The sequence below is a fragment of the Bradyrhizobium sp. IC3195 genome, from assembly GCF_020193585.1.
In the GTDB taxonomy this organism is placed as follows: domain Bacteria; phylum Pseudomonadota; class Alphaproteobacteria; order Rhizobiales; family Xanthobacteraceae; genus Bradyrhizobium; species Bradyrhizobium yuanmingense.
The window spans coordinates 335947-451289 of the sequence record NZ_JADYVG010000004.1 but is presented as its reverse complement, the minus strand read 5'-3'; the positions used below and the strand labels follow the sequence as shown (position 1 = coordinate 451289).

Below are 115343 nucleotides of genomic sequence, written 5' to 3'. Positions count from 1 at the left end.
GGCTTCCATGGTCTTGGGCGGCGAGAAGGCATCGTCGAGCGAGATCAGATTGAGCTTGCGGCCGCCAACGCCGCCCTTCTCGTTGATCTCGTCGAAATAGGCGGAGATCACCCGTCCCGTGATGCTGAGCGGCGATGCCGGGCCGCTATAGGGCATGGTGTTGCCGATCTTGATCTCGGTGTCGCTGACTCCAGGACCGTAGGATTTTTGCGCGGAGACAGGGGCGGACAAGCAGGCGGCAGCCAGCGCTGCGGCCAGGGCCAAAGCGGCTTTCATGGTTTTCTCCCCAATGATTGTCGCCGCGGCGAAACGACCGCGCGGCGCGCTGCTTCTTGTCAGCGCGTCAGATCAGCGGAGTTCATCAAGATGGTCTTGCGTCGAGTTGCTGATGGCATCGCCTGAAGCGCGACGAGATTTTGATGAATCGTCATCGTGCGTCAGGTTGTTCTTGACGCATGAGCTTTCCGGAAAACCGCTTCGGCACTTTTCCGGATCATGCTTTAGCCGCGCCGCTTCAAGGCGAAGCCCAAGCTGACCCATCCGGCACCGGCCATGATCAGGTCGATGCCGAGGAACAGGCCGAGGATGTAGACGCTGTTCACCGGCCAGCGCACCAGGATCAGCAGCCCGAGCAGCAGCGTGACGACGGCCGACACCGCCACCCAGCCCCACGGGCTTTCGCGCTTCATGCTGAAGGCGAGAAACAGCCTGACCGCGCCGGAGGCCAGCAGCGAGGCGCCGAGGAACAGCGTGAGCAGAACCGCGGCGAAGAGCGGGTTCGCGAAGGTGAGGAAGCCGGCAACGATGTAGAGCACACCGAGCAAGGCCCAGATCAGGAACTTTCCCCAGCTCTTCATCTGGAATGCGCCGATCACCTCGGTGACGCCGGCGACGATCATCATTGCACCGACCACGATCACGCTCGCCACCGTTGCCATCACCATGCTGCCGAGCGCGACGAAGCCGGCAATCAGGTAGACGACGCCGAGCGCGACGATCCAGCCCCATTTGGCGTGTAGCGCAGCCATTCCCGAGCCGAGACCGGACGGATGAGACGTATCTGACGCAGTTGTCATGGGCCACTCCTGCATGCGAAGCCCCCGGGCACACGCCATGATAGCACGCACCCGACCGAGACAACACCCAGCAGAGCAGACCTCGCCTGCCGCAACCTTGACGCAAATCAAGATCGAATGCGGCGGGTCAGCGCCGAGCGCAGGTCAATCGTCCGAACTGGCGAGCCCCAGCAGTTCCTGGCGCGTCAGCGCATTGTCGCGGAACACACCCAGCATACGGCTGGTGACGAGATCGGTCCCGGGCTTGTGCGCGCCGCGCGTGGTCATGCAGTGATGTGTCGCCTTGATGATGACCCCGACGCCTTCAGGCTTGAGCACATCGTTGATGGTATTGGCGATCTGCGCGGTCATCTTCTCCTGGATCTGGAGCCGTTTTGCGTAGACGTCCACCACGCGTGCGAGCTTGGAGATGCCGACCACGCGCCCCTGCGGAATATAGGCGACCCAGGCGCGGCCGACGATCGGCGCCATGTGGTGCTCGCAATGGCTCTCGAAGCGAACGCCGCGCAGGACGATCATCTCGTCATAGCCCTCGATCTCCTCGAAGGTCTTTTGCAGGATCTCGGTCGGATCCTGCGCGTATCCGGAAAAATACTCTGCGAACGCGCGTGCAACGCGAGCAGGTGTCTCGCGCAAACCGTCGCGCGCGGGATCATCGCCGGCCCAGCGGATCATGGTCCGGATCGCCTGTTCGACCTCCGCCCTGTCAGGCCGATCGGTCGGCGTCTGCGCCACGGCGACACGTTCCAGCTTGCGCACTTGTGACTTCATCAAGCTTCTCCCCTGCAACGAGCCCGCATATGGAAGCGGGCCCACAGCTTGGACGGCCGCAATCGGAAAAGGTTCCCGAAAGTCGGGGAAATTTGGGGAACGGATGGATGGCCTAGTGCCGACCCGCCAATCCCCTCATGATGAGGTGCGCCGAGGGCGCCTCGGGGCCGCCTATGACGCAGCCGCTTTCCGCACGTCGATCACGGCCTGTGCCCATTCGGCCGGCCGCTCCTGCGGCAAATTGTGACCGGCATCGGTGAAGACGCGCCGCTCGAAAAATCCCTCGAACTTGCGCGCGTGGTGGGCGGTGCCGGAATTGACGCCGTCGCTGTCGCCGTCGATCGCGATCGTCGGGACGCGGATCGTCGGCTGCGCGGCGAGCTTTGCCTCGATGCCCGCATAGGCGGGATCGCCGGCCACCAGTGCGTAACGATGGCGGTAGGAATGGATCACGACGTCGACGAAATCGGGATTGTCGAACGACACGGCGCTTGTCTCGAACGTCGCGTCGTCGAAGGCCCATTTCGGCGACCACATCGTCCAGAGCTGACGGGCAAAGCCGCGGCGGTTGCGTTCCAGCGCGCGGCGGCCGCGCTCGTTGTGGAAGAGATACTGATACCAGAACGCCGCCTCCTCCGGCGGCGAGGCCGGCTCCATGGCGAGGGCGATGTTCTGGATGTTGTAGGAATTGCCGGAGACGAGACCGATCACGCGCTCCGGATAGAGCGCCGAGACCACGCAGGCGGCGCGCCCGCCCCAATCATAGCCGCCGACGATGGCCCGCCTGATCCCGAGCGCATCCATGAAGGCCAGGAGATCGGCACCTAACGCCGCCTGCTCGCCGGAGCGCAGCGTCTCGGCGAAGCGAAACCGCGTCGGCCCGTAGCCGCGCAGCCAGGGCACCAGCACGCGGGCGCCGGCCTCGGCGATAACAGGCGCGGTCTCGGCATAGGCGTTCGCGTCATAGGGAAAGCCATGCCCCATGATGCAGGGCCAGCCGTCCGGCGCACCGTATTCGCGATAAGCGACGTCGAGAATATCAGTGGTGATGGTTTTTTGTTGCATGATTTGCTCACGGATGATCTCGTTGCGCAGAGCTCTTGTAGCCCGCATGGAGCGAAGCGCAATGCGGGGACGCCTGTATCCGCGAATCCCGGATTTCGCTTACGCTCCATCCGGGCTACGAGGCTACAAGGGGCCTATTTCTGCGGACCGGACAGCGAGATGTCGCGTTCGGCGCGGAACACGTTGCTGTAGAGGTTGGCGATCCATTGCCGGCCGATCTCGGTCTTGTTGAGATAGCCGATCTCGGTCTGGATGTGCGGAGCAACGCTGTTCCAATAGAATTGCGGATAGCGGTTCACGATGTCGGCGGGCGAGTCGTAGCCGAGCTGGCGGTTGATGCCGACCTCCTCGAACTCGTAATAAAGCGCGTTGGCCTTGCGCAGATAGTTGGGATCGCCGAGCTGGCCGATGAAATCGGCCGCACGCAGGATCGAGGCTTCGTCGTCGTATTCCTGGCCTTCACGGGCGGGAAAGCGCGTCCCCTCGATGGCGCGGGCAACGCGCTCCGGATCGACTCCCGGGATATGCCGCAGCCGCCGCGTCACATACAGCTTCGAGCGGTCGACGTGATACATCATCAGGCTCGCGTCCGATGCACCGCGCGGCAGCGAGATCTTGTTGTCGGCGGCGTCGATGACGAAGCCGTCGGCGTCATCCTCCTCGAAGAGGCCGCGGACATAGCCGATGTCGTGGGCAAGGCAGGCGATCAGGACATGAACGTAATCTTCGGCCGAGAGATGGGTATGAAGGCTTCGGCCGCGGAGGATCGCCTGGGCGGCCAGGGTCACCAACATCGTATGCTCGATATTGTGGTAGAGCGCATCGCTGTTGCCGATGCATTCCATCGCGGTACGGGTTGCGCTTGCAACGATGCTTGCGGAAGTCTCATCGTACCGGCGGCGCATGAAGTTGCCGAGGAACTGCTCCAGCGATTCAGCTGCCAGTCTGGGTAAGGTTATCATGGACGCAGCCCCGTCCGCCGCTGGTATCCCATGCCATCTCCCGACGTCTCATTCTTGTCGTCGACGCAGCGGGGAGCATAGCCCATCTTGGGCCGGGTAACCAAACTTCGGGGACGGAAAATACGCAAATACCTTACCGTCCCGCTGCGCAACATCACGGTTGCCGTCACAGTTCAGCACAACCCAAAGCGGCGGGAAGGCGGCCGCCGCTCAGGGCGCGGCCAGGATATCGGCGCCGTCGGCCGGGCGCGAAAGGCTTCGGGCCAGGTAGAACAGCTCGACCAGCTTGCCGCGCTTGCCCGCCAGCGAGAAGATGTATTCGGGCGACTCCGCCTCGATTTCCGCGATCGCCACCTTCGCGATCCGGTCGATGCGGCTCGAGCCGTGCTCCCAGACGAAGCCGACGCCAAGCCGGTTGGCGACCGCCTCCAGCATCCCCTCGCGCGTATTGACGATGATCGCCGGACTGGCGCGCAGGTTGAGGGCGCGAAACGCCCGGTCGACGGCGCGCTGGGTCGCGGAATCCCGGGTCCGGAACACCAGCGGATATTGCATGAGGCCGGCGATGGACACGCGCGACTGGCGGCTGAGGTCGTGAACGGGATGGCAGATCGCAACGACGCGCTGCTGCACGCAGGGCTCGCGCCGGAAGCGGTTGTCATGCGGCACCTCCGGCAATACGGCGACGTCGACGCGCTGGTCGACCACCGCGGCCATGATCGCCGACCAGCTGCCGATCTCGATGTTGATCTGGATCTTCGGATAGAGGTTGCGGAACGCCGCGATCAACGCCATGCCGGGCATGGCGTTGCCGAGCCCGATGCGAAGCTCACCTCCCGTGAGCTCGTCGCGCTGCTGCAGGATGGCGAGCGCATCGGCTTCGACCGCCTGCATGCGGCTCGTCGCGGCATAGAGCCGCCGGCACAGCGATGTCGCGATCAGGGTCTGGCCGTGCCGGTCGAACAGCGCCACCCCGAACTCGGCCTCCAGATCCCGCACCAACTGCGCAACGGCCGGCTGCGACACCCCGAGCCGCCTTGCCGCAGCGGCAAAGCTGCCGGTCTCGAACACCGCATTGACCGCCCGAACGCGCGACGACGTCAACGCCACGACGACAACCCCAAGATGATATTCCCCGTCGGACGGGGCGAAAGCAAAACCTGGGATGACCATAAGGAAGGCCATTGACCGTTATGTGAATGTCAGACGCGCTTCCTACTCCTCGTGCGCCGCAAACGGACCAGCAGGGGATCAGCGCGCATGGCGCAAATCGAACTATCCGCAATCCGCAAGTCCTTTGACGGCACCGACGTCCTGAAAGGCATCGATTTCCGCATCGCCGACGGCGAGTTCATCTCGCTGGTCGGCCCGTCCGGCTGCGGCAAGTCGACCCTGCTTCGCATCATTGCCGGGCTCGAGCCGCAGAATTCCGGCGAGGTCCGCATCGACGGCCGCCCCGTGGACGGCATTCGCCCGAGCGCGCGTAACCTCGCGATGGTGTTCCAATCCTATGCGCTTTATCCGCATTTGAGCGCCTTCGACAACATCGCGGTGCCGCTGCGGATGCGGCGCCTCTCCGCGATCGAGCGACTGCCGCTACTGGGTGCGCTGCTGCCGGGCCGGCGCGCCAAGGAACGGCACATTCGCGCCGACATCGAAGGCATCGCCGAGCAGCTCGACATCAGCCCATTGCTGCGGCGCAAGCCCGGACAATTGTCCGGCGGACAGCGGCAACGCGTCGCGGTCGGACGCGCCATGGTGCGCGAGCCGGTGGCCTTCCTGTTCGACGAACCGCTCTCCAATCTCGACGCCAAGCTGCGCGTCCACATGCGCGCAGAGCTCGCCGAGCTGCATCGCCGCCTCAAGGCAACGTTCGTCTACGTCACGCACGACCAGGCCGAGGCGATGACGATGTCGAGCCGGATCGCCGTCATGATGGGCGGTGAGCTGATCCAGGCCGGCACGCCGGCCGAGATCTACAACGAGCCCGGCGACATCCGCGTTGCCGAATTCATCGGCAGCCCCAAGATCAACGTCCTCCCCGGCCGGATCCGCAAGGACGGCGGCGTCGATGTGCTGGGGACCGCCTTGAAACTTACGTGCAGTGCGGCGGCCGGCGATTGCCGCATCGGGGTCCGTCCGGAGCGGGTCGAGCTCGGCACCGGGCCGTTCTCCGGAACCGTCGTCCATCTGGAGAATCTCGGCGCCGAGGCCTTCGTGCATCTGGCGGTCGAAGGCACCGGGTCGCGCCTGATCGCGCGGCTCGCGGACGTCAAGCATTTGCCGGCGATGGCAAGCTCCGTCGCCTTCGGCTTCGCACCAGACGCGGTGCGGATGTTCGATCCGGCCGGGAAACGGATCGAGCTCAGAATGGAGCAGGCCGAGCGCATCCGTGAGCCCGCCCATGTCTGACGGCTCGATGACCATCGGCGCGGCCGGCGCTCCCGCGGGCACGACAAGGCGCACGCTGCCGGCCCATGGCAGCAGGCGGAGCCATGCCGCCTACGCGCTGGTGACGCCGGGCGCCGCGCTCATGCTGGTCATGCTGCTCGGTCCGCTCGCCGGCGTGATCGCCCTCTCCTTCACCGACTATCAGCTCGGCGCGCCGCATTTCTCCTGGATCGGGCTCGCCAACTACCAGGACCTGTTCGCCGACAAGGTGTTCTGGACCGCGCTGCGCAACACGCTGACTTACGTCGTGATCGTGGTGCCCGGCGCCGTGATCGCCGGCCTTGCGATCGCACTGCTGATCCAGAGCGGCACCAGCCTGCGCAGCCTCTACCGGACGATCTATTTCCTGCCAGTCATGGCGACCCTGATCGCGATGGCGGTGGTGTGGGAATTCATGCTGCATCCGCAATTCGGCCTGGTGAACGGGCTTCTCCGCGGCGCGGGCCTGCCGGCCTTCGCATGGCTCCAGGACCGCAGCACCGCCCTCTATGCGCTGTGCGCGATCGGCATCTGGCAGGCCGTCGGCTTCAACATGGTGCTGTTCCTCGCCGGCCTCGTCTCCATTCCCAAGCAGCTCTACGAGGCGGCCGAGATCGACGGCGCCTCGAGCGGCTGGGCACGCTTCCGCCTCGTGACCTGGCCGATGCTGGGGCCGGTCACGACCTTCGTCGTCGTGATCTCCGGCATCCGCTCGTTCCAGGTGTTCGACACCGTGCACGTCTTGACCAAGGGCGGCCCGTCGAAATCCACCGAGGTTCTGATCCACACGATGTACACGGAAGGCTTCGAATTCTTCCGCTCGGGCTATGCCGCGGCCATCACCGTCGTCTTCCTGGTCTTCGTCCTCGCGCTCACCCTGATCAAATCGAGGCTCGCCGATCGCGGCGTGCACTACACATGAGCAACGCGCATCCCATCCCAGTCCGGGCGATCCTCCGCCACGTGCTGCTGATCGCGGGCGCCGCGCTCATGCTGGCCCCCTTCATCTGGATGATCTCGACCGCATCCAAGCCGCAGACCGAGATCTTCTCCAGCGAATTGCACCTGATCCCGCACCAGTTCGCGCTTGTCGAGAATCTGCGCGAGGCCTTCGCCAAGGCCAATCTGCTGCGCTTCCTGCTCAACGGAATCATCGTCACGGTCTCGATCTTCGTGTTGCAGGTGATGGTGGCGCTGCCGGCGGCCTACGCGCTCGCAAAACTCCGCTTCCTCGGCCGCGAGACGCTGTTGGCGCTGGTGCTGTTCGGGATCCTGATCCCGCCGCAGGCGACCGCGATCCCGGTCTTCCTGCTGCTGCACAAGATCGGCCTGCTCGACAGCTATGCCGCGCTGGTGCTGCCCTTCACGATCTCGGTGTTCGGCATCTTCCTGATGCGCCAGTTCTTCAAGACCGTGCCCGACGATCTCGTCGACGCCGCGCGCATGGACGGCATCTCCGAATTCGGCATCGTCTGGCGGGTGATGCTGCCGGCCGCGATTCCCGCAGTGACCGCCTTCGGCATCTTCTCCGTGGTCGCGCATTGGAACGACTATTTCTGGCCGCTGATCGTGCTCAACAGCGAGCATTTGCGCACGCCGCCGCTCGCGGTCGCCCATTTCCGCAACAGCGAGGCCGGCACCAGCTACGGCCCGCTGATGGCGGCGGCGATGGTGATCATCGCGCCGCTCGTCATCGCTTTCCTCTTTGCCCAGCGCCGTTTCATCGAGGGCATCACCCTGACCGGGATCAAGTAGCCACGTCACCTCAAACAAGGAGTCTATCATGCTGAAGACCATCATCGCCGCGGCGGCTCTGTCGCTTGCGGCCGGATCTGCGCTCGCGCAGACAAAGACCGAGATCGTGATGCAATATCCCTATCCGGAGCTGTTCACCGAGACGCACAAGCGCATCGCCGAGGAATTCGCCAAGGTGCGCCCGGAGATCAAGGTCACGATGCGGGCGCCTTACGAATCCTACGAGGACGGCACCCAGAAGGTGCTGCGCGAGGCCGTGACCAATCAGATGCCTGACGTCTCGTTCCAGGGCTTGAACCGCATCCGCGTCCTGGTCGACAAGAACATCCCGGCCGAGCTCGACGGCTACATCGCCGCGGAGAAGGATTTCGACAAGCAGGGCTTCCACCAGGCGATGTTCGACATCGGCACCGCCAGCGGCAAGATCTACGCCCTGCCCTTCGCGATCTCGCTGCCGATCGTCTACGTCAACCTCGACCTGGTCAAGCAGGCCGGCGGCGACGTGAACAATCTGCCGAAGAGCTGGGACGAGCTGATCGCGCTGGCCAAGAAGATCAAGGCGCTCGGCAACGACACCAACGGCGTCACCTATGCCTGGGACATCACCGGCAACTGGCTGTGGCAGGCGCCGGTGTTCGCGCGCGGCGGCACCATGCTCAATGCCGACGAGACCAAGGTCGCGTTCGACGGAGCGGAAGGCAAGTTCGCCATCAATACGATCGCGCGGCTCGTCAACGAGGCCGGCATGCCCAATCTCGACCAGCCGTCGATGCGCGCGGCGTTCGCGGCCGGCAAGACCGGCTTCCACGTCACCTCGACCTCGGACCTCAACAAGGTCACGCAGATGACCGGCGGCAAGTTCACGCTGAAGACGATTCCGTTCCCGGACGTCGCCTCCACCAAGGGCAGGCTGCCGGCCGGCGGCAACGTCGTGCTGATCCTCGCCAAGGACAAGGCCAAGCGCGATGCCGCCTGGGAAGCGGTGAAATTCTGGACCGGCCCCAAGGGCGCCGCGATCATGGCGGAGACCACCGGTTACATGCCGCCGAACAAGGTCGCCAACGAGGTCTATCTGAAGGACTTCTACGTCAAGAACCCCAACAACTACACCGCGGTCAGCCAGCTCGCGCTGCTCACCAAATGGTACGCCTTCCCCGGCGACAACGGCCTGAAGATCACCGACGTGATCAAGGATCATCTCAATTCGATCATCTCGGGCGCCCGCGTCAAGGAGCCGGAGGCCGTCCTCGCCGACATGACCGCCGACGTGCAGAAGCTGCTGCCGAAGACGACAGGCGCGGCGCGCTGACCATCCTCACATCCCCCGGCACGGGACGCCCTCGGCGCCCCGTGCCGCCTCGATGACCGGAGCTGGCGATGAAACTGCTGCATCTGAGCGACATTCACCTGACGGCGCCCGGTGCGACCATCGGCGGCCGCGATCCGCGCGTCAATTTCGAGCGGGCGCTGGCGCATGCGCTGCACGATCATCACGACGCCGAATTGATGGTGATCACCGGCGACCTCTCGGATTGGGGCGATCTCGCCGATTATCAATGGCTCAAGCAGCGCCTCGACGCATATCCGCTGCCGGTGCGGCTGTGCATCGGCAACCACGACCGGCGCGCCGCCTTCCTGAGCGTGTTCCCCGACCTCGCCGACGAGAACGGCTTCGTCCAGGGCATCCACGATACGGCTGCCGGCCGCTGCCTGTTCCTCGACACCGCCCATCCGGAAACGCACGCCGGCCGCTATTGCGACGATCGTCTCGGCTGGCTCGAGGCCCGGCTTACCGAGCATGACGGGCCGTTTCTGCTGTTCATGCACCATAATCCCATGCCGGTGCATCTCGTCCCGTTCGACCAGATCGGCCTGATCGACGAAGCTCCTTTCCGCCATCTCGTCAGCCGTCATCGTGCGAAGATCCGCCACGTCTTCTTCGGGCATTGCCACTTGCCTCTCGCAGGCTCGATTGCAGGCGTCCCCGTCTCGTCGCTGCGGGGCACCAACCATGCAAGCTTTCCGCTGTTCTCCGAGACGAAGCTGCTGAGCGCCTGCGACCTGCCGCAATCCTACGGCGTCGCATTTTTCGGGAAGGACTATGTGACCGTGCACATGGTGGAATACGGCTACGACGGTCCGATCCGCATCCAAGGTTCGCCCGACTACAAGGCCTGGGATCGCGAGACCATGGTGCGGTGACGGCGAGCGCCGACCCTTTCCAGGGGCGCGTATTCATAAGCCCGCGCTGCACTCCTTGGAGAGTCCGCTCCACCTCGATAGCAGCGCGCTGGCGTCCTCGCCCGGGTCGGAGATGGGCCAGAAGCTGACATCCGATGTGAGGCTACAAGGATCGGCGGAAATTTCGCGGCGTCGTGCCGACAATTCTGCGGAAAGTCTGGGCGAAAGCCGACGGCGTTGAATATCCGACTGCGAGCGCAACTTCACTGATCGATAGATTTGGATCATTCAGCAGGCGTTGTGCAAGCAACATGCGTTGCCGAGTTAGCCAGACATGCGGCGTCAATCCTGTCGAGAGACGGAACGCCGAGCAAAAATGATAGCGGCTGCGGCCGACCAGGGACGCTAGTTCGTCAAGGCCGATCGGCTTGTCGAGATGCGCCAGCATGTATTCGGTCACACGCCTGAGCTGCCAGCGCGCGAGCCCGCCGCGAGTATAAGCGAGGCTCTGCGGCAGCAGCACTATGCTGTGCGAACGCAATAGCTGGATGCAGAGTAGGTCAACCGCGCGATCGACCAGCAACTTTGCCGAAGGATCGACAATGACGTCGGGGTCGCTGAGGATTGCAAGAAGCTGTGAGGTCACAGCGTCTGCGCTGCCGACGCGTGGCGCCAGCTCTACCTTGCCTCGCCCACCGATGAGTGTTCGGCAATGCTCCAGTCGTTCGTTGGTGAGATAGACATGGGACACGTGGAGCGGTCCTTCAACTTCCCAATCTCCATCATGCCGGTCGGGAATCACAGTGATAGAATTCGGCCGCAGCGGGGCAGAGAGCCGCCGTCGCTCAACCGTCCACGCACTGTGCTGAGGCTCTCCATAGTAGGTGCCGACAAGGTGTCCGGGCATGCCTGGGGCATAGCCATAACGCGTGCCGCGAACAAAACGATGAGTAAGTTGTGTGCCGCAGTTTAACTGGATGGGTGCCAAAGGCGGCGGGGCTTCCCATAGCAGCCGGACCATCGTCTGAAAAGGATTTCGATCAGGCATCGCTTTGGTTATGTCATATTTGGCCGCACCCGCGACAGGCGCTTCATCGACATACCATGTTTCACGACATGGCGGGAATGGAAGCTGCGGTCGAAATGTCGCAATGTCTGGCTGATTGCACAAATAGTGCGCATGATTGACTTCGCGGTATCGAGACAACTCCGATGGCAAGTGGCACGTGGGTTGGGCTTGATCTCATTGCGCCCGGTCTACCACTCACAGCTGGGCTGCCTTGGCCGCGATGGGCGAGAAGCAGAGTCCACAGGCGCGGGCGCCACTTCGTCGCAAGATTGCGATAGTCGCCGCAATATCGGAACGGTGCGTCCGTCGGGATCATGGCCTACTGGGCCGGATCATCCGAGGGGATCCCGACCACCATGACAAACCAAGAACCGTTCGCCGCCGGCGCTGCTGAGACCGAAAGCACGCGGGGCGGAGTATCGCGCCGTTCGCTCCTGCTGACTGTCGGCGGAGCGGCTTCCATGGCGGTGGTGCCCCCGGTTACCGCGCAACCCGCATCCGAAAGCAAGCCCGCTGCATCGACGGCACGGGTTCGTCTGAACGTGAACGGAACGAGACAGGAGCTCGACTTGGATACGCGGCAATCCCTGCTCGACCTTCTGCGCGAAGATCTCGGTCTCACCGGTACGAAGAAGGGCTGCAATCAGGGCGCCTGCGGCGCTTGCACCATCCTTCTCAACGGCAGGCGGGTCGTGTCGTGTCTGACGCTGGCTGCGATGCATGACGGGGCCATTGTCGAGACGATCGAGGGTCTCGAGAAGAATGGTGAGCTTCATCCGCTCCAGAGCGCATTCGTCGAGCACGACGGCTTGCAGTGCGGCTTCTGTACCCCCGGGCAGATCATGTCGGCCGTCGGCTGCATCGCCGAAGGCCATGCGGGCTCGCCGGAGGACATTCGGTTCTGGATGAGCGGCAATATCTGTCGCTGCGGGGCGTATCCCGGGATCGTCGCCGCCGTTGCCGACGCCGCCAAGAGGGTCTGACCATGCTCCCGTTCACGATCGAGAAGGTGACCTCCATCGAGGCCGCCGTCGCCGCCGCATCCTCCGGAGGCCGCCTCATCGCCGGCGGCACGACATTGGTCGATCTCATGCGCGACGAGGTGGAGCAGCCACAGCAGCTCGTCGACATCAACGCGCTTCCGCTGTCCGGTATTCGCGTCGACCGGTCCGACCTCGTCATCGGCGCGCTCGCGCGGATGGCCGACATCGCCGCCCATTCCGATGTTCAGCGTCTTTACCCGCTGATCTCCGAGAGCCTGATCGAGGGCGCCTCGCCGCAACTGCGCAACATGGCCTCGATCGGCGGCAACCTGCTCCAGCGCGTGCGCTGCCCCTACTTTCGGATGCTCGACGCATCCTGCAACAAGCGCAGCCCTGGCTCGGGTTGCGCCGCACGCGACGGCCTGAATGCCGGTCACGCCATTCTCGGCACCAGCGATCACTGCGTGGCGACGCACCCCTCGGACGTTGCGGTCGCGCTGGTCGCGCTCGATGCCACTATGCGGGTCAGGGGGCCGAAGGGCGAGCGCACTTTCCCGGTCGAGGAGCTGTTTCGCTTGCCCGGCGACACTCCCCATCTCGAACACACGCTGCTGCCGGGCGAGCTCATCGTTGAAGTGCGGGTCCCCGGGGGGCCTGATAGCCGCCGGGCGCGCTATCTCAAGGTGCGCGACCGCGCGTCCTACGAATTTGCGCTGGTCTCCGCGGCAGCGGCGCTCGACGTCGTGGACGGCGTGATCCGCGGCGCGCGGCTCGCGGTTGGCGGGGTCGGCACCCGACCTTGGCGCATGCGCGCGGTGGAAGCGGCGCTGATCGGCAAGGTACCGGGCCGGCAGGTGTTTGAGGCGGCCGCCCGATCGGCGTTGGAAGGGGCCCGCCCGCTGTCCGGCAATCATTACAAACTCGAACTCCTGCCGCGGACGATCGTCCGCGCCTTCGAAATGACGGGAGGAATTGCATGACCATCAGCGTCATCGGACAGCCGCTGCCCCACGTGGATGGCCGTGCCAAGGTCACGGGCTCCGCGCGGTACGCGGCCGATTTTAATCAGCCCGGCCAGGCCTATGCCGTGATCGTCAGCGCCACAATAGGGCTTGGACGAGTGACCGGCGTGGACAGCGCGGCGGTCGAGAAGATGCCGGGCGTTCTCGCCGTCCTCTCGCATCTCAACGCGCCACGCCTGGCGTACCGCCCGCACAAGAGCTACATCGATCCGGCGACGGGCGAGCGGCTGCATGTGCTGCAGGACGACCATGTGCGCTTCCACGGACAGCCGGTGGCGCTCGTCGTTGCCGCAACCATTGCGCAGGCGGAGCGCGCCGCCGCGGCGCTGCGCCTCACCTACAAGGCCGAGCGGCCAATCATCGATTCCGCAGGTTCCGAAGCCCGTCCCATCGTGCCCGAGGCTGGCAAACAGCCGGACGCCCGGCTGCCCGCCGACAAGGCGCGCGGAAGTGCGGATAAGGCCCTGGCCGACGCGCCGGTGAAGGTCGATGAGACCTATGACATCGCGCGCGAGAACCACAATCCGATGGAGCCGCATGCGACGATCGCCAGCTGGAACGGCGACCGCCTGACGCTTTGGAGCAAGAGCCAGTTCGTCGTCAACGAGCAGGCCGAGATCGCGGCGATCTTCGGTCTGTCGCCCGAAAAAGTGACGGTCATCTGCCCGTTCATCGGCGGGGCCTTCGGGACCTCGCTCAGAACCTGGCCCCATGTGACGCTCGCGGCCATGGCCGCCCGGCACGTGGGGCGCCCGGTGAAGCTCGTCCTGACGCGTAAGCAGATGTTCTTCACCACCGGACATCGGCCGCGCACGGTGCAGAGGATCGCTCTCGGCGCCACGGCGGACGGAACGCTCATCAGCGTGGTGCACGAAGGCACGGGCGAGACCAGTCGCTACGAAGAATTCATGGAAGCTCTGACCTCGGTCACGACGTTCCTCTACTCCTCGCCCAACGTGCGGACGCGCTACCGTCTGGTCCCGCTCGATACCGGAACGCCAAACCACATGCGTGGCCCTGGCGAGGCCAGCGGCGTTTTCGCGCTCGAATGCGCCATGGACGAGTTGGCTTATAAGCTCCGCCTGGATCCGATCGATCTGCGGCGCCGGAACGAGCCGGAGATCGACGAGGGAGAAAACAAGCCCTTCTCCAGCCGATCGCTGATGAAATGCTACGATCTCGGGGCCGAACGGTTCGGCTGGTCGCGCCGTACGCCCGAACCGCGCTCGATGCGCGACGGCCGCCTGCTGATCGGGATGGGAGTAGCCTCGGCAAGCTATCCCGCCTTTCACGCACCGGCCACTGCGCGGGCGCGGCTGCTTCGCGACGGGACAGCCGAGGTCGAGATCGCGGCCAGCGACATGGGTCCGGGCACCTATACGTCGATGACGCAGGTCGCCGCCGAGACTCTCGGGCTCCCTGTCGAAAAGGTGCGCTTCAGCCTTGGTCGCTCGGATTATCCGCCTGCCCCATCCCACGGCGGCTCTTGGACCATGGCCTCGGTGGGCTCCGCGATCCGCGCTGCCTGCATCGCCGTGCGAGAACAGGCCGCGAAGAGCCGGAACGATCGGCCGATCGAAGCCACGGCGTCGTCTCAACGGGATCCCGAGGCTGCCGCCAGGTTCTCGATGCACTCGTTCGGCGCCGTCTTCGTCGAGGTCGCCGTCGATCCCGACGTCGGCACGATCCGCGTTCGCCGCGCGGTCGGCGCCTATGGCATCGGCCGCGTCGTCAACCCGCGTCTCGCCCACAGCCAATGCACCGGCGGCATGGTCGGCGGCATCGGTATGGCGCTGATGGAGCGCACCGTTCTCGACGCGCGCGACGGCCGGCCGGTCAACGCTCACATGGCCGACTACCTGATGCCCGTCAACCTGGACATTCCCCAGATCGAAGCGCACTTCGTCGAGGAGGCTGATCCGCACGTCAATGAACTCGGGGTCAAGGGTCTCGGCGAAATCGCCCTGGTCGGTATCGCCCCCGCGATCGCAAACGCCGTCTTTCATGCGACCGGCAAGCGCGTCCGCACCCTGCCGATCCGGATCGAAGACGTGCTGACCGCTTAGCGCTGTAAAGAGGGTGGCATACGCCACTCCTGGGCATGTGGTTGTGCTGCATCGAAGAGGCTGACGTACCCACCCTACTCCACCAGCAGCACGTCGACGGCGACGCCGAGCTTCTGCTTGGGCGAGCCGACGATGATGCCGTCGACCGGCGAGACGTCGGAAAAATCGCGTCCCATTGCGAGCACGATGTGATCGTTGCCGATGAGGAGATCGTTGGTCGGATCGAGATCGACCCAGCCAAGCTCGGCCCCGCACCAGAGAGACACCCAGGCATGGGTGGCGTCGGCCCCTTGCAGCCGCGGCTGGCCCGGCGGCGGAATGGTGCGCAGATAGCCGCTGACATAGGCCGCCGGCAGGCCGAGCCCGCGCAGCCCGGCAATCATGACATGGGCAAAGTCCTGGCAGACGCCGTGACGCTTGTCGAAGACTTCGTCGAGCGGCGTCGAGATCACGGTCGCCTTCGGATCGTAGCGGAATTCGCCGCGGATGCGTCGCATCAGGTCGACGGCGCCGGTGAGGATGCCCACGCCGGGCGGAAAGCTCACCCCGGCATAGGCGCTGACCGGGCGCAGCACCGGCACCAGGGGGCTGGCAAAGACATAACCGACCGGCGAGGACGGCCCGAGGCTGGTGGCTTCAAACGCGATGTCGCGGACGCTCTCCCAGGGCGGGCTGACCGCATCGCGCGCCGGCGGTCGGCGCGAGATCGAAACCCGGGAGCGCGAGTCGATGCGCAGATTGCGATGCGCGGCTTCGATCGTCACGCTCTCGGTCAGCGTGCCGAAGAAGTCGCGCCGCACATTGCGCTCGGCCGGGCGCGGTTGGATCTCGACCTCGTGCGAGATCAGCTCCTGGCCGACGCCGATTCTGGGCTCCAGCCGCAGCGTGCAGCGGGCGAAGCTGACGGGATTCTCGTACTCGTAGGTGGTGACGTGACGGATGTCGTAGATCACGCCAGCCCCGTCAACTTTTCCGGCCGGCTGGCATTGGGACCGTGCGGGAAGTAGTGCTGCCCGATCGCCTCGCCGAGGCTGAGCAGATCCTGCTCCAGGGCGAACAGCGTCTTGACCTCGAGCTTCTCGGCCTCGGCGGTCGCGAGCATCGCCTGCATCGCCACGGCGAGACGCTGCGGTTTCTCGATCAGGCCATGCTCCTTCAGGCTCGGCAGCGCCGCAATGTGCTCGTTCAGCGTCGTCACCTGAAACGCCACCGAACGCGGATTGTAGCCGTCGAGCACCGCGAGGTCGCGCACCGGGGCCAGAATGGGCGCCAGCAGATAACGCGAGCGGTAGGTGATCTGGCAATCCACCAGCGTCAGCAGGATGTCGAGATCCTCGTCGCCGGCCTCGTCATAGGCGAACTGGCGGGTGAAGCGCGTGGTGTTGATGGCGCGCTCGATGCGGCGGCCGATGTCGAGGAAGCGCCAGCCCGCGGCGCGATTCATATTCTCCTGCGCGAGCCCTGCGAAGCTCGCCAGCTCCTGCAAGGTCAGCTCGGCGGCGCTCAGCACGCTGTCGTCGTCCTCCATCTCGATGGCGAGGCGCTCGGCCATCTCGGTGATCACTTGCCAGGCATCGGGCGACAGCCGCTCGCGCAAGGAGGTCGCCGTGCGCTGCGCCGCCCTCACCAGCGACAGGGCCGAGCCGAAACGCTCCGCGCCCTGCAGCGCTTCGGCGACGATACGCCCCGCGGCCGTGCGCGAGGATTGCGAGACCGCGCCCCAGGCGACAAGGAGGCGCTGGATGCGTTCGGCCGATTGCACCGAGGCCGCCGTGCCCTTGTTCGGCCCGCTCGGCGAGCCCAAAGCGCGCACCAGCCGCAGCGTCGCCTCGGCGCGCTCGAGATAGCGGCCGAGCCAGAACAGATTGTCGGCGGCGCGGCTCGGCAGCACGCCAGCGATGCGGCGGATGCGCACCTTGTCGGTCGCCGGCAGGAGCGTCGCGGTCGCGACCTGCTTGTCGGAGACGACCCAGACGTCGGCGGCGCGCGCGCCGTCGCCCATCGACACCGCGCGCGCGTCCGGCTGCTCGGCGATGCGGCAGAAGCCGCCGGGCATGATGGCCCAGCCGTCCGGCGTCGCGGCGGCGAACACGCGCAGCACGAAGGGGCGCGGCGTGAGCTGCCCGTGCTCCCACACCGGCATGGTCGAGAGCCGCACCACCTCCTGGCCGACATAGTCCATGCCGCGCGCGCTGATCGCATCGATCAGGCGCTGCCGTCCGCTGGCGTCGAGCTCGCTCGCGAGCACCGGACCATTGCTGTCGAAACCGGGAACGCCGCGCCGATAGGCGCCTTCGATCGCGACCTCGTCGAGCCGCGCCAGCACCTCGTCGCGCGCCACGCGCTGGCCGCACCACCAGGTCGCGATGTGCGGCATCTTCAGGTCTTCGCCGAGCAGGCGGCGGCTCAGGGCCGGCAGGAAGCCGAGCAGCGCCCGGGCCTCCAAAACGCCCGAGCCCGGCATGTTGGCGACGACGACGCCGTCCTTGCGCAGCACGTCGATCAGGCCGGGCACACCGAGCCGCGAGGAGGCATCGAGCTCGAGCGGGTCGAGCGAGTTGGAATCGACCCGGCGCAACAGCACATCCAGCCGCTTCAGGCCGGCGACGGTGCGGATGTGGACGCGGTCGTCGCTGACCGCGAGATCGTCGCCCTCGACCAGCAGGAAGCCGAGATAGCGCGCCAGCGTCGCGTGCTCGAAATAGGTCTCGCTGAAGCTGCCGGGGGTGAGCACGCCGATCCTGGGCTCGTCGCGATCGGCGCGCGCGCGCAAGCTGTCGCGGAACGCCTCGAAGAACGGCGCGACGCGCGGCACGTTCATCGACTTGTAGAGATCGGAGAAGGCGCGCGACAGCACCAGGCGGTTCTCCAGCGCGTAGCCCGCACCCGATGGCGCCTGGGTGCGGTCGCCGAGCACCCACCAGCGGCCGTCGGGCCCGCGGCCGACATCGGCGGCATAGATCGAGAGATAACGTCCGCCGGGCGGCGGCACGCCGCAGACCGGACGGAGATATTCGGGACTGCCGGCGATCGCCGCGGCCGGGAGCGCGCCTTCGGCCACGAGGCGCCCCTCGCCATAAATGTCGCGCAGCACGCGCTCGAGCAGCTCGGCGCGCTGGGTGATGCCGGCGCAAAGCTGCTGCCAGTCGGCCTCGTCGATCAAAAGCGGCAGATGGCTGATCGACCAGGGCCGGTCGGCGCTATCGCCGGGCGCGCGGTAGGTGACGCCGGCCTCGCGGAGATGGCGATCGGCCATGCCGAAGCGGCGCTCGATCTCGTCGGGCGCCAGCGCGCCGAAGGCGTCGAAGAAGCGGCTCCAGACCGCGCGCGGCGCACCGTCGGGCCCCAGAAACTCGTCGGGGATGCCGGGCAGGCGGCTATAGTCGCGGACCCACTGCGCAATCCGCTGCTGGGCATTTGCCCTGCCCGCCTGGTCGTTGTCTTCGGCTGCGCCCTCGCCCATGGGCCTTTCCCTCCCCCACCATCATACTCATTGCAGGAGCGGGGTCCGCAAGTCGAGGGTCAGCGGAAATTCATTTGTGCGTTCCTCGGGCGGCGGCTGCATCGGACCCGGGGTGTGGCCGTGGTCCTGGAAGCGCGCCAGCCGCCGGGCCTCGGCCTCGTAGGTATTGACCGGCTTGGTGTCGTAGTTGCGCCCGCCAGGATGGGCGACGTGGTAGACGCAGCCGCCGAGCGAGCGGCCGTTCCAGGTATCGATCAGGTCAAAGGTCAGCGGCGCGTGCACGGGGATGGTCGGGTGCAGGCCGGAGGCCGGCTGCCAGGCCTTGAAGCGGACGGCAGCCACAGCCTCGCCGGAGCGGCCGGTCGGGGTCATCGGCAGGCGGCGGCCGTTGCAGGTGACGACGTGGCGGCCCTCGACGAAGCCTTCGGCCTTGACCTGGAGCCGCTCGACCGAGCTATCGACATAGCGCACGGTGCCGCCGGCCGAGCCCTCCTCACCGAGCACGTGCCAGGGCTCCAGCGCCTGCCGCAGCTCCAGCGTCACGCCGCCATGGTGGATGCGGCCGAAAGCGGGGAAGCGGAATTCGAGCTGGGCCAGATACCATTCCGGCTCGAACGGATAGCCCGATTGCTTGAGCTCGCCGAGCACGTCGAGAAAATCTTCCCAGATGAAATGCGGCAGCATGAAGCGGTCGTGCAGCGCGGTGCCCCAGCGCACGAACTTGCCGCTCAGCGGCTCACGCCAGAACTTTGCGATCAGCGCGCGGATCAGGAGCTGCTGCGCCAGCGACATGCGCGGATCCGGCGGCATTTCGAGCGCGCGGAATTCGACGAGGCCGAGCCGGCCCGTGGGTCCTTCCGGCGAATAGAGCTTGTCAATGCAGATCTCGGCGCGGTGGGTGTTACCGGTGATGTCGACCAATAGATGCCGGAACAGCCGGTCCACCAGCCAGAGCGGCGTCTGGTAGCTGGGCGGCGGCACGTGCGAGAGCGCGATCTCGAGCTCGTAGATGCTGTCGTGGCGCGCCTCGTCGATGCGCGGCGCCTGGCTGGTCGGGCCGATGAAAAGACCGGAGAAGAAATAGGACAGCGCCGGATGGCGCTGCCAATACAGCACCAGGCTCTTCAGAAGATCGGGCCGGCGCAGGAACGGCGAGTCCTGCGGTGAGGAGCCGCCGACCACGACGTGATTGCCGCCCCCGGTGCCGGTGTGACGGCCGTCGACCAGGAAACGGTTGGCGCCGAGGCGGACCTTGGCCGCATCCTCGTAGAGGCCGGTGGTGATCTCGACCGCATCGCGCCAGCTCTTGGCCGGCTGGATGTTGATCTCGATGACACCGGGGTCGGGCGTCACCTTGATCACCTCGATCCGCGGATCGAACGGCGGCGGATAACCCTCGACATGAACCGGAAGCTGCATCTCCTCCGCGGTGTCCTCGAGCGCCGAGATCAGCTCGAGATAATCCTCGATGCGCTCGACCGGCGGCATGAAGGCGCAGATCAGGCCGTCGCGGATCTCCACGGCCATCGCCGTGCGCACGGGTATAGCGGTGTTGAGATGCTCGGGGGCCGTACGCGGCGGCGATGGCGGACGCGCCATGCGGGTGAACACCGGCAGCCTGCCCCGCGGCTCCATCGGGTCCTGCTCGACGATGTAGGGATATTGGTTGGGCGGGACGTGACCGAGCGAGCCGATCGGCAGGCGCAGACCGAGCGGTGAATCGCCCGGCGTCAGGAACAGATGATTGCGCCGCAGCGGCCAGCGTTCGCTGCGCCAGCGCGGCGGCGCATTCCAGCGCTGGATCGGCAGCACGAAGCCGCGCGGCGTATTCAGACCCTGATCGAACACCCGCGCCATGCGTGCGCGGGCTTCGGGATCGGACAGCTTTGAATCGGTGGGATCGACATTGACCGGAAGCTCCGCTTCCTTCTGCAGCCAATAGGCGGGATCCTCATAGGCCGGCATGATGTAGCCGAGGTCGACGCCGAGTCGCGCCGCCGTGCCTTCCATGAAGGCCTCGGCATCCTTGACCTCCGGTCTCCTGGGATTCTCGATCCTGGCGATGAGGTCGGCGTTCTTCCAGATCGGCACGCCGTCCTTGCGCCAATAGAGGCCGAAGGCCCAGCGCGGCAGGCTCTCGCCCGGATACCATTTGCCCTGGCCGTAATGCAGCAGCCCGCCCGGCGCGAAGCGCGTGCGCAGGCGGCGGATCAGATCGTCGCCGAGCGTGCGCTTGGTCGGACCGACGGCCTCCGTGTTCCACTCGCCGGCCTCGAGATCGTCGACCGAGACGAAGGTCGGCTCGCCGCCCATGGTGAGGCGCACGTCCTCGCTGGCGAGATCGCCATCGACCTGCTCGCCGAGATCGTTGAGGCGCGCCCAGGATTCGTCGGAGAACGGCTTTGTGATGCGCGGCGCCTCGCGGATGCGCCTCACGCTCATGTCGAAGGAGAACTCGACCTCGGCAAAGCCGGCCCCGCCGGAGATCGGCGCCGCCGAACGGTAGTGCGGCGTGGCTGCGACCGGGATGTGCCCCTCGCCTGCGAGCATGCCCGAGGTCGCGTCGAATCCGATCCACCCCGCGCCGGGCAGATAGACCTCGGCCCAGGCGTGCAGATCGGTAAAATCGTTCTCGACTTCCGGCGGCCCCTCGATCGGATCGATGTCGGGACGGATCTGGACCAGATAGCCCGAGACGAAGCGGGCGGCGAGCCCGAGATGGCGCAAGGTCTGGATCAAGAGCCAGGCGGAGTCGCGGCATGAGCCTGCGCCGGAGACAAGCGTCTCCTCCGGCGTCTGCACGCCCGGCTCCATGCGGATGATGTAGCGGACCTTCTTCTGGATCTCGCGATTGAGGTCGACCAGGAAATTGACCGTGTTCGGGGCCTCGTGCGGGATCGAATCGAGGAACTTGGCGAACAAGCGGTCGGGCTTGATGGTCTCGAGATAAGGCGCGAGCTCCGTCTTCAGATCCTTGGGATAGTCGAACGGAAAGCTGTCGGCATAGGGCTCGACGAAGAAGTCGAACGGGTTGACCACGGTCATCTGCGCCGTGAAGTCGACCTCGAATTTCAGCTCGGTGGTCTTCTCCGGAAAGACGTAGCGCGCCAGCCAGTTGCCCTGCGGGTCCTGCTGCCAGTTCACGAAATGATTGGAAGGCGTGACCTTGAGCGAATAGCTCAGGATCGGCGTGCGCGTATGCGGCGCCGGCCGCAGCCGTATCGTCTGCGGGCCAAGGTCGATCGGGCGGTCGTATTTGTAGTGCGTGACGTGGTGTAGCGCGACGTAGATCGACACGGGTTGCGGTGCTCCAGCAGCTTTTTTGAGCAGAACACCTGAGGTCAGCGCGATCAAGCACTAACAACGGGCACGGGGTGCCTAGGTAAGATGCGGAGCGGGGGATGGTGGTTGTTATTGGGCCGCGCCGGCGAGGCTCTTCCCTTCTCCCCTTGTGAAAAGGTGGCGCGAAGCGCCGGATGAGGGGTCTCTCTCAACCCGCAAAACCGCTCGTGAGGATAGAGACCCCTCACCCGGCTTCGCTTTCAGCGAAGCCACCCTCTCCCACAAGGGGAGAGGGTTTGAAAGCCCTACGCCGCCGAGGTCAGCCTTTGCAGGAATTGGGTCACTTCGCGGCGGAGCGTCTCGACTTCGCCGTGGACGCGTTCGGAGGCGTGGTTGACGCGTGCAGCGACGCGGCCGGTGTCCGCGGCGGCCTCGCTGATGCCCGTCACGTTGGAGGAGACCTGCGAGGTGCCGGCGGAGGCTTCGTGAACGTTGCGGGCGATCTCGCGCGTCGCCGCGCCCTGCTGCTCGATCGAGGCGGCAATCGAGGCAGTGATGCCGTTGATCTCGGCGATGGTCTGCGAGATCGCCTCGACGGCCGCGACCGAATTGGTGGTCGATTGCTGCATCTCGCCGACCTTGGCGCTGATCTCTTCGGTCGCCTTGGCGGTCTGGTTGGCGAGGCTCTTGACCTCGGAGGCCACCACCGCGAAACCGCGGCCGGCGTCCCCTGCCCGCGCCGCCTCGATGGTGGCGTTGAGCGCGAGCAGGTTGGTCTGCGAGGCGATCTCGCTGATAAGCTTGACGACGTCGCCGATCTGCATCGCGGCGTCCGCAAGGCTCCGGATCTCGCTGCCGGCGCGATTGGCTTCGTTCACCGCCCGGCCCGTGCTCGCGGTCGAGCCGGCCACCTGGCGGTTGATCTCGGCGATCGACGATGCGAGCTGCTCGGCGGCGCTGGCGACGGTTGCGACGTTGCGCGAGGCCTGGTCGGACGCAGAGAGCACGCCGGTGGTCTGCAGGCTAGTCTCCTCCGCCGCCGCGGCCATCTGGCCGGCATCGGATTCGAGATCGGTCGCGGCGCCCATCAGCGTGCCCGCAACCTGGTCGAGATGCGTGCCGAATTGCCTGGCAAGGTCAGCGATCTCGACGACCCTGCGGCCGAGGCTGTCGGTGCCGGCATTGATAACGATCGCCGAGCGGCGGAACGAGCCGGGCAATCCGCGCGCCAGGATCTTGCGGAAGTACTTGCCGCGGCTGGCATGCTCCATCGACGCCGAAGCTTCGCGCTGGAAGGCATCGGTGATATCGAGCATGTCGTTGACGGATTTCTGGATCGCGCCGATCCGCCCGGCCTGCCGTTCACTGAGGATGCGCGCCTCGAGATCGCCGCCCGCCGCCTTGCGGCAGACATCAGCCACCTCGTCGACGGAAACCGCCGTACGGTGCTGGCACCAGACGGCATAGCCGGAGAGCGCGATCGCGGCGAGAGAAGCGGCACTCGTGATACCGGTCATACCGAGCAGCGAGAGAACGAACGCAACGACGGCAAGACCACACGCGAGCGCGGTCGCTCCCTGCGCCTTAGAGAGAGAGCACAAATTCATCGTAACCGACACCCTGTTGCTTGAGCAGCCCGACCATCGCCTCGAAGCTCGCCTGCATGCCCTCCTTGGCATTGGCATGCCGCGCCTCCTCAGTGCACAGCGTCTTGTAGATCGGCTTGATGCGCTCGATCTGCGCGGGATCCGGCTTGCGACGGTTGGAGTGATAGCCGACGATGTTGCCGCGCTCGTCGAATGTCGGCGTGACGTGGGCGAATACCCAATAGTGACTGCCGTCCTTCGCCAAATTGACGACGTAGGCGAAGATCTCCTGCTTGGATTGCAGCGTATCCCAGAGCAGCTTGAAGACGGCGCGCGGCATGTCGGGATGGCGGATCAGACTGTGGGGCGCGCCCATCAGCTCCTTCCGCGAGTACTTCGCCATGCGGATGAAGACGTCGTTGGCGTAGGTGATGCGGCCTTTGAGATCGGTCTTCGATACGATCAGCTCCTCCTCACCGAGGAGATTTTCCACCCCAGTGGGACGTATCGCTTGCATCGGCTCGATCCTCAAGTCACGCCGGCCCCACCACGCTGTGAAGCCGCATCGCCTCCTGTCTACGGCAACAGTGTTAACCAGGTGTAAGCCGGGAACTTCTCACGGGAGGCGCCCACCTCCGTATCATTACTTAGCGAACGGCCGTTGCATTTCGGATCGCCACACGCGTCCCAATTCCGGTTGCGATCATCGGATACCGGCGGCGCTTGATTGGGTTGCGCGGCGATGCTCGCGCGACTACATCGTCGCGCCGAGCACCCAGGGCGCGAACTCGGCGCCGCCGAAATCGAAGCTCTCGCTCTTGGTCGGCTGGCCCGAGGCGGTTTTGAGGATGAGATCGAAGATGCGCTGGCCGCATTGTTCGACGCTCTCCTCGCCTTCGAGGATGGTGCCGCAATTGACGTCCATGTCCTCTTCCATGCGCCTGTACATGGGCGTGTTGGTGGCGAGCTTGATCGACGGCGCCGGCTTGCAGCCGAACACACTGCCGCGGCCCGTGGTGAAGCAGACGAGGTTGGCACCTCCTGCGACCTGCCCGGTCGCGGCCACGGGGTCGTAGCCGGGCGTGTCCATGAACACGAACCCCTTCTTGGTGACGGGCTCGGCGTAGCGCAGCACCTCGACGAGGTTGGTGGTGCCGGCCTTGGCCATCGCGCCGAGCGACTTCTCCAGGATGGTGGTGAGGCCGCCGGCCTTGTTGCCGGGGCTGGGATTGGCGTTCATCTCGGCGCCTTCGCGCGTCGTGTATTCGTCCCACCAACGCATCAGGTCGACCAGCTTCTCGCCGACCTCGCGGCTGACCGCGCGGCGCGTCAGCAGGTGCTCGGCGCCGTAGGTCTCCGGCGTCTCCGACAGGATCACGGTGCCGCCGTGACGCACGATGAGGTCGCTAGCTGCGCCGAGCGCAGGATTGGCCGATACGCCGGAATAGCCGTCCGAGCCGCCGCATTGCAGCGCCACGGTGAGCTCGCTTGCCGGCACCGTCTCGCGCTTGACCTTGTTGGCGTCAGTCAGCGCCTCGCGCACGAAGGCGATGCCGGCTTCGACCGTCTTGCGGGTGCCGCCGACCTCCTGGATGTCCATCGCGCGCAGGCGTCCGGCGAGCTTCTGCTCTTCCATCAGGCCGCCGATCTGGTTCACCTCGCAGCCGAGGCCGAGCACGATGACGTGGGAGAAATTGACGTGCCTTGCATAGCCGCCGAGTGTGCGGCGGAGCAGTGCCAGCGGCTCGTTTTGTGTCATGCCGCAGCCGGTCTTGTGGGTCAGCGCAACCACGCCGTCGACGTTGGGGAAGTCAGCGAGCGGATTGTCGCCGGTGAACGGATTCTTCTTGAAGACGTCGGCGACGAGGCTGGCGACATGCGCGCTGCAATTCACCGAGGTGAGGATGCCGATATAATTGCGCGTCGCGACGCGGCCGTCCGGACGGCGGATGCCTTCGAAGGTCGCCGGCAGGTCGAAGTTCGGCGTCGGCTTGACGTCGACGCAATAGGCATAGTCCTTGGAGAAATCACCCATGCCGCAGTTCTGCACGTGCACGTGCTGGCCCGGCGCGATCGCTTGCGTGGCAAAGCCGATGATCTGACCATAGCGCCTGATCGGCTCGCCTTCGGCGATCGGCTTGATCGCGACCTTGTGGCCGGAGGGAATGCGATCGACCGCGGTCACGCCGTCGGCGACCATCGTACCCGGCGGCAGGCTGGCGCGCGCGATCACCACGCCATCATCAGGATGCAGGCGGATGACGGGACTGATGGTCATGGAAGTCTCCTTTGGAGGCGAATAGCGAATGGCGAGTGGCGAATGGAAAAGGGAGTAGCCCTATTCGCTACTCCCCATTCGCCATTCGCGAGTTTCTCAGGCCTTGCCGCCCGATTCCTTGCGGGTGGCGTTCACCTGCATCTTGGCGTAGGTGGTCATCAGGCCGACTTCATTGGACAGCGTCACCAGCTTGAAGCCCATGTTGATCGCGCGCGCCGCGCCTTCGGCGCCGCTGCAATGGATGCCCGGGTTGAGGCCGCGCTTGCCGCACTCCTTGATGATCTTCTCGTAGATCGCGAGAATCTCGGGCTCGCTGCGGTCGAGCTTGGGCTCGAGGCCATAGGAGAAGCCGAGATCGGACGGGCCGATATAGACGCCGTCGATGCCTTCGACGTCGAGGATCGCTTCCATGTTCTCGACGGCGGTCCGCGTCTCCATCATCGGCAGCAGCACGATCTCGTCGTTGGCCGTCTTCTGATAGGAGCCGGCGGTGCCGTACATGCCGGCCCGGATCGGACCGTTGGAGCGCACGCCCTTCGGCGGATACTTCGAATAGGAGACCAGGTTCCGGGCTTCCTGCGGCGTGTTGACCATCGGGCAGATCACGCCATAGGCGCCGCCATCGAGCACCTTGCCGATGATGCCGGGCTCGTTCCAGGGCACGCGGACCATCGGGGTGACCGGATGCTTGTCCATGGCCTGGAAGCACTGCACCATCGAGAGATAGTCCTGCACGCCGTGCTGCATGTCGACGGTGACGCTGTCGAAGCCGCATTGCGCGATCATCTCGGCCGAGAAGCCGGAGGGGATGGCGAGCCACGCGTTGACGACCGCCTTGCCCGACTTCCAGATCTCTTTGACTTTATTGGCCACGTTGCCCTTCCTTCCCTGTTGCTCTCACTTCGCCGCGGATCGGGTTGGGCCGCACTTTGAGCGAAAAAAAGCGTCAATGTCCATGGCTCTCGCCGCGCACGCACGCATATCAGGGTTCATCCCTCCGCGAGGGTATCATCGGTGCTGCCGAGCCCCGCAAGGCTCCGTTCGAGTTCGCCGAGCATCTCCTGCAATTCGGCGAGCTTGCGGGCGCCGAAACGCCGCGTGATCTCGGCATAGATCGCCTCCGACGTCGGCGCGACCGAGGCCATCAGCTTCAGCCCCTCCTTCGAGATCGAGACCATGCTGCGGCGCTGATCCGCTTTCGCCGTCTTGCGCTCGATCAGGCTGCGCGCCTCGAGGTCGCGCAGGATGCGCGACAGGCTCGGCCCGAGCAGGAACGCGGTGCGCGCGAGTTCCGTTACCTCGACCGCCTCGATCGCCGCCAGCGCCCGCAGGATGCGCCATTGCTGCTCGGTCAGGCCGTGCTCGCGCAGCGAGGGACGAAACTGCCGCATCACCGCTTCCCGGGCCCGCAGCAGCGACATCGGCAGCGAGCGAGAGAAATCGCGCATCGGCACCTGGCGCGCAGCCGGCGGGTGACCGTTGACGGGATCGGCGGATTTCTTGGTCATGACGCCCTTTCAAGCCGCAAAACGTTTGCAGTGCAGCAAGCCGAATTTGTGTTTGACGCATTCACTTAACATGTTAAGTATCTCGCGGCACCACGATTTGTAAGATCACAAATGGCGCTTTCCAACGACGATATCCAAGCTTGCGCGAGGCGTCTGCACCAGGCGGAGAAGACCCGCACGCAGATCCGCCAGCTCTCGCAAGAGTTCCCGGACATCAGCATCGCGGAGGCCTACGCGATTCAGAAGGCCTGGGTCGACGTCAAGATCGCCGAGGGGCGCGTGGTCAAAGGCCACAAGATCGGCCTGACCTCGAAGGCGATGCAGAGCGCGCTTGGCATCGACGAGCCGGATTCCGGCGTGCTGCTCGACGACATGTTCTTCGCCGATGGCGGATTGGTGCCGACCGAGCGCTTCATCGCGACGCGCGTCGAGGCCGAGCTCGCCTTCGTCATGAGCAAGCGCCTTTCTGGGCCCGACTGCACGCTATTCGACGTGCTCAACGCCACCGACTTCGTGGTGCCGGCGCTGGAGATTTTGGATACACGGATCGAGCGCGTCGATCCCAAGACCAAGGCGACGCGAAAGATCTTCGACACCATCGCCGACAATGCGGCGAATGCCGGCATCGTGCTCGGGGGGCGGCCGATCCGCCCGCTGGATGCTGACCTGCGCTGGATCGGAGCGCTGTGCTTCAAGAACGGCCAGCTGGAAGAGACCGGCCTTGCCGCCGGCGTGCTCAACCATCCCGCGACTGCCGTCGCCTGGCTCGCCAACAAGATCGCCCCGCTTGGGCTGGCGCTCGAGCCGGGCCAGGTCGTGCTCGCCGGCTCGTTCATCCGTCCGATCGAGACCCGCAAGGGCGACACAATCCAGGCCGATTATGGCGCCTATGGCTCGGTGAGCTGCTACTTCGCGTAGAACGAACGAAGACAGGGAGTGAAACCGCGATGCCGCATTTCACCATCGAATATTCGGCCAATCTCGACGGCCGCCTCGACATCGCCGCGGTGTGCGAGGTCGTGCGCAAGGCAGCTAGCGAGTCCGGTATCTTCCCGCTCGGCGGCATCCGCGTTCGTGCCATCCGCTGCGAGCACTATGCGATTGCGGATGCAAAGCAGGATTACGGCTTTCTCGACATGGTGCTGCGCATCGGCGAGGGCCGCGACCTGCCTACCCGCCAGAAGGCCGGCGAGCACGTCTTCCAGGCGCTCTCGAGACATCTCGATCCCGTCTTCGCCGCCAGCAAGTTCGCCCTGTCGTTCGACATGCAGATCAACGACAAGGACACCAGCTGGAAGCGCAACAACATTCACGACGCCCTGAAAGCGGAGGCCGCTCATGGATAAGCCCACGCCGAAAGCCGATCTGTTCCAGGCCAACCGTGACCGCCTCGCGCCGCTTTTGAAGACTCTACGCGCGGACGGCATTGGCCACATGATCGACGGCAAGACCGTCGCCTCGATCTCCGGCGAGACGTTCGAGACCAGGTCGCCGGTCGATGGTGCCGTGCTCGCCAGTGTCGCGCGGGGCAAGGCCGAGGATATCGACGCGGCGGCGACTGCGGCTGCGCTCGCCTTCAAGTCCTGGCGTGACATGGGTCCGGCCATGCGGAAGAAGCTGCTGCATCGGGTGGCCGACGCCATCGAGGACAACGCCGACGACATCGCCGTGCTCGAATGCATCGACACCGGCCAGGCCTATCGCTTCATGGCCAAGGCCGCGATCCGCGCCGCCGAGAATTTCCGCTTCTTCGCCGACAAATGCGCTGAGGCGCGCGACGGCCTCAACACGCCGAGCGACGAGCATTGGAACGTCTCGACGCGGGTGCCGATCGGCCCGGTCGGCGTGATCACGCCATGGAATACGCCATTCATGCTCTCGACCTGGAAAATCGCCCCGGCGCTTGCGGCCGGCTGCACGGTCGTGCACAAGCCGGCCGAATGGTCGCCGGTGACGGCCTCCATTCTCGCCAGGCTCGTCAAGGAAGCCGGCGTCCCCGACGGCGTGCTCAACACCGTGCACGGTTTCGGCGAGGAAGCGGGCAAGGCGCTGACCGAGCATCCCGCCATCAAGGCAATCGGCTTCGTCGGCGAGAGCGCGACCGGCTCGGCCATCATGATGCAGGGCGCGCCCACGCTGAAACGCGTGCATTTCGAACTCGGCGGCAAGAATCCGGTGATCGTGTTCGACGATGCCGATCTCGACCGCGCGCTCGATGCCGTCGTGTTCATGATCTACTCGCTCAACGGCGAGCGCTGCACCTCTTCCAGCCGCCTGCTGATCCAGCAGAGCATCGCGAAAGAATTCGTGGAGAAGCTGACGGCGCGGGTGAAGGCGCTCAAGGTCGGCCATCCCCTCGATCCCGCCACCGAGATCGGCCCGCTGATCCACGAGCGGCACTTGGCAAAGGTCTGCTCGTATTTCGACGTGGCGCGCCAGGACGGCGCGACGATCGCGGTCGGCGGCAAGGCCTATGACGGGCCCGGCGGCGGGCATTATGTCGAGCCGACACTGGTGACCGGGGCGCACGGCAAGATGCGGGTGGCGCAGGAGGAAGTGTTCGGGCCGTTCCTCACCGTGCTGCCGTTCCGCGACGAGGCGGACGCGGTCGAGATCGCCAACGACATCCGTTACGGTCTGACCGGCTATGTCTGGACCAATGACATGGGACGCGCGCTGCGCGTTGCCGATGCGCTGGAGGCCGGCATGATCTGGCTGAACTCGGAGAATGTCCGCCACCTGCCGACGCCGTTCGGCGGCATGAAGGCTTCAGGCATCGGGCGCGACGGCGGCGATTATTCGTTCGACTTCTACATGGAAACCAAGCACGTCTCGCTGGCGCGGGGCACGCACAAGATTCAGAAGCTGGGAATTTAGCGGCGGTGTCATTCCGGGGCGGCTCGAAGAGCCGAACCCGGAATCCATCGAGCAGCAGAGTTGGTGGATGAATGGATTCCGGGTTCGTGCTTCGCACGCCCCGGAATGACGAAGCCGAGAGAGGGGAAACGCACATGCCGGTACCGCAACATGTCTTCGAACCGCCGTTCAACATCATCCGCTCCAGCCACGTCGTGCTCGACGTCACCGATTTGAAGCTGAGCCGCGAGTTCTATGAGACCATTGTCGGCCTGCATGTCGAGGACGCCGACGACGAGGCCGTGTACCTGCGCGCCGCCGAGGAGCACCAGCATCACTCGCTGGTGCTGCGCAAGGCCGCGGTGCCGGCTTGCGCCCGGCTCGGCTTCAAGGTCGGTAACGACAAAGACCTCGACAAGGCCGCCGCTTTCCTGTCCGAGAACGGCCTCGCCTACGTCTTCGTCGATCAGCCGTTCCAGGGCCGCACGCTACAATTCACCGATCCTTTCGGCTTTAGAATCGAGCTCTACGCGGCGATGGAGCGGCGGCCGCATCTCTTGCGCCGCTACGACCTCTATCGGGGCTGCCACCCGCAGCGGCTCGACCATTTCAACGTCTTCGCCGCCGAAGTGCAGGACACCATGGAATTCTACGCCCGGCTCGGCTTTCGCCTCACCGAATATGCCGAGGAGGACGGGCCGGACGGGCGCATCGCCGCGGCCTGGATGCATCGCAAGGGCAATGTCCACGATTTCGCCATCACCAACGGCAAGGGTCCGCGGCTGCACCATTTCGCCTATTGGACGCCGACGGCGATGAACATCATCCATCTCTGCGACGTCATGGCTTCGCGGGGCTTCGTGAAGAACATCGAACGCGGTCCGGGACGCCACGGCATCTCGAACGCGTTCTTCCTCTATGTGCGCGATCCCGACGGACACCGCCTCGAGCTCTACACCAGCGATTATTTCACCGGGGACCACGACCACGAGCCGCTGCGCTGGTCGCTGCGCGATCCGCGCCGTCAGACGCTGTGGGGCGCCCCTGCCCCGCGTTCCTGGTTCGAGCAGGGCTCGCCGTTCACGGGGCAGGCCGTGCGCGAGCCGAAATTCGTGGCCGATGTGCTGGTGGCGGATTGATGAAGCTGCCTCGTCTCGCCACCTATTCCGTCAAGGGTGATGTCAGCTATGGCGCCGTCCTGGAGGGCGGCATCGTCGATCTCTCCGCGCGTCACGCCAGAGACTATCCCACGCTGCGCGAGGTGATCGCTGCGGGCAAGCTGATCAGCTTTGCCGAAGAGGCCGCTGGCCGCAAACCGGATCACGCGCTCACTGAGATCACCTGGCTGCCGCCGGTCCCGGCGCCGGAGAAGATCATCTGCATCGGCGTCAACTATCCCGACCGCAATGCCGAGTACAAGGACGGCCAGGAGGCGCCGAAATATCCGAGCATGTTCATGCGCTCGCCCCGCTCCTTCGTCGGCCACGACACGCCGCTGGTGCGCCCGCGCGCCTCCGCGCAGCTCGACTATGAGGGCGAGATCGTGCTGGTGATCGGCAAGCCAGGCCGGCATATCCCCGAAAGCACAGCGCTCGATCACATCGCGGCGCTGACACTGTGCAACGAGGGCTCGGTGCGCGACTGGCTGCGCCACGCCAAGTTCAACGTGACGCAAGGCAAGAACTTCGATTCCAGCGGCAGCCTCGGCCCGTGGCTCGTGCCCTACACGCGGGAATCGCAGGTCGCCGACATCAGGCTCACCACGCATGTCAACGGCGAGCTCAGACAGGATGATCGCACCAACCGGCTGATGTTTTCGTTGCGCTATCTCCTGAACTATATCTCGACCTTCGCAACCCTCGTCCCCGGCGATATCATCGTCACGGGCACGCCGACCGGCGCGGGTGCGCGGTTCGATCCGCCGCGATATCTGAAGCCCGGCGACATCGTCGAGGTCGAGGCCGAGGGGATCGGACGCTTGCGCAACGGCGTGGTCGACGAAGCCTGAACAACAAGCGAAATGGAATAGCCAAATGACCAGCCTCACCGGCGGCGAAGCGATCGTAAGCGGGCTTGTCGCCCACGGCGTCGACACCGTGTTCGGCCTGCCCGGCGCGCAGGTCTACGGCCTGTTCGACGCCTTCCACCAGGCCCAGCTCAAGGTGATCGGCGCGCGGCACGAGCAGGCCTGCGGCTACATGGCATTCGGCTATGCGCGCTCCAGCGGCCGGCCCGGCGTGTTCAGCGTGGTACCCGGCCCGGGCGTGCTCAACGCCAGCGCGGCGCTGCTCACCGCGTTCGGCTGCAACGAGCCGGTGCTGTGCGTCACCGGCCAGGTGCCGACTTCGTTCCTGGGCAAGGGTCGCGGCCATCTGCATGAGATGCCGGACCAGCTCGCGACGTTGCGCACCTACGTGAAATGGGCCGAGCGCATCGAATATCCGGCCAACGCGCCGACGGTCGTCGCGCGCGCGTTCCAGGAGATGATGTCGGGACGGCGCGGCCCCGCCTCGGTCGAGATGCCCTGGGACGTCTTCACGCAGCGCGCCGACGCGGCGCCTGCGAAGGTGCTGGAGCCGCTGCCGGCGCCGCAGCCCGATCCTGATATGATCAAGCAGGCCGCCGCGCTCATCAGGACCAGCAAGGCGCCGATGATCTTCGTCGGCAGCGGCGCGATCAAAGCGGGTGAGGAAATCCTCGAGCTCGCCGAGATGATCGATGCGCCCGTGGTCGCCTTCCGCAGCGGCCGCGGCATCGTCTCCAATGCACACGAGCTCGGGCTCACCATGGCCGCGGCCTACAGGCTGTGGCCGAACACCGATCTCATGATCGGCATCGGCACGCGGCTGGAGCTGCCGACCATGTCGCGCTGGCCGTACCGGCCCGCTGGCCTGAAGTGCATCCGCATCGACATCGATCCGGTCGAGATGCGGCGGTTCTCGTCCGACACTGCGATCGTCGCCGACGCCAGGGCCGCGACCCGCGATCTCGCTGCCGCCGTGGGCAAGGCCGGCTACAGCAAGACCTCCGGACGTCGCGGCACGATCCGCGAGGCCACCGCGGCCGCGCAAGCCGAGATCCAGCGGGTCCAGCCGCAGATGGCCTATCTCAACATCCTGCGCGAGGTACTGCCGGCGAACGCGATCGTCACCGACGAACTATCGCAGGTCGGCTTCGCCTCCTGGTACGGCTTTCCGGTGTACCAGCCGCGCACCTTCATCACCTCGGGCTACCAGGGCACGCTCGGCTCGGGTTTCCCGACCGCGCTCGGCGCCAAGGTCGCCAATCCCGACAAGCCGGTGGTGGCCATCACCGGGGACGGCGGCTTCATGTTCGGCGTGCAGGAGCTTGCCACCGCCGTGCAGTTCAACATCGGCGTGGTGACGCTGGTGTTCAACAACAACGCCTACGGCAATGTCCGCCGCGACCAACGCCAGCATTTCGATGGCCGCGTGGTGGCGTCCGACCTCGTCAATCCGGATTTCGTCAAGCTCGCGGAGTCCTTTGGCGTGACTGCGGCGCGCGTCACCGCGCCGGAGCAGTTCAAGGCGGCGATGGAGAAGGCGCTCGGCCACGGCGGGCCGGTGCTGATTTCAGTCGAGGTGCCCAGGGATTCCGAAGTCAGCCCGTGGGCTTTCATTCACCCGCCGAAGCCTTGAGGCCGGACGCTCCCTGTAGCCGCGCGGCTGCAATCACCAGCAGACCGGCGCCTGCGACCGACCAGCAGGCGACCGGCGCCCAGTGCAGCAGCGGCGCGTATTCCGGCATCTTCTGCAGGCCTCCGGCAACCGCCGCCATCCGCGCGAAGGTGCCGAGGGCGAGCGCGGAGAAGACGAGGCCCGTGACCTTGCCTTCAGCGCCGGTCGAGCCGATCGCGAGCGCAGCCGAGACCGCGCTCATCAGCATGCAACCCCACGCGGCTCCGGCGAGAAATTGCGCGGCGATCAGCATGTTGAGATTGCCGGCGAACTCGGCCGCCGCAATCGCCACCGCACCGAACAGGCCGGCGGCGCCCATCACGACGAGGCCGCCGCGATGCTTGACGACGAGGCTTGCCGGAAACATCGCGATGTTGAAGCCGATCCAGAACACCGGCATCAGCCATTGCAGGTCGCCGGGAGCTGCAAAGCGCAGATAGAACGGTGCGCTGTTCATGGCAAAGTGCAGCTGGTAGCCGAGTGCGAGCGCGACCATCGCGACGATGAAGGCGATCGGGACGAGACCGAGCGGCTCTGCCGCTTCGTCCGGTGTGGGCGGAACGGTGTCGCGCGCCACGTCGTGCTCGATCCTGGACAGCCCGAGCGCGGTCAGGAGCAGCACCACGCTGGAGATCACGAACGGCAACCGCGCATCGTGCTCGCGCAGCACCACGCCGAGATAGGGCGAGAGCGCGCCGGCGACGCCGTAGCCGAGCATGGTCAGCGCGGCGAGGAACGGCACCTGCGGCTTGGCGCGGTACTTGCCGAGCAAGGTCAGCGGCGGCGCCCGCAACGCGGAGGACGTGATCGACCAGACCACGATCAGCGCGATGAACCAGCCCTGCGCCGCCGCGCCGGCTCCGGCGACGAAGGGGAGCGCGACGAAGGCGCCGCAGGAGATCGCGGTCACGAGGGAGACGAACAGGCCGAGCCTGCCGACATGGGGCGCGAGCTTGTCGGCGGCTACTCCCATCGCGGTGTCGGCAATGGTGAAGATCGCCTGATCCAGCATCAGGATGAGGATCACGGCGGACGGCGCGATGCCGACCTCTGCGGCCAGCTTTGGCAGGTAGACGACGTAGATCGTCCAGCCCAGCGTGAACACCAATTGCAGGCCTGCGAGATAAAGCCCCGTGCGGTTCGCCGTGCCCGTGCCGGCCGAGTTCTGTGTGGTGGTCATGTCGCCGCCTCCCCGCCCGAAGCTTAGACGAGCGAAGGCGGCGAGGAAACGCGTCAGCGCGTCCTGCGGAAGGTCAGATTGATCCGCTTCCGGCCGAGCAGCGGATGCTCGCCGTCGGCGAGCGGTGCGACGCCGTGATAGACGAGCCTGCTGGCCCCGCCCCAGACCACGACGTCGCCATGGACGAGGCGGAAGCGGCGCGGCTTGTCATTGCGCGCGAGGCCGCCGAACAGGAAGGTCGCGGGCAGGCCGAGCGAGACCGAGACGATCGGCGCGGAATAGTCCAGCTCGTCCTTGTCCTGGTGCAGCGACAGCCGCGTGCCGGGCTCGTAGCGGTTGACGAGGCAAGCATCGGGCGCAAAGCCTTCAAAGCCGCCCTGCTCCGCGGCGCCGCGGGCGAGATCGGCCAACAGCGGCGGCATCGCCGGCCATGGCGCACCGGTGCGCGGATCGATGGGATCATAGCGATAGCCGGTGTGATCCGTGATCCAGCCGCGCTCGCCGCAATTGGTCATCGCCACCGACATCAGATGGCCGCCCGGCGTCGTCATCCGCCGGAACGGCGATTGCGCCACGATGGCGCGCACGGCGTCGATCAGCCCGCTCTCGATCGGCTTGACGAAGCCGCGCAGCAGCACGGCCCCATCGGCGATGTTTTCGCGCGACGGTTGGGCTTCTGCGACGCTATCGAACAAATCAGCCGTCAACGGCTCCGCTCATTTGGCATCGTGAAAAATCACACCCAGCGTGTGGCGCTGGCCGGACCTGATCCGGCTGACGCCGTGGCGGAGATTAACGCGGTAGGTGCCGCGTGTCCCCTGCACCGGACGATGATGCACAGCGAAGGCGACCGCATCGCCCTGTGCCAGCGGCACCACCTCGGCGCGGGACTGCATGCGCGGGCGCTGCTCGGTCAGCACGAACTCGCCACCGGTGAAGTCGCGTCCGGGCTCGGAGAGCAGGATCGCGACCTGGAGCGGGAACACGTGCTCGCCATAGAGGTCCTGGTGCAGGCAATTGTAATCACCGGCCTCATATTGCAGCAGCAGGGGCGTCGGCCGCGCCTGCCCGGCATCGTGGCAGCGCTTCAGGAACGCCGCGTGTGCGGCGGGATAGCGGATGTCGATCCCCATCGCCTCGTTCCAGCGATTGGCGACGGCTTGAAGATGCGCGTAGAGCGCCGGGCGCAGCTGCGCGATCAGATCGGGCAGCGGATAGGCGAAGTACTTGTACTCGCCGCGGCCGAAGCCGTGGCGGCCCATCACGATGCGGCTGCGGAAGTGCGCATCGTCCGGGTAGAGCGCGGCGATGGCGCGGCATTGGTCAGGCGTCAGCAGGTTCTTCAGGACGGCGCAGCCCTGGGTGTCGAGCTCGGCGGTGATCTGCGGCCAGTCGAGGGCGTCGACATGGTCGGCGAGGTTGGGAACGGAGTCTGGTGCGGAAACGCGTTTCGCGATGGCCATAGCAATCATCCCATTCACATCCGTCATTCCGGGGCGCGACGAAGTCGCGAGCCCGGAATCCATAACCACGATCGGGAGTATGGATTCCGGGCTCGCGCCCAAGTGGGCGCGCCCCGGAATGACGGGGTGTGGCAGACGGCGACCGCCACGGCCACCCGATTTCCGTATCTCTCCCGTCATTGCGAGGAGCCCTTGCGACGAAGCAATCCAGACTGGTTCCGCGGAGAGAGATCAGCCCCTCACCGGCAGTTTCGTAGGGTGGGCAAAGGCGCTCTTGCGCCCTGCCCACGTCTTCGCAATACGTGGGCACGCTTCGCTTTGCCCACCCTACGAGGCCGTCGCTTGTGGCGCGAGTTACCCCCTCACCGGCAACGTCGCCACGTCGTAGCCGTGCCTGATCGTTCGCTTCAGCACGGGGTCTTCCAGCTCGAAGTCGAAGCGGTCGGCCGGGCGGATGCCGCCCTTGGCGGCGAACGTGCCGCCGAACATGGCGCAGCCGTCTGGGAACTTGCCACCGTCAAAGCCGCGCGCGATGAGGTCGGCGACCGGCAGCATCGCATCCAACGTGCCCTCCTGGTAGAGCACGCGCTCGCCCTTGATGGTGGCGTAGGAGCGCAGGATCATCTTGTCCCAATGACCGATGACGTCCTCGAACTCCCACAGCGTCGAGGCGATCGGCTTGTCGCACATCTGCTTGGAGACCGTGACGCTGTAGGCCTCGACCTTGCGGTCGGTGTGATCGGAGCCGCAGCCGACGAAGATGCGGCCCTGCCAGCCGATGAGCACGAATTCGACCTCGCCGGAGGAATCGCCACCGGTGCATTCGATGCTGTCCTCCTGGGTCAGCCGGCGCGCCGAGGCGCGATAGTAGATCGGCGTCGAGGCTGGGCGGGCGATGCCCATCTCCTCCAGCTCGGCGATGTGCTTGTCGCGCGCGACCGTGTCGCGGCCGGTCCAGCCGGCGATGACCAGCTGGTCGATCGCCAGCGTCAGCGGCGTGGTGGTGTCCTGGGCATCGACGGTGAACGTGAGATCAAACACGAATGACGGCCTCCATGCCGGCAGCAAGCTCGAAGATACGGCGGTCCGAGCCGCCTGCGCCCGCCAGCATCAGGCCGACGGGAACCTCGCCCTCGCGATGACAGGGCAGCGAGATGGCGCAACCGTCGATCAGGTTGATCAGGCTGCAATTGCGCAAGGCGCGGATGTTCTCGCGGGTGAACGCCTGATCGTCGGCGAGGTCGGCGATCTTCGGCGGTGTGTTGGGCGTGGTCGGCAGCACCAGCGCGTCATAGGGCGCGATGCGCGCATTGACGCGCGCGATCAGCGAGCGGCGTTCGTTGAGCAGGTCGATGTAGTCGGCCGCGCTCTGCGCCTCGCCGCGCATGATGCGCACAGCGACCCTGGGATCGTAGACGTCGCCCTTGGCCGTGATGAGATAGCGGTGCCAGGCATAGCTCTCGGAGGCCGCGAAGCCGCCCTTGGCATTCATCGGGCCGACGTCGTGGAACTCCGCCATCTCGATACGCTCGACGATGGCACCGTGATCGGACAGCGTCTTCAGCGCGCGCTCGAAGGTCTTGGCTACCTCGGCGTCGAGGTCATCGAGCGCGATCGTGGTGGGCACCGCGAGGCGCATGCCCTGGATCGGCCGCGGCCTCAAGGCGACGATCGGCTCGCCCGCGAGCACGGCATCGAGTATGGCACAGCAGCTGACCGATCGCGCCAGCGGCCCGATGCTGTCGAGCGAGAACGACAGCGGCACCGAGCCGTCGAGCGGCACGCGCCGCTGCGTCGGCTTGTAGCCGACGATGCCGTTGAAGGCGGCCGGAATCCGGCAGGAGCCGCCGGTGTCGGTGCCGAGCGCGCCATGCGCCATGCCGTCGAGCACGGACACCGCCGCGCCGGCGGACGAGCCGCCCGGCACGTGGCCTTCGGACCGGTTCCAGACCCCCTTCGGCGTGCCAAAATGCGGATTGATGCCGATGCCGGAATAGGCGAACTCGGTCATGTTGGTGCGGCCAATCACGACGAAGCCGGCCTTGCGCAGCCGCGCCACCGTCGCGGCATCGTGCTCGGCAGGGGCTGAGTCATCCAGCGCGCGCGAGCCGGCGCGCGTCACCTGGCCCTTGATGTCGAACAGATCCTTGATCGAGACCGGGATGCCCGCATAGCGCGACGGCGCCGCCTTGGCCTTGCGCAAGGCATCCATCGCATCGGCGGCGGCGAGCGCGGCGTCCTTGTCGACATGGATGAAGGCGCGCTGGCCCTCGCCCGCGGGGTCGGCGATCCTGGCGAGGCAGGCCTCGACCAATTTGCGGGAGGTGATGCGGCCGCTTTCGAGGTCTTCGGCAAGCTGCGCCAGTGTCGGAAAATCAGGCATGTCTGTCTCACGGAATATTTCGCGCGCAATCTATAGCGCTGGCTCAGCTCGACACAAGCATTGTGCGCATGATGGCATGCATGCGCATTGCTGGACCGTTGACGCGCCATGGTCGATTGTCGCATCAAGTTCGAAACCGGCGGGCGCGAGGCCTGCTTTTGGGAGGAGCCGCCCACATGGCCGAACCGCAGCGCGCGCGACCGAAACCGACGCCGGAGACCCAGCACTTTTGGGACGGCACCAAGGCCGGCGAATTGCGCCTGCAGCGCTGCGATGCCTGTGCCCATGTCTACTTCCCGCCGCGCCCGTTCTGCCCCTCCTGCGCCTCGCGCAAGGTCAGCATCTTCAAGGCCAGCGGCAAGGGCTTTCTCTACAGCTACGTGATCAACCATCGTCCGGCCGCGCCGGGCTTCACGCCGCCTTACGCCATCGCGGTGGTCGAGCTCGACGAGGGCCCGCGGATGATGAGCAACATCATCGACTGCCCGCAGACACCCGAGGCGCTCGAGCTCGACATGAAGCTCGAGGTCGCGTTCCAGGAGCTCGACGACAAGATCACCCTTCCCGTCTTCCGCCCGGCGAAGGGGTAAGGCCATGCGCAAGAACCAGGTTGCCGTCGTCGGCGCGGCCGAGACCACCGAGCTCGGTGTCATCCCCAACGCCTCGCAGCTCCAGCTGCACGCGGATGCCGCGCTCAACGCCATTGCCGATGCCGGGCTAAAGCTGTCCGACATCGACGGCTTTGCCACCGCGGTCGAAACGCCGCAGCAGGTCTGCCACTATCTCGGCATCAAGCCAACCTGGGTGGACGGCACCTCGGTCGGCGGCTGCTCCTTCATGCTGCATGTCCGCCACGCCGCGGCGGCGATCGAGGCGGGTCTGTGCAAGACGGTGCTGATCACCCACGCCGAGAGCGGCAAGTCGATGATCGGCAAACTGCCGCGCTCGACGCCGGCCGACAGCCTCAACGGCCAGTTCGAGGCTCCTTTCGGCGTCTACGGCCCGCCCAGCATGTTCCCGATTCCCGTGCTGCGCTTCATGAAGACCTACGGCATCACCCACGAGCAGCTGGCTTCGGTCGCGGTGGTGCAGCGGGAATGGGCGACGAAGAATCCGCGCGCGATGATGAAGGAGCCGATCACGGTCGCCGACGTCCTCAACTCGCGCATGATCGCCTATCCGTTCCGGCTTCTGCAGTGTTGCCTCGTCACTGACGGCGGCGGCGCGCTGATCCTGACCTCGGCCGACCGCGCCAGGGATTTTCCGCGCAAGCCGGTCTACATCATGGGCACCGGCGAGAGCGTCGAGACGCCGATGGTCAGCCAGATGGAGACGTTCAACTCCTCGCGTGCGTTCAAGACCGCCGGGCCGCTGGCGTTCAAGGAAGCCGGCATCGCCCACGGCGACGTCGACCATCTCATGATCTACGACGCGTTCGCGCATCTGCCGCTGTTCGGCCTCGGCGATCTCGGCTTCATGCCCTATGAGGAGACCGGCCAGTTCATCGCCGACGGCAACACGCGTCCCGGCGGGAAACTGCCGCTCAACACCAATGGCGGCGGCCTGTCCTACATGCATTCGGGCATGTACGGCATGTACGCGCTGCAGGAGAGCGTGCGCCAGATGCGCGGCATCGCGCCGGCACAGGTGCCGAACGCGAAGATTTCGGTGTGCCATGGTGTCGGCGGCATGTTCGCCGCGAGTGGCACGATCGTGTTTACGAACGAGAGGTAATGCGCCGCTCGCCTCTCCTCTCCCCGTTCTTACGGGAAGAGGGTTGGGGTGAGGGGCCTCTCTCCACGGATGAGATGGCCGCGAGACCTGTACCCCCTCACCCGGATCGCATCTTCGATGCGATCCGACCTCTCCCCGCAAGCGGGGCGAGGTAAGAAACGCCGGAACCCATAGCGGAGAACCCACATGAGCAAATCACTGCAAGACAAGGTCATCATCGTCACCGGCGCAGGCCGTGGCATCGGGCGCGAGATTGCGCTTCTGTGCGCCGCCGAGGGCGCCAAGGTCGTCGTCAACGATCCCGGCGGAGCCGCCGACGGCGCCGGCGCGAACGCCGCGCCCGCCGAGGAGGTGGTCGAGGAGATCAAGAAGCGCGGCGGCACGGCGGTCGCCAATTTCGAGAGCGTCGCGGAAGCCATTCCCGCCAGCAAGATCGTGAAGACCGCGACCGATCATTTCGGCCGGCTCGACGGCGTCGTCAACAATGCCGGCATCCTGCGCGACATGATCTTCCACAAGATGAGCGTGGAAGCGTTCGAAGCCGTCATCAAGGTACATCTGATGGGCTCGTTCTACGTCAGCCACGCCGCGGCGCGCATCTTCCGCGAGCAGGAGTCGGGCTCGTTCGTGCACTTCACCTCGACCTCCGGCCTGATCGGCAATTTCGGCCAAGCCAATTACGCGGCGGCCAAGCTCGGCATCGTCGGGCTGTCGAAGTCGATCGCGCTCGACATGGGCCGCTTCAACGTCCGCTCCAACTGCGTCTCGCCGTTCGCCTGGACCCGCATGATCGGCACCATCCCGACCGAGACCGACGCCGAGAAGGCGCGTGTCGAGAAGATCAAGCAGATGGGCCCGGAGAAGATCGCCCCGCTCTGCGGCTACCTGCTCGGCGATTCCGCCAAGGACGTCACCGGCCAGATCTTTGGCGTGCGCATGAACGAGATCTTCCTGTTCAGCCAGAACCGTCCGATCCGCTCGGTGCAGCGGAACGAAGGCTGGACTCCGCAGTCGATCGCGGAACACGGCATGCCGGCGCTGAAGGGCTCGTTCTACAAGCTCGATCGTTCGGCCGACATCTTCACCTGGGATCCGGTGTGAGATTGCGCGAATCGGGAGTGGCGAATGGCGAATAGGGTTTCTATTCGCTACTCGCAATTCGCAATTCGCCCTACCCCGTATTCCTCAACCCCGCCGAGATGCCGTTGATGGTCAGCTGGATCCCGCGCAGCACCTGCTCGTCGGGGTTCTGCGCGCGGTGCTCTCTCAAGAGCTCGACCTGCACGTGGTTGAGCGGATCGAGATAGGGGAAGCGGTGGCGCACGGAGCGCTCCAGCAGCGGGTTGCCCTGGAGCAGACGGTCCTGACCCATGATGTCGAGCAGCGTCTCGATGCAGGAATGCCATTCGCGGCGGATGCGGCCAAAGATTTTTTCGCGCAAGGCCTCGTCCGGCACCAGCTCGGCATAGCGCGACGCGATCGCGATCGAGCTCTTGGCTAGCACCATGTCCATGTTCGACAGCAGCATGCGGAAGAACGGCCATTCCTGGTAGAGCTCTTTCAGGAACGGCATGCCCTGCTCTGGATGCTCCGCGATCCACTGCTCGACCGCGCTGCCGAAGCCGTACCAGCCCGGCAGCATCAGGCGACATTGCGCCCACGAGAACACCCAGGGAATCGCGCGCAGATCCTCGATCGCGCGGGTCTTTTTGCGCGAAGCCGGACGGCTGCCGATGTTGAGCGTGGCGATCTCGTTGATGACGGTGGACGACCAGAAGTACTCGACGAAGCCTTCGGTCTCGTAGACGAGGCCGCGATAGGCCTTGAAGGCGAGGTTCGAGAGTTCGTCCATCGCGGTCAGATATTCGCGGCGCGGCGCGCTCTGGCGCGGATGCAGCAGACTTGCCTCCAGCGTCGCCGCGGCGAGGATTTCCAGATTGTTGCGGCCGACCTCGGTGTTGGAATATTTCGACGAGATGATCTCGCCCTGCTCGGTGATGCGGATCTGGCCGTTCACCGCGCCGCCGGGCTGCGCGATGATGGCGTCATAGCTCGGCCCGCCGCCGCGCCCCACGGAGCCGCCGCGGCCGTGGAACAGACGTAAGCGCACGTGGTGCCGCTCGAACACTTCGACGAGGCCGATCTCGGCCTTGTAGAGCTCCCAGCCCGAGGTGACGAAGCCGCCGTCCTTGTTGCTGTCGGAGTACCCAAGCATGACCTCCTGCACGCTGCCGCGGCTGTCGACTAGCCGGCGATAATCGTGCAACGACAGCATGCGGTCCATGATGCTGCTCGAAGCCTGCAAATCCTCGATGGTCTCGAACAGCGGCACGATGTTGATGGCGCTGCGGCCGGAGGGATGGACGAGGCCGACCTCCTTCAGGAGCACGGCGACCTCGAGCATGTCCGACATGCCCTTGCACATCGAGATGATGCATTGAGGAATGGCGTCCGAGCCGAATTTCGCATGCGCTTCCGCGGCGGCATGGAACACGTTGAGCTCGCCCATGGTCTCGTCGCTGTATTTGACGAAGGGCGAGACCAGCGCGCGCGTCGAGCGCAGCTCGTTCGTCAGCAGCGAGATACGCGCGTCCTCGCCGAGCGCGAGATAGGACATGCCGGGATTGGCGGCGTCCATCAGCTCGGCGATGGTGCGCTCATGGACGGCCGAGTTCTGGCGGATGTCGAGCCGGGCGAGGTGAAAGCCGAAGCAGTCCACCGCGCGGCGCAAGAGCCGCAGCCGGCCGCGCGCGATGACACGGGCGTTGTTGGAGATCAGCGAGCGGTGCAGCACGTCGAGATCGGCCTGCAGCTCCCTGACGCTGTCGTAAGGCGCCGCTTTGCCGACCGGCCGGCGCGTGATCTCGACCTCGAGCTTTTCGGCCGTCGCGGTCAGGCGCGCGTAGATGCCTGATACCGCCAGGCGATAAGGCTCGCCGCTCCGATGCGGCGAGGTGTCCGGCGAACGCTCCGCCAAGTTGCGCAGCTCTTCGGAGACGTCGGCAAGGTGGGCCGCGATCGACAGCTCCGCGCCGAGCACGTGCAGCTCGTTGAGATAGAACTGCATCACCCGGCTCGACTGCAGCCGCAGCGTGCCGCGCATCACGTCGGCGGTGACGAAGGGATTGCCGTCGCGGTCGCCGCCGATCCAGCTGCCCATGCGCAGGAACGAGGCAAGGTCGCCGGCCGCCTGCTCGCCGCTCTCCTCCAGCCGATCCTCCAGCGCGTTGATGAGCCGCGGCACCTCGCGCAGGAAGGTGTAGTCATAGAACGACAGGCCGTTGGCGACCTCATCCAGCACGGTGAGCTTGGTCCGGCGGAGCAGATTGGTCTGCCACAGCGTCAGCACCTCGCGGCGGAGCTGCTCGTCGCTGGCATCTGCCTCCTCCGCGGTCAGCGCGACGCGCTCGCGGCGGTCGAGCAGGGCTGCAATCTCCATCTCGCGGTCCATGGTGCTCTTGCGGCGGACCTCGGTCGGGTGCGCGGTCAGCACCGGGCTGACCAGCGCGGTCTTGAAGAAGTTGCGGAGCTGGTCGGGGCCGATGCCGGCCGCCTTGGCGTGGGCGAGCGTTTCCGCCAGCACGCCGGAGCCGCCGTTCTTGCCCGCGCCGCGGGCGCGCATCTGGCGGATGTTGTTCTGGTCCTCGGCGATGTTGGCGAGGTGCGAGAAATAGCTGAAGGCACGGATGATCCGCACCGTCTCGGAGATCGACATGCTGTCGAGGATCTGCTCGAGCTCGCGGCGGGCGAGTCGGTCCTCGTCGCGGTGGAACCGGATCGAGGTCTGCCTGATACGCTCGACCAGGTCGAACACATCAGGACCCTCCTGATCGCGCACGGTGTCGCCGAGAATGCGCCCGAGCAGGCGGATGTCGTCCCGCAACCGCGCATCGGCCTCCATCGCCTGGACATCCTCAGGGCGGTTGGGACGATGCTCAGTGGCGTCGGATGATACGGTCTGGAGGGACATGGCTCGCTCCCCTGCTCGCGCCTTTGGCGGCCCGGTCCGGAGGAGTGTGCGATATTTTTCTACCGCAGTGCAAGATGAACTTGATGGCGGCGCGGCAGGGCCGGGGTGATGATCGCGTGTCCCGGACAAGCAGCAACGCCGCAAGCGTTGTTGCGCCGAGCCGGGATCCAAGAGCCGCAGGGCACATTGCTGCAATATGGGCCCCGGCTCTGCAGCGCATCGCTGAAGAAGCGCTGCGCTGCGTCCGGGGCACGAGATGAGCTAGTTCTGGAAATAAAAACGCCTCCGCGGTCTCGCGGCGTGGTCCGCCCGAAGTTTTGCTGTCCGTTTCGCCCTCAGCGAGAAGCAAGGGCGCAGGGAAGGCCGGGCGCCGGCTGGCACCCAGGTCCGCACGCGAAAAACGCACGCGGGGTGACCACAGGTGATGCCGGACATCCCGGCCTTCCCTGCGCAATGGTTTTACGGCTTATGGCGCGCTCTCCCCGGGGAGCGATGCACTATTGCCCCCGTCGCCTTGCGGATAATCGATGCGCGCACCCGGTCGGGCCGCTTCACCACCGCAAGCCTTGACGCACAGACCCCGGGCGTCAGGACCACACGCTTTTGCCGTCCGCGGACGTCCCTCCCCAGACAGTCGGAAGCTCGCGCGTGCTCGCCCCAATGCCGAAAAGAAACGCTGTGACCGCGCCGTGTCGTACCGCGGATCGCGACGGCTCACGGGCCTCAGCCCGCCCTGCCACCCCGTCACGCGCCGGCGCTGCCGCGTCCATCGCATCCCGGCCTACGTATCGTGACGATCGCGAAACGTCCCTTTGACGGGCTGGGATGCGCTACGGTTTAACCGAAACAACGAATTCGGTCAATCAGAATATTTTGCACTCCCGCCCCTTGACCTGCATTTGGCGTGTTTTGCCCGACGGGCAGCGCGAGGGATTGGGGCGCAGACCACGAGCCATGGCGCTGAAAAATAGGCTCCGCTATCTCGAAATGCGTAGGATGGGTAGAGCGCTGCGAAACCCATCACGTTGCGTCATCGGCGGACAGGTTGATGGGTTTCGCTGACGCTCTACCCATTCCACGAGCTTGCTCGGGCTACAAGCGGACGCCGCGCACTTGGCTGAATGGCACCAGAACTGTAGATTGAACTGCCGCGAAACAAGCAAAACGGCAAGGTCGTTCATATTCGGAGCAGTTCGACTAAATGGCGCGCCCCTTCTTGATCGTCTTCGATTGGATTTGGCTCGCCCCCATTTTCGTGACAATGGTGGGCGGACTATCTGCTCTGCGGACGCAAGGCCCACCATGGATCATCCACCTGTGCGTCTTTGGATGTTTGCTCGCAGCGTTGCCAGCGTTCATTGGTCTATGGAGCACAATAGATCCGGACGCCGCGGGTGAGCCGACAAACGCATTCACGGCGCTGCATTACCTCATTGTGATGGTGGGGTGTGGCCTTGCATACTCAATCTTTGCCTTGATGCTTTTCTTGAAGAGAAGGCGAATAGCCTGAGCATGGCAATCGGCGAACAGATGATGGGTTTCGCTGCGCTCTACCCATCCTACGAGCTACCGCAGTGCAAGATGAACTTGATGGCGGCGCGGCAGGGCCGGGGTGATGATCGCGTGTCCCGGACAAGCAGCAACGCCGCAAGCGTTGTTGCGCCGAGCCGGGATCCAAGAGCCGCAGGGCACATTGCTGCAATATGGGCCCCGGCTCTGCAGCGCATCGCTGAAGAAGCGCTGCGCTGCGTCCGGGGCACGAGATGAGCTAGTTCTGGAAATAAAAACGCCTCCGCGGTCTCGCGGCGTGGTCCGCCCGAAGTTTTGCTGTCCGTTTCGCCCTCAGCGAGAAGCAAGGGCGCAGGGAAGGCCGGGCGCCGGCTGGCACCAAGGTCCGCACGCGACAAGACGCACGCGGGGTGACCACAGGTGATGCCGGAACATCCCGGCCTTCCCTGCGCAATGGTTTTACGGCTTATGGCGCGCTCTCCCCGGGGAGCGATGCACTATTGCCCCCGTCGCCTTGCGGATCACTGATGCGCGCACCCGGTCGGGCCGCTTCACCACCGCAAGCCTTGACGCACAGACCCCGGGCGTCAGGACCACACGCTTTTGCCGTCCGCGGACGTCTCTCCCGGACTGTCGGAAGCTCGCGCGTGCTCGCCCCCAATGCCGAAAAGCAACGTTGTGACCACACCGTGTCGTGCCGCGGATCGCGATGGCTCACGGGTTTGCCCGCCCTGCCATCCCGTCACGCGCCGGCGCTGCCGCGTCCATCGCATCCTGGCCTACGTATCGTGACGATCGCGAAACGTCCCTTTGACGAGCCGGGATGTGCTGCGGTTTACCCGAAACAGCGAATTCGGTCAATCAGAATATTTGCACTCCCGCCACTTGACCTGCATTGGCGTGTTTTGCCCGTCGGGCAACGCGAGGCATGGTGTGCGCCGCATCGCCTGGCCGCGTCCCGCCGCAGCCAAAGGCGCCCCCGGCGTCTGGTTTGCCACCGACAGCCAGCGTAACAAACGAATGGAGGTTCGTCGCCGAAGGGTCAAAGAGCTGACGTCTCGACCATGTCCAATTCCAGCGCTTGCTACCGCCAGAAAGCAAGATGACAACTTGCGGCGATGGTGGCAGAATGATGACAGACGTGGTTTGAAGACTTGGCGACCAAGAACAACGAAGAGAATAGTTCGCCGCGGTCACGTTGTCCAAGGGAGGAGATGGCTCATGAAACGCATGTTTCTGGGACTGGTCGCCGTTGCCCTGATCGCTTCGGCGTTTGTCGTATCCACCACAACAGTCATGGCGCAGACGAAGGTGTTGAAGATGCAGGCCACATGGCCGGCGTCGCTCACGCTCTATGACAACTTCACCTATTTCGTCGATCGAGTGAACAAGCTGTCAGCCGGCGCGCTGAAGATCGAGGCGATGCCCGCCGGCCAGGTCGTGCCGGCGTTCGAGGTGCTGGACGCAACCAACAAGAAGGTGCTCGACGGAGCGCATGCGTGGGCCGGCTACTGGACCGGCAAGAACAAGACCGCGATCCTGTTCACCGGCGGTCCCGGCGGCACCTTCGGCATGGACTTCATGGACGTGATGGGTTGGCTCTATCACGGCGGCGGCCTCGAGCTTTACAACGAGTTTTATCAGAAGGAGCTCAAGCTCAACCTCGTCGTGTTTCCAATCCTGCCTGCAGGGCCGCAGGCGTTCGGCTGGTTCAAGAAGCCGATCCAGACGGTCGAGGACATGAAGGGCATGAAATGCCGCCAGACCGGCATGGCCGGCGAAGTGTGGCAGGCGCTCGGCTTCACGGTGGTCAACATGCCGGGCGGAGAAATCATTCCCTCCGCGCAACGCGGCGTGATCGATTGCGCCGAATGGGTCGGCGGCATCGAGGACATGCAGCTCGGCTTCCACAACGTGTGGAAGTATCACTATTCACCCGGCTTGCATGAGAACGTGACGGTCGGCGAGCTCGTCATCAACGGCGATGTGTGGAAGGAGCTCAGCCCGCAACATCAGGAGATCATCAAGTCGGCGGCCAACGAGACATTCCTCGTCTGGTGGACCAAGTGGCAGCGCCAGAACGCCGATGCGCTGATTGAGATGCAGCAGAAGCACGGCGTACAGATCCTCCGCACGCCGACGGAGATCCTGCTGGCCTTCATCAAGAAGTGGGACGAGATCGCGGCCGCCGAGGGCGCCAGGAACCCGTTCTTCAAGAAGGTGCACGACTCGCAGAAGGCGTATGCCAGCGCTGTGGTGCCGTACAAGAGGTCTTACTTCCCGCCATACTCCTTCATGGCGAACTACTATTTCCCAACCGAGAAATAGGACTCCTCCGAGGGCGGCCGATTTGACCGCCCTCAATTCGCACGCAGGCGGCCTGCTTTGCGCCGCACGAATGATCGGCGAAAGGGGCGAGGCATGGCTGAGATAACAGGCGGGCAGCCACCGGCGCTTCTGGCTATCATCAGGATGATCGACGGCTTCACCGACCGGACCGGCACGATCATCTCGTGGCTCTCGGTGCCGCTGGTTCTCGCCGTCGCCTATGAGGTTGGAGCGCGTTACCTGTTCAACGCGCCGACCATATGGGCCTACGACGCAACCTACATGCTGTACGGCTCGCTCTTCATGCTTGGCGCCGCTTACGCGCTGCACAAGGGTGCTCATATCCGTACCGACTTCTTCTGGGAGAAGTTCTCGATCCGTAGGAAGGGCTGGATCGATACGATCTCCTATGTCGTCTTCTTCTTCCCGAGCCTGATCATGCTGTTCCTGATCAGCTGGAACGAATTTCACTACGCCTGGCTGATCAACGAGACTTCGGACCAGACTCCCTGGCGGCCCGTGCTGTGGCCGTTCAAATTCGTCGTGCCGCTCGCCTGCCTCCTGCTGCTGGTCCAGGGCGTGTCCGAGTTGATCAAGAGCATCTACATGGCGCGCACCGGCGTCGAGCTGGAGCATAAGGAGAAAGTCGAGATATGACCGCAGAAGCGCTCATCGGCCTCATCATGCTGCTGGTGCTGCTGGGCGCGATCTTCATCGGTGTGCCGATCTCGTTCACGTTGCTGTTTCTCGCCTTCTCGTTCGGCTACTGGGGCATGGGCGGGACGGTCTTCGAGCTTGGTTACTTCCAGACCATCGGCATGATGAAGGAAGAACTTCTCGCCGCCGTACCGCTGTTCATCTTCATGGGCTTCATCACCGAGCAGGCGGGACTCATGGAGCGCCTTTTTACCGCGTTCCGCATGCTGCTTGCGCCGGTGCGCGGCGCACTCTTCCTCGTCGTCATCCTGACCTCGACCGTGTTCGCGATGGCGACAGGCATCGTCGGCGCAGCCGTCACCGTTCTTGGCATCATGGCATCGCCAATCATGACGAAGGCGGGCTATGATGCCAAGCTTTCAGCGGGCACCATCACGGCGGGCGGCACGCTCGGTATTCTCATTCCCCCGTCGGTCATGCTGATCGTGATGGGGCCGGTGCTCGGGGTTTCGGTCGCCGATCTCTATGCTGCAGCCTTCGGACCGGGCTTTCTGCTGGCCGGCGTCTACATCATCTATCTGATGGGCCGCTCCTTCATCAATCCCAAGCTCGGGCCGCCAGTGCCAAAGGATGAGCGGATCTACTCCGCTGGATACATTGCACGCGAGGTGGCCGTCGGCACGCTGCCGCTGCTCGGGCTCATCACGGCGACGCTCGGCTCGATCATCGGGGGGCTTGCGACGCCGACGGAGGCCGCCGGCATCGGCAGCGTCGGCGCGCTGATCCTGGCCATCGCATATCGCAGGTTCTCGCTCAGCGGACTGCAACGGGCGCTGATCTCGACGATGGCGACGTCGAGCATGGTCCTCCTGCTGGCGGTCACGTCGAACATTTTCGGTGCGGTGTTCGCCCGCCTTGGCTCAGCGAACTGGATCACCGAGACGATGCTCGGCCTGCAGTTGCCGCCGAGCCTCATGCTGATTGTCGTGCTCCTTCTCATTTTCCTGCTGGGGTGGCCGTTTGAGTGGCCGGCCATCATCCTGGTGTTTCTGCCGATCTTCTATCCTGTCGTGAAAGGCATGGGCATCGACCTCATATGGTTCGGAGCGTTGGTTGCGGTGGTGCTGCAGACCGCCTTCCTGTCGCCGCCCGTCGCCATGTCAGCGTACTATCTCAAGCAGGTGGTCAAGGGCTGGAGTCTCGGAACGATCTACGCTGGCATGTTCCAGTTCATGGTGCTGCAGGTGATCTGCGTTGGCCTGATGATTGCCTTCCCCGGCATTGCGACCTGGTTCCCGCACACGCTGCATGAAGCATCTCGCAGCCAGGTGATCCCGGAGGAGTACAGAAAAATCCTGGAACAGCAGAAACAAGCACCGTCCCTGGAAGACGAGGACTGGTTGACACCAAAAAAGAAGTAGCCCGCGCGATTGAGTCCGCGACGGCGCCACACGGCTCCGCTCTGCCGCCGAGCGCCGATGTTGAGGCAACGTCCTAAGCCGGCACGATCACCTTGCCGATCGGCCAGAGCGCGATGCCGGCGAGCTTCAGATGAGCCCAGGCGAACGGGATACCGATGATGGTGACGGCGAGGACGAGCGCGGTCAGGAGGTGACCGAGTGCGAGCCACCAGCCGGCGAGCACGAACCAGATGATATTGCCGATCACCCCGAGCGGGCCGGTGCCGATATCCTCGACGCCGGTGACATCGTAGCGGTTGACCGCCCGGGAGCCGAACGGCAGCAGCGTGTAGACGGCGATGTTGAACGCCGCCCGCGCCCAGGGCAGGCCGATGATGGTGATCGCCATGACAACGGCCGCGATCAGCCAGCCGAACGCCATCCAGGCGCCGCCGATGAGGATCCAGAGGATGTTGAGCAGGATGGAAACGGGGGCCATGGGACGATCCGGAGGTGGATGATCCCATCCATATAGGCTCGGAATTTGTCCGTGCTAGGACGCTTCCAGCGCGCGGGGCGTAGCCCGGATGGAGCGAAGCGTAATCCGGGATGATTTTTCCACGGCGAGAGATCCCGGATTACGCTTCGCTCCATCCGGGCTACGAAGTAGCTAGATCTTCCGCCCCGCCTGCTCCCAATAGGGATCGCGCAGGCGGCGCTTGAAGATTTTTCCGGAATCTTCGCGCGGCAGGCCGGTGCGGATCTCGATGTGCTTGGGCACCTTGTAGTCGGCCAGATGCGCCTTCAGCGCGGCGCGGACATCGGAAGCAGCGAGCGTGACCCCGGGTTGCGGCTCCACCACCGCCATCAGCGCCTCGCCGAACTCGGCGTCGGGGATGCCGAACACGGCGCAATCATGCACGCCGGGCACCGCATGCAGCACGGATTCGATCTCGGCCGGGTAGATGTTGACGCCGCCTGATATCACCATGTCGCGCTTGCGGTCGCAGATGAAGACGTAGCCGTCTTCATCGATATAGCCGACGTCGCCGGAGGTGATGAAGCCGTCGCGGTCGATCTCGGCGCGCTTCTCCGGCTTGTTGTGATAGGTGAAATCGGCCATCTCGGCCATGCGCGAATAGATCTCGCCGATCTCGCCGACGCCGAGTACGCGTCCGTCGTCGCCGATGAAGCGCAGCTCGGCGCCCGGCGAGATCTTGCCGACGGTGCCGGGCTTCTTCAGCGCATCCTCGGAGGTCGCGAAGGTCACGGCGCTGGATTCGGTCGAGCCGTAGAACTCGTAGATCACCGGCCCCCACCATTCGATCATGGCGCGCTTGACGTCGGCCGGGCACGGCGCGGCGGCGTGGATGACGTGGCGGAGCGAGGAGACGTCGTACGTCCTGCGCACCTCCTCGGGCAGCTTCATCAGGCGGATGAACATGGTCGGCACCATGAAGATGGTGTCGATCTTGTAGTGCTCGATCGCCTGCAGGAATTCCTCCGCCTCGAAGCGCGGCATCAGCACCAGGACGCCACCGAGCTTGCCGGCGCGGATGCCGAACGAGTTCGGCGCGGAATGATAGAGCGGCCCCGGCAGCAATGCGCGGGCGCCGGCCTTGAGCCCATAGATCATCGCACGCATGCGCTCACCGGCAGCCTGCTGCTCCGGCGTCGGCGCGTTACGGCGGACGCCCTTGGGATGGCCTGTCGTGCCCGACGTGTAGATCATGTTCATGGGCTGCGGCACGATCGGGCCGTCATAGGGCGGGTGTTGCGCGAGCCAGGCTTCGAAGTCGATCGCGAAGTCCGGCTTCGTCAGATGATCCGGATCGATCTTGTAGTTGGAGCGGATTTCCGGCGGCGTCGGCACACTGAGCACGGTGACTCCCTCAGGAATCGCATCGCGCAAACCGTGCAGCATGTCGGCATGAGCGATCAGGACGGCGGTGCCGGAATCCTTCAGGATGTAGATGATCTCCTCCGGTTTGAAGTGCCAGTTGATCGGCACGCCATAGGCGCCCAGCCGCATCGCGGCGTAGGCGGCTTCGAGGAAGGCGATGTCGTTGCGCATCAGCATGCAGACGCAATCGCCCTGGCGGACGCCGATCTTGGCGAGGCCGGAGGCGATGCGGTCGGCGCGCTCAGTGACCTCGCCGTGAGAGCGGCGGCGCTCGCCGGAGACGATGCCGAGGAAGGGGGACGTTTGGCTCATTGTTGTTTTTCTTTGTTGTTGTTTGTGCCGTCATTTCGGGTCGATGCGCAGCATCGAACCCGGAATCCATTTCACAGCGAACGATGCGGCTCGATGGATTCCGGGCCTGCGCCTACGGCGCATCCCGGAATGACCCAAAGCTAATCCGCAAAATTCGGCGCGCGCTTTTCCAGATTGGCGCGCACGGCCTCGGTCTGGTTGGGGCTGCCGATCAGCTTCTGCTGCTCGACGGATTCGGCGAGCAGCGCCGGGCCCGGATCGACCGAGAGATTGTTCAGCATCCGCTTGGCCGCGCGGATCGCATCGGGGCTTTTTCCTGCGATCTCGCGCGCGACATCAAGCGCCGCAGCGCGCGGATCGTCGCAGATGCGCGTGGCGAGGCCGTAGGTCATCGCCTCCTGCGCGGAGAAGATGCGCCCGGTGTAGGTGAGATCGCGCAGGATGTCATCGCGTACCAGCGAGGCCAGGATCGGCGTGCCCGCCATGTCGGGGACGAGGCCCCATTTGATCTCCATGATCGACATGCGCGCATCCGAGCTGAGAAAGCGCATGTCGGCGCCGAGCGAGAGCTGGAAGCCGCCACCGAAGGCGACGCCGTGCACGGCCGCGATCACAGGCATCGGTAGCTGGCGCCAGCCCCACACCGCCTGTTGCGCGAAGTTGGCCTTGCCATATGTGCGCACCGTGAGATCGCGATTTTCGCCACCCGGAATTCCGTTGCCACCCTTCTCCTTCATGGCGGCAAAACGCCCCATGTCCAGCCCGGCGCAGAAGGCGCGGCCTTCGCCCGAGAGCACGACGGCGCGCACGCCCTTCGCCTTCGACAGCCGGTCGGTTGCGGCGACGAGGGCCTCGAACATGGGCTGATCCAGCGCGTTCATCTTGTCGGCGCGCACCAGGCGCACATCGGCGACGCCTTCCGAGATCGAGATCGAGACGCGATCTTCCATGGACGAATTCTCCCCTAGTTCCTGCCTGTTCTTGTTCAGTGCCGCTTTACAGGACGCCGGCGGCCGGATTTAGTCAATCGACCAATTAACTGACAATCGCGACAGAGGAAACAGCCATGTTCAAGGAAAATCTTCTGGCGGGCCGACGCATTCTCGTGACCGGCGGCGGCACCGGTCTCGGCAAATCGATGGCGGCGCGCTTTCTCCAGCTCGGCGCCGAGGTGCACATTTGCGGTCGGCGCAAGATCGTGTGCGACGAGACCGCAACCGAGCTGATGGATCTCTACGGCGGCCGCGTCACCAGCCACGGCGTCGACATCCGCAACGCGCTCGCAGTCGAGGAGATGATCGAGAGCATCTTCCGCGATGGCCCCCTCACCGATCTCATCAACAATGCGGCCGGCAATTTCATCTCGCGGACCGAGGAGCTCTCGCCGCGCGGCTTCGATGCGGTCGCCAACATCGTCATGCATGGCACGTTCTACGTGACACATGCGGTCGGCAAGCGCTGGATCGCCTTGAAGCAGCCCGGCAACGTCGTCTCGATCACCACGACCTGGGTGCGCAACGGCTCGCCTTACGTGGTGCCCTCGGCGATGAGCAAGTCGGCGATCCACGCCATGACGATGTCGCTTGCCACCGAATGGGGACGACACGGCATCCGCCTCAACACCATCGCCCCGGGCGAAATCCCGACCGAGGGCATGAGCAAGCGCATCAAGCCCGGTGACGAAGCCGGCGCGCGCACCAGGGCGATGAACCCGATGGGCCGGGTCGGCACCATGGAGGAACTGCAGAACGTCGCGGTGTTCCTGATCTCCGGCGGCTGCGACTGGATCAACGGCGAGACCATCGCCATGGACGGCGCCCAGGCGCTCGCCATGGGCGGCAACTTCTACCAGCTCCGCGACTGGAGCGACGACGACTGGAAGACCGCGCGCGAGAGCATCATGGCGCAGAACGAGAAGGACCGCGCGAAGCGGGGATGACGGCGCATTGCAAATGCGCGGACATGTAAGGGGCTGACGTTTTCACCACGCCCCCAGTTGTCGTCCCCGCCTAGTGCGCAAAGCGCACGGGGGCGGGGACCCATAACCACAGGGAGCAGTCGTGGCGCGAGACAGGTAACTGCGTGTCTTCGCCAAACAACTTCCTGTGGCTATGGGTCCGGATCTGCGCGCGCTTGAGGCGCGCGCTTGTCCGGGACGACAGCGGAGCCCATCTTGTCTTCACCGGCGGATGACGCCACACTCCCGGGCATAAAAACAAACGCCTGCGGGAGAAACATGTCCATACAGAAACTGGCGAACCTCGCCGACATGGTGCGCGAGCGTGCAAAGAGCCGCGGCAGCGCCATCGCCTATGAATTCGAGGGCCGCACCACCAGCTTCGCCGAGTTCGACGCCAAGTCCAACAAGGTCGCGAACGCGCTCCTCGCGATGGGCGTGAAGATGGGCGACCGCATCGCCTATCTCGGCAAGAACAGCGACATCTATTTCGAGCTCCTGATGGGTGCGATGAAGGCTGGCGTCGTGATGGCGCCGGTGAACTGGCGGCTGGCAGGGCCCGAGGTCGCCTTCATCGTCTCGGATTGCAGGGCGCCGGTGCTGTTCGTCGGGCCGGAGTTCATCACTCAAGTGCGCCAGATCAGGGAGCAGATACCAAGCGTGCGCACCGTCATCACCACCGAGGGCGGCGCGCCGGAATGGCCGGATTTTACGGCATGGCGCGATGCGCAGAGCGGCGATGATCCGAAGGTGCCGATCGACACCACGGACATCGCGATCCAGCTCTACACGTCGGGCACGACGGGCAAGCCGAAGGGCGCGATGTTGTCGCATGCCAACTTCCTCAACCTGGTGCAATCCGGCAATGCCGAGGACAAGCCGGAGTGGAACCGGTGGTCGACCGACGATGTCTCGCTGGTGGCGATGCCGATCTTTCACATCGGCGGTTCGGGGTGGGGCGTCATGGGGCTCTATCACGGCGCCCGCGGCGTGATCGCGCGCGAGTTCGACCCGACCAAGGTTTTGGATTTCTTCGAGCAGTCGGGCATCACAAAACTGTTCATGGTGCCGGCGGCGATGCAGTTCGTGGTGCGGCAGCCACGCGCCAGGACGGTCGACTTCTCGCGGCTGAAATACATGCTGTACGGCGCCTCGCCGATTCCCGCAGCGCTGCTGAAGGAATGCATCGAGGTCTTCAAATGCGGCTTCGTGCAGCTCTACGGCATGACCGAGACCACCGGCACCATCGTCGCGCTGCCGCCGGAGGATCACGTCGAGGGGCTGGAGCGGATGCGCTCGGCCGGCAAGGCGCTGCCGGGCGTCGAGATCGCGATCCTGGATCCGGACGGCAAGCCGCTGCCGCCGCGGCAGGTCGGCGAAATCGCAACGCGCTCGGGCTCCAACATGGCCGGCTACTGGAACCTGCCGGAGGCGACCGCATCCACGCTGCGCAGCGACGGCTGGCTGCGCACCGGCGATGCCGGCTACATGGACGAGGACGGCTATCTCTACATCCATGACCGCATCAAGGACATGATCATCTCCGGCGGCGAGAACATCTATCCGGCCGAGGTCGAGAGCGCTCTGTGCGACCACCCCGATGTCGCGGAAGCCGCCGTGATCGGCGTGCCTGACGACAAATGGGGCGAAGCCGTGAAGGCGATCGTGGTGATGAAGCCGGGCAAGCAGGCGACTGCCACCGAGATCATCAACTTCACCCGGACGCGCATCGCCGGCTACAAGACGCCGAAGAGCGTGGAATTCCTGCCTGCGCTGCCGCGGAATCCGTCTGGCAAGATCCTGCGGCGGCAGCTGCGCGAGCCGTATTGGGCGGGGAAGGATCGGCGGGTGAATTGATCCGCGGTGCCGTAGGGTGGGTTAGCCGTAGGCGTAACCCACCTCTTTGCAATCCACGCGGATGGCGCTGGTGGGTTACGCCCTGCGATCGCGCTTCGCGCAATCGCAGCGCTAACCCACCCTACGATAGCAGTGCGAGCGTCTAATGCTTCCCCGGCCCCATATACCCGAACAGGAATCCCGCCACTTTCCGCATCTGGATCTCCTCGCTGCCTTCGGTGATCCGATAACGGCGATGGTGGCGATAGATGTGCTCGAACGGCTTGTGGCGTGAATAGCCCATGCCGCCATGGACCTGCATGGCGCGGTCGGCGGCCTCGCAGCAGAGGCGGTTTGCCCAATAATTGCACATCGAGACCCGGTCGGACAGGGTGCGCTCGATTTGCTCCTCATTGAGCTGGTCCATCTCCCAGGCGGTCTTGCGGATCAAGAGGCGCAGCATCTCGGCTTGGGTCGCAAGCTCGACCAGCGGGAACTGGATCGCCTGGTTCTCGGCCAGCGCCTTGCCGAACGGTTTGCGCTCACGCGCGTATTTCACACTCTCGTTGATGCAGTAGACCGCGGCGCCGAGCGAGCTTGCCGCCTGGCGAATGCGGTTCTGGTGCACGAAGCATTGCGCCAGCGACAGGCCGCGGCCGACCTCGCCGAACAGCGCATCCTCCGGCACGAAGACGTCGGTGAAGCTGACGCGCGGATGGTCGGTCGGCATGTTGAAGGTCCACATGTACTCCTCGACCTTCACACCATGGGTCTTCGCCGGCACCAGGAAGCAGGTGATGCCGCGGGCGTCGCCATCGTTGCCGCTGGTGCGCGCGAACAGCGCGCAGTGCGTGGCGACGTGCATGCCGGTCGTCCACATCTTCTCGCCGTTGATGATCCAGCCCTTGACGTTGTCGCGGGTGGCTGCCACCGCGCGCGTCTCCATGTGGGTGGCATCCGAACCGTGATGCGGCTCGGTCAGGCCAAAGGTGATGCGGTACTTGCCCTTAATGGAGCCGTCGATCATCGCCTTCTGGTCGTCGCGGCCGTAGCGGTCGAGCATGGTGACGACGGGGAAGTTGCCGACGATCGAATGCTCGTTCTGGAGGTCGTTGTGCAGGCCGAGACCCCTTGCGGCAAAATGCTCGCGGATCACGGCCATCCAGAGGTTGGAGCCGTCCTTGCCGCCGTATTGCTTCGGCACAGGAAAGCGCAAATGCCCGGCGGCATCCGCAAGATCCTTGGCCTTGCGCAGCAGCGCCTCCCATTCGTGACGCGGCAGGCCGCCATTGTCGAAATCGGTGCGCGCCCATTCGCGGCGATGGTCGAAGAAGCGGATGTTGTCGTCGGCCCGTTCCAGCGGCTTGATCTCGCGTTCGATGAAACGGTCGAGCTCTCCGAGATAGGCGACGAGATCGGCAGGCAATGAGAAATCCACAGGTTCTCTCCCGGATTGATTTTATCGTTTTGCGTTAAGGCGCTGGGCGCATTCTTGCTTGGTGCGATTAAGGTGAGAAGAGCGCGTGCAAGTCAAGCAAGCCGAGATGTGAGGAGCGCAAGGCGCGCCCGCGCAATTCGATGGTGCTCTGGCGCACCCGCACGGTAGTATGGGGCCAATATTCCTTCGAAAGAAAATCCGGGAGCGCGCGATGGAGCTGAAATTCTCAAAGGTGGAACGCAAGGGGCCGATCACGATCGTGACGCTGTCGCGGCCCGAGGTCTACAACGCGCTGCACACCGATGCGCACTTCGAGCTTCAGAAGGTGTTTGACGATTTCTCCGCCGATCCCGAGCAGTGGATCGCGATCGTCACGGGCAGCGGCGATAAGGCGTTCTGCGCCGGCAACGATCTGAAGTGGCAGGCAGCGGGGGGAAAACGCGGCTGGGACAAGGGCGGCTTCGCCGGCCTCACCTCACGCTTCGACTGCGACAAGCCGATCATCGCCGCCGTGAACGGCGTCGCCATGGGCGGCGGCTTCGAGATCGCGCTCGCCTGCGACCTCATCATCGCCGCGGAGAACGCGACCTTCGCCCTGCCCGAGCCGCGCGTCGGCCTTGCCGCGCTCGCCGGCGGCTTGCACCGGCTGCCGCGCCAGATCGGGCTGAAGCGCGCCATGGGCATGATCCTCACCGCGCGCCATGTCAGCGCCAAGGAAGGTCTCGAGCTCGGTTTCGTCAACGAGGTGGTGCCGCAGGGCGAGGCGCTCAACGCCGCGCTGCGCTGGGCCGAGATGATCGCCAAGAATTCGCCGATGTCGATCCGGGCCTCCAAGCAGGCGATCCAGAAGGGGCTTGGCGTGTCGCTGGAGCAGGCGATCGCGGAGCAGCGAGACTATCCGGCCGTGCAGGCGATGGTCGCCTCGCAGGATTACGTCGAGGGCCCGAAGGCGTTTTCCGAGAAGCGGCCGCCGAAATGGGTGGGGAAGTAGGAAACGGGTCTCCCCACTCGTCATTCCGGAGCGCGCCGACAGGCGCGAGCCCGGAATCCATTGAGCGACAGAACGTGCGGATGAATGGATTCCGGGTTCGTCGCTTCGCGACGCCCCGGAATGACGGCGGAGAGAGGAGCGCCCCCTCTCTCAACACTGTCATTGCGAGCGTAGCGAAGCAATCCAGGCTGCCCAGCAGAGACAGTCTGGATTGCTTCGTCGCAAGGGCTCCTCGCAATGACGGGGAGAGACCTACCCGCTTCGTCCTAGTTCGCGCTTGTACGAGGCATAATTCGGCTGATCGACCGCCAGCTTGTCCATCGTGGTTGCCCACAGGTGCTCGGCGAGGCCTGGGGTCGCGAGATCCATCTCCCCGCTCGCGATGCGATGTGCGAGAACACGGTTGAGCTCCATGACCGAGCCGTCGATACCGAGCAGCGCGCGCAGGCGCTCCACCTCCTTCGCATCGCTTCCCTCCTCCCGCGTCAGCTGCCGCGTGACGAGGTCGAGGATGTTGATGGCGACGCGCAGCTTGAAGGCTTGGTGGCCGGAGATCAGCGGCGTGATGTCGCTGCGGAGGAAATCGGCGACTGCCTTGGTCAGCTCGATCGGGGTCGGCTCGTCCTGCATGTGTCAGCTCCCGCGCGGCGCCAGAAGCCGCAACAGATCGATCTCGGTCTCGCTGGCGCGGCGGCCGATCATGGCGCGCTCCATGGAATGGTCGGGCCCCTCGCGAAAGCGCTGCATCATGCCGCCGCACATGATGCCCCAGCGCAGCGTGCCCATCACTTCCCAGAACTTGACGCGCTCAGGGTCGACCTTGCGGCCCGAAGCCTCGTAACCGGCGAACAATTCCTCGCGCGAGCCAAAGCCGCCGACGGGCTTGTCGATCTCGCCGAAGCGCCAGGAGTTCACGCAGACCCAGCCGAGGTCCTCCATGGGATCGCCGAGATGGGCGAGTTCCCAGTCGAGCACGGCGCGAACGCCATCCGCGCCGATGATGAGATTGCCGTTGCGGAAATCGCCGTGCACCAGCGTGGTCTCGACTGAGGGACCCGGATCGTGGTCGCGGAGCCAGCGCAGCGCCAGCTCGAACACGGGCTTGGGCCAGTTCAGGCTGCGATAGTCGCGCTCGAACTCGGCGATCTCCTGGGTCGCGCCCCTGCTGCGCAACGCAGGCAATTTGTCCTGCGGCAGCCGATGCAGACCTGCGAGAATGCCGCCGATCTGCCGCGCCAGACGCGGCCGCGCCGCCGCATACTCTTGATCGCGAAGAATCTTGCGCGCGATGGTCTCGCCCTCGACGCGCTGCATGATGAAGCCGGTGCCGAGATCGTCCTCCGGCACCAGCACATGCAGGACGCGGGGCGACGGCACGCCGGCCTCATAGGCGAGCTGCATCAGCTGCGCTTCCGCGGCAAGACCGGCCGCGCGGGTCGGCGCGGCGCCATAGCCCTTTGGTGAGCGCCGCAGGATCGCGCCGATCGGCCCGTCGGGATGGGAGATGTCGAAGCGCCAGGTTTCCTGGCTGGCGCCGCCGGAGAGCTTTGCCGCACAGGTCGCGCCGGTCGCCCCTTTGCACCAGCGCCGGACGCTGCGTGAAAGCGCCGCCTCGATCATTTGCCCTTGAACTGCGCGGGCCGCTTCTCGAGGAAGGCGCCGACGCCCTCGCGGAAATCCTCGGTGTCGCCGGCGCGGAGCTGGCACTGGAATTCCAGATTGAGCTGATCCTCGAAGGAATTTTCCGGGCTGTCCCAATAGAGCTTGCGGATCAGCGACAGCGCCACGGTCGGCCCGCTGGCGAGATCGCGCGCCAGCTTCATCGCTTCCTCCATCAAGACGCCGTCATCATAGACGCGGTTGACAAGGCCCCATTCCAGCGCCTTCTCGGCCGGCAGGCGCTCGCCCATCAACGACAATTCGATCGAGCGCGCGCGGCCGACGAGGCGCGGCAACAGCCAGGTCGAGCCGCAATCCGGCACGAGGCCGATGCGGCGGAAGGCCTGCAGGAAATAGGACGAGCGCGCGCATAGGATCATGTCGCCGAGCAGCGCGAAGCTCATGCCGGCGCCGGCGGCCGGGCCATTGACCGCGGTGACGATCGGGCAGTGCAGGTTGCGGATGCGGCGCAGGAAGGGATGAAAGCCGGTCTCCAGCGTAAGGCCGGCCTTGGTCTTCTTCGCCTGGTTGTTGCGGCCTTGCAGATTGGCGCCCGTGCAGAACGCCCGCCCCGCACCGGTCAGCACCACGCAGCGCACCTCGTCCTTCTTCTCCTCGATCGCATCGAGCGCCTCGGAAAGACCGCCCAGCATGTCGACGGAGACCGCGTTCATCACCTCCTGATGGTCGAGCTTGAGGATCGCGACCGAGCCATCGAAGTCGAGCGTGACGTGTTTGAACTGCATGGTTTCCTCATCAGTTGCGGCCCGCACCAGTTTCGCAGGCCGGAATTCGTTTTGCCGGGGCGCATATTTGATTTTTGGCGCGGTCTTGTCCATGGTGATCGGAGCATAGCAAGCAATCTTGTGCGCAGCGGCTGATGCGCCGCAGTCAAAAAACAGGAAACGCGCCATGAACCTCTTCGACCTTTCCGGCCGCGTGGCCGTGATCACCGGTGGCAATGGCGGCATCGGGCTCGGTATCGCGCAGGCGCTCGCGGGCCAGGGCTGCAACGTCTCGATCTGGGGCCGCAATGCTGACAAGAACAAGGCCGCTGCCGCGAGCATGGAGGGCCTGTCCGGCAAGGTCGACAGCCGCGTCTGCGACGTCACCGATCCGGCCTCGGTCGCTTCAGCGATGAAGGCGACGCTCGACACCTTCGGCCGGGTCGATGGCTGCTTCGCCAATGCGGGCATCGGCGGCGGTGGCCGGCGCGCCTTCATCGAGCGCACCGAGGAGGAATGGCGCACGATGTTCGCGACCAATCTCGACGGCGTGTTCCACGCGTTCCAGGCCGCCGCCAAGCACATGACGGATCGCGCCAATGCCGGCGATCCCTTTGGCCGGCTGGTCGCGACCTCGAGCCTCGCCTCGATCTTCGGCACGGCGCGCAACGAGCATTATGCCGCGACCAAGGCCGCCATCAACGCGCTGGTGCGCGCGCTCGGCGTCGAGCTGGCACGTCACGGCGTCACCGCCAATGCGATCCTGCCGGGCTGGATCAAGAGCGACATGACCGCAGGGCTCATGGCGAACGACAAGTTCGTAGCCAACGTGATGCCGCGGATTCCGATGCGGCGCTTCGGCGAAGCCTCCGATTTCGGCGGCATCGCGGTGTATCTGATGAGCAAGGCGTCGTCGTATCACACCGCGGATACGTTCGTGATCGACGGCGGCTATACCGCGTTTTGATTCTCGTAGCCCGGATGGAGCGCAGCGAATCCGGGACGGCCAAAAGCAAGCAAGACCCGGATTTCGCTCTGCTCCATCCGGGCTACAACACTGAGGGAACGGGCAAATGTTTTCACACGTCATGATCGGTACCAACGACCTGGACAAGGCCAAGGCGTTCTACGACCAACTGCTCGGCACGCTCGAGGTGCGGCCGGCCAGGGTCGACGGCCACCGCATCTTCTACATCACCAAGACCGGAGTGTTCTCGGTATCGAAGCCGATCAACGGGGAGCCGGCGACCTGCGCCAACGGCGGCACGATCGGCTTTGCCGCCAATTCGCCGGAACAGGTCGATGCGTGGCACGCGGCGGGCGTTGCAGCCGGCGCAAAATCGATCGAGGATCCGCCCGGCATTCGCCAGGGCCCGGGCGGCAAGCTCTATCTGGCCTACCTGCGCGATCTCGATGGCAACAAGATCTGCGCGATGCATCGGATGGCGAACTAGCCGCATCCACTGCTGTCATTCCCCGCGACCCGGCTACGCCAAGGCTTCGCCAGGGTTGAGGTCCAGGGGCGCCGAAGCTTTAGCGTAGGCGGCAGGCGGGGAATCCAGTACGCCGCAGCTACTCTGTTCAATCACTGCCGTCTCGGAGTACTGGATCGCCCGCCCCAGTGCGCAAGTGCGCACAAGGCGGGCGATGACGGCGGAGAGCGTGGCGCGGGCGTGCCCAGTGCGCCGCGCCCATTCAAACAACATTTCAAACGGCCTTGCGATATTCCATCGCATGGCATGGCCTCACGCGTGAAAATGCGCCCTCGCACTTTGCCGGCGCTGCGACTATTCTTGCGCACAACACGTTCTAGCGATCCCGGGAGGACCAATGACAAAACACACCTACATTCCCCGCACCACCAACTACACGCTCAATCCCGGCGACGAGCTCAACGACTTGCGGATGTCGGACCAGGTCCGGCCGCTTTACGATCACGTCAAGAAGTTCATCCGCGATACCGTCGAGCCGATGTCGATCGAGTTCGCCAAGGCCGGCGAGGGCAAGGAAGATCGCTGGAGTTTTACGCCGAAGCAGCTCGATGTGCTGGAGAAGGCCAAGAACAAGGCCAAGCAGGAAGGCCTCTGGAACTTCTTCCTGCCCGATGACGAGACCGGCCAGGGCCTGAAAAATCTCGACTACGCCTATATCGCGGCAGAGCTCGGCAAGAGTCCGCTGGCCTCGGAGACCATGAACTGCTCGGCGCCCGACACCGGCAACATGGAGGTGCTGGAACGCGTCGGCACCAAGGAGCAGAAGGAGAAATGGCTGAAGCCGCTGCTCAACGGCGAAATCCGCTCGGCCTATGTCATGACCGAGCCGAACGTCGCCTCCTCCGACGCCAAGAACATCTCGACCACCGCGAAACTGGTCGGCGACGAATGGGTGATAAACGGCGAGAAGTACTACATCTCGGGTCTCGGCGATCCCCGCTGCAAGATCCTCATCGTGATGGTGAAGACCAATCCGGACGCGGCGCCGAGCAAGCAGCAGTCGCAGATCCTGGTGCCGCGCGACACGCCCGGCGTCGAGGTGCTCGGTCCCATGTACGTGTTCGGCCAGGACCACGCCCCGCGCGGCCACATGCACATGCGCTTCAACAATGTGCGCGTGCCGAAGGAGAACATCCTGCTCGGCGAAGGCCGTGGCTTCGAGATCTCGCAGCTCCGCCTCGGCCCCGGCCGCATCCATCACTGCATGCGCACCATCGGCAAGGCCGAGAAGGCGCTCGACCTGATGGTGCAGCGTGGCCTCACCCGTGAGGCCTTTGGCAAGAAGATCGCCCATCTCGGCGGCAACATGCAGATCATCGCGCAGGCGCGCTGCGAGATCGAGGCGATGCGGCTGATGGTGCTGAAAGCGGCAAAGGCAATGGACGTGCTCGGCAACAAGGAGGCCCGCGTCTGGGTCTCCATGGTCAAGGCCATGGTGCCCGAGCGCGCCTGCAGGATCATCGATCAGGCCATCCAGATGCACGGCGCCACCGGCATCTCGCACTGGACCCCGCTCGCCGAGATGTACCAGGACGTGCGGCACCTGCGCTTCGCCGACGGTCCGGACGAGGTGCACTGGATGGTGGTGGGCCGCCACGAGCTGAGCATGGCGTGAGCCGCTCTCTTGGCGCGCGTCGGCCTCTCCCCGCCCACGGGGAGAGGCGCAGAAAGAAACGGAGCCACCATGGACTACGCCGCCAGCGAGCTGACGCCACGCGAGCGCTACAAGGTGCTGACGTCCTTCATTCTGCCGCGGCCGATCGCGTGGGTGACCACGCTCGGGCCGACCGGCGTGGTCAACGCCGCCCCGTTCAGCTTCTTCAACGCCTTCTGCGAGGATCCGCCGCTCTGCATGTTCGCGGCCAACCGCAAGCCGAACGGCGAGGACAAGGACACGTTTCTCAACATCCAGCGCACCGGTGAATTCGTGGTCAACCTCACGGACGAGCCGCTGGCGCGGGCGATGCACGAGAGCAGCGGCGATTTTCCGCCTGAGATCAGCGAGCCCGATTATCTCGGGCTGAAGCTTGCGTCCTCGACGAAGATCGGAGTGCCACGGCTAGCTGACACGCCCTGGGCGATGGAGTGCAAGCTCTGGAAGCTGATCGACGTCAACGACGATCGCCGGCTGATCATGGGCGAAGGCCTCCACTTCCACATCCGCGACGAGCTCTGGGACGACAAGGCGATGCGGGTGCACATGGACCGCTATCACCCGATCGGCCGCATGTTCGCCGACCGTTACTGCCGCACCGATGACCGCGTGGTGTTTCCGGCGGCGGAGGGCATGAAGAAATAGGCCGCAGCAACGGTGCGCTGCCTCGCCCCATTCCTACGGGGCCGCGACGAGCTTGGCTCGCGCTGAGAGGGTTGCGGTGAGGGGCCTTTCTCCACGCGCGAGACTGTCGAGGGACCTGTACCCCCTCACCCGAATTCGATCTGCGATCGAATTCGCCTTCTCCCCACTTGCGGGGAGAGGTGATGAACCCGTCAGCTACGTCGCGGGCACGAGCTTGTCCTGGGTCTTGGTCTCGAAGTCGCTCGCGTCGTGGCGCTCATGGAGCTGGCTGGCGGGATCGCCGGAGACGCGGTTGACCATGCGGCCGCGCTTCACGGCGGGGCGCTGCGCAATCTGGTCGGTCCAGCGCTGCACGTTCCTGTAGTCCTGCACCGACAGAAATTCGCCGGCGCCATAGACCAGCCCCTTGGCGAGCGCGCCATACCAGGGCCACACCGCCATGTCGGCGATGGTGTAGTCCTTGCCCGCGAGATATTCGTTGTCGGCGAGACGCCGGTCGAGCACGTCGAGCTGGCGCTTGGTCTCCATTGCGAAACGGTCGATGGCGTATTCGATCTTGGTCGGCGCATAGGCGTAGAAATGGCCGAAGCCGCCGCCGAGATAGGGCGCACTGCCCATTTGCCAGAACAGCCAAGACATCGCCTCGGTGCGGGCCTTGACGTCCTTCGGCAGGAAGGCGCCGAACTTCTCGGCGAGGTAGAACAGGATCGAGCCTGACTCGAACACCCGGACAGGCTCGGGGCCGGAACGGTCCATCAGCGCCGGGATCTTGGAATTCGGATTGATGTCGACGAAGCCGCTGCCGAACTGGTCGCCATTGCCGATCCTGATCAGCCAGGCGTCATATTCGGCGCCCTTGTGGCCGAGCGCCAGGAGCTCCTCCAGCATCACGGTGACCTTGACCCCGTTCGGCGTCGCCAGCGAGTAGAGCTGAAGCGGGTGCTTGCCGACCGGCAGCTCCTTGTCGTGGGTGGGGCCGGCAATGGGTCGGTTGATGTTGGCGAATTGCCCGCCGTTCTCCTTGTTCCAGGTCCAGACTTTGGGCGGCACGTAAGGGGCGTCGGTCATGCGGGGCTCCGGGCAAAAAGGATGCGTCTGCATTAATTAGCCCGCAAACGGCCGATGACAAGGGCGCCGCAATGCATTGCCGGATGGGACAACTCTGCGTTTTGTCATGGCAGCCCCTCCCCTCCGTCATTCCCGGGTGCCCGCAGGGCCTGCGGCCCGCGGATAGAGCGCGACGTCTGCACACAAGATGCCTCCCCAGATCCGGCATGTCATCGATCGGCTAACGTCACTTTGCTTTGCCAGCGAAAGCAACGAGAATGCGAAGCCTGCCGCCGGGAGAGAGCCATGAAATCGCCGATCTGCGACAGCTGGGGATCGAATTCCCGCTGCTCGCCTTCAGCCATTGTCGCGACGTCGTTGCCGCCGTCAGCCGCGCCGGCGGCTTCGGCGTGCTGGGCGCGACCGTGCATACGCCGGACACGCTCGAGCGTGAGCTGACGTGGATCGATGATCACGTCGACGGCAAGCCTTACGGCATCGACGTGCTCATCCCGGAAAACATCTCGACAGCCGGCGAGAAGGACGTCACCTGGAAGAGCCTGGAAGCGCGCGTGCCGCAGGAGCACCGCAACTACACGCGCGATCTCCTGAAGAAGTACGACATCGAGCTGACCACCACCGAGGTCGCGGACAACCAGCCGCAGCCGTTCGACGGCAAGACCGCGCTTCAGCTGCTCGAGGTCTCCTTCAATCATCCGATCCGCCTGATCGCCAATGCGCTGGGCGTGCCGCCGAAGGCGATGATCGAGATGGGCAAGAAGCACGGCGTGCCGGTTGCAGCGCTGGTCGGCGCCAAGGAGCACGCGCTGCGCCAGGTCGCGGCCGGCGTCGATATTCTCGTCGTGCAGGGCACCGAGGCCGGCGGCCATTGCGGCGAGGTCTCGACCATGGTGCTGGTGCCGGAGGTGATCAAGGCGATCAAGACTATCCGAGACGTGCCGGTGCTGGCGGCCGGCGGCATCATGACGGGACGGCAGATGGCGGCCTGCATGGCGATGGGCGCGGCCGGCGTCTGGACCGGCTCGGTGTGGCTGGCCACGGTCGAGTCCGAGACAAGCGAGATCTTTCGCGAGAAGATGATCGCGGCATCCTCGCGCGATGCGGTGCGCTCGAAGGGCCGCACCGGCAAGCCGGCCCGGCAGCTCCGCTCAGTCTGGACCGACGCCTGGGACCGCGCGCCGGATAGCCCGGGCGCGCTGCCGATGCCGTTGCAAAGCATCATTAGCCGCGACGCCTTCCATTCGATCGACCGAGCCGCCGCAAGCGGCAACGCCAAGGCGCGCGATCTCGTCAGCTATTTCGTCGGCCAGGGCGTCGGCCTGATCGACAGCGTGAAATCGGCGGGTGCGGTGGTACAGGAGTTCAAGCAGGATTTCGCCGAAGCCGTCGAGCACATGAATGCGCTGGTGGCGGAGTGACGATCCCACTTGTCATTGCGAGCGCAGCGAAGCAATCCAGACTGCCTCCGCGGAAAGATCCTGGATTGCTTCGCTGCGCTCGCAATGACGAACAACTGACATCGTGAACTGAAGCAAGAAGAAATGACCAATATCCCCGAAGACCGCATCCCCGTCATCGTCGGCATCGGCGAGATCGTCGATCGCCCGAAGGAGATCGCCGAGGGTCTCGAACCGCTCGACCTGCTCGAACAGGCGCTGCGGCGGGCTGAACAAGACGCCGGCGCAAAGCTGCTCGGCGAGGTGCAATCGCTCGACGTCGTCAATTTCCTGAGCTGGCGCTATCGCGATCCGGAGCAGCTTTTGGCTCAGCGCCTCGGCATCTCGCCCGCGCATTGCTATTACGGCCCAGTCGGCGGCGAGAGCCCGATCCGCTACATCCACGAGGCGGCCAAGCGCATCGCGCGCGGCGAGTGCAGCGTGGCGGCGGTGTGCGGCGCGGAAGCGCAATCGAGCGCCACCAAGGCGGAGCGCGCCGGCGTCAAGCTGCCGTGGACGCCGTTCGCCCATGACGTCGAGGAACCCAAGCGCGGCGCGGCGTTCCAGAAGCCCTTAGCAGTGAAGCTCGGCGTATTTCGGCCTGTGACCGTCTATCCGTTCTATGAGGCGGCCTCCTCGGCGCATTGGGGGCAGACGCCGCGCGAAGCCATGGCGGAATCAGGCACGCTGTGGTCGCGCTATTCGGAAGCCGCCGCGGAGAATCCATACGCCTGGCTGAAGCGGCGTTATGCGCCGGAGGAGATCACGACGCCGACCGCAGACAACCGGCTGATCGCCTGGCCCTACAACAAGCTGATGGTGGCCAATCCCAGCGTCAACATGGGCGGTGCGCTGCTGCTCACCAGTCTCGCCAAGGCACGCGCGGCCGGGATCGCCGAAGACAAACTGGTCTACCCGCTCGGCGGTGCCTCGGCGGAAGAGCCGCGCGACTATCTGATGCGCGACCAGTTTTACGAGAGCCACCCGCAGAATGCCGTGCTCAAGAGCGTGATGGACCTCGCCGGCGGCGACCGCAAGACCTTCGACGCGATCGAGCTATACAGCTGCTTCCCCTGCGTGCCCAAGATGGCGCGGCGGACGCTGGGCTTGGGCCCCGACGTGCAGCCGACCGTGACCGGTGGCCTCACCTTCTTCGGCGCGCCGCTCAACACCTACATGACGCATGCGGCCTGCGCGATGGTGCGGCGACTGCGCGACGGCGCCAAGCTCGGCCTGCTCTATGGCCAGGGCGGCTTCGTCACCAAGCACCACGCGCTGGTGGTGTCGAAGACGGCGCCGCGCGAGGCGCTGGTGCAGGAAACGAGCGTGCAGGCCGAGGCGGACCGCAACAAGCGCGCGGTGCCGGAGTTCGTCGCGGAGGCCACTGGCAAGGGCAAGGTCGAGACCTTCACCGTGCTTTACGGCCGCGGCGGCAATATCGAGCATGGCGTCGTGATGCTGCGGACAGAGGACGATCGCCGCACGCTGGCGCGGGTCCCGGCGAGCGACGGCGCGACGCTGGCGCATCTGCTCGCCATGGATCGCACCCCGGTCGGCTCGCTCGGCGAAATCGCTATGGCAGAAGATAACGTGCCCGAGTGGCGGGTGGCGTGATCTCGTAGGGTGGGCAAAGCGAAGCGTGCCCACGGCCTTCGTGTGATCCGGAAAGAATGGTGGGCACGGCGCAAGAGCGCCTTTGCCCACCCTACGAGATCTCAGCCCTTCGGCGCCTGTTTTCCGACGCGGTCGAGAGTCAGGCGGCGCGAACCGAGTTCAGGAACTTGCCGACCTCGAGCTTGAGGCGGTTGGAATCGCGGGACAGCATCTGGGCCGCCGACAGGACCTGCGTGGACGCTGATCCCGTCTCCGAGGCGCCGCGCTGCACGTCGCCGACGTTGGACGAGACCTGCTGGGTGCCCAGGGCGGCCTGCTGCACGTTGCGGGCGATCTCCTGGGTCGCTGCGCCCTGCTGCTGCACGGCCGTCGCGATGGCCGAAGCGATCTCCGACAGACGCGCGATGGTGCCGCTGATCTCCCCGATGGCGCTGACCGAATCCTGCGTCGCCGCCTGGATGCCGCCGACCTGCTGGCCGATCTCGCCGGTGGCCTTGGCCGTCTGCTCGGCGAGCGCCTTGACCTCGGAGGCCACCACCGCGAAGCCGCGGCCGGCTTCGCCAGCCCGCGCCGCCTCGATGGTAGCGTTGAGTGCCAGCAGGTTGGTCTGGCCGGCAATCGCATTGATGAGCTCGACGACATCGCCGATCCGCGCCGCAGCCCGCGACAGCTCGCTAACACGCTCGGTGGTGGCATGCGCCTGGCTGACCGCCTCGCTCGCGATCCGGGAGGAATCCTGCACCTGCCGCCCGATCTCGCGCACCGAGGACGACATCTCCTCGGCAGCCGAAGCCACCGAATGGACATTGCTGGAGGCGGCCTCCGAGCCGGACGCAACTACCGTGGCCAGCTCCTGCGCCCGGCCCGCGGTCGAGGACAGGGTCGAGGCCGATGCCTCAAGCTCAGTCGCGGCGGCCGATACGGTCTCGACGATTTCCCCGATCGCCGCCTCGAAACCGTCGGCAAGCTTGGTCATGTCGGCCTTGCGCTGCGCCTCGGCGCGGCGCTGCACCGCCTGCACCTCGTCGCGGCTGAAACGGACGATGGTCTGCACGGTCTGAAGGTTGCGCAGCGCCTCGCCGATCTCGTCGTCGCGCTCGATCACGATGCGATTGTCAAGCTTGTCCTGCACGAGGTTGACCAGCGTGTCGTTGAGCTGCCGCATCGGTCCCTGAATAGCACGCATGGTCGCAAGGCCTGCGAAGCCGACGATAGCCGCACCGGCGACAGCCAGCAGCGACAGGATCAGGCTGGTCGAACCGCCGGTGGCGACCGCGCCACCGATGCCGAGCGCGAGCATGAACAGCGTCTGGAGCGCCATCATCGTGACCAGGCGCGCCTTCAGCGTCCCGGTGAAGATGCCGAAGTGGTCGAGCCAAGAGCGGCGGCGGATGATGCCGGCGTCGATGCGATAGCCGTGCGGCTTCTTCTCGCGGATGGCGGCATAGACCTCTTCGGCGAGCTTGCGCTGGTCGGCCGGCAGCTTGGTGCGGATCGACGTATAGCCCTTGACCTCGCCGTTCTCGCGGATCGGAGAAGCCGTCGCCAGCACCCAATAGAAGTCGCCGTTCTTGCGGCGGTTCTTGACTGCGCCGAGCCAGGGCTTGCCGGCCTTCAGCGTGTCCCAGAGATTGTCGAATGCCTCCGGCGGCATGTCCGGGTGACGAACGATATTGTGCGGCTGGCCCATCAGTTCCGCGGACGTGAAGCCGGCGGCCGCGAGGAAGTCCTCGTTGAAGTACGTGAGCTTGCCCTTCAGATCGGTCCGCGAAACGATCAACGTCTCATCACTGACCGGATATTCAACGGTGGTGACGGGAAGATTCTTGCGCATCAGAGCCCCCAACAATGCGATATGCGTTCATTCCAGACAGGACGGCCGCTGTTCGAGGCGTCTTCCCTCAATTCTCGTAAGGCGAATTTAACTATCCATGAAATGGGCGCCCCGTATGTTTACGGTCGGCTCCCCATGATCCTACCGCTAGACGACATCACGCTACCGCAGAAAAAAAGAGCGGCGCATTTGGCACCGCTCCTGGTTTGATCAATCCACGGCCGCGCCTTACGCGGCGCGGACGTTGGTCAGGAACTTGCTGACCTCACTCTTCAGCCGGCCCGAATCATTCGACAGCATCTGCGCCGCCAACAGCACCTGCGAGGAGGCCGTGCCGGTCTCGGTCGCGCCGCGCTGCACGTCGGTGATGTTGGACGACACCTGCTGGGTGCCCTGCGCCGCCTGCTGAACGTTGCGGGCGATCTCCTGCGTCGCGGCGCCCTGCTCTTCCACCGCAGCGGCAATGGCCGACGAGATCTCCGACAGGCGCTCGATGGTCGAGGAGATCTCCTTGATGGCGCCGACGGAGTCGTTGGTCGCCGCCTGGATGCCGGAGATCTGCTGGCCGATCTCGCCGGTCGCCTTCGCGGTCTGCTCGGCGAGCGCCTTCACCTCGGAGGCGACGACGGCAAAACCGCGGCCGGCTTCGCCTGCGCGCGCCGCCTCGATGGTGGCGTTCAGCGCCAGCAGGTTGGTCTGGCCGGCGATGGTGTTGATCAGCTCGACGACGTCGCCGATGCGCGCGGCGGCCTTGGACAATTCGCTGACGCGCTCGGTGGTGGCACGGGCCTGACCGACTGCATCGCCCGCCATCCGCGCTGATTCCTGCACCTGGCGGCTGATCTCGCCGACCGACGAAGCCATCTCCTCGGTCGCCGAGGCCACCGACTGCACGTTGGTGGAGGCTTCCTCCGAAGCGCCGGCCACCGTGGTCGCGAGCTTCTGGGACCGCTCGGCCGTACCTGTGAGGGTGGTGGCCGATGCTTCCAGCTGGGTCGATGCCGACGACACTGTTCCGATGATCTGGCCGACGGCGCTCTCGAAGTCGTCGGCGAGCCTGACCATGTCGCGTTTGCGCTGCTCGGCATTGCGACGCTCGGTTTCAGCCTGTTCCGCCTTCAGCCGCTCGACCTCGATGGCATTGGTCTTGAACACCTGGACCGCCTGAGCCATCTCACCGATCTCGTCCTTGCGTTCGATACCCGATACGATCACCGAGGTGTCCCCATTCGCGAGAACACCCATCTCGGTCGTGATGCGCTGGATCGGGCGGGTGACCGCGAAGGCGACGCCGAAGGCGCCCACGAGCGAGAGCAGCAGGGTGACGAGGCCTCCGATCAGCATGGCCATGGTGGCGCTGGACGAGGCGGCGTCGGAGGCAGCCGCCCGCACTGACAACAGCGACCGCTCTTCCCTGTCCATTTCCTGGACGACGGCGCGGAGGCCATCCATCGACTTCTTGCCGGCTCCGGAAGCCTCGAGCTCACGCGCCTTCGCCTGGGTTGCCGGATCCTTCATCAGCGCGATTTCGCGCTGCGCGACGTTGGTTGCCCAGTCGTTGGCAAGCGCCTTGACCTGCTCGAGTCGCTTCTGCTGCGTGGCGTTGTCCGAGGTCAGGCTGCCGACTTTGGCCGCCGCAGTCTGAAATTGTTTCAGCCCGGCTTCGTAAGGAGCGAGAAAGCCGGCATCGCCAGACACGAGATAGCCGCGAACGCCGGTTTCCTGATTGACCATCGCACCGACAAGCTCGGAAAGCTGCTCCAGCACCTGATAGGTATGCACTGTCATCTTCGCCGTGGAATTCATTACGCTCAGCGAGTTGTAGATGGCTGCGGTGCTGCCGGCGACGACGAGACAGATCGCCGCGAATACGGCGGAAACCTTAATGGAAATACGAAGGTTGTTGATCCAAGACATTAAATCCTCCCCAATGCTGACGGTCGGGAGTTGCTGGTCCGGACCGGCTCCGATCGTGCTACGACTTCCGCCACGATCTTACCGTCGCTCAGGATTGTTAGGTTTAACGACGCTACGCAGTAGTACGGAGCTTTCGCTGAAGAGTACGTCGCAATTCTACGGGCATATCGACAGCGCAACGCGCGCAGGAAAAACTATGAGCGGCGCCGATGGCGCCGCCCTTGCTTGTGGAACCCACGTCTGTCTACGCGGCGCGGACGTTGGTCAGGAACTTGCTGACCTCGTTCTTCAGCCGGCCCGAATCATTCGACAGCATCTGCGCCGCGGACAGCACCTGCGAGGAGGCCGTGCCGGTCTCGGTCGCGCCGCGCTGCACGTCCGTGATGTTGGACGACACCTGCTGGGTGCCATGCGCCGCCTGCTGAACGTTGCGGGCGATCTCCTGCGTCGCGGCGCCCTGCTCTTCCACCGCAGCGGCGATGGCCGACGAGATCTCCGACAGGCGCTCGATGGTCGAGGAGATCTCCTTGATGGCGCCGACGGAGTCGTTGGTCGCCGCCTGGATGCCGGAGATCTGCTGGCCGATCTCGCCGGTCGCCTTCGCGGTCTGCTCGGCGAGCGCCTTCACCTCGGAGGCGACGACGGCAAAACCGCGGCCGGCTTCGCCGGCGCGCGCCGCCTCGATGGTGGCGTTCAGCGCCAGCAGGTTGGTCTGGCCGGCGATGGTGTTGATCAACTCGACGACGTCGCCGATGCGCGCGGCGGCCTTGGACAATTCGCTGACGCGCTCGGTGGTGGCACGGGCCTGACCGACTGCATCGCCCGCCATCCGCGCCGATTCCTGCACCTGGCGGCTGATCTCGCCGACCGACGAGGCCATCTCCTCGGTCGCCGAGGCCACCGACTGCACGTTGGTGGAGGCTTCCTCCGAAGCGCCGGCCACCGTGGTCGCCAGCCGCTGCGAGCGGTCGGCGGTCGCGGTCAAGGTCGAGGCGGAGGCCTCTAACTGGGTCGAGGCCGATGACACGGTCTGGACGATCTCGCCGATCATCGTTTCGAATTCGCGGGTGATGTCGTCGACGCGGCGGCCGCGCTCGATCTTGGCTTCGGCGTCGGCCGCGGCGGCTTCGTCGGCGGCCTTCTTGGCGATCAACGCCTCCTTGAAGATCTGGAGCACGTCGGCCATGGCGCCGATCTCGGTCTTCTCGCCGCGATGCGGGACTTCGGCGGAGAGGTCGCCTCGGCCCAGGGCCTGCATCGGCAGGGTGATCGAGTTGATGCCGCTAGACACGTCGCGGACGAGATAGAAACTGACGGCGATGCCGATGACGATGGCGGCGCCGAGAATTGCCGAGACCAGCATGAAGGCGTAGGCGTAGCTGTCGGCGGCGTCCTGAGCGGCCTGTTCTCCGCCTTTGGTGTTGAGCTCGATGTCCTTGGTCAGGACCTCGTCTGCCTGAAGACCGAGCTTGTTGACGGTCTTCGTATTCAGCTCCCGGGCCTCGTGTGGGATCTTGCCGGCTTCCTTGCGCGAGAGCGCCATCACCTCTTCGGTGCCCCTCTTGTAATCGTCCCAGAGCTTTGCCCATTGGGTGTAGAGCGCCCTCTCCTCCGGCGAGGTGATCATCGGCTCGTAGCGGCTGCGGTATTTGGCAAGCGCCTCGAGCACCGTCACGGCCGTCTTTTCGTTGGCGAGCTTCTCGTCCAGCGTGTCGGAAAGCATGTGCTGGCGGACCACGTTGCGATAGGTGATGACGCTCGCCCGAAGCTCGCCCAGCACCCGCACGCTGGGCATCCAATTCATCGTGATGTCGACCGTGTTGGCGTTCATCGACCGCATTTTCATGATGGCGAGCAGGCCCATGCCGGCCATCGCGACGAGCAGGAATGCCACGACACTGATGATCTTGGCGCGGATGGAAATGTTGGCGAACATAATCGGATCTCGTTGTGCTGGCGCGGATGCGCGTCGAAGCTCTAAGAATCAACCAAAGAGGAGCTGCGGCGACATCTGAGCGCAGAGCACCTGCGCAAATGTTAACTGCGGCTCCGTACGAGTACCGAAGCCGAAAGAAATGAACGATGGACTAAGGAGGCTCTGCGCTCAGCGCATGAGCCTAAGCGCGTCGGAGAAGAAGTCCGGACCGCCAAAGTTTCCAGATTTCAAAGCGAGCAACATCTCGCCGGAGCTTGCACCGACCGCGCGCAGCACCGGGACTCCCGCCGCGATTTCTACTCCTACGAGAAATCCAGGAATTTTCAACCGATCGACCACGGCGCCGGATGTCTCGCCACCGGCGACGATCAAGCGACGGACGCCGGCCTGCACCAGACCCTCGGCGATGCCGGCCATGGCCTGCTCGATGGCGTGGCCTGCGGCATCGCGGCCATGGCGTGCCTGCACGGCCGCAACGGCGTCCGGCGTCGCGCTCGAAGCGATCAGCACCGGACCTTCCGCAAGCCGCGGCCTCGCCCAGTCCAGCGCACGCTGCGCTTCAGCGGCGCCCGCGACGATCCGCTCCGGATCGAGATGAAGCACCGGCATGATGCGTTCGGCGCTGGCGATCTGCTGAAGCGTCGCCTGCGAGCAGCTGCCGGCAAGGCATGCCGCCAGGCCGCCGACGGCCGCGCCGGTTTCGCCGCTCGGCGCCGGCTTCACCTTGCCCGTCGACACCAGCGCGCGCGCAAGCCCGAGGCCCATGCCGGACGCGCCGACCGACAGAAGATGTTCAGCGGCGACGAGACCGATGGTCTCGAGGTCGCGGTCGAATACGGCGTCGATGATCGCAGCACCGATGCCTCTGGCGGCGAGCTCAGCCAGCCGTGCCCGCACGGCCTCCGCGCCGCGCGCGACGGTGGCGAGATCGACGAGGCCGATCTGCGTGCTGCTCTGGCGCGCCAGCACGCGCACCAGGTTGGAATCATGCATCGGGTTGAGCGGATGGTCCTTCAGCGGGCTCTCGCTGAGCGGCACGGCGCCGACGAACAGATTGCCCTGATAGACGGTGCGCCCGGTCTCCGGAAAGGCAGGCGTCACCAGCACGGCTCCCTCGCCGCAATCGGCGCGCAGCGCATCCATGACCGGGCCGATATTGCCGGCGTCGGTGGAATCGAAGGTCGAGCAGATCTTGAACAGCACGTGGCCCACGCCGCGGCCGCGCAGCCATTTGTCCGCCGCGCGCGAGCGCGACACGGCAAGGCCGGCCTCGATCGAGCGGCTCTTCAGCGACACCACGACGGCATCGACCTCGGGCAGCATCAGATCGTCGGCAGGGATGCCGATGGTCTGGACGGTGCGCAGGCCGGCGCGCGTCAGCGTGTTGGCGAGATCGGAGGCGCCGGTGTAATCGTCGGCGATGCAGCCTAACGCTGGGGTCACGGCTTCACTCCCGCATAGGGCTTGAACCAGGCGAGGCCATCGGTGGTCTTGCCGCGCGGATTGTATTCGCAGCCGACAAAGCCGGCATAGCCGAGCCGGTCGAGCTCATCGAACAGGAACGGATAGTTCAGCTCCTCGCCATCGGGCTCGTTGCGCGAGGGAATGCTCGCGATCTGGATGTGGCCGATGATCGGCATCATCTCGCGCAGCCGCATGGTGACGTCGCCATGGATGATCTGGCAGTGATAGATGTCGAACTGGAGCTTCAGGTTCGCAAGCCTCAGCTCCTGGATCAGATCCCGCGCAAAGCCGAAATCGTTGAGAAAGTAGCCGGGCACGTTGCGCGCATTGATCGGCTCGATCACGATGTCGATGCCGTGCGGCGCGAAGAACTCGGCGGCCCAGGCCACCGATTTGTAAAAGGCCTCGATCGCGACGCGCTCGCCGCGATTGGCGATGCCGGCCATCAGGTGCAGGCGCTTGACGCCCGTCGCCTTGGCATAAGGCAGCGCCGTCTCCAGGCTCGCCTTGAGATCGGAAAAGCGCGATGGCAGTGCCGCAAAGCCCTTCTCGCCGGCGTTCCAGTCGCCCGGCGGCAGGTTGAACAGCGCCTGGGTCAGGCCGTTGCGCTTGAGCCGTTCGCCGACGGCCTCGGCGGCATGCTCGTACGGAAACAGGAATTCCACCGCGGTGAAGCCCGCTTGCGCGGCGGCGTCGAAGCGGTCGAGGAACGGCACCTCGGTGAACATCATCGAGAGATTGGCGGCGAAACGGGGCATTGGAGATCCTCTGTTACTTGTCGCCGGGCAGCTTGACGCCGGTGACCTGCGCATACATGCGCGCGACCGATGCGTCGTCGTCGCGGCCCATGCCGGCGGCCGATGTCATCAGGAACATCTGGAGCGCGGCGGCGGAGACCGGCACGGGGAATCGGGCCGTGCGCGCCATGTCCTGGATGATGCCGAGGTCCTTGACGAAGATCTCCACCGCGCTTCGTGGCGTGTAGTCGCCGTCGAGCACATGTGGCATGCGGTTCTCGAACATCCAGGAATTACCGGCCGAGGCCGTGATCACCTCGTAGACCTTGCGGATGTCGAGGCCCTGCTTGGCTGCGAACGCCATGGCTTCGCTGGCGGCGGCGATGTGAACGCCGGCGAGCAGCTGATTGATCATCTTGAACGCAGCGCCCTGCCCGGCGGCATCGCCGAGCTCGTAGAGCTTTGCAGCCATGGCATCGAGCGCCGGCCGCGCCTTGGCAAAGGCGGCCGAGCTGCCGGAGGCAAGAATCGTCAATTCGCCTTGCGCGGCGCGCTGCGCCCCGCCGGAGATCGGCGCATCCAGATAGTGCCGGCCGGTCGCCTCCAGCTGCTTGGCAAGACGGCGCGCCACGTCGGGATCCATCGTCGCCGAGGAGACGAACACGCTGTCCTTGGGCATAGTCTCGGCGGCGCCATCCTTGCCGAACAGGATGGTTTCGGTCTGCGCGGCATTGACCACCACGCTGACGACGATGTCTGCGTCCTTGGCCGCTTCGGCCGGCGTCTTGGCCCCCGCGCCGCCGTCCTTCACGAAGCGCGCGACGGCATCCGCCGAGACGTCGCAGCCGGTCACGGCATGGCCGGCGCTCTTGAGCGAGGTCGCCATGCCAAATCCCATCGAGCCGAGCCCGACGACGGCAATACGCTGATTTTGTGAGGTGGAGGCGGACATATGCAACTGACCCTTGCGAGCGTTTCCCAGATGGCCGCCCTTTGCGGCAGCTTGGCAACCGAATAACACGGCTTGGCCGCGCTGCCAAAGCGTGAGACAAGCAGGCATGACGGCCATGAGCAATGAGACATTGCTGCGCGAGGACATCTGCCGCTTCGGACGGTCCCTGTTCGAGCGCGGGCTGACGCCGGGCTCCTCCGGCAATATCAGCGTCAAGCTGGACGATGGCGGCTGGCTGGTGACGCCGACCAACGCCTCGCTCGGCTTCCTCGATCCCGCGAAACTGTCACGGCTGGACCAGCAGGGCCGGTTAATGTCGGGCGATGCGCCGACCAAGGAAGTTCCGCTGCACAATGCGCTCTACGACACGCGCGGCAGCGCGCGGGCCATCGTGCATCTGCACTCCACGCATTCGGTGGCGCTGTCGATGCTGCCCGAGATCGATCCGCGCGCCGCGCTGCCGCCGATGACGGCCTATTATTTGATGAAATGCGGCGCCACCGCGCTCGTGCCCTATTACCGCCCTGGCGATCCCGCGGTCGCAGATGCGATCAAGGGGCTGGCTGGGAAGTACTCATCCGTGCTGCTCGCCAATCACGGCCCGGTCGTCGCCGGCGACACGCTGGAAGCGGCGGTGTTCGCGACGGAAGAGCTGGAGGAGACGGCGAAGCTGTACCTGCTGCTGCGCGGAATGAACCCGCGGTACTTGTCGCCGGCGCAGGTGACGGATCTGGTGAAGGTGTTCGGGGTGACGCTGCCGGAGCACGGGCACGAGTATTAGCGACTTGCGGTAAGGGGTGGACGAGCGTCGCCTCACCACCGCTGTCATTCCCCGCGAAAGCGGGGAATCCAGTACGCCGCGGCTTCTCCGCATATCTCTGACGTCTCGGAGTACTGGATCGCCCGATCAAGTCGGGCGATGACACCGGGTATGTTGCGCGGGCGTGCCCGATACTATTCGGCTACAGCCCCAGATATGCCTTCCGCACATCCGGATTGCCCTTGATCTCGCTGGCTGCGCCCTGCATCAGCACACGGCCGGTCTGCAGGATGTAGGCGCGGTCGGCGATCTCCAGGCATTCGGCCATGCGCTGCTCGACGATGAGGACGGTCATGCCGGAGTCACGGATGAGCTTCACCGCCTGGAAAATTTCGTCGACCAGCTTCGGCATGATGCCCTGCGAGGGCTCGTCCAGCATCAACAGCCGCGGACGCGTCATCAGCGCGCGGCCGATGGCGAGCATCTGCTGCTCGCCGCCGGAGAGCGTCTCGGCGCGCTGCTCCAGGCGCTCCTGAAGGCGCGGGAAGAGCTTGAAGACGAGATCGAGCGGCTCTTCGCGGTTCGCTTCGCCCCTGTAGAGATAGCTGCCGAGGCGAAGGTTGTCGCGCACCGACAGACGCGGAAACAAACGGCGGTTTTCCGGCACATAGGCGATGCCGGTGGCCGTGATGTGATGCTGCGCCATGCCGTCGAGGCGCTTGCCGTCGAACGTCACCGTGCCGGAACGCGGACGCTCGGCGCCGGCGATGGATTTCAGCAGCGTCGACTTGCCTGCGCCGTTGGCGCCGGCAACGCAGACGATCTCGCCCTTCTGGACCTCGATCGAGACCGCGGAGATGGCGACCAGCCCCTGATAGGCGGTGGTGACTTCACGCACCGACAGCATGACGATCTCCCAGATATGCCTTGATCACCTTGGGATCGCGCACGACGTCGGCGGGCTTGCCCTCGACCAGCACCTTGCCGAGGTCGAGCACGATGGCGCGGTCCACCAGCGGCATCACGATCTCCATGACGTGCTCCACCATCAGCACGGTGATACCGGCATCGCGCACCTTGCGCACCAGGGCAACGCCGGTCTGCGCCTCGGTCGGCGTCAGGCCGGTGAGGACTTCGTCGAGCAGCAGCAGCTTCGGCTCGGTCGCAAGCGCCCGCGCGACTTCGAGGCGGCGCTTCTCGGCCGGTACGAGGTCGCTGGCGAGCACGTCGGCGCGCGCGGCAAGGCCGGTGAACTCCAGCACCTCATGCGCCTTGCGGCGGGCCTCGCGCATCACGGTGTTGCGCACGAGTGCACCGACGATGACGTTGTCGATGACAGTCATGGTCTCGAAGCTCTTGACCACCTGGAAGGTGCGTCCTACCCCGCGCTGGCAGCGCATCGCCGCCGGCATGCGGGTGACGTCCTCGCCGTCGAACCAAATCGAGCCTTGCGTCGGCGGCAGCACGCCGGCGATCAGATTGAACAGCGTCGACTTGCCGGCGCCGTTCGGGCCGATCAGGCCGACGATCTCGCCGCGGCCGACCGAGATCGAGACGTCGCTGTTGGCGACGAGGCCGCCGAAGCGCTGCCAGACGCCGCGGGTTTCGAGCAGCGCGCTCATCGGGCAGCTCCCGTCTTCTTCGGGCGTGAAAACAGGCTCAGCAGGCCGCGCGGCAGGGCCAGCGAGATCAGAACGATCAGCGTGCCGTAGACAATGAGGTCGACACCCCGCCCCGAGCCGCCGAACTTGAAGCGCGTCAGCTCAGTCAGCGGGATCAGGATGGCCGCCCCTAACACCGGCCCCCACAGGGTGCCGATGCCGCCGAGCACGGCCGGTAGCGCCATCAGCAGCGAGAACTGAAAGCCCATGACGCTTTCCGGATCGATGTAGGAGACGAACTGGGCGTAGAAGCTGCCGCCCACGGCGACAAGGAAGGCGGAGACCGCGGCCGCACCCATCTTGGAATTGAACACGTCGACACCGAGGCTCTCGGCCGCCTCCGGGTTGTCCTTGACGGCACGCCACCAAAATCCCCACTTGGAGTTTTCCAGCCACCATGTCACGAACCAGGCGAGGCAGCACAGCGCCAGCGCGAAATAGAAGTAGGGCAGCTTGGTGCGCAGAAACTGGAATTTCAGCCAGCTGTCGCCGCGGATCGGAATGGTGATACCCATCGCGGCACCGGCCCATTCCCAGTTGTGGAACAAAAGCAAGCCGATCTCGGCGATGACGATGGTGGCAATCACGAAGTAATGGCCGCGCAGGCGGAAGAAGGGATAGCCGAGCCCCATCGCGATCAGCGCCGACACCACTCCGCCCGCCAGCATGCCGAACCAAGGCAGCACGCCGAACTTCGTGAACAGCAGCTCGGTGGTGTAGGCCCCGAGACCGAAATACAGCGCGTGGCCGAGCGAGATCTGCCCGCAATAGCCGGACAGGATATTCCAGCTCTGCGACAATCCCGCATACATCAGTGTCAGGATCAGGATGTTCTGGACGACGACGTCCTTCACGAACAACGGCGTCAGCGCGGCAATGGTAGCGAGCGCTGCGGCGATGATGAGGTTGCGGCGGCGCCGCGCTGCAAAATCCTTGTCCATCACATCGATCCGAACAGGCCGCGCGGCCGGATGAAGACGACCAGCAGATAGACCGAGTAGATGCCGACCGATTTCAGCGACGGCGGCAGCACCAGCGCGGTGACCGCTTCGACGAGACCGACGATGATGCCGCCGGCGAAGGCGCCGAACACGCTGCCGAATCCGCCGAGCGCCACCGTGACATAGGCGATCAGCGCAAAGGACGCGCCGACGTCGGGATAGATGTAGAAGAACACCGCCATGATCGCGCCGGCGAGACCAACCAGCGCGGCGCCGAGCCCCCAGCCGAATGCAAACACGCGGTTCTTGTCGATGCCGACAAGCGCGACTGCACCGGGATCCTCGCGGGTCGCTTCGATCGCGCGGCCGAAATCGGTTCGGTGGATGAAGAAGTAGAGACCTGCAAAAGCGCCGATCGAGACCAGCGCGCCGACCAGTTGCGGCTCCGGCAGAAAGATTCCGCCGACCGAGATGGTTTTGCCGCCGAGCCAGGATTGTGGGATGCTGCGATAGTCCGGCGTGAAGAAATACTGCGCAAGGCCGCGCATGACGATGGCGAGGCCGAAGGTGGTGAAGATCTGCACCATGCCGGCGTTGGCCTTGGCCCGCATGGCGAAACGTACAAGGAGCAGGTAGACGACCGCTCCGAATATGAAGAGTGCCGCGGCGACCAACGGGGCCGACAACAGCGGATCGATGGCGAAGAACGCGAACAGGAAGAAAGACAGATACATCGCGATCATCAGGAATTCGCCATGGGCGAAGTTCGTGACGTCCATCAGGCCGAAGATCAGCGCGAGGCCGACCGCGATCAATCCGTAGAGCAGGCCCATCAGGAGGCCGCTCGCGAGACTCTGGATAATGGCTTGGGCTGTCAACTCTGGTCCCCCGTTCGAAACGTCACGACAGGCTTCGTCATTGCGAGCGAAGCGAAGCAATCCAGGAATGTTTCGAAGGAAGCAGTCTGGATTGCTTCGTCGCTTCGCTCCTCGCAATGACGGTGGGAGCAGTTTGCTCCCACCCCGCCTGCTCCGCTGCCCTCCGCAGCTCTTACTTCATCGGCCAGATCGCCTCGGCGATCGCGGCCTGCGGCGGGAAGATGGTGACGAACTTGCCGCCGACATATTGCAGCAGCACCGGATCGGCGTCGTTGTTCTGGCCCATCTCGTCGAACTTGACGCGCTTCCAGGGCATGATGGTCTTTTCGCCCGGGATGTCGGTCGCGGCAAGCGCGTCGCGGATCTTCTCGCCGTCGGTCGACTTGGCGCGGCTGATGGCGTCGGCGAGGATGATCAGGCCCATGAACTGCCGCGAGGTGAGGTCGTTGAAATCCTTGCCGGACCTGGCCTTGAACATCTCGTTGATCTTGCCGACCATCGGCCGCTTCTGCGCAAGGTCGAGCGAGAAGGTGCCGCGCGAGATCACGCCTTCGAGCTTGTCGCCGACGGCATCGTAGAGCGCCTTCTCGGAGAAGCCGGCGTCCTGCGCCACGATCGCATTCGGCTTGTAGCCGAGCTCGGCCATGGTCTTGACCAGGAGGATGCCGTCGGTGGTGTAGCTCGACGGCATCAGCACGTCGGCATTGGCGGTCTTGAGCTGCTGCACCTCGGCAGAGAGCGAGGGCGAGTTGGCGCGATACTTGATGTCGGTGACGATCTTATAGGCGCGCTCGCCGGCGATCTTGGTCTGGGCATTGCCGGAATCGGTGCCGAAGATGGTGTCCTCGTGGAACAGCGACAGCGTCTCGATCTTGGTGCCCTTCTTCTTCATGGCGTCGAAGAAGTCGAACATCGCAGCCGAGTACATCTCGTCGTGCGGCGAGGCGCGGAAGTAATATTTCAGGCCGCGGCGGTGCAGGCTCGGCGAGGAATTGTCGGCGGACAGGAACGGGACCTGATAGCGCTCGCAGATCTGGCTGACGGTGACGGCCACCGCGCTCTGGTAAGTGCCGACGACGGCGCAGACCTTCTGCTGCGTGATCAGGCGCTCGGCCTCGGCGCGGCCCTTCTGCGGATCGGCCTGGTGGTCGGCGAACACGAGGCGGATCTTGGCGCCACCGAGGCCCGGCAGGCCTTCGCCCTTCGCCAGCGGCAGGTCGAAATCGCTGTCCTTGTTGATGACTTCGAGCGCGGTCTCATAGGCCTTCTGCGCGTCGACGCCCTGCTGCGCGCTGCCGCCGGAGAACGGATAGATCACGCCGATCACGACTTCCGAACTCTGTGCGCGCGCCGCCAGCGGCACGAGGGCGGCAGTGGCGGTGGCCCCCAACAACACGTCGCGGCGAGTGATCGTCATGGCAAAGTCCCCTGTTACTGAATTTCGGCTGATCGAATGAAGCGATTGGTGGATGCGGTAAAGCCTGAAGAAGCAGCAGACGCTGCCCACTAAATCACGGCCATGTTTCTGTTCTTGAGATCGGTCACCAGCATCAGGCCGGGCGAATGCGTGATTGCAAACGGCAGCTTCGCGGCGTTGATGACCGATTGCGGCGTCACCCCGCAGGCCCAGAACACCGGAATCTCGTCGTCGGCGACCGGCACCGGATCGCCGTAGTCGGGCTTGGCGATATCCTTGATGCCGATCAGATGCGGATGGCCGAGATGCACGGGCGCGCCGTGCACGGCCGGATAGCGCGAGGTGATCTGCACCGCGCGGATCGCATCGGCCGGCTTGAACGGACGCATCGACACCACCATGGGACCGGCGAACGGACCTGATACACCGCAGGCGATGTTGGTGCGGTACATCGGCACGCGCACGTTCTTCTCGATGTGGCGGATCGGCATGCCCTCCTCGAGCAACGCCTCCTCGAACGAGAACGAGCAGCCGAGCACGAAGGTGACGAGATCGTCGCGCCAGTAGCTCTTCACGTCGGTGGGCTCGTCCACGACCTCGCCGTCGCGCCAGACGCGGTAGCGCGGAACGTCGGTGCGGATGTCGAGATCGGCGCCGAGCGAGGGGATGTAAGGGCTGCCGACATCGGACATGCCGATGATCGGGCACGGCTTGGGATTGAGCTGGCAGAAGCGGTGGAACGCACCGGCATATTCCGCCGGCAGGATCGCCAGATTGCCCTGGACATATCCGGGGGCGGCGCCGGCGGTGGATGCGACCAGCCCCTCGCGGTAGGCGAGCCGGGCCTTGCGGCTCGGGAGGGCGTCTGGTGTTTCAGTTTGCTGCGCTGCCACCAAAACAGTCATGTGATCGACCTGCCTATAAACTCGACAAAGACAAGCCAACACCAAGCGTGCTATAAAGTCTAATCTTCGTTTCTAATCAATCTCGATAAATCTGATTTATCGATTGGGAAAATCCTTCCAATGCTGGACTTCAGGTCGATCGAGACATTCCTATGGGTCGTGAAGCTCGGCAGCTTTCGTGGCGCCGCGCAACGCCTCAACACCACCCAGCCGGCGATCTCCCAGCGCATCGCCCAGCTCGAGCGCGAGATGGGCGTGAAGCTCCTGAACCGCGACCATCGCATCGCCTCCCCGACCCCGAGCGGCCGGCAGATGATGGTCTACGCGGAGAAGCTGATCGGCCTGCGCGCTGCGATGATGGCGGAGATCGGCGATGCTTCCGCGATGCGCGGCGTGATGCGGCTCGGCGTCGCCGAGACCATCGTGCACACCTGGCTGCCGCGGCTCGTCAAGAGCGTCAACGAGGTCTATCCGAACCTGTCGCTGGAGATCGAGGTCGATATCACGCCGAACCTCACCGCGCGCCTTCTCGCACAGGAGATCGAGCTCGCCTTCGTGGTCGGACCGCTGTCCGCCTCCGGCGTGCACAACCGCGTGCTCGCCGATTATCCGATCGGCTTCCTCGCGAGTCCCTCGCTCGGGCTCGGCAAGGGCCCGGTGACGCCGGCGGACCTCGCGCGGTTTCCGATCATCACCTTCCCGCGCAAGACCAAGCCCTACGAGGTCGTGCGCGAGGTGTTCGACCGGCCGGAGCTGCCGCCGATCCGCCTGCATGCGTCCGCTTCGCTGGCGACCGTTATCCACATGGCGGTCGAGGGCCTTGGCATCGCCGTGATCCCCGACGCCATCGTCGAGAACGAGCTCGCCGACGGACGGCTGCAGCTGCTCGACACCGATCTTTCCATCGCGCCGCTGACCTTCACCGCGAGCTGGCTGGCCTCGCCCGATGTCGTCGCCGTGGAGCGCGTCGCCGAGCTTGCACGGCAAATTGCGCAGAGCAGCCTCGCGGTTGACGCGCCCGCACAGGCGCGTCATTGAAAAAGGCGCCGGACAAAAGAGAGAACCACCGCATGAGCCGAGCCGCGACCAACCTGCAAATCGATTCCGCCCGCCTGTGGGGCTCCATCCACGAGACCGCGCAATTCGGCGCGACGGCCAAAGGCGGCGTGCGGCGGCTGACGTTGAGCCGTGAAGACAAGCAGGTGCGCGATTGGTTCCGCAAGGCCTGCGAGGATGCCGGACTGGAAGTCCACGTCGACGCGCTCGGATCACAGTTCGGCCTGCGCAAGGGCCGCGATATGTCGAAGCTGCCCGTCGGCATCGGCTCGCACCTCGACACCCAGCCGACCGGCGGCAAGTATGACGGCATCCTGGGAACGCTCGGCGCGCTGGAGGTGATCCGCACGCTGAACGATGCCGGCATCGAGACCGAGGCGCCAATCTGCGTCGTGAACTGGACCAACGAGGAAGGCTCGCGCTTCGCACCTGCGATGATGGCTTCCGCCGCCTATGTCGGCGACTTCACCACCGACGACATTTTGTCGCGCAAGGACGCCGAGGGCACCACCGTCGGCCAGGCGCTCGACGGCATCGGCTATCGCGGCGACAAGCCGGTCGGCTTCCAGAAGCTCGGCTGCTTCGTCGAGCTGCACATCGAGCAGGGGCCGATCCTGGAAGCCGAAGGCAAGACCATCGGCGTGGTCGATTGCGGCCAGGGCGTGCTCTGGTACGACGGCAAGATCTCCGGCTTCGAGAGCCATGCGGGCTCCACGCCGATGCCGCTGCGGCGCGACGCGCTGGCGACCTTGTCCGAAATCGTGCTGGCGATGGAGTCGATTGCGAAGAAGCACGGACCGAACGCCGTCGGCACCATCGGCGAGGCCGTCATCGCCAATCCCTCGCGCAACGTCATTCCCGGCGAGATCGCCTTCACCATGGACTGCCGCAGTGCCGATGGCGCCATCATGGATGCGCTCGACCGCGATCTGCGGGCGGCAATCGCCGAGATCGCCGCGCGCCGCAAGGTCGAGGTCAAGATCGATCTGGTATGGCGCAAGCCGCCGACGCATTTCGATCCGAAGCTGATTGCTGCCGTCGAGAACGCCGCTAAGACGCTCGGCTATTCCTCGCGCCGCATCACCTCCGGCGCCGGCCACGACGCCTGCAACCTCAACACGATCATGCCGGCGGCGATGGTGTTCGTGCCCTGCAAGGACGGCATCAGCCACAACGAGCTGGAGGATGCGACGCAGGGCGACTGCGCCGCGGGCACCAACGTCCTCATGCATACCGTGCTGGCAGTCGCCGGCGTCGCATCCTGAGCGGAGAGAACCATGCGCGGAGTTTTCGTCGACGCCAATGAATCGCTGGCCGTGATCATGGAGCGGCTGGAGAAGCCTGGTGATCCCAAGGTGCGGATCAACAGGAATCCCGACATCACGCCCGAGCAATATCCTGATATTCTCGACGGCGCCGAGATCGCGATCGTCGACCACACCGCACTGCCGACCGAAGTCGCGAAGAAATGCACCGGGCTGAAGCACGTCGTGTTCCTCGGTACCGGCGCGCGCAGCTACATGAATCCGGAAGAGCTCGCCGAGCTCGGCATCTCCGTGCATCTGATCAAGGGCTACGGCGACACGGCGGTTGCGGAATCCGCGATCGCGCTGATGTGGGCGTCGGCCCGCGTCATTGCGATGATGGACCGCGAGATGCGCGCCGGGAACTGGCTGCGGGAGGACGGCATGCAGCTCACCGGCAAGACGCTCGGCCTGATCGGCTTCGGCGGCATCGCCGCGGAGGTCGCGCGCATCGCGTCCGGCAGCGGCATGAAGGTGATCGCCTGGAACCGTTCGCCGAAGAGCTATCCGGGGGTCGAATTTACCGATCTCGACAGCGTGCTGGCGAGAAGCGACGTGGTGTCGCTGCACCTGCTGCTCAACGACGAGACGCGCGGCATGATCACGCGCGAGAAGATCCTTGCTATGAAACGCGGCGTCATTCTCATCAACACCGCCCGCGCCGCTGTTGTCGACGAGGCCGCCATGATCGAGGCGCTGAAGTCCGGCCATATCCGCCACGCCGGCCTTGATGTCTTCAACATCGAGCCGCTGCCCGGCGATCATCCGCTGACGAAGCTGCCGAACGTGACGTTGTCGGCGCATTCGGCCTTCCGCACACCGGAGGCGAGCGAGAACCTGATTGAAGCGGCGTTGGTCCATTGCCGCCGGATCGTGAAGGGATAAGAGCAACAACAATGGCCGACTATCGCATCATCAAGGCAGAGTCGCTCACCAAGGCCATCCATGCCATCGTCAGGGCCGGCGGCTCCTCGGACCGCGAGGCCGAGCTCGTGGCCACCAATCTCGTCGAAGCCAATCTGAAGGGACACGACTCGCACGGCGTCGGCATGATTCCGCGCTACGTCCAGAGCGTCACCAATGGCGGCCTCGCCGTGAATTCGCACGTCAAGATCGTGCTCGACACCGGCCCGCTTCTCACCCTCGACGGCCTCACCGGCTACGGCCAGGTGATCGGCCATGAAGCGATGGAGCTCGCGGCCGAGCGCGCAAAGAAGAACGGTGTTTGCCTTGTCGGCCTCTCAAATTCGCATCACATCGGCCGCATCGGCCACTGGGCCGAGCAGTGCATCGACCACGGGCTGGTCTCGATCCACTTCGTCAACGTGATCTCGCGCCCGATCGTGGCGCCCTGGGGCGGCAGCGACGCACGCCACGGCACCAATCCGTTCTGCGTCGGCATCCCGCGCGCCGGCAAGGATCCGATCGTGCTCGACTTCGCCACCAGCAGGATCGCGCAGGGCAAGACCCGTGTTGCCCATAACAAGGGCGTCGAGCTCGAGGTCGGCACCATCATTGATCACGAGGGCAAGCCCACGATCAATCCGCGCTACACCGTGATTCCGCCCTACGGTGCCATCCTCCCGTTCGGCGAGCACAAGGGCTCGGGCCTTGCGCTGGTGTGCGAGATCCTCGGCGGCGCGCTCTCCGGCGGCCAGGTGGTCAAGGGCTCGTCCGACGGCAAGTACAACGTCCTTAACGGCATGCTCTCGATCGTCATCGATCCGGGCAAGCTCGGCACCGGCGAGAACCTTGCACGCGAAGTTGAGAGCTTCGTGAGCTGGCACACCGGCTCGCCGCCTGCCCCCGGCATCGACAAGGTCAGAATCGCGGGCGAGCCGGAGCGCGAGATCAAGAAGAAACGTCTTGCCGAGGGCATCCCGGTCGACCCAACCACCTGGCAGGAGATCCTGGATGCCGGGAAGAAGTTCGGGCTGGAACAGACGGCCATCGAGAAGATCGCGAGCTGATCGGAGCGAGGCGCGTTCCTCGGCGTCGCCTCGCGCCTCATGACCAATCGCGCAAGCGAGACTGGACGGTGGCGAAGATATCGACGTGCTCGCGGCACGGGTTTGAACCGTCCCGCATGACCTTGCGACAATGCGGATATCCGATTGCATCCGCCCGAGGTTCGCATGCTCTCCCGTCTCGCAAAATTCGTGTCCGGCTCAAACCTTCCGTCGCCCGGATCCGATCTCTACCGTCAACGGCTCGCCATCTACGAGAGCGAGCTTGGCGAGCCCGAGCGCACATTCACTGATAACGCAGAGCGCCGCATCGACATCCACGCCTTCGGCCGCGATTTCGTCCCGGTCTGCCAGGAGGGCTCCGACGAAGGCTATGTCCTTCTCACCAACGGGATGAGCGAGCAACGGATGCACGGCGTCCCCGGCGACGCGAAGCCCCGGGCCGAGCTGATGTGGTACGTCCGCGAGCCGACGCAGGACGTTTGCGCCAATCTGCGCTGGCTGGCCAATCTGCCGTTCATCGACACGACCTGGTTCGGCTTCGGCCATCGCGTCGCGCTTCCGTGGCCGCCGGTTGCAGGAACGGACTTCCAGACGTTCCTGTTGCTCACACCGATCATCGGCCCCGACAAGGAGATCGCCGAGGCGCTGGAGATTGCGGGCGATCCGGTGGAGATCCTGACCGTGAACCTGATCTCGCATCAGGAGCTCGGGCTGATCAAGTCCAGGGGGCTCGATCCGTTTCTCGATCTGCTCGACGAGAACGACTATCCGCCGATCTTCGATCCGGCGCGGAGGTCGTATGTGTAAGGCGTAGGCCAAAGCACTGCTGCCGTTCCCTTCTCCCCTTGTGGGAGAAGGTGGCACGAAGCGCCGGATGAGGGGTTCTCTCGGCGAACCATTTTTGCGACTGATAGGTCTGCCTCTGCGGAAACAGACCCCTCACCCGTCTTCGATGCTTCGCATCGAAGCCACCCTCTCCCACAAGGGGAGAGGGTGAAGCGGCGAACTAATCCACCATATCCGCAACCGCCTTGCCGCACGCCGTCGTGTCGGCATTGCCGCCGAGATCCTTGGTGCGCAGCGTGCGTTCGGCGAGCGTGCGCTCGATCGCCTCGACGATCGACTTGCCGGCTTCCTTCTCCCCGAGATGCTCGAACATCATCGCGCCGGACCAGATCATGCCGATCGGGTTGGCGATGCCCTGGCCTGCGATGTCGGGCGCCGAGCCGTGCACCGGTTCGAACACGGATGGGAAATCGCCCTCCGGGTTGATGTTGCCGGACGGAGCGATGCCGATGGTGCCGGTGCAGGCCGGGCCGAGATCGGAGAGGATGTCGCCGAACAGGTTGGAGCCGACCACGACGTCGAACCAGTCCGGATGCAGCACGAAGTTCGCGGTGAGAATGTCGATGTGGTACTTGTCCCACTTCACGCCTGGAAACTTCTTGGCCATCGCCTCCACGCGCTCGTCCCAATAGGGCATGGTGATCGAGATGCCGTTGGACTTGGTCGCCGAGGTCAGGTGCTTCTTGGGCCGCGACTGCGCGAGCTCGAAGGCGAATTTCAGGATGCGGTCGACGCCGGTACGGGTCATCACCGTCTGCTGCGTCACGAACTCGCGGTCGGTGTCCGGGAACATGCGGCCGCCGACCGAGGAATATTCGCCTTCGGTGTTCTCGCGCACCACCCAGAAATCGATATCGCCGGGCTTGCGCCCCGCCAGCGGCGACGGCACGCCGGGCATCAACCGCACCGGGCGCAGGTTGACGTACTGGTCGAACTCGCGGCGGAACTTGATCAGCGAGCCCCACAGCGAGACGTGGTCCGGGATCTTGGCCGGCCAGCCGACCGCACCGAAATAGATCGCATCGTGCTTGCCGATCTTCTCCTTCCAGTCGTCGGGCATCATCTGGCCGTGCTTCTCGTAATAGTCGTAAGAGGAGAAGTCGAAATGGTCGAAATGCAGCGAGACGTTGTGCTTCTTCGCCGCCGCCTCTAAAACGCGCAGGCCCTCCGGCATCACCTCCTTGCCGATGCCATCGCCGGGAATGACCGCGATCCGGTATTGTTTCTTGCTCATCGAGAACGTCCTTGGTTGGTCCGGCAGTCGCCGCCTTCTGACTGCACTGCAATGGACCAAACGCGGCGGCAGTGCAACGCTGCACTGCAATGTTGACCATGGCGCGGCCAAGCGCCTACTGATGTGATCCTGTTCCCACGAACGAGTACCCCATGGATCTGCATCTGCGCGGCAAGCGCGTCCTGATCACCGGCGCGTCCAAGGGCATTGGCGCAGCCGCCGCCGAGGCCTTCGCCGAGGAAGGCGCGCATCTCCTCCTCGCGGCGCGTAGCGGCGATCAGCTCAAGGCGCTGGCCGACCGCTTGCGCGCCGCGCACCAGATCGACGCCACAACGAGCATCGTCGATCTGCGCAAGGAGGAGGACGTGGCCCGGCTGGCGAAGGAAGCCGCCGACATCGACGTGCTCGTCAACAATGCCGGCGACATCCCGGGCGGCTCGATCGGCAAGATCGACGAGGCGACCTGGCGGCACGCCTGGGAACTGAAGGTGTTCGGCTATATCAACCTGACTCGCTACATCTACGCCCAGATGAAAGCCAGGGGCGGCGGCGTCATCGTCAACGACATCGGCGCGGCCGGCGAGAAGTTCGACGCCAACTACATCTGCGGCAGCGCCGGCAATGCCGCGCTGATGGCGTTCACACGGGCGCTCGGCGGCAAGAGCCTGGGCGACAACATCCGCGTGGTCGGCATCAATCCCGGCCCCGTCGGCACCGACCGCCACGTCACCCTGCTCAAGACGCGGGCCAAGCACCAGTTCGGCGACGAGAGCCGCTACAAGGAATTCCAGAAGAGCCTGCCGCTCGGTCGTCCCGCGCATGCGCGCGAGATCGGCGACCTCATGGCGTTCCTGGCGTCGGATCGCGCCGGCTATACGTCGGGCGTGATCTACACCGTCGACGGCGGCATCAGCGCCGGGTGGGGTTAACTCTATTCTCGTCATTGCGAGCGCAGCGAAGCAATCCAGGAATCTTGCCGCAGTGACAGTCTGGATTGCTTCGCTGCGCTCGCAATGACGACACAACAAGCACGGGAGTAAGATAGTTGTCTCAAGACCTGATCCGCGAAACCGCCTGCACCGTCATCGACAAGCTGCGCTCCGGCGACGTCTCGCCGCTCGAGCTCTTGGACGTGCTGGAGAAGCGCATCAAGGAGGTCGACGGCAAGGTCAACGCGCTGCCGACGCTGTGCTTCGATCGCGCGCGGGAGAGTGCGAAGACACTGATGCAGAAGCCGGCCGGTGCGCGCGGGCTGCTCGCCGGGCTGCCGGTGCCGATCAAGGATCTGACCGACGTTGCGGGTGTGTTGAATACGCAGGGCTCGCCGATCTTCAAGGACAACATTCCCGCGAAGTCCGACCTCATGGTCGAGAACCTCGAGGCCAACGGCGCGGTCGTCTACGCCAAGTCGAACACGCCGGAATTCGGCGCCGGCGCCAACACCTTCAACGAGGTGTTCGGCGCGACGCTCAATCCCTGGGACACGACGAAATCGGCCGCGGGCTCCTCCGGCGGCGCGGCGGTGGCGCTGGCAACCGGCATGGCCTGGCTCGCCCAAGGCTCCGACATGGGCGGATCCTTGCGCAGCCCCGCGGCCTTCTGCGGCGTCGTCGGCATGCGGCCTAGCATCGGCCGCGTCGCGCATACCCCAAAGTCCGGCATCGATCGCAATCTCGGCGTGGTCGGCCCGATGGCGCGCAACGTCGAGGATCTCGCGCTGCTGCTGGATGCCATGAGCGGCGACTATGCCGACGATCCGCTGTCGCTGCCGGCTCCCGCAACCTCGTTCCTGTCGGCGGCCCAGGCGGGCAAGCGGCCGAGGCGCATCGCCTATTCGCCCGATCTCGGCATCACCCCGGTCGATCCCGAAGTGAAGGCGATCACACGAAAGGCCGCCGAACGTTTCGCCGAAGCCGGCGCCATCGTCGAGGAGGCGCATCCGGACTGGCGCGAGGCGCATGAATGCTTCCACGTGCTGCGCGCCTTCGACTTTGCGATCACCAAGGCCAATCTGTTGCGCACCAAGCGCGACCTGCTCAAGCCCGAGGTGATCTGGAACATCGAGGAGGGTCTGAAGCTCACAGTCGAGCAGCTCGCGCGCGCCGAGGCGCAGCGCGTCGGCATGACGGCGCGGGCAGTCGAGTTCTTCAAGAGCTACGATCTGTTGCTGACGCCGACCACGATCGTTCCGCCCTTCCCGATCGAGCATCGCTATGTCGCCGAATGCGCCGGCAAGAGGTTCGAAAACTACGTCGAGTGGCTCGGCATCGTCTACGCCATCACGCTGGCCTGCTGCCCGTCTCTCTCCCTGCCCTGCGGCTTCACGGCCTCGGGCCTGCCGGTCGGCGTGCAGGTGGTCGGCGCGCCGCGCGCCGATGCGCAGGTGATTGCCGGAGCGAAGGTGCTGGAGGACATTCTGGGCCTGCGCGGCACGACGCCGATCGATCCGAAGGTGAAGGACTAGCCTCACTCCCGTGTCCCGGACAAGGGGCAGCGCGCCAGCGCTGCGTCGCAGAGCCGGGACACGAGACCTCACCTCCCGCTGGCCGCCTCCAGGCTGGGACGGTTGCTCGGTTCGCTATTTGGCGATCGGGCAGGAGCCGGGATTGGCGCAGCGAGGAGGCGTCGATCGCGTGGTGCCGGTCGCCTCCTCGGAGCTCGGGCCCACCGCCCCGTTCAGAATGACCGAGACACGCCATCGATATGTTGTTTGCGGCGTCAGACCGGAATCCCCAAAGCTCGCGCCTGTCACGTCGCCAACCGATTGGAACGCACCATCGGGTCCCGCACGCGAAACCCGGTAGGTTGTTCCGTCGTCTCCTGGAGACCAGGCCAGGTCAGCGCCGCTATCCGACGTATCGATCACCGTGAGCGACTGCGGCGCCGATAGCGAGGGCGCGGTCGCGCCGGCGGGCGCCGCGGCAGCGGCCGTGAGCGCATCCAGCATCGCCTTGATCGCCTTGATTTGCGATCCGGACTTCGTCACGTAGCTATCCTGATGGTTGACGTAACTCCACCAATCCCAACAGGCCTGCGGATTGCTTGGCCAGTATGGGCTGGTCTTGGTCTGCGGATAGAGAATGATCAGGCGGTTCGTGTCCGCCCACTCATTGTAGCCGGCCTCATCCACGAATCTGCGTCCGATATCGGCGACGTCCTGCTTGCATCCGTGGAGCGCAACATGGACGCGACACGGACTGCCCTGCTCGCAATCCCTGGGTACGAACACATAGCCGGTATCGCCCATGCTCAACGCGTCGGGCAGATGCGGCGTGGTATAGATCGATTGATCAAAGCTCTTCACCGAACCTGCAAGCTGCGCGGCATTGGGCGGATTCAGGCGGCCGTAAATATGCTGCAGGATGACGCCGGCCTGGTCATAGCCGCATTGGTCGATAAAGGGCGCCGTGTTGGCCTTGCACTCGTTGAGCCCGGGTGCGCCCTGCTTCGCCACGACGAACGAGTGGCCCGCGCCGAGCGTGGCCTGATAGAACAAGTTGCCGCGATTAGCATCCCCCAGATAATGGCGATAGAAATCGGCGGCCGCATCGGTCGCGGCCTTGTCGACGATCGCGTCATTGTAGCCGTGAAAGAGATAGATCTTCTGCCTGCCTACATTGCTGAGAGGGTCGATCTCGCCCGCTGCGGCCTTCGCGTCGGCCTTTGCCGTAAAATCCTTCGGATTCAGATCCGACGCCGGCCCTTTCATGCATGCACCCGTGGCCCGCCGGATCGGCCCCCAGTACCAGGTGACGGCGTCGAACGCGTCCGCCTTTGCGCACCAGTAAGGGCCGCCCGCGACCACACCGACGCCCTTGATCACCGACGACCATGCCGTGCCGAACTGAACGGCCATGAACGCGCCCGACGAAATTCCAGAAATCGAACTCTCACCGATCGGCGCGCGATAGCGCCGCAACCCCTCCGCGGCGCACGATGACACGCCGAGAGCGGTTGTGAAGATCAGGACGCAAATCTGGGCGGCGGTGAATTGCCGCAAAACGGCCACGCGCATGACAGCCTCGCCAAGTCGCCCGCAGGAGCAACCTCTGGTATTAGAGATCAAGATCGGAAATCGGCGCAAGCGCAAACAAGCGGCACCAAACGAGAAACCGTCACTTCGGCGTTGTCGGCGCCTCCAGGCTCCGGCTGTAGCGCGACATCGCGAAACAGAAGACGAAGTAGATCGCGGCCACGAAGATGTAGACCTCGACCGAAAACTGCTGCCAGGCGGGATCGATGATCGCGGTCTTCGCCGTCGTCAGCAGGTCGAAGATGCCGATGATCAGCACCAGGCTGGTGTCCTTGAAGAAGGCGATGAAGGTGTTGACCAGCGGCGGGATGACGTGGCGGATAGCCTGCGGCAGGATGATCAGCCGGTGCTTGCGCCAGTAGGACAGGCCGAGCGCGTCGGCGGCTTCGTATTGCCCGCGCGGCACGGCCTGAAGCCCGCCGCGGATCACTTCGGCGAGGTAAGCACCGGCGAACAGGATGATCGCGATCTGTGCGCGCAGCAGCTTGTCGATGTTGAATCCGGCCGGCATGAATAGCGGAAACATCACGCTCGCCATGAACAGCAGGCTCACCAGCGGCACGCCGCGGATCAGCTCGACATAGAGCACGCTGAGCGAGCGGATCGCCGGCAGCTTCGAGCGCCGCCCGAGCGCGACCAGGATACCGAGCGGAAAGCCGACAGCGAGGCCGAACGTCGCCAGGATCAGCGTCACGGGCAAGCCGCCCCAGCGGTCCTGCGAGACGAAGGACAGGCCGAGCACGCCGCCCCACATCAGCACGCTGATCAGCGCCAGTGCACCGATCCAGAGATAGACCAGCTCGCGCCGCCACAGCGCGCGGCGGGTCGAGAGGTAGTACAGTGCGATGAACAGCACAACCGACAGTGCCGGCCGCCACTGCTCGTCGAACGGATAGGTGCCGAACAGGATGAAGCGATACTTCTCGGGGACAATGGCCCAGCAGGCGCCGAGGCCACGCGCGGCGCGACAGGCGCTGGAATCGTTGGTGGGCGTCAGCCAGACCGCATTGGCGATGCCCCATTGCACGAAGCTGAAAATGCCCTTGGCGAGCAGCACCAGCAGCAGGATGCTGATGATCCCATTCGGGATCGAGGAGAACAGGTTCTTGCGCAGCCAGTGCAGCACCGGATTGCCCAGCTGCGGTCGGCGAGCGGCCCGGGGTGCATCGGGGATGTCCGTGATCGCGGTCATGATCAGCGCTCCACCAGCGCGATGCGCGCATTGTACCAGTTCATGAAGAAGCTGATCGAAAGGCTGATGGTCAGGAACACCGCCATGATCAGCGCGATGGCTTCGATGGCCTGTCCGGTCTGATTCAGCGTTGTGTTGGCGATCGAGACCACGTCCTGGTAGCCGATCGCGACCGCGAGCGAGGAGTTCTTGGTCAGGTTGAGATACTGGCTCGTCATCGGCGGCACGATGACGCGCAGCGCCTGCGGCAGGATGATCTGCCGCAGCATGAAGCTGCGACGCAGGCCGAGTGCGTTGGCGGCATCCCATTGCCCGCGTGGCACCGACTGGATGCCGCTGCGCACGATCTCGGCGATGAAGGCGGAGGTGTAGGTCACCAGTGCGATCAGCAGCGCGAAATATTCCGGCGCGAGCGTCAGCCCGCCGACGAAATTGAAGCCGCGCAGCTGCGGCCACTCGACCGTCCAGGACACGCCGAGCACCAGCGAGACCGCCGCCGGCACCACGACGATGAGGCCGAGCGCAGACGGCAAGGCCGGCCGCGGCTTGCCGTCGCGCATCTGCTGTGCGACCAACCAGCGACGGAAGAGGAAGAACACCGCACAGCCCAGCACCGCGGTGCCGAGCACCGTGAGCTGCGGCGGACCGAACGGGATCGCAGGCAGGATCAGGCCGCGATTGGACAGGAATATGCCCTCGACGGGCCGCCAGGCGGCACGTGCAGCCGGCAGCGCCTGCATCAGCACGTACCAGAACAGCAGCTGGAGCAGCAGCGGGATGTCGCGGAGCGTTTCGACGTAGACCGCGGCAAGCCGCGACAGCAACCAATTGGCCGACACCCTGGAGATCCCGATCAGGGTGCCCAGGATTGTTGCGAGCACGATGCCGATCACGGCGACTCGCAAGGTGTTGGCGACGCCGACGACGAAGGCCCAGAGGTAGGTATCCCCAGGATTGTAGGCGAGCAGGTTGTCGGCAATCGGCATACCTGCCTCACGGCCGAGAAAGGCGAAGCCGGTCGTGATGCGGCGGGCCGACAGATTGGTGACGGTGTTGGACCAGAGGAAGGCGATCACTGCGATCGCGATGCCGACCACCAGGACCTGCCAGAACAGGCCCTTCAATTGGTTGCGGCCGAGCACGAAGCGGCGGCGCGGCGGCGGCCTGGGATGATCGGCGGTCACAGCACAAAAATCCTTCGTCGAATGCAGCGATTTCCGGCGACGCACGTCAAATGTTGCACCGAACCCAGATTCATGCAACAAATGTTTCATGGCCGAGCCCGCGAAATCCTCGCCTTTGAGCGAACTGCGCATCGCATTGCCGTCGCTCCCCCTGCGCTTACAGGAGGTCGGCCGTTTCGTCGCCGCCAACGACTACGATGCCACCACCCGCTCGATGCGCGATCTCGCAGCGGAAGCCGGTGCCGATCCCGCCGCGTTCACGCGGCTTGCGAAAGCGATCGGCTATTCCGGATGGGACGAGCTGCGTGCGGCGCTGACCGAGGCGCGGCGGCCGTCCCAGACCGCGCCCTTCTCCGGCCGCACAAGAGGCCGCCGTCACGGGCCGAACGCCGATGTTACGCTCATCCTCGACAAGCTCGAGGCCGAGGCCGCCGGCCTTCCGCGCATCCCGGCACAGCCGATCGCGGAAGCGGCGCGCGCGCTGCACGAGTCCAAGCGGATCTGGATCGCGGGCTATCGCAGCTGCCGCAGCGTCGCGGAGCTCCTGAACTACGAGCTGCGCCTGTTCCGGCCCGAGCAAGTGCAGCTCGTCGGCACGTCCGGGCCCGACGACCTCGATCTCGGCGCGTTCCGTCCCGGCGAAGCCGTCATCGTCATCGGCTTCCTGCCTTACACGCATGCGAGCGTCCGCGTCGCTCAGGCCGCGCATCGCAGCGGCGCGACGCTGATCGCGATTGCGGATAGCCTGTCGGCACCGATGGCCGAAGGCGCCGACCATGTGCTGCTGTTCGAGGCAGCCTCCTCGCCCGGCTTTTTCCCCAGTCTCACGGGCGCGATCGCGATCGCGCAGTCGCTCGCGGCGGTCACATTCTCGCTCGGCGGCGCCGCCGCGAAGAAGCGGCTGGAAAACACCGAGGCGCGGCTCACTGCTGCCTCCACCTACGTCCCGGAGAAAGGTTGACCCATGAGCACTCGCACCAGCCGCGTGCTGCATCGCTCGCTGCGCGAAACCCCGCCAAAGGCGATCGGCGGCGAGGGCGTTTATCTCTTCGCCGAGGACGGAGGTCGCATCATCGATGCCTCCGGCGGGGCGGCGGTCTCCTGCCTCGGCCACCAGCATCCGCGCGTGATCGCGGCGATGGCCAAGCAGGCGTCCACCCTCGCCTATGCGCATACGGCTTTCTTCTCCTCCGAGCCGGCGGAAGCACTTGCTGAAACACTGGTCGGACACGAGCCCGGCGGGCTCGCCTACGCTTATTTCGTCAGCGGCGGATCGGAGGCGATCGAAGCCAGCATCAAGCTGGCGCGGCAATATTTCATCGAGCGCGGCGAGCCGCAGCGGCAGCACTTCATCGCGCGGCGGCAGAGCTATCACGGCAACACGCTCGGCGCGCTCGCCGCCGGCGGCAATGCCTGGCGTCGCGCGCCCTATGCGCCGCTGCTCTCGACCGCTTTCAACCACGTCACGCCGGCGTTCGCCTATCGCGAGAAGCGCGAGGGCGAGTCGGACGCGCGGTTCGTCGCGCGCCTCGCCGCCGAGCTCGAAGCCGAGTTCCAGCGGCTCGGCCCCGACACCGTCGCCGCCTTCCTCGCCGAGCCCGTCGTCGGCGCCACCGCCGGCGCCGTGACCGCCCCGGACGGCTACTTCAAAGCGATGCGCGAGATCTGCGACCGTCACGGTGCGCTGCTCATTCTCGACGAGGTCATGTGCGGCATGGGCCGCACCGGCACGATGCATGCGTGGGAGCAAGAAGGTGTCGCCCCCGACATCCAGGCGATCGCAAAGGGGCTCGGCGGCGGCTATCAGCCGATCGGTGCGATGCTGGCAAGCGGCAAGATCATCGACACCATCCGCGCAGGCTCGGGCGCGTTCCAGCACGGCCACACTTATCTGGCGCATCCCCTCGCCTGCGCTGCGGCGCTCGCGGTGCAGGATGTGATCCGCGAGGATGGCCTGCTCGACCGCGTGAAGGAGCGCGGCAAGCAGCTCGAGCAGCGCCTGACCGAACGCTTCGGCAATCATCGCCATGTCGGCGACATCAGGGGCCGCGGCCTGTTCTGGGCGATCGAGCTGGTCGCCGATCGCGCTGCCCGCACCTCGTTCGATCCGGCCCTCAAGCTGCACCAGAAGATCAAGGCGGAGGCCTTTGCCGGTGGCCTCGGCTGCTATCCCAGCGGTGGTACCGTCGATGGCGTGCGCGGCGACCACGTGCTGCTGGCACCGCCCTATATCGCCTCGGCGGACGAAATCGACCTGATCGTCGACAAGCTGGGCACGGCCGTCGACAGCGTGTTGCGTAGTGTCAATCAGTGAGGGGAGAGTAGTATGAGGAAAGTGGTTATCGCAGCGGGCCTGCTCGCGGCATCGACGATGATCGCAGCGGCAGCGACGCTCGATACGGTGAAGAGCCGCGGCACGCTGGTTTGCGGCGTCAGTGCCGGTTTTGCCGGCTTCTCGGCGCCGGACTCGCAAGGCAATTACAGGGGTCTCGACGTCGATTATTGCCGCGCGCTGGCGGCCGGCGTGCTCGGCGATCCTACCAAGGTGCGCTACGTCTCGCTGACGGCTCAGAACCGCTTCACCGCCCTGCAATCGGGCGAGATCGACGTGCTCTATCGCAACTCGACGCAGACCTATTTGCGCGGCGCGACGCTGGGCCTGCGGCAGGGTCCGATCAACTTCTACGACGGCCAGGGTTTTGTCGTGAAGAAGGACCTCGGCGTCAAGGAGCTGAAGGACCTCAAGGGCGCCACCGTCTGCGTCGCGCAGGGCACCACGCACGAGGTCACGCTCGGCGATTACGGCCGCGCCAACGGCATCGACTGGAAGCCCCTGGTGTTCGACCGCGTCGACACAATGTACCAGACCTTCTTCGGCGGCCGCTGCGATGCGATGACCCAGGACGCTTCGGCCCTCGCCGGCGCGGTGACCACGGCCGCGCCGAACGCAACCGACTACATTGTGCTGCCGCAGACCATCAGCAAGGAGCCGCTCGGACCCTTCACCCGCAACGGCGACGAGGTCTGGAGCGATATCATCACCTGGCTGCATTACGGCCTGATCGAGGCCGAGGAGCTCGGCGTCACGCAAGCCAATGTCGAGGAGATGACGAAGTCGCAAACGCCTGCGATCCAGCGGCTGCTGGGGGCCAGCGGCGACCTCGGCTCGCGGCTCGGGCTCGACAACAAATGGCTGGTCAAGGCGATCAAGGCCGGCGGCAATTACGGCGAGATTTTCGAGCGCAATGTCGGCAAGGCCAGCCCGCTCAAGCTCGATCGCGGCCTCAACGGCCTCTGGAGCAAAGGCGGCTTGATGTACGCCATTCCGTTCAAGTAAGGGAGTTCACCTCTCCCCGCTTGCGGGGAGAGGTCGGATTGCGCAGCAATCCGGGTGAGGGGGAGTTTCCGCGCGTCCAACTCTCACCTTTTTGTGCCGAGAGAGCCCCTCACCCCCGACCCTCTCCCCGTAAGAACGGGGAGAGGGAGAAGAAGCATCGAGCCCCCCATGCGCATCGCCCTTATCCACGCCCTCAAGCATTCCATCGCCCCGATCGAGGCAGCGTTTGCGCAGGCGTGGCCCGAGGCGCGGCTGATGAACCTACTTGACGACAGTCTCTCGGCGGATCTCGCCCGCGACGGGCAACTCAACGATGCCATGACGGAACGGTTCCTCGCGCTCGGCGACTATGCAGCGGCGACGGGAGCGGATGGAATCCTGTTCACCTGCTCCGCCTTCGGCCCGTGCATCGAGGCCGTCGCGCGCGCGCATGCGCCGATGCCGGTGCTGAAGCCGAACGAGGCCATGATCGACAGGGCGGTGACCATGGGCCGGCGCATCGGCCTGCTCTCGACCTTTCCGCCGACGCTGGCGTCGATGCCGCCCGAGTTTCCCGCCTCCGTCGAGGTGGTGCCGAAGCTCGCCGACGGCGCGCTGGCCGCGCTCGACCGCGGCGACCGCGCCACGCATGACCGGCTGATCGCGGAGGCCTCACGGAGCTTGCGCGATTGCGACGTCATCGCGCTGGCGCAATTCAGCATCGCCGCGACGGCGCCGCTGGTCGCGGAGGCCACCGGCCGCCCCGTCGTGACCACGACGGACAGCGCGGTCGAAAAGCTGATGAAGCTGCTGAAGGCGAAGGGTTAAGCGCCGGCCTTGGTCCGACGTCGCGCATCCTTGATCGCGACCGCAAGCGCAGCCTTCGTCTCGTTGACGAAATCCTCGACCAGCTCCTCGCGCGTGGCATGCGCCGCCTCGCCCGTGAACAGGCCCTGCTCGGCCAGCATCACCACGCCGTGCAGCGCCGCCCAGATCTTGAGCGCCTGCCGTTCGCGCAAATAGCCCACGGCGGGCGCTTCCAGAGCTTCGATGACGAGCGCAAAGGTCTCCCGCGTTGCCTCGTGCAGCTCGCTGCCCTTGGCCGCGCAGGACACCGTGCGCGAGGCGAACATCAGGCGGTAGATGCCATTCCGGCGCAAGCCGAAATCGAGCGTCGCCTGTGCGAGCCGCGAGAGCTTCGATTGCTGCGACGGCTTTGCCATCGCATCACGCAAGAGCGCCGAGAGCTGCCGGAATGCTTGCGCGGTGACGGCGGCGAGCAGCGCCTCGCGGTCGGCAAAATGCCGGTATGGCGCCGGCTGCGAGACCCCGAGCTTCTTGGCAAGCGCCTTGATGCTGATCGCCTCCGCGCCGCCCCGCTCCGCCTCTTGCAGCGCGGCCTCGATCAGCGCATCGCGAAGATCGCCATGGTGGTAGGTCTTCGCGGGCTTGCGGGCTGGTCGTGAACGCATGTCGGGGCGAAGCCTACAAGTTCCCGCTTGACAAGGGAAGCCCGCCGCGAATGTAATAGTATATAACTTAAATAGAACCGAGATGAGGAAACGCGCCGCCTTCGGGCCCTCGCGCGCACACGACCAAGGAAGCCGAGAATGGCAGAGCGACTGAAGGTTCACGTCGATCCCGACAAATGCCAGGGCCATGCCCGCTGCAAGGCGCTCGCGCCGGAGCTTTTCGAGCTCGACGAATACGGCAACGCGCACGAAGCTGGTGACGGCACCGTCCCTCCGGGACTTGAGGACAAGGCCTGGCTTGCGAAATCCAACTGCCCGGAAATCGCAATCGATGTGATCGAGGAATAGTGCGGCCGTTGCCGCCCCGCTGCGTTCAGCGAATACGAGCCAAGGGATTCCCTGCCATGTCCGACGTCGACCAGCCTGTCGCCCATCCGCCCGTCACCGACTGGGTTCATGATTTCGACCACACCGATCCGCAATGGACCGAGGACCCGTTCCCGATCTGGGACGAGCTGCGAGCCGTAAGCCCCGTGGTGCACACGAAACGCTTCCTCGGCTGCTATTTGCCGACGACCTATGAGGCCGTGCGCGAGATCGCCAACGACACCGAGCACTTCTCCTCCCGCCGCATCATCGTCCGCGACGTACGGCCGGAAATCACCAGCAGGAACGCAGCCCCGCCGATCACCTCCGATCCGCCCGAGCACAAGCCGGCCAAGCAATTGCTGCTGCCGCCGTTCACCCCGGACGCGATGAAGAAGCTCGAGCCGCGCGTCCGCGCCATCTGCAACGAGCTGATCGACGACTTCATCGCCGAGCAGAGGGTAGACGCTGCGGCGCGCTACACCAAGCACATCCCGGTTCGGGCGATCGCGCACATGCTCGGTATTCCCGAGAGCGACAGCGACCTTTTCATCAATTGGATCCACATGATCCTCGAGCTCGGCATCAAGGACGAGAGCAAGCTGCTCCAGGCCGTGCAGGAGATGACGGCCTATTTCGGCGGCCACATCGAAGCGCGCAAGAGCAAGCCCACCGACGACCTGATCTCCTACCTGATGAACGCCAGGGACAAGAACGGCAATCCGCTCGAGGACACCCATGTGATGGGCTCGCTGCGCCTGCTGCTGATCGCCGGCATCGACACCACCTGGAGCGCGATCGGCTCCTCGCTCTGGCATCTTGCGAAGACGCCGGCCGACCGCGAGCGGCTAATCGCCGAGCCCGGACTGATTCCAACCGCCGTGGAGGAGCTGCTGCGCGCCTATTCGCCGGTGACGATGGCGCGCGAGGTAGTCAAGGAGACCACGGTGTCCGGCTGTCCGGTCAAGCCGGGCAACATGGTGCTGCTGTCGTTCCCGGCAGCCAACCGCGACCCCACGATGTTTCCGGACGCTGACAAAGTCGTGATCGACCGGCGCGAGAATCGTCACGCGGCCTTCGGCCTCGGCATCCACCGCTGCGTCGGTTCCAACCTCGCGCGCATGGAAATGCAGGTGGCGCTGGAGGAATGGCTGAAGCGGATTCCCGACTTCCGGCTCGATCCGGCAGGCACTGTGACTTGGTCGCAAGGAACGGTGCGCGGCCCCCGCCAGTTGCCATTTTTGCTCGGAAAGGCGATGTAAGGCCTTCCCAAAGGAAGCGGACAGGCCTTTCATGGCGGGCGCGACACCAAGCACGCCTCCGCCATGCATCGCCACGAGCACAGGCCATGACCGACGAGACGCCATCCGACAGCAAGCTGACGCGCACCAAGGAGAAGTGGGCGCGCGAGGGCCGCTTTCTCACCGGCAAGATGACACGCCCGGAGGATCAAAGGCTTCCGCCCGGGCAGCACCTCACCAAGGACTGGCCGGTACTCGATCTCGGGGTCACGCCGCCGGTCTCGCGCGAGCGCTGGCGGCTCGACGTCTATGGCGCGGTCGAGAGCCCCGTGTTCTGGACCTTTGCCGAATTCGCCGCGCAGAAGCAGTCCCGATTCACCTCGGACATCCATTGCGTCACGACCTGGTCGCGCTATGACAATGAGTGGGAAGGGCTCGCCACGCGTGAGCTGCTGGCGGCCTGCCAGCCGCGCGAGGATGCCCGCTTCGTCGTGCTGCATTCCTATGACGGTTACACCACCAATCTCGCGTTGGAGGATTTTGCCGCCGAGGACGCGCTGCTCGCCCACAGCTGGTCCGGCCAGCCGCTGACGGAGGAGCATGGCGGCCCGGTGCGGCTGGTGGTGCCGCACCTCTATTTCTGGAAGAGCGCGAAATGGCTCCAGGCCATCGAATTCCTGACCGAGGACGCGCCGGGCTTCTGGGAAGGCCGCGGCTATCATAATCGCGGTGATCCCTGGGCCGAGCAGCGCTATTCGGGCGATTAGGTTCGAGCAAGACGGGGGAAGTCCATGCCGACGGAACGCTTTCAATTCACCGGCGAAGGCGGCCATCAGCTAGCGGCCGCGCTGGAGCTGCCCGACGGCGAGCCCGCGGCTTTCGCGCTGTTCGCGCATTGCTTCACCTGCGGCAAGGACACGCTGGCGGCCAAGCGCATCTCGGTCGCGCTCGCCGCCAAGGGCATCGCGGTGCTGCGCTTCGACTTCACCGGGCTCGGCTCCAGCGGCGGCGACTTCGCCAATTCGACTTTCTCCTCCAATGTCGCTGATCTCGTCCGCGCCGCCGATCATCTGCGCCAGACCCGCAAGGCACCTTCGATCCTGATCGGCCACAGCCTCGGCGGCGCCGCTGTTCTCGCCGCTGCCGGACAAATTCCCGAGGCAAGAGCGGTCGCCACCATCGCGGCGCCCTCGGATCCCGCCCACGTCACCGGCCTGTTCAGCGAGCATCTCGACAACATCCGCGCGCAGGGCGAGGTCGAAGTCTCGCTCGCGGGACGCCCGTTCCGGATCAAGCGCGAATTCCTCGACGATATCGCCGAGCACGAGCTGATGAAGGACGTCACCGGCCTGCACAAGGCGCTGCTGGTGATGCATTCGCCCCTCGACGACACCGTCGGCATCGACAACGCGACGAAGCTCTTCGTCGCGGCAAGACACCCCAAGAGCTTTGTCTCGCTCGACCATGCCGATCACCTTCTGACCAAGCCTGCCGACGCGCTCTACGCCGCCGACGTGATCGTGGCCTGGGCCAGCCGTTATGTCGATGCAGCGACGCCCGCGAAGGCGATGGATCTGCCCGAGGAACCGCGCAAGGTCGTGGTGCAGGAGACCCGCAAGAGCAAGTTCAACCAGACCATCACCGTCGGCCCGCATCATCTGGTTGCAGACGAGCCCATTGCGGCCGGCGGCGCCGATGCCGGACCCGGCCCCTACGATTTCCTGCTTGCCGGCTTGGGGGCCTGCACCTCGATGACCATGCGTCTCTATGCCGACCGCAAGTCGTTGCCGCTCGACCGCGTCACGGTCACGCTGAAGCATTCCAAGATCTACGCCAAGGATTGTGCGGAGTGCGAGACACGCGAGGGCATGCTCGACCAGATCGAGCGCGATATCACGATCGACGGCGCGCTCGATGCCGAGCAGCGCAAGAAGCTGATGGAGATCGCCGACAAATGCCCGGTGCACCGCACCCTGACATCGGAGATCCGCATCGTGACGAAGGCGGTGGAGTAGCTCAGGCGGCCCGCGAGCCGGCTTCGGCGGCCTGGAGCGGTTGAACCCGCAGCGCACCGCGCAGGCCCGCCGTCGTGCCGAGCAGGATGCCGGCGACCGCGACGAACGAGCCCAGCGCGAGCGTAGACACGCCGGTGAGCCCCTGCCCGATCGAGCAGCCGAACGCCATCACGCCGCCGGTCCCCATCAGCGCAGCACCGGCGCCTGAGCGCAGCATGTGGCGCGGCGAGGAATAGCCTTCGAGCTTGAAGCGGCCGGTTGCCAGCGCCGTCACCAGACTGCCGGCGAAGACGCCGGCCACCGTCGCGATGCCGAAGTTGAGCGTCAGCCCGGTCGAGAGCATGGCGTACTGCAGGCTATCGGCGATCGGCGCGACGAACGTCAGGGAGGTCACGGGCACAGGATTGAAATCGTCGGCACCGAGATAGCCGGTGACCAGCCAGCCGCCGGCTACGAGGAGGCCCATGATGATGCCCGCCACGATCTGGCCGGGCGAGCGGCGGAACGCCGGATGCGCGAAAGCGAACAGGCTCAACGCGACGAGTGTCGCGGCTGCAGCAAGCGCGCGCGAAAGCGATTCCGTCAAACCGAGCGTCGCCAGCAACGACGGCAGCGAATTGGCAGAAGCCGTGGTTTGCGTTGCCTGGACCAGCGCAATGCGCGCCGGTGCAATGAGGCCCTTCAGCGTCATCTGCGCAGCAATCGCGAGCACGATCACGACGACAAAGGAGCGGAGATTGCCGCGGCCGAGCAGCACCAGCGCCCGCGAGCCGCAGCCGTTCGACAACACCATGCCGTAGCCGAACAGCAGGCCGCCGAGGAACAGCACCGGTGCGGAGAAGGATTGTTGCAAATAGATCGACTTGCCGAGATCGACAATGCCGCTGCCGGCAATGAGCTGGCTCGCCGCGATCGCGACAGCGATCGCCAGCGCGTAGGTTCGCACGAGCCGCCCGTCGCCGTCCGCCAGAAACCCACGCATGCTGCTCATCAGGCAAAAGCCGCTGAGCAGGCCGACGGCGCCGTAGACGAGGCCGATGGCGAGGCCGGCGAGGATGACGAGTTGCGTGGAGTCCATCGGTTGTTCTCAGACCTTTCGACATTCTCCGTCATTGCGAGCGCAACGAAGCAATCCAGACTGTCTCCGCGGATAGATTTCTGGATTGCTTCGCTGCGCTCGCAATGACGAGCTTCATGGCCGCAGGATCACCCGGTCACGGGACGAGCCGGCGACCGCAACATATGCTTCCTTGGCCCGCTCAAGCGAATAGACGGCATCCGCCCTGATCGGAAAAGGTTTCAGATGACCGCTCGCAAAACCGGGCCCGAGGTTGCGCAGCACTGCGCCCGTCGCGGCCGAGGATAGACCCAGCGTGTCGATGCCGACATAGGTGTGCTGACCGCGATAGAATTCGAGAATGTTGAACTGCACGATGCGGTCGATCGCGGCGATCAGGATCTGGCGGCCGCGAAGCGCCAGCGATTTGTGCGCGGCCTGGAAATAGGGATCGCCGACCGTGTTGAAGACGATGTCGGCGCCCTTGCCGCCGGTCAATTCCCGCACGCGCGCGGCGACATCGGTGGCGGAGGCGTCGATCACCTCGATGGGCGCGTTTGTGTGGCCTTCATAGGCTTCTGCCCTGCGGACCACGCCGATCACGCGCGCGCCCTGCCAGGTCGCGATCTGTACTGCCGCCTGGCCGACCTTGCCGTTGACGCCGAACACCAGAACGATCTCACCGCTCTCCGGCACGCCGGCCCGGCGAAAGCCTTCCATCGCGGTGACGAAGGGCACGCCGATGCCGGCAGCCTCCTCCCAGGACAGCGTCTTCGGCTTCTCCACGACCGCATCGGCCTCGACGACAAGATGGCTCGCATGAGTGCCGTCACGACGGATGCCGAGATCGCCGGAGGAGCCGAACACTTCGCGCCCCACCATGCCGGCGGGCCCGTCGATCGCCAAGCCGGCATAGTCGCGGCCGGGAGTCCGGGGGAATACGGCGTAGGGCATCAGCCCGGTCGCAGCCTTGACGTCGGAGGGATTGACCGCGGCAGCCTTCACCTCGATCAGCAGTTCGTTCGGCCCGCGCGCAAGCGTCGGGCGCTCGACGATCGGGGCAAGCGCAGCGGCATTTTCAGCTGTTGCGTTGAGGCGCACGCAGCGCGCTTCGACCGTTTTGGCATCGGCTGACGACATCGAAAGACCCGCGATTTACTCGCGGGCCTTGTCGCCTCTGGCGCCGGTCGAGTCAATCCGTCCGGTCAGTCCTTTGGCCGCTTGTCGAAGAGCCTCTTGGCCTTGCCGAGCGAGCGTTCCAGTGTCGCGGGGGCAACCACCTGCACCCTGGAGCTGACGCCGATCGTGTTCTTGATATGGGTGGAAATCCGGTCCGCATGGTCGACGAGGCCGCGACCGTCCCAGCTCTCGGGCCGGGCCTCGGCGATGATGGTGAGCTCGTCCATGCGGCCCTCGCGGGTGAGTTCCAGGATGAAGTGGCCGCCGCACCAGTCGGTCGCGAGCAGCACCTCCTCGATCTGGGTCGGGAACAGGTTGACGCCGCGCAGGATGATCATGTCGTCCGAGCGGCCGGTCACCTTCTCCATCCGCCGCATGCCCGGCCGCGCCGTGCCCGGCAGCAGCCGCGTCAGGTCGCGGGTGCGATAGCGGATCACCGGAAAGGCTTCCTTGGTAAGCGAGGTGAAGACCAGCTCACCCTTCTCGCCATCGGGCAGCACCGCACCGGTCTCGGGGTCGATCACTTCGGGGTAGAAATGATCCTCCCAGATGTGCAGGCCATCCTTGGTCTCGATGCACTCCTGCGCCACGCCGGGGCCGATCACCTCGGACAGGCCGTAGATGTCGGTCGCGTCCATGTCAAAGGCGTCCTCGATCTCGGCGCGCATCGCGTTGGTCCAGGGCTCGGCGCCGAAGATGCCGATCTTGAGCGAGCACTGGCGCGGATCCAGCTTCTGCCGCTTGAACTCGTCGAGGATCGCCAGCATGTAGCTCGGCGTCACCGTGATGATGTCGGGCCTGAAATCGTTGATGAGCTGCACCTGCCGCTCGGTCATGCCGCCGGAGATCGGCACCACGGTGCAGCCGAGCTTCTCGGCGCCGTAGTGCACGCCGAGGCCGCCGGTGAACAGTCCATAGCCGTAGGCATTGTGGATGATCATGCCGGTGCGGCCGCCGGCGGCCCGGATCGAGCGCGCCATCACCTCGGACCAGGTGTCGATGTCGCGCTGCGTGTAGCCGACAACGATCGGCTTGCCGGTCGTGCCGGAGGAGGCATGCACCCGCACCAGCTTCTCGCGCGGCACCGCGAACATGTTGAAGGGATAATTGTCGCGCAGGTCCGTCTTCACCGTGAACGGAAATTTGGCGAGATCGGACAGCTCGCGAAAGTCGGACGGATGCACGCCCGCTTTGTCGAACGCCTTGCGGTAATGCGCGACGTTGTCGTAGGCGTGCTTCAGCGACCAGGCCAGCCGCTGCTTCTGTAGCGCCATGATCTCGTCGCGCGAGGCGCGCTCATGCGCGTCCATCTCGGCGCTATAGGTGTTGCCACCTTCCTTGAGCCTCGTCAGAGCCATCCTCGTTTCCCCACATTGTCTGTTCTTTTCTTCGTTGGTCTTATTGATCTTGCGCTGGTAGCCACGTGCCCGGAATGACGCGGGAATGTCCGCGGAATTCCGCGATGACGACCTCGCCCGCCGTGACGCGCACATCGTAGATGCCGGAGCGGCCGCCGCGGGTGATCTCCCGCGCCTTGGCGAGGAGACGATCGCCAAGCTTGCCGGGCTTGATGAAGGTGATCTGGCCCTGCGCCGCCACGGCGCGCTCATTGTGCGAGTTGCAGGCGAACGCGAAGGCGGAATCGGCGAGCGTGAAGATGAAGCCGCCATGGGCGATGCGCTGGCCGTTGACCATGTCCGGCCGCACCGTCATGGCGAGCGTCGCAAAGCCCGGGCCGATCTCGACGATCTCCATGCCGAGACCTTTGGAGGCATCGTCCTCGGCCCACATCGCATCGGCGCAGGCGCGGGCGATATCCTCAGGCGACAGGGCGGCTTTGACGTTCACGCGCTTCTCCCGGCCAGACGTTTGCTCATGATGTTGTTCTGGTTGGCTCACACTGTCAAATATTGCGACGCATTTGCATTGCGGAGCCGCAGAACGCCTGATCAGACGTGGTCATAATCGACCACGACCCGTTCGGTGGACGGCTTGGCCTGGCAGGTGAGAACAAAGCCGGCCTCGAGCTCCCACGGTTCCAGCGAATAGTTGATGTCCATCGTCGCCTCGCCTTCGACCAGTTTTGCGCGGCAGGTCGAGCACATGCCGCCCTTGCAGGCGAAGGGCAGATCGACGCCGGCGCGCAGGGCGGCATCGAGGATCGCCTCGTCCTCGGCGACGGGCACGTCGCGGCGCTTGCCGTCGATAATCAGTGACGCCATCGCCTTCGGCGGCGCGTCGGGCGCAACGACCTTCTTCGGCCGCGGCTTGCCGCCGAATTCGGAGACGAAGCGCTCGACATGAATGCGCTCGTCGGCGATGCCGAGATCCCGGCAGGTCGCCTCGATGTCCTCGCTCATGCCAAGGGGACCGCAGATGAAGACGTGATCGACGCTTCCCGCCGGCACCAGCGCGCGGAGCAGCACCCTCACCTTCTCGCCGTCGAGCCGGCCATGCAGGATCGGAATGTCCTGCTCCTCGCCGGAGAGCACGTAGAAGATCGAAAGCCGATCGATGAAGCGGTCCTTCAGCTCCTCCAGCGCTTCGAGGAACATGATGCTGTCGGTGGTACGGTTGCCGTAGAACAGGAAGAAGCGGCTACCGTGCTCGCGCGCGAGCACGCCCTTCACGATCGATAGGATCGGCGTGATGCCGGAGCCGGCGGCGAAGCCGACATGGACGCGCGCGCGATCCGCCGGCGGGACCACACCGAAACGGCCGGTCGGCGTCATCACGTCGAGCTGGTCGCCGCATTTGAGATCTTCAGCGGCCCAGCTCGAAAATGCGCCGCCATCGACCTTCTTGACGGCGATACGGATCTCGCCGTCATCAGGGCCGGAGCAGATCGAATAGGAGCGGCGCACCTCTTCGCCGTCGAGTGTGGCGCGCAGCGTCAGGTACTGGCCGGGCGTGAAGGCGTAGTCGCCGGCGAGTTCATTGGGAATCGCGAAGGTCATCGAGACGGCGTCGGACGCCTCGCGGCGAAGGTCGCTGACGGCGAGGCGATGGAAGCGCGGTGCGGCTGCGGACATCACGGGCATCCTCGTTCACTCTCTCCATCGTCATTGCGAGCGAAGCGAAGCAATCCAGAGTCTTTCCGCGGAAGCCGTCTGGATTGCTTCGTCGCAAGAGCTCCTCGCAATGACGATGAGGCTCGCATCATGCGTTTCTCAATGACACTTGAAATAATCAAAGGGTTCGCGGCAGGCCTGGCAGCGCCAGAGCGCCTTGCAGGAGGTCGAGCCAAATTCGGACAGCAGCTCGGTCTTGTCCGAACCGCATTGCGGGCACGCCACCGCTTGATCGCCGAACAGCGCGCGGCGCGAGTTTGAAGCTTGCGGCGGCGCGATGCCGTAGGCGCGCAGCTTCTCGCGCCCCTCCTCGCTCATCCAGTCCGTGGTCCAGGCTGGTGACAGCACGGTTCGTACCTTCGGCTGATGGAAACCGGCGCGCTCCAGCGCAACCTCGATTTCGAGCGCGATCATGTTCATGGCCGGGCAGCCCGAATAGGTTGGCGTGATCGCAACCTCGACATGGTCGCCATCGAGAACGACGTCACGCAGCACGCCGAGATCCGCGATGGTCAGTACGGGGATTTCCGGATCGACCACGCTGGCGGCAGCGTTCCAGGCGCGTTGACGCAGCTCGCTATCGCGCTCCAGCACTATCACCATGTTAGCCCCGGAAAAGTCCGCTGCATCGATTGCAGCTCCGACAAGAGGTGGCCGAGATGCTCGCTGTGGCGACCGGAGCGACCGCCCTGCTGCATCCACTCGTTCTGCGGCAGCGCGAGCGTTGCTTCACGCGTGACATCAGTGAGCGTCGCCAACCAGCGCCCGCGCAAGCTTGCGGGATCGACGGCAATGCCGGCATCGATCAGCGCGCGTTCACCGTCGTCGACCGCAAACATCTCACCGGTAAAGGCCCAGAGATGATCGATCGCTCCTTGCGCACGGGCGTGGCTCTCCTCGGTGCCGTCGCCGAGCCGGATGATCCATTCCGAGGCATGGCGCAGATGGTAGGCGCTCTCCTTCTCCGATTTCGCAGCAATCGCCGCCAGCGTCGCATCGCGCGAATTCATCATCGCACGCCAATAGAGATCGGCGAAGGCGGAATAGAAGAATTGCCGCACCAGGGTCTGGGCAAAGTCGCCGTTGGGCTGTTCGACCAGCAGCAGATTGCGGTACTGCCGCACGTCGCGCAGATAAGCGAGCTTGTCCTCGTCGTTGTCCCCACCCTCAACCTTGGCCGCAAAGGTGTAGAGCTCGCGCGCCTGGCCGATCAGATCGAGCGCGATGTTGGAGAGCGCCATGTCCTCTTCCAGCATCGGCGCGTGTCCGCACCATTCCGACAGCCTGTGACCAAGGATCAGTGCATCGTCGGCGCGGCGCAGCGCGTAGAGCACCAGCGGGGTTTCGGAGACCTGGATGTTGGCAACCGCCATCACATGTGCCCCACTTCTTCCGGCACCTCGTAGAACGTCGGGTGCCGGTAGATCTTGGATTCCGCCGGCTCGAACATCATGCCCTTCTCGGCGGGATCGCTCGCGGTGATCGCGCTGGAGGGCACGACCCAGATCGACAGGCCCTCGCCGCGACGGGTGTAGATGTCGCGGGCGGCCTGTAGCGCCATGGTCGCATCGCTCGCATGCAGCGATCCCACATGCTTGTGCGCGAGCCCGTTGCGGCTGCGAATGAAGACTTCCCATAGCGGCGTATTCGGCGTGGCCATGTCGTTCTCCTATTCGGCAGCCTGGGCGGTCTGACGCTGGGCGCGCTTGGCGGCATAGCTAGCTGCCGCCTCGCGCACCCAGGCGCCCTCCTCGTGCGCCTTGCGGCGCGCGGCCATGCGGTCGCGATTGCAAGGGCCGTTGCCAGCGAGCACCTGCTTGAACTCGGTCCAGTCGATCTCGCTGTAGCGCCAGTGGCCGTCCGCATCCTGAACCATGCCGGGATCGGGAATGGTGAGGCCGAGATATTGCGCCTGCGGCACGGTGGCATCGACGAACTTCTGACGCAGCTCGTCATTGGAGAAGCGTTTGATCTTCCACTTCGTCGAGGTGTCGCTGTGCTGGCTCGTCGCGTCCGGCGGGCCGAACATCATCAGCACCGGCCACCACCAGCGGTTCAGCGCGTCCTGCGCCATCGCCTTCTGCTCCTCCGAGCCGCGACACAGCGTCACCATGATCTCGTAGCCCTGGCGCTGGTGGAAGGATTCCTCCTTGCAGACGCGGATCATCGCGCGGGCATAGGGCCCGTAGGAGCAGCGGCACAGCGGGATCTGGTTCATGATCGCGGCGCCGTCGACCAGCCAGCCGATCGTGCCGATGTCGGCCCAGGTCAGCGTCGGATAGTTGAAGATCGAGGAATATTTGGCCTTGCCGGCGAGCATGGCGTCGACCAGCTCCTCGCGCGAGGAGCCCAGCGTCTCGGCGGCGGCGTAGAGATAGAGCCCGTGGCCGCATTCATCCTGCACCTTGGCGAGCAGCGCGGCCTTGCGGCGCAAGGTCGGCGCGCGCGTGATCCAGTTGCCTTCGGGCAGCATGCCGACGATCTCGGAATGGGCGTGCTGGGAGATCTGGCGGGTAAGCGTCTTGCGATAGGCCGCCGGCATCCAGTCGTTCGGCTCGATGCGCTCCTCGGCATCGATGCGGGCCTGGAATTGCGCAGCTTTGCCTGCGTCCTCCAGATCGCGATCAGCGGTCTCGGCCGTGTTCAGCGCCTGGGTGTACATGCGCATCCTCCCGTTTATTGGGAGGGAATATATAACAAGATTTACGACATGCAAGATATTTCTGTAACATAATGGTCAGGCGCCGAACCTCCGTTCCAGCAGCTTTCGCGCGGGCGGCAACGGCCCTTTTTCATTGGTTCCATGGCCGTCGAGCCATTGTTCGGACGGCGCAAGCAGCGCGCGATAGATCTCGCCGCAGAGTTCGCGGGCGGCCCTGCCCGGCCAGTCCGGCGGCAGCAGGCTCTCGGGCAGCAGCGGATCGCGCAGCACGACACGGCGGTAGTGGTGGATCAAGAGGATCCGCGCGGTGAAGGCGTCGGCCTCGGACAGATCCGTGCCCCGCGCGATCGCGGCGCGCAGCGGCTCGAAGGTCTTCATGAACTTCAGATAGGCGTCGGCGGTCCGGTCGAGCGGCCAGCTCGCGCTGAGCAGACGACGGCCGCTGTCGTCTTCCGCCGAGACTTCGAGGCGGATCGCCCCCGCCGCCTCGTCCGGCACCGGCACACCCGACGGCGCGACCCACACGCCCGGCAGCGGGCTGCCGAAGCCGGCATTGCGCAGCGCTTCGCGCGAAGCGTCGCGATCCCAGCCATTGCCGATCAGCAGCAGCTCGAAGCGCCCGGTCCAGTCGGACGGCGGCGGATCGTAGATGTGGCGCGTCGCGGCCTCGAAGGTCTGGCGGCCCTTGTCGGCGAGGCGATAGAAACTGTTGCGGCCGACCTTCTCGCGCGTCAGCCAGCCGTCGGCCGCAAGCCGCGACATCGCGGTGCGCACCACGCCGCTGTCGATGTCGAGACTCTCGAAGAACTCCAAGAGCGTGCCGAGCCACACCGAACCGCCGCGCGGCACGATGGCATCGCCGAACACGGTGATGACGATGGAGCCGGTACGCGAGGGCTCGCGCTTGAGCTGGTCGATGATGCGGGAAAGCGGATGCGCCATCCGGCAGGCTTAGCGCGTTTGGTGCAGCCGCGACAGTGGACGGGGCGGCGGCTCTTCTCCTTCTCCCCGCTTGCGGGGCAACCGCATATGAGATTTGGCTATGGCACAAACTCTCTCCACGTCGCCATGGCCGGGCTTGTCCCGGCCATCCACGCCCTTCTACGCTGCACAAAGAACGTGGATGCCCGGGACAAGCCCGGGCATGACGGCCTCTCAAAAACTCAAATGCAATTGCCCTGCCGCTTGCGGGGAGGCAAAAAGATCACCTGTGCGGATCGGGATACACCACGCTGCGCCAGCCGCTGCGATCGAACGGGCGCCATTGGCCTTCCTTCTGCGCGAGCCGGTCGGCCACCGCATAGACGGCGGCGGGATGATGGCCCATGCCGCAATGG

101 protein-coding genes and 1 pseudogene (2 of these 102 only partly in view) are annotated in these 115343 nt (G+C 65.1%); 45 read left to right on the top strand and 57 right to left on the bottom strand.

Annotated elements, in window-relative coordinates; translation table 11 throughout:
* The 6 genes from I6F09_RS12420 to I6F09_RS12395 all read right to left on the bottom strand — a co-directional run.
* A protein-coding gene (locus tag I6F09_RS12420; protein WP_036006122.1) for an ABC transporter substrate-binding protein crosses the window boundary here: on the bottom strand, positions 1-276 show its beginning. 936 nt of this gene lie to the left of the window's left edge; 276 of the gene's 1212 nt are visible here — the first part of the coding sequence; its start codon is at positions 274-276; its stop codon lies off the left edge, out of view.
* 224 nt (positions 277-500) lie between these two features.
* Complete coding sequence (locus tag I6F09_RS12415) at positions 501-1076, bottom strand: HdeD family acid-resistance protein (protein WP_036006124.1); 576 nt, start codon at positions 1074-1076, stop codon at positions 501-503.
* Between the two features lie 144 nt (positions 1077-1220).
* Positions 1221-1847: a GTP cyclohydrolase I FolE gene (gene folE / locus I6F09_RS12410; protein WP_057027130.1), complete on the bottom strand. Its 627-nt coding sequence runs from the start codon at positions 1845-1847 to the stop codon at positions 1221-1223.
* Positions 1848-2018: 171 nt separating this feature from the next.
* Positions 2019-2912: an alpha/beta hydrolase gene (locus tag I6F09_RS12405; protein ID WP_225188170.1), complete on the bottom strand. Its 894-nt coding sequence runs from the start codon at positions 2910-2912 to the stop codon at positions 2019-2021.
* Between the two features lie 134 nt (positions 2913-3046).
* On the bottom strand, positions 3047-3874 hold the full coding sequence (locus I6F09_RS12400; RefSeq protein ID WP_036023069.1) for an HD domain-containing protein: 828 nt from the start codon (positions 3872-3874) through the stop codon (positions 3047-3049).
* A gap of 210 nt (positions 3875-4084) precedes the next feature.
* On the bottom strand, positions 4085-4984 hold the full coding sequence (locus I6F09_RS12395) for a LysR family transcriptional regulator (RefSeq protein WP_225113516.1): 900 nt from the start codon (positions 4982-4984) through the stop codon (positions 4085-4087).
* A gap of 150 nt (positions 4985-5134) precedes the next feature.
* Here I6F09_RS12395 and I6F09_RS12390 point away from each other — a divergent pair, with 150 nt between their 5' ends.
* The 5 genes from I6F09_RS12390 (at position 5135) to I6F09_RS12370 (ending at position 10261) form a co-directional block, all read left to right on the top strand.
* Positions 5135-6286 (top strand): ABC transporter ATP-binding protein, encoded by a 1152-nt coding sequence (locus tag I6F09_RS12390; protein ID WP_225188169.1) that lies wholly within the window; start codon positions 5135-5137, stop codon positions 6284-6286.
* A gap of 121 nt (positions 6287-6407) precedes the next feature.
* Positions 6408-7226 carry a sugar ABC transporter permease gene (locus I6F09_RS12385; protein WP_338076430.1) on the top strand — a complete coding sequence of 273 codons (819 nt, stop codon included), beginning with the start codon at positions 6408-6410 and terminating at the stop codon, positions 7224-7226.
* Positions 7223-8059, top strand: a complete 837-nt coding sequence (locus I6F09_RS12380) for a carbohydrate ABC transporter permease (protein WP_225188167.1) — start codon at positions 7223-7225, stop codon at positions 8057-8059. The genes I6F09_RS12385 and I6F09_RS12380 overlap by 4 nt, the downstream gene beginning before the upstream one ends.
* 28 nt (positions 8060-8087) lie before the next feature.
* Complete coding sequence (locus I6F09_RS12375) at positions 8088-9368, top strand: ABC transporter substrate-binding protein (RefSeq protein ID WP_225188166.1); 1281 nt, start codon at positions 8088-8090, stop codon at positions 9366-9368.
* A gap of 68 nt (positions 9369-9436) precedes the next feature.
* Positions 9437-10261: a phosphodiesterase gene (locus I6F09_RS12370; RefSeq protein ID WP_225188165.1), complete on the top strand. Its 825-nt coding sequence runs from the start codon at positions 9437-9439 to the stop codon at positions 10259-10261.
* A 142-nt stretch (positions 10262-10403) separates the two neighbouring features.
* Here I6F09_RS12370 and I6F09_RS37700 read toward each other — a convergent pair whose 3' ends face one another.
* Positions 10404-10991, bottom strand: coding sequence for an AraC family transcriptional regulator (locus I6F09_RS37700; RefSeq protein ID WP_225188164.1), 588 nt, complete (start codon positions 10989-10991; stop codon positions 10404-10406).
* A gap of 779 nt (positions 10992-11770) precedes the next feature.
* Here I6F09_RS37700 and I6F09_RS12360 point away from each other — a divergent pair.
* The 3 genes from I6F09_RS12360 to I6F09_RS12350 are packed head-to-tail and all read left to right on the top strand — an operon-like array spanning position 11771 to position 15380.
* Complete coding sequence (locus I6F09_RS12360) at positions 11771-12292, top strand: (2Fe-2S)-binding protein (protein ID WP_225188163.1); 522 nt, start codon at positions 11771-11773, stop codon at positions 12290-12292.
* A gap of 2 nt (positions 12293-12294) precedes the next feature.
* Positions 12295-13272 carry a xanthine dehydrogenase family protein subunit M gene (locus I6F09_RS12355; protein WP_036006148.1) on the top strand — a complete coding sequence of 326 codons (978 nt, stop codon included), beginning with the start codon at positions 12295-12297 and terminating at the stop codon, positions 13270-13272.
* Positions 13269-15380 carry a xanthine dehydrogenase family protein molybdopterin-binding subunit gene (locus I6F09_RS12350; protein ID WP_225188162.1) on the top strand — a complete coding sequence of 704 codons (2112 nt, stop codon included), beginning with the start codon at positions 13269-13271 and terminating at the stop codon, positions 15378-15380. Before I6F09_RS12355 ends, I6F09_RS12350 begins: the two co-directional genes overlap by 4 nt.
* 74 nt (positions 15381-15454) lie before the next feature.
* On the opposite strand, the gene I6F09_RS12345 is transcribed toward I6F09_RS12350, so the two are convergent.
* The 8 genes from I6F09_RS12345 to hpaR all read right to left on the bottom strand — a co-directional run bounded on the left by I6F09_RS12345 (position 15455) and on the right by hpaR (position 27497).
* The gene (locus tag I6F09_RS12345; protein ID WP_225127295.1) at positions 15455-16333 is read right to left on the bottom strand and encodes a transglutaminase family protein; all 879 of its coding nucleotides are present in this window, start codon (positions 16331-16333) and stop codon (positions 15455-15457) included.
* Complete coding sequence (locus I6F09_RS12340) at positions 16330-18843, bottom strand: circularly permuted type 2 ATP-grasp protein (protein ID WP_225188161.1); 2514 nt, start codon at positions 18841-18843, stop codon at positions 16330-16332. The genes I6F09_RS12345 and I6F09_RS12340 overlap by 4 nt, the downstream gene beginning before the upstream one ends.
* Positions 18844-18870: 27 nt before the next feature.
* The gene (locus I6F09_RS12335; protein WP_225188160.1) at positions 18871-22140 is read right to left on the bottom strand and encodes a transglutaminase family protein; all 3270 of its coding nucleotides are present in this window, start codon (positions 22138-22140) and stop codon (positions 18871-18873) included.
* 290 nt (positions 22141-22430) lie between these two features.
* Entirely contained in the window at positions 22431-23732 is a 1302-nt protein-coding gene (locus I6F09_RS12330) for a methyl-accepting chemotaxis protein (protein WP_225188159.1), read from the bottom strand.
* Positions 23710-24228 (bottom strand): PAS domain-containing protein, encoded by a 519-nt coding sequence (locus I6F09_RS12325; protein ID WP_225152729.1) that lies wholly within the window; start codon positions 24226-24228, stop codon positions 23710-23712. The genes I6F09_RS12330 and I6F09_RS12325 overlap by 23 nt, the downstream gene beginning before the upstream one ends.
* A gap of 237 nt (positions 24229-24465) precedes the next feature.
* Entirely contained in the window at positions 24466-25989 is a 1524-nt protein-coding gene (locus tag I6F09_RS12320; protein WP_225188158.1) for an altronate dehydratase family protein, read from the bottom strand.
* Between the two features lie 96 nt (positions 25990-26085).
* Positions 26086-26862: an aldolase/citrate lyase family protein gene (locus tag I6F09_RS12315; protein WP_100230151.1), complete on the bottom strand. Its 777-nt coding sequence runs from the start codon at positions 26860-26862 to the stop codon at positions 26086-26088.
* A gap of 116 nt (positions 26863-26978) precedes the next feature.
* Positions 26979-27497 (bottom strand): homoprotocatechuate degradation operon regulator HpaR, encoded by a 519-nt coding sequence (gene hpaR, locus I6F09_RS12310; RefSeq protein ID WP_225188157.1) that lies wholly within the window; start codon positions 27495-27497, stop codon positions 26979-26981.
* A 111-nt stretch (positions 27498-27608) separates the two neighbouring features.
* Between hpaR and hpaH the strand changes: the two genes are divergently transcribed.
* The 6 genes from hpaH to I6F09_RS12280 all read left to right on the top strand — a co-directional run bounded on the left by hpaH (position 27609) and on the right by I6F09_RS12280 (position 34012).
* Positions 27609-28415, top strand: coding sequence for a 2-oxo-hept-4-ene-1,7-dioate hydratase (gene hpaH, locus I6F09_RS12305; protein WP_225188156.1), 807 nt, complete (start codon positions 27609-27611; stop codon positions 28413-28415).
* A 29-nt stretch (positions 28416-28444) separates the two neighbouring features.
* Positions 28445-28843, top strand: coding sequence for a 5-carboxymethyl-2-hydroxymuconate Delta-isomerase (locus I6F09_RS12300; RefSeq protein WP_225188155.1), 399 nt, complete (start codon positions 28445-28447; stop codon positions 28841-28843).
* Positions 28836-30374, top strand: coding sequence for a 5-carboxymethyl-2-hydroxymuconate semialdehyde dehydrogenase (hpaE, locus tag I6F09_RS12295; protein ID WP_036023037.1), 1539 nt, complete (start codon positions 28836-28838; stop codon positions 30372-30374). Before I6F09_RS12300 ends, hpaE begins: the two co-directional genes overlap by 8 nt.
* A 134-nt stretch (positions 30375-30508) precedes the next feature.
* Positions 30509-31492: a 3,4-dihydroxyphenylacetate 2,3-dioxygenase gene (gene hpaD, locus I6F09_RS12290; protein ID WP_225188154.1), complete on the top strand. Its 984-nt coding sequence runs from the start codon at positions 30509-30511 to the stop codon at positions 31490-31492.
* Positions 31492-32361: a fumarylacetoacetate hydrolase family protein gene (locus tag I6F09_RS12285; protein ID WP_225188153.1), complete on the top strand. Its 870-nt coding sequence runs from the start codon at positions 31492-31494 to the stop codon at positions 32359-32361. The genes hpaD and I6F09_RS12285 overlap by 1 nt, the downstream gene beginning before the upstream one ends.
* 25 nt (positions 32362-32386) lie before the next feature.
* On the top strand, positions 32387-34012 hold the full coding sequence (locus I6F09_RS12280) for a thiamine pyrophosphate-dependent enzyme (RefSeq protein WP_225188152.1): 1626 nt from the start codon (positions 32387-32389) through the stop codon (positions 34010-34012).
* On the opposite strand, the gene I6F09_RS12275 is transcribed toward I6F09_RS12280, so the two are convergent.
* The 5 genes from I6F09_RS12275 to I6F09_RS12255 form a co-directional block, all read right to left on the bottom strand.
* On the bottom strand, positions 33990-35231 hold the full coding sequence (locus I6F09_RS12275; protein WP_225188151.1) for an MFS transporter: 1242 nt from the start codon (positions 35229-35231) through the stop codon (positions 33990-33992). The two genes, I6F09_RS12280 and I6F09_RS12275, sit on opposite strands and share 23 nt — an antisense overlap.
* A gap of 53 nt (positions 35232-35284) precedes the next feature.
* Positions 35285-35938, bottom strand: a complete 654-nt coding sequence (alkB, locus tag I6F09_RS12270; RefSeq protein ID WP_225188150.1) for a DNA oxidative demethylase AlkB — start codon at positions 35936-35938, stop codon at positions 35285-35287.
* Between the two features lie 9 nt (positions 35939-35947).
* Positions 35948-36694 (bottom strand): 2OG-Fe(II) oxygenase, encoded by a 747-nt coding sequence (locus tag I6F09_RS12265; protein ID WP_036023029.1) that lies wholly within the window; start codon positions 36692-36694, stop codon positions 35948-35950.
* Between the two features lie 354 nt (positions 36695-37048).
* Complete coding sequence (locus I6F09_RS12260; RefSeq protein WP_036023028.1) at positions 37049-37735, bottom strand: DUF2848 domain-containing protein; 687 nt, start codon at positions 37733-37735, stop codon at positions 37049-37051.
* The gene (locus tag I6F09_RS12255; RefSeq protein WP_225188149.1) at positions 37728-39077 is read right to left on the bottom strand and encodes an amidase; all 1350 of its coding nucleotides are present in this window, start codon (positions 39075-39077) and stop codon (positions 37728-37730) included. Before I6F09_RS12255 ends, I6F09_RS12260 begins: the two co-directional genes overlap by 8 nt.
* 176 nt (positions 39078-39253) lie before the next feature.
* Here I6F09_RS12255 and I6F09_RS12250 point away from each other — a divergent pair, with 176 nt between their 5' ends.
* From I6F09_RS12250 to I6F09_RS12240, 3 genes are all read left to right on the top strand, one after another.
* Positions 39254-39667, top strand: a complete 414-nt coding sequence (locus I6F09_RS12250; RefSeq protein ID WP_027558650.1) for a Zn-ribbon domain-containing OB-fold protein — start codon at positions 39254-39256, stop codon at positions 39665-39667.
* A gap of 4 nt (positions 39668-39671) precedes the next feature.
* Complete coding sequence (locus I6F09_RS12245) at positions 39672-40811, top strand: thiolase (RefSeq protein WP_225155539.1); 1140 nt, start codon at positions 39672-39674, stop codon at positions 40809-40811.
* A 186-nt stretch (positions 40812-40997) separates the two neighbouring features.
* Positions 40998-41912 (top strand): SDR family NAD(P)-dependent oxidoreductase, encoded by a 915-nt coding sequence (locus I6F09_RS12240; protein ID WP_036023023.1) that lies wholly within the window; start codon positions 40998-41000, stop codon positions 41910-41912.
* A 70-nt stretch (positions 41913-41982) separates the two neighbouring features.
* Here the strand turns inward: I6F09_RS12240 and ppc are convergent, their stop codons facing one another.
* Positions 41983-44781, bottom strand: a complete 2799-nt coding sequence (gene ppc, locus I6F09_RS12235) for a phosphoenolpyruvate carboxylase (protein WP_225188148.1) — start codon at positions 44779-44781, stop codon at positions 41983-41985.
* A 2730-nt stretch (positions 44782-47511) separates the two neighbouring features.
* Here ppc and I6F09_RS12230 point away from each other — a divergent pair.
* The 3 genes from I6F09_RS12230 (at position 47512) to I6F09_RS12220 (ending at position 50696) form a co-directional block, all read left to right on the top strand.
* Entirely contained in the window at positions 47512-48618 is a 1107-nt protein-coding gene (locus I6F09_RS12230) for a TRAP transporter substrate-binding protein (RefSeq protein WP_036006206.1), read from the top strand.
* A 93-nt stretch (positions 48619-48711) separates the two neighbouring features.
* Positions 48712-49275 carry a TRAP transporter small permease subunit gene (locus I6F09_RS12225; protein WP_085968941.1) on the top strand — a complete coding sequence of 188 codons (564 nt, stop codon included), beginning with the start codon at positions 48712-48714 and terminating at the stop codon, positions 49273-49275.
* Between the two features lie 26 nt (positions 49276-49301).
* Positions 49302-50696: a TRAP transporter large permease subunit gene (locus I6F09_RS12220; RefSeq protein ID WP_225127319.1), complete on the top strand. Its 1395-nt coding sequence runs from the start codon at positions 49302-49304 to the stop codon at positions 50694-50696.
* Positions 50697-50769: 73 nt separating this feature from the next.
* On the opposite strand, the gene I6F09_RS12215 is transcribed toward I6F09_RS12220, so the two are convergent.
* From I6F09_RS12215 to I6F09_RS12205, 3 genes are all read right to left on the bottom strand, one after another.
* The gene (locus tag I6F09_RS12215; RefSeq protein ID WP_036023017.1) at positions 50770-51174 is read right to left on the bottom strand and encodes a YccF domain-containing protein; all 405 of its coding nucleotides are present in this window, start codon (positions 51172-51174) and stop codon (positions 50770-50772) included.
* 171 nt (positions 51175-51345) lie between these two features.
* On the bottom strand, positions 51346-52890 hold the full coding sequence (locus tag I6F09_RS12210; RefSeq protein ID WP_225188147.1) for an acyl-CoA synthetase: 1545 nt from the start codon (positions 52888-52890) through the stop codon (positions 51346-51348).
* Between the two features lie 140 nt (positions 52891-53030).
* Positions 53031-53840, bottom strand: coding sequence for a crotonase/enoyl-CoA hydratase family protein (locus I6F09_RS12205; RefSeq protein ID WP_036023014.1), 810 nt, complete (start codon positions 53838-53840; stop codon positions 53031-53033).
* A 116-nt stretch (positions 53841-53956) separates the two neighbouring features.
* Here I6F09_RS12205 and I6F09_RS12200 point away from each other — a divergent pair, with 116 nt between their 5' ends.
* Positions 53957-54829 (top strand): SDR family oxidoreductase, encoded by an 873-nt coding sequence (locus tag I6F09_RS12200; protein WP_036023013.1) that lies wholly within the window; start codon positions 53957-53959, stop codon positions 54827-54829.
* 297 nt (positions 54830-55126) lie between these two features.
* On the top strand, positions 55127-56704 hold the full coding sequence (locus I6F09_RS12195) for a fatty acid--CoA ligase (RefSeq protein ID WP_225188146.1): 1578 nt from the start codon (positions 55127-55129) through the stop codon (positions 56702-56704).
* A gap of 142 nt (positions 56705-56846) precedes the next feature.
* Here the strand turns inward: I6F09_RS12195 and I6F09_RS12190 are convergent, their stop codons facing one another.
* Positions 56847-58121 (bottom strand): acyl-CoA dehydrogenase family protein, encoded by a 1275-nt coding sequence (locus tag I6F09_RS12190; RefSeq protein ID WP_225188145.1) that lies wholly within the window; start codon positions 58119-58121, stop codon positions 56847-56849.
* Positions 58122-58332: 211 nt separating this feature from the next.
* Here I6F09_RS12190 and I6F09_RS12185 point away from each other — a divergent pair, with 211 nt between their 5' ends.
* Positions 58333-59112: an enoyl-CoA hydratase-related protein gene (locus I6F09_RS12185; RefSeq protein WP_225188144.1), complete on the top strand. Its 780-nt coding sequence runs from the start codon at positions 58333-58335 to the stop codon at positions 59110-59112.
* Between the two features lie 252 nt (positions 59113-59364).
* Here I6F09_RS12185 and I6F09_RS12180 read toward each other — a convergent pair whose 3' ends face one another.
* Genes I6F09_RS12180 through I6F09_RS12170 form a run of 3 tightly spaced genes read right to left on the bottom strand, consistent with a single transcriptional unit; the run spans position 59365 to position 61517 of the window.
* Positions 59365-59742 (bottom strand): DUF6285 domain-containing protein, encoded by a 378-nt coding sequence (locus I6F09_RS12180; RefSeq protein ID WP_036016253.1) that lies wholly within the window; start codon positions 59740-59742, stop codon positions 59365-59367.
* A 3-nt stretch (positions 59743-59745) separates the two neighbouring features.
* Entirely contained in the window at positions 59746-60732 is a 987-nt protein-coding gene (locus I6F09_RS12175; protein ID WP_225188143.1) for a phosphotransferase family protein, read from the bottom strand.
* Entirely contained in the window at positions 60729-61517 is a 789-nt protein-coding gene (locus I6F09_RS12170) for an enoyl-CoA hydratase/isomerase (RefSeq protein ID WP_036044702.1), read from the bottom strand. Before I6F09_RS12170 ends, I6F09_RS12175 begins: the two co-directional genes overlap by 4 nt.
* Before the next feature lie 166 nt (positions 61518-61683).
* On the opposite strand from I6F09_RS12170, the gene I6F09_RS12165 reads away from it, so the two are divergent.
* The 4 genes from I6F09_RS12165 to I6F09_RS12150 all read left to right on the top strand — a co-directional run bounded on the left by I6F09_RS12165 (position 61684) and on the right by I6F09_RS12150 (position 65288).
* Positions 61684-62463 (top strand): SDR family oxidoreductase, encoded by a 780-nt coding sequence (locus I6F09_RS12165; protein ID WP_036044683.1) that lies wholly within the window; start codon positions 61684-61686, stop codon positions 62461-62463.
* A gap of 106 nt (positions 62464-62569) precedes the next feature.
* Positions 62570-62950 carry a VOC family protein gene (locus I6F09_RS12160; RefSeq protein ID WP_036023004.1) on the top strand — a complete coding sequence of 127 codons (381 nt, stop codon included), beginning with the start codon at positions 62570-62572 and terminating at the stop codon, positions 62948-62950.
* Between the two features lie 376 nt (positions 62951-63326).
* Positions 63327-64604 (top strand): acyl-CoA dehydrogenase family protein, encoded by a 1278-nt coding sequence (locus I6F09_RS12155; protein ID WP_225188142.1) that lies wholly within the window; start codon positions 63327-63329, stop codon positions 64602-64604.
* A gap of 69 nt (positions 64605-64673) precedes the next feature.
* Entirely contained in the window at positions 64674-65288 is a 615-nt protein-coding gene (locus tag I6F09_RS12150) for a flavin reductase family protein (RefSeq protein WP_057027095.1), read from the top strand.
* 195 nt (positions 65289-65483) lie between these two features.
* On the opposite strand, the gene yghU is transcribed toward I6F09_RS12150, so the two are convergent.
* Positions 65484-66356, bottom strand: coding sequence for a glutathione-dependent disulfide-bond oxidoreductase (yghU, locus tag I6F09_RS12145; protein ID WP_109144471.1), 873 nt, complete (start codon positions 66354-66356; stop codon positions 65484-65486).
* 285 nt (positions 66357-66641) lie between these two features.
* On the opposite strand from yghU, the pseudogene I6F09_RS12140 reads away from it, so the two are divergent.
* Both I6F09_RS12140 and I6F09_RS12135 read left to right on the top strand, forming a co-directional pair.
* Positions 66642-67774, top strand: a pseudogene (locus I6F09_RS12140) (nitronate monooxygenase).
* 123 nt (positions 67775-67897) lie between these two features.
* A complete protein-coding gene (locus I6F09_RS12135) occupies positions 67898-69406 on the top strand; it encodes an acetyl-CoA acetyltransferase (protein WP_225188140.1) in 1509 nt (502 codons plus the stop codon).
* Positions 69407-69545: 139 nt separating this feature from the next.
* On the opposite strand, the gene I6F09_RS12130 is transcribed toward I6F09_RS12135, so the two are convergent.
* From I6F09_RS12130 to ltnD, 6 genes are all read right to left on the bottom strand, one after another.
* Positions 69546-71240 carry a methyl-accepting chemotaxis protein gene (locus I6F09_RS12130; protein WP_225188139.1) on the bottom strand — a complete coding sequence of 565 codons (1695 nt, stop codon included), beginning with the start codon at positions 71238-71240 and terminating at the stop codon, positions 69546-69548.
* 228 nt (positions 71241-71468) lie between these two features.
* Positions 71469-73157 (bottom strand): CHASE3 domain-containing protein, encoded by a 1689-nt coding sequence (locus tag I6F09_RS12125; RefSeq protein ID WP_225188138.1) that lies wholly within the window; start codon positions 73155-73157, stop codon positions 71469-71471.
* Positions 73158-73401: 244 nt separating this feature from the next.
* Positions 73402-75093 carry a methyl-accepting chemotaxis protein gene (locus I6F09_RS12120; RefSeq protein WP_074447503.1) on the bottom strand — a complete coding sequence of 564 codons (1692 nt, stop codon included), beginning with the start codon at positions 75091-75093 and terminating at the stop codon, positions 73402-73404.
* Positions 75094-75261: 168 nt separating this feature from the next.
* Positions 75262-76536 carry a 3-oxo-tetronate kinase gene (gene otnK / locus I6F09_RS12115; RefSeq protein WP_225114881.1) on the bottom strand — a complete coding sequence of 425 codons (1275 nt, stop codon included), beginning with the start codon at positions 76534-76536 and terminating at the stop codon, positions 75262-75264.
* On the bottom strand, positions 76533-77315 hold the full coding sequence (otnI, locus tag I6F09_RS12110; protein WP_036025697.1) for a 2-oxo-tetronate isomerase: 783 nt from the start codon (positions 77313-77315) through the stop codon (positions 76533-76535). The genes otnK and otnI overlap by 4 nt, the downstream gene beginning before the upstream one ends.
* 13 nt (positions 77316-77328) lie before the next feature.
* A complete protein-coding gene (gene ltnD, locus I6F09_RS12105) occupies positions 77329-78246 on the bottom strand; it encodes an L-threonate dehydrogenase (RefSeq protein WP_036025711.1) in 918 nt (305 codons plus the stop codon).
* Between the two features lie 106 nt (positions 78247-78352).
* On the opposite strand from ltnD, the gene I6F09_RS12100 reads away from it, so the two are divergent.
* Positions 78353-79027 (top strand): aldolase, encoded by a 675-nt coding sequence (locus I6F09_RS12100; protein WP_225188137.1) that lies wholly within the window; start codon positions 78353-78355, stop codon positions 79025-79027.
* A gap of 181 nt (positions 79028-79208) precedes the next feature.
* Here the strand turns inward: I6F09_RS12100 and I6F09_RS12095 are convergent, their stop codons facing one another.
* The 6 genes from I6F09_RS12095 to I6F09_RS12070 all read right to left on the bottom strand — a co-directional run bounded on the left by I6F09_RS12095 (position 79209) and on the right by I6F09_RS12070 (position 84808).
* A complete protein-coding gene (locus I6F09_RS12095) occupies positions 79209-79913 on the bottom strand; it encodes an ABC transporter ATP-binding protein (protein WP_036004938.1) in 705 nt (234 codons plus the stop codon).
* Positions 79897-80628: an ABC transporter ATP-binding protein gene (locus I6F09_RS12090; protein WP_225114877.1), complete on the bottom strand. Its 732-nt coding sequence runs from the start codon at positions 80626-80628 to the stop codon at positions 79897-79899. Before I6F09_RS12090 ends, I6F09_RS12095 begins: the two co-directional genes overlap by 17 nt.
* Positions 80625-81608 (bottom strand): branched-chain amino acid ABC transporter permease, encoded by a 984-nt coding sequence (locus I6F09_RS12085; protein ID WP_057027087.1) that lies wholly within the window; start codon positions 81606-81608, stop codon positions 80625-80627. Before I6F09_RS12085 ends, I6F09_RS12090 begins: the two co-directional genes overlap by 4 nt.
* Positions 81608-82486 carry a branched-chain amino acid ABC transporter permease gene (locus tag I6F09_RS12080; RefSeq protein WP_225188136.1) on the bottom strand — a complete coding sequence of 293 codons (879 nt, stop codon included), beginning with the start codon at positions 82484-82486 and terminating at the stop codon, positions 81608-81610. The genes I6F09_RS12085 and I6F09_RS12080 overlap by 1 nt, the downstream gene beginning before the upstream one ends.
* 172 nt (positions 82487-82658) lie before the next feature.
* Entirely contained in the window at positions 82659-83903 is a 1245-nt protein-coding gene (locus I6F09_RS12075; protein ID WP_225188135.1) for an ABC transporter substrate-binding protein, read from the bottom strand.
* Between the two features lie 89 nt (positions 83904-83992).
* The gene (locus I6F09_RS12070) at positions 83993-84808 is read right to left on the bottom strand and encodes a putative hydro-lyase (RefSeq protein WP_057027085.1); all 816 of its coding nucleotides are present in this window, start codon (positions 84806-84808) and stop codon (positions 83993-83995) included.
* A 120-nt stretch (positions 84809-84928) separates the two neighbouring features.
* On the opposite strand from I6F09_RS12070, the gene I6F09_RS12065 reads away from it, so the two are divergent.
* From I6F09_RS12065 to I6F09_RS12045, 5 genes are all read left to right on the top strand, one after another.
* A complete protein-coding gene (locus I6F09_RS12065) occupies positions 84929-85846 on the top strand; it encodes a LysR family transcriptional regulator (protein WP_036004923.1) in 918 nt (305 codons plus the stop codon).
* A 32-nt stretch (positions 85847-85878) separates the two neighbouring features.
* A complete protein-coding gene (locus tag I6F09_RS12060) occupies positions 85879-87129 on the top strand; it encodes a Zn-dependent hydrolase (protein WP_225188134.1) in 1251 nt (416 codons plus the stop codon).
* Positions 87130-87141: 12 nt separating this feature from the next.
* Complete coding sequence (locus I6F09_RS12055; protein ID WP_225139555.1) at positions 87142-88053, top strand: NAD(P)-dependent oxidoreductase; 912 nt, start codon at positions 87142-87144, stop codon at positions 88051-88053.
* Positions 88054-88064: 11 nt separating this feature from the next.
* Positions 88065-89138: a malate/lactate/ureidoglycolate dehydrogenase gene (locus tag I6F09_RS12050; protein WP_225174844.1), complete on the top strand. Its 1074-nt coding sequence runs from the start codon at positions 88065-88067 to the stop codon at positions 89136-89138.
* 165 nt (positions 89139-89303) lie between these two features.
* Complete coding sequence (locus I6F09_RS12045) at positions 89304-89945, top strand: suppressor of fused domain protein (RefSeq protein WP_225188133.1); 642 nt, start codon at positions 89304-89306, stop codon at positions 89943-89945.
* Between the two features lie 199 nt (positions 89946-90144).
* Here I6F09_RS12045 and I6F09_RS12040 read toward each other — a convergent pair whose 3' ends face one another.
* Positions 90145-91218, bottom strand: coding sequence for a tartrate dehydrogenase (locus I6F09_RS12040; RefSeq protein WP_036004872.1), 1074 nt, complete (start codon positions 91216-91218; stop codon positions 90145-90147).
* 152 nt (positions 91219-91370) lie between these two features.
* Between I6F09_RS12040 and I6F09_RS12035 the strand changes: the two genes are divergently transcribed.
* Together I6F09_RS12035 and I6F09_RS12030 are read left to right on the top strand one after the other, a co-directional pair.
* A complete protein-coding gene (locus I6F09_RS12035; protein ID WP_036025720.1) occupies positions 91371-92147 on the top strand; it encodes an SDR family oxidoreductase in 777 nt (258 codons plus the stop codon).
* Between the two features lie 116 nt (positions 92148-92263).
* Positions 92264-93682 carry an amidase family protein gene (locus I6F09_RS12030; protein WP_036004868.1) on the top strand — a complete coding sequence of 473 codons (1419 nt, stop codon included), beginning with the start codon at positions 92264-92266 and terminating at the stop codon, positions 93680-93682.
* A gap of 114 nt (positions 93683-93796) precedes the next feature.
* On the opposite strand, the gene I6F09_RS12025 is transcribed toward I6F09_RS12030, so the two are convergent.
* From I6F09_RS12025 to I6F09_RS12015, 3 genes are all read right to left on the bottom strand, one after another.
* Positions 93797-95233, bottom strand: a complete 1437-nt coding sequence (locus I6F09_RS12025; protein WP_225188132.1) for a hypothetical protein — start codon at positions 95231-95233, stop codon at positions 93797-93799.
* Between the two features lie 100 nt (positions 95234-95333).
* Entirely contained in the window at positions 95334-96443 is a 1110-nt protein-coding gene (locus I6F09_RS12020; RefSeq protein WP_225188131.1) for an amino acid ABC transporter permease, read from the bottom strand.
* 2 nt (positions 96444-96445) lie between these two features.
* A complete protein-coding gene (locus I6F09_RS12015; protein WP_225188130.1) occupies positions 96446-97627 on the bottom strand; it encodes an ABC transporter permease subunit in 1182 nt (393 codons plus the stop codon).
* 88 nt (positions 97628-97715) lie between these two features.
* Here I6F09_RS12015 and I6F09_RS12010 point away from each other — a divergent pair, with 88 nt between their 5' ends.
* From I6F09_RS12010 to I6F09_RS11995, 4 genes are all read left to right on the top strand, one after another.
* Entirely contained in the window at positions 97716-98588 is an 873-nt protein-coding gene (locus I6F09_RS12010; protein WP_225134094.1) for a MurR/RpiR family transcriptional regulator, read from the top strand.
* Positions 98589-98591: 3 nt separating this feature from the next.
* A complete protein-coding gene (locus tag I6F09_RS12005) occupies positions 98592-99941 on the top strand; it encodes an aspartate aminotransferase family protein (RefSeq protein WP_225188129.1) in 1350 nt (449 codons plus the stop codon).
* 12 nt (positions 99942-99953) lie between these two features.
* Positions 99954-100964, top strand: a complete 1011-nt coding sequence (locus I6F09_RS12000; RefSeq protein ID WP_225188128.1) for an amino acid ABC transporter substrate-binding protein — start codon at positions 99954-99956, stop codon at positions 100962-100964.
* Positions 100965-101132: 168 nt separating this feature from the next.
* Positions 101133-101771: an aspartate/glutamate racemase family protein gene (locus I6F09_RS11995; protein ID WP_225188127.1), complete on the top strand. Its 639-nt coding sequence runs from the start codon at positions 101133-101135 to the stop codon at positions 101769-101771.
* On the opposite strand, the gene I6F09_RS11990 is transcribed toward I6F09_RS11995, so the two are convergent.
* On the bottom strand, positions 101768-102415 hold the full coding sequence (locus I6F09_RS11990) for a TetR/AcrR family transcriptional regulator (RefSeq protein WP_036025733.1): 648 nt from the start codon (positions 102413-102415) through the stop codon (positions 101768-101770). The genes I6F09_RS11995 and I6F09_RS11990 overlap by 4 nt on opposite strands.
* 138 nt (positions 102416-102553) lie before the next feature.
* Here I6F09_RS11990 and I6F09_RS11985 point away from each other — a divergent pair, with 138 nt between their 5' ends.
* The 4 genes from I6F09_RS11985 to I6F09_RS11970 all read left to right on the top strand — a co-directional run bounded on the left by I6F09_RS11985 (position 102554) and on the right by I6F09_RS11970 (position 106037).
* Complete coding sequence (locus I6F09_RS11985; protein ID WP_018648108.1) at positions 102554-102763, top strand: ferredoxin; 210 nt, start codon at positions 102554-102556, stop codon at positions 102761-102763.
* A 56-nt stretch (positions 102764-102819) separates the two neighbouring features.
* The gene (locus I6F09_RS11980) at positions 102820-104043 is read left to right on the top strand and encodes a cytochrome P450 (RefSeq protein WP_036025735.1); all 1224 of its coding nucleotides are present in this window, start codon (positions 102820-102822) and stop codon (positions 104041-104043) included.
* A gap of 86 nt (positions 104044-104129) precedes the next feature.
* Entirely contained in the window at positions 104130-104789 is a 660-nt protein-coding gene (locus I6F09_RS11975) for a sulfite oxidase-like oxidoreductase (protein WP_225188126.1), read from the top strand.
* Positions 104790-104813: 24 nt separating this feature from the next.
* Positions 104814-106037, top strand: coding sequence for a bifunctional alpha/beta hydrolase/OsmC family protein (locus I6F09_RS11970; RefSeq protein WP_225188125.1), 1224 nt, complete (start codon positions 104814-104816; stop codon positions 106035-106037).
* Between the two features lies 1 nt (position 106038).
* Here I6F09_RS11970 and I6F09_RS11965 read toward each other — a convergent pair whose 3' ends face one another.
* The 11 genes from I6F09_RS11965 to I6F09_RS11915 form a co-directional block, all read right to left on the bottom strand.
* Positions 106039-107115: a YeeE/YedE family protein gene (locus I6F09_RS11965; protein WP_225188124.1), complete on the bottom strand. Its 1077-nt coding sequence runs from the start codon at positions 107113-107115 to the stop codon at positions 106039-106041.
* Between the two features lie 114 nt (positions 107116-107229).
* The gene (locus I6F09_RS11960; protein WP_225188123.1) at positions 107230-108234 is read right to left on the bottom strand and encodes a zinc-binding alcohol dehydrogenase family protein; all 1005 of its coding nucleotides are present in this window, start codon (positions 108232-108234) and stop codon (positions 107230-107232) included.
* Between the two features lie 65 nt (positions 108235-108299).
* On the bottom strand, positions 108300-109631 hold the full coding sequence (gene paaK / locus I6F09_RS11955) for a phenylacetate--CoA ligase PaaK (RefSeq protein WP_225188122.1): 1332 nt from the start codon (positions 109629-109631) through the stop codon (positions 108300-108302).
* A 40-nt stretch (positions 109632-109671) separates the two neighbouring features.
* A complete protein-coding gene (paaI, locus tag I6F09_RS11950) occupies positions 109672-110121 on the bottom strand; it encodes a hydroxyphenylacetyl-CoA thioesterase PaaI (protein ID WP_225188121.1) in 450 nt (149 codons plus the stop codon).
* Positions 110122-110222: 101 nt separating this feature from the next.
* Positions 110223-111305 carry a 1,2-phenylacetyl-CoA epoxidase subunit PaaE gene (gene paaE, locus I6F09_RS11945; protein WP_225188120.1) on the bottom strand — a complete coding sequence of 361 codons (1083 nt, stop codon included), beginning with the start codon at positions 111303-111305 and terminating at the stop codon, positions 110223-110225.
* 138 nt (positions 111306-111443) lie between these two features.
* Positions 111444-111947, bottom strand: a complete 504-nt coding sequence (paaD, locus tag I6F09_RS11940) for a 1,2-phenylacetyl-CoA epoxidase subunit PaaD (RefSeq protein WP_225188119.1) — start codon at positions 111945-111947, stop codon at positions 111444-111446.
* Positions 111941-112717, bottom strand: coding sequence for a 1,2-phenylacetyl-CoA epoxidase subunit PaaC (gene paaC, locus I6F09_RS11935; protein WP_225188118.1), 777 nt, complete (start codon positions 112715-112717; stop codon positions 111941-111943). Before paaC ends, paaD begins: the two co-directional genes overlap by 7 nt.
* A complete protein-coding gene (gene paaB / locus I6F09_RS11930) occupies positions 112717-113004 on the bottom strand; it encodes a 1,2-phenylacetyl-CoA epoxidase subunit PaaB (RefSeq protein WP_015687593.1) in 288 nt (95 codons plus the stop codon). The genes paaC and paaB overlap by 1 nt, the downstream gene beginning before the upstream one ends.
* A 9-nt stretch (positions 113005-113013) precedes the next feature.
* Positions 113014-114006, bottom strand: coding sequence for a 1,2-phenylacetyl-CoA epoxidase subunit PaaA (gene paaA, locus I6F09_RS11925; RefSeq protein ID WP_225188117.1), 993 nt, complete (start codon positions 114004-114006; stop codon positions 113014-113016).
* A gap of 75 nt (positions 114007-114081) precedes the next feature.
* Entirely contained in the window at positions 114082-114948 is an 867-nt protein-coding gene (gene paaX / locus I6F09_RS11920; RefSeq protein ID WP_225188116.1) for a phenylacetic acid degradation operon negative regulatory protein PaaX, read from the bottom strand.
* 262 nt (positions 114949-115210) lie between these two features.
* Positions 115211-115343: the 3' end of an alpha/beta hydrolase gene (locus I6F09_RS11915; RefSeq protein WP_225188115.1), read on the bottom strand. It continues 638 nt past the right edge of the window; only the last 133 of its 771 coding nucleotides appear in the window; the start codon falls outside the window, past its right edge; it ends in the stop codon at positions 115211-115213.

Excerpts from the sequence above, each read along its gene's own strand:
- I6F09_RS12415 (WP_036006124.1), bottom strand. The coding sequence starts at position 1,076 with ATGACAACTGCGTCAGATACGTCTCATCCGTCCGGTCTCGGCTCGGGA.
- folE (WP_057027130.1), bottom strand. The coding sequence starts at position 1,847 with ATGAAGTCACAAGTGCGCAAGCTGGAACGTGTCGCCGTGGCGCAGACG.
- I6F09_RS12405 (WP_225188170.1), bottom strand. The coding sequence starts at position 2,912 with ATGCAACAAAAAACCATCACCACTGATATTCTCGACGTCGCTTATCGC.
- I6F09_RS12400 (WP_036023069.1), bottom strand. The coding sequence starts at position 3,874 with ATGATAACCTTACCCAGACTGGCAGCTGAATCGCTGGAGCAGTTCCTC.
- I6F09_RS12390 (WP_225188169.1), top strand. The coding sequence starts at position 5,135 with ATGGCGCAAATCGAACTATCCGCAATCCGCAAGTCCTTTGACGGCACC.
- I6F09_RS12385 (WP_338076430.1), top strand. The coding sequence starts at position 6,408 with ATGCTGGTCATGCTGCTCGGTCCGCTCGCCGGCGTGATCGCCCTCTCC.
- I6F09_RS12380 (WP_225188167.1), top strand. The coding sequence starts at position 7,223 with ATGAGCAACGCGCATCCCATCCCAGTCCGGGCGATCCTCCGCCACGTG.
- I6F09_RS12375 (WP_225188166.1), top strand. The coding sequence starts at position 8,088 with ATGCTGAAGACCATCATCGCCGCGGCGGCTCTGTCGCTTGCGGCCGGA.
- I6F09_RS12370 (WP_225188165.1), top strand. The coding sequence starts at position 9,437 with ATGAAACTGCTGCATCTGAGCGACATTCACCTGACGGCGCCCGGTGCG.
- I6F09_RS12360 (WP_225188163.1), top strand. The coding sequence starts at position 11,771 with ATGGCGGTGGTGCCCCCGGTTACCGCGCAACCCGCATCCGAAAGCAAG.
- I6F09_RS12355 (WP_036006148.1), top strand. The coding sequence starts at position 12,295 with ATGCTCCCGTTCACGATCGAGAAGGTGACCTCCATCGAGGCCGCCGTC.
- I6F09_RS12350 (WP_225188162.1), top strand. The coding sequence starts at position 13,269 with ATGACCATCAGCGTCATCGGACAGCCGCTGCCCCACGTGGATGGCCGT.
- I6F09_RS12340 (WP_225188161.1), bottom strand. The coding sequence starts at position 18,843 with ATGGGCGAGGGCGCAGCCGAAGACAACGACCAGGCGGGCAGGGCAAAT.
- I6F09_RS12330 (WP_225188159.1), bottom strand. The coding sequence starts at position 23,732 with ATGAATTTGTGCTCTCTCTCTAAGGCGCAGGGAGCGACCGCGCTCGCG.
- I6F09_RS12325 (WP_225152729.1), bottom strand. The coding sequence starts at position 24,228 with ATGCAAGCGATACGTCCCACTGGGGTGGAAAATCTCCTCGGTGAGGAG.
- I6F09_RS12320 (WP_225188158.1), bottom strand. The coding sequence starts at position 25,989 with ATGACCATCAGTCCCGTCATCCGCCTGCATCCTGATGATGGCGTGGTG.
- hpaR (WP_225188157.1), bottom strand. The coding sequence starts at position 27,497 with ATGACCAAGAAATCCGCCGATCCCGTCAACGGTCACCCGCCGGCTGCG.
- hpaH (WP_225188156.1), top strand. The coding sequence starts at position 27,609 with ATGGCGCTTTCCAACGACGATATCCAAGCTTGCGCGAGGCGTCTGCAC.
- I6F09_RS12300 (WP_225188155.1), top strand. The coding sequence starts at position 28,445 with ATGCCGCATTTCACCATCGAATATTCGGCCAATCTCGACGGCCGCCTC.
- hpaE (WP_036023037.1), top strand. The coding sequence starts at position 28,836 with ATGGATAAGCCCACGCCGAAAGCCGATCTGTTCCAGGCCAACCGTGAC.
- hpaD (WP_225188154.1), top strand. The coding sequence starts at position 30,509 with ATGCCGGTACCGCAACATGTCTTCGAACCGCCGTTCAACATCATCCGC.
- I6F09_RS12285 (WP_225188153.1), top strand. The coding sequence starts at position 31,492 with ATGAAGCTGCCTCGTCTCGCCACCTATTCCGTCAAGGGTGATGTCAGC.
- I6F09_RS12280 (WP_225188152.1), top strand. The coding sequence starts at position 32,387 with ATGACCAGCCTCACCGGCGGCGAAGCGATCGTAAGCGGGCTTGTCGCC.
- I6F09_RS12275 (WP_225188151.1), bottom strand. The coding sequence starts at position 35,231 with ATGACCACCACACAGAACTCGGCCGGCACGGGCACGGCGAACCGCACG.
- I6F09_RS12265 (WP_036023029.1), bottom strand. The coding sequence starts at position 36,694 with ATGGCCATCGCGAAACGCGTTTCCGCACCAGACTCCGTTCCCAACCTC.
- I6F09_RS12255 (WP_225188149.1), bottom strand. The coding sequence starts at position 39,077 with ATGCCTGATTTTCCGACACTGGCGCAGCTTGCCGAAGACCTCGAAAGC.
- I6F09_RS12250 (WP_027558650.1), top strand. The coding sequence starts at position 39,254 with ATGGCCGAACCGCAGCGCGCGCGACCGAAACCGACGCCGGAGACCCAG.
- I6F09_RS12245 (WP_225155539.1), top strand. The coding sequence starts at position 39,672 with ATGCGCAAGAACCAGGTTGCCGTCGTCGGCGCGGCCGAGACCACCGAG.
- I6F09_RS12240 (WP_036023023.1), top strand. The coding sequence starts at position 40,998 with ATGAGCAAATCACTGCAAGACAAGGTCATCATCGTCACCGGCGCAGGC.
- ppc (WP_225188148.1), bottom strand. The coding sequence starts at position 44,781 with ATGTCCCTCCAGACCGTATCATCCGACGCCACTGAGCATCGTCCCAAC.
- I6F09_RS12230 (WP_036006206.1), top strand. The coding sequence starts at position 47,512 with ATGAAACGCATGTTTCTGGGACTGGTCGCCGTTGCCCTGATCGCTTCG.
- I6F09_RS12225 (WP_085968941.1), top strand. The coding sequence starts at position 48,712 with ATGGCTGAGATAACAGGCGGGCAGCCACCGGCGCTTCTGGCTATCATC.
- I6F09_RS12220 (WP_225127319.1), top strand. The coding sequence starts at position 49,302 with ATGCTGCTGGTGCTGCTGGGCGCGATCTTCATCGGTGTGCCGATCTCG.
- I6F09_RS12215 (WP_036023017.1), bottom strand. The coding sequence starts at position 51,174 with ATGGCCCCCGTTTCCATCCTGCTCAACATCCTCTGGATCCTCATCGGC.
- I6F09_RS12210 (WP_225188147.1), bottom strand. The coding sequence starts at position 52,890 with ATGAGCCAAACGTCCCCCTTCCTCGGCATCGTCTCCGGCGAGCGCCGC.
- I6F09_RS12205 (WP_036023014.1), bottom strand. The coding sequence starts at position 53,840 with ATGGAAGATCGCGTCTCGATCTCGATCTCGGAAGGCGTCGCCGATGTG.
- I6F09_RS12200 (WP_036023013.1), top strand. The coding sequence starts at position 53,957 with ATGTTCAAGGAAAATCTTCTGGCGGGCCGACGCATTCTCGTGACCGGC.
- I6F09_RS12195 (WP_225188146.1), top strand. The coding sequence starts at position 55,127 with ATGTCCATACAGAAACTGGCGAACCTCGCCGACATGGTGCGCGAGCGT.
- I6F09_RS12185 (WP_225188144.1), top strand. The coding sequence starts at position 58,333 with ATGGAGCTGAAATTCTCAAAGGTGGAACGCAAGGGGCCGATCACGATC.
- I6F09_RS12180 (WP_036016253.1), bottom strand. The coding sequence starts at position 59,742 with ATGCAGGACGAGCCGACCCCGATCGAGCTGACCAAGGCAGTCGCCGAT.
- I6F09_RS12175 (WP_225188143.1), bottom strand. The coding sequence starts at position 60,732 with ATGATCGAGGCGGCGCTTTCACGCAGCGTCCGGCGCTGGTGCAAAGGG.
- I6F09_RS12170 (WP_036044702.1), bottom strand. The coding sequence starts at position 61,517 with ATGCAGTTCAAACACGTCACGCTCGACTTCGATGGCTCGGTCGCGATC.
- I6F09_RS12165 (WP_036044683.1), top strand. The coding sequence starts at position 61,684 with ATGAACCTCTTCGACCTTTCCGGCCGCGTGGCCGTGATCACCGGTGGC.
- I6F09_RS12160 (WP_036023004.1), top strand. The coding sequence starts at position 62,570 with ATGTTTTCACACGTCATGATCGGTACCAACGACCTGGACAAGGCCAAG.
- I6F09_RS12155 (WP_225188142.1), top strand. The coding sequence starts at position 63,327 with ATGACAAAACACACCTACATTCCCCGCACCACCAACTACACGCTCAAT.
- I6F09_RS12150 (WP_057027095.1), top strand. The coding sequence starts at position 64,674 with ATGGACTACGCCGCCAGCGAGCTGACGCCACGCGAGCGCTACAAGGTG.
- yghU (WP_109144471.1), bottom strand. The coding sequence starts at position 66,356 with ATGACCGACGCCCCTTACGTGCCGCCCAAAGTCTGGACCTGGAACAAG.
- I6F09_RS12135 (WP_225188140.1), top strand. The coding sequence starts at position 67,898 with ATGACCAATATCCCCGAAGACCGCATCCCCGTCATCGTCGGCATCGGC.
- I6F09_RS12130 (WP_225188139.1), bottom strand. The coding sequence starts at position 71,240 with ATGCGCAAGAATCTTCCCGTCACCACCGTTGAATATCCGGTCAGTGAT.
- I6F09_RS12125 (WP_225188138.1), bottom strand. The coding sequence starts at position 73,157 with ATGTCTTGGATCAACAACCTTCGTATTTCCATTAAGGTTTCCGCCGTA.
- I6F09_RS12120 (WP_074447503.1), bottom strand. The coding sequence starts at position 75,093 with ATGTTCGCCAACATTTCCATCCGCGCCAAGATCATCAGTGTCGTGGCA.
- otnI (WP_036025697.1), bottom strand. The coding sequence starts at position 77,315 with ATGCCCCGTTTCGCCGCCAATCTCTCGATGATGTTCACCGAGGTGCCG.
- ltnD (WP_036025711.1), bottom strand. The coding sequence starts at position 78,246 with ATGTCCGCCTCCACCTCACAAAATCAGCGTATTGCCGTCGTCGGGCTC.
- I6F09_RS12100 (WP_225188137.1), top strand. The coding sequence starts at position 78,353 with ATGACGGCCATGAGCAATGAGACATTGCTGCGCGAGGACATCTGCCGC.
- I6F09_RS12095 (WP_036004938.1), bottom strand. The coding sequence starts at position 79,913 with ATGCTGTCGGTGCGTGAAGTCACCACCGCCTATCAGGGGCTGGTCGCC.
- I6F09_RS12090 (WP_225114877.1), bottom strand. The coding sequence starts at position 80,628 with ATGAGCGCGCTGCTCGAAACCCGCGGCGTCTGGCAGCGCTTCGGCGGC.
- I6F09_RS12085 (WP_057027087.1), bottom strand. The coding sequence starts at position 81,608 with ATGGACAAGGATTTTGCAGCGCGGCGCCGCCGCAACCTCATCATCGCC.
- I6F09_RS12075 (WP_225188135.1), bottom strand. The coding sequence starts at position 83,903 with ATGACGATCACTCGCCGCGACGTGTTGTTGGGGGCCACCGCCACTGCC.
- I6F09_RS12070 (WP_057027085.1), bottom strand. The coding sequence starts at position 84,808 with ATGACTGTTTTGGTGGCAGCGCAGCAAACTGAAACACCAGACGCCCTC.
- I6F09_RS12065 (WP_036004923.1), top strand. The coding sequence starts at position 84,929 with ATGCTGGACTTCAGGTCGATCGAGACATTCCTATGGGTCGTGAAGCTC.
- I6F09_RS12060 (WP_225188134.1), top strand. The coding sequence starts at position 85,879 with ATGAGCCGAGCCGCGACCAACCTGCAAATCGATTCCGCCCGCCTGTGG.
- I6F09_RS12055 (WP_225139555.1), top strand. The coding sequence starts at position 87,142 with ATGCGCGGAGTTTTCGTCGACGCCAATGAATCGCTGGCCGTGATCATG.
- I6F09_RS12050 (WP_225174844.1), top strand. The coding sequence starts at position 88,065 with ATGGCCGACTATCGCATCATCAAGGCAGAGTCGCTCACCAAGGCCATC.
- I6F09_RS12045 (WP_225188133.1), top strand. The coding sequence starts at position 89,304 with ATGCTCTCCCGTCTCGCAAAATTCGTGTCCGGCTCAAACCTTCCGTCG.
- I6F09_RS12040 (WP_036004872.1), bottom strand. The coding sequence starts at position 91,218 with ATGAGCAAGAAACAATACCGGATCGCGGTCATTCCCGGCGATGGCATC.
- I6F09_RS12035 (WP_036025720.1), top strand. The coding sequence starts at position 91,371 with ATGGATCTGCATCTGCGCGGCAAGCGCGTCCTGATCACCGGCGCGTCC.
- I6F09_RS12025 (WP_225188132.1), bottom strand. The coding sequence starts at position 95,233 with ATGCGCGTGGCCGTTTTGCGGCAATTCACCGCCGCCCAGATTTGCGTC.
- I6F09_RS12020 (WP_225188131.1), bottom strand. The coding sequence starts at position 96,443 with ATGACCGCGATCACGGACATCCCCGATGCACCCCGGGCCGCTCGCCGA.
- I6F09_RS12010 (WP_225134094.1), top strand. The coding sequence starts at position 97,716 with ATGGCCGAGCCCGCGAAATCCTCGCCTTTGAGCGAACTGCGCATCGCA.
- I6F09_RS12005 (WP_225188129.1), top strand. The coding sequence starts at position 98,592 with ATGAGCACTCGCACCAGCCGCGTGCTGCATCGCTCGCTGCGCGAAACC.
- I6F09_RS12000 (WP_225188128.1), top strand. The coding sequence starts at position 99,954 with ATGAGGAAAGTGGTTATCGCAGCGGGCCTGCTCGCGGCATCGACGATG.
- I6F09_RS11995 (WP_225188127.1), top strand. The coding sequence starts at position 101,133 with ATGCGCATCGCCCTTATCCACGCCCTCAAGCATTCCATCGCCCCGATC.
- I6F09_RS11990 (WP_036025733.1), bottom strand. The coding sequence starts at position 102,415 with ATGCGTTCACGACCAGCCCGCAAGCCCGCGAAGACCTACCACCATGGC.
- I6F09_RS11985 (WP_018648108.1), top strand. The coding sequence starts at position 102,554 with ATGGCAGAGCGACTGAAGGTTCACGTCGATCCCGACAAATGCCAGGGC.
- I6F09_RS11980 (WP_036025735.1), top strand. The coding sequence starts at position 102,820 with ATGTCCGACGTCGACCAGCCTGTCGCCCATCCGCCCGTCACCGACTGG.
- I6F09_RS11975 (WP_225188126.1), top strand. The coding sequence starts at position 104,130 with ATGACCGACGAGACGCCATCCGACAGCAAGCTGACGCGCACCAAGGAG.
- I6F09_RS11970 (WP_225188125.1), top strand. The coding sequence starts at position 104,814 with ATGCCGACGGAACGCTTTCAATTCACCGGCGAAGGCGGCCATCAGCTA.
- I6F09_RS11965 (WP_225188124.1), bottom strand. The coding sequence starts at position 107,115 with ATGGACTCCACGCAACTCGTCATCCTCGCCGGCCTCGCCATCGGCCTC.
- I6F09_RS11960 (WP_225188123.1), bottom strand. The coding sequence starts at position 108,234 with ATGTCGTCAGCCGATGCCAAAACGGTCGAAGCGCGCTGCGTGCGCCTC.
- paaK (WP_225188122.1), bottom strand. The coding sequence starts at position 109,631 with ATGGCTCTGACGAGGCTCAAGGAAGGTGGCAACACCTATAGCGCCGAG.
- paaE (WP_225188120.1), bottom strand. The coding sequence starts at position 111,305 with ATGTCCGCAGCCGCACCGCGCTTCCATCGCCTCGCCGTCAGCGACCTT.
- paaD (WP_225188119.1), bottom strand. The coding sequence starts at position 111,947 with ATGGTGATAGTGCTGGAGCGCGATAGCGAGCTGCGTCAACGCGCCTGG.
- paaC (WP_225188118.1), bottom strand. The coding sequence starts at position 112,717 with ATGGCGGTTGCCAACATCCAGGTCTCCGAAACCCCGCTGGTGCTCTAC.
- paaB (WP_015687593.1), bottom strand. The coding sequence starts at position 113,004 with ATGGCCACGCCGAATACGCCGCTATGGGAAGTCTTCATTCGCAGCCGC.
- paaA (WP_225188117.1), bottom strand. The coding sequence starts at position 114,006 with ATGTACACCCAGGCGCTGAACACGGCCGAGACCGCTGATCGCGATCTG.
- paaX (WP_225188116.1), bottom strand. The coding sequence starts at position 114,948 with ATGGCGCATCCGCTTTCCCGCATCATCGACCAGCTCAAGCGCGAGCCC.